At 56.6% G+C, this 115,343-nt stretch carries 108 protein-coding genes, 5 tRNA genes, 3 pseudogenes and 1 CRISPR repeat array (2 of these 117 running past the window's edge); of the genes and pseudogenes, 71 read left to right on the forward strand and 45 right to left on the reverse strand.

Annotation, left to right across the window (positions count from 1 at the left end; all coding sequences use genetic code 11):
- The 3 genes in view from KW828_RS05465 to KW828_RS05475 are tightly spaced (each overlapping or abutting the next) and all read left to right on the forward strand, a layout consistent with a single transcriptional unit that may run on beyond the window.
- On the forward strand, positions 1-619 hold the 3' end of the coding sequence (locus KW828_RS05465) for an MFS transporter (RefSeq protein ID WP_371316089.1). 803 nt of this gene lie to the left of the window's left edge; only the last 619 of its 1,422 coding nucleotides appear in the window; the start codon falls outside the window, past its left edge; the stop codon is at positions 617-619.
- Positions 597-1,379, forward strand: coding sequence for an electron transfer flavoprotein subunit beta/FixA family protein (locus KW828_RS05470; protein WP_218335459.1), 783 nt, complete (start codon positions 597-599; stop codon positions 1,377-1,379). The genes KW828_RS05465 and KW828_RS05470 overlap by 23 nt, the downstream gene beginning before the upstream one ends.
- Positions 1,376-2,230, forward strand: a complete 855-nt coding sequence (locus KW828_RS05475) for an FAD-binding protein (protein WP_218335460.1) — start codon at positions 1,376-1,378, stop codon at positions 2,228-2,230. The genes KW828_RS05470 and KW828_RS05475 overlap by 4 nt, the downstream gene beginning before the upstream one ends.
- On the opposite strand, the gene KW828_RS05480 is transcribed toward KW828_RS05475, so the two are convergent.
- The 4 genes from KW828_RS05480 to queD form a co-directional block, all read right to left on the reverse strand.
- Entirely contained in the window at positions 2,223-2,798 is a 576-nt protein-coding gene (locus tag KW828_RS05480; protein ID WP_218335461.1) for a glycerol-3-phosphate responsive antiterminator, read from the reverse strand. The two genes, KW828_RS05475 and KW828_RS05480, sit on opposite strands and share 8 nt — an antisense overlap.
- 14 nt (positions 2,799-2,812) lie before the next feature.
- Positions 2,813-3,073, reverse strand: coding sequence for a ferredoxin family protein (locus KW828_RS05485; RefSeq protein ID WP_218335462.1), 261 nt, complete (start codon positions 3,071-3,073; stop codon positions 2,813-2,815).
- Entirely contained in the window at positions 3,064-4,329 is a 1,266-nt protein-coding gene (locus tag KW828_RS05490) for an FAD-dependent oxidoreductase (protein WP_218335463.1), read from the reverse strand. Before KW828_RS05490 ends, KW828_RS05485 begins: the two co-directional genes overlap by 10 nt.
- 78 nt (positions 4,330-4,407) lie before the next feature.
- Positions 4,408-4,773 carry a 6-carboxytetrahydropterin synthase QueD gene (queD, locus tag KW828_RS05495; protein WP_165304103.1) on the reverse strand — a complete coding sequence of 122 codons (366 nt, stop codon included), beginning with the start codon at positions 4,771-4,773 and terminating at the stop codon, positions 4,408-4,410.
- A 301-nt stretch (positions 4,774-5,074) separates the two neighbouring features.
- Between queD and cysJ the strand changes: the two genes are divergently transcribed.
- The 11 genes from cysJ (at position 5,075) to cas2e (ending at position 18,125) form a co-directional block, all read left to right on the forward strand.
- The gene (cysJ, locus tag KW828_RS05500) at positions 5,075-6,886 is read left to right on the forward strand and encodes an NADPH-dependent assimilatory sulfite reductase flavoprotein subunit (protein WP_218335464.1); all 1,812 of its coding nucleotides are present in this window, start codon (positions 5,075-5,077) and stop codon (positions 6,884-6,886) included.
- Complete coding sequence (gene cysI / locus KW828_RS05505) at positions 6,886-8,598, forward strand: assimilatory sulfite reductase (NADPH) hemoprotein subunit (protein ID WP_218335465.1); 1,713 nt, start codon at positions 6,886-6,888, stop codon at positions 8,596-8,598. Before cysJ ends, cysI begins: the two co-directional genes overlap by 1 nt.
- Positions 8,599-8,722: 124 nt before the next feature.
- Positions 8,723-9,454: a phosphoadenosine phosphosulfate reductase gene (gene cysH, locus KW828_RS05510; RefSeq protein WP_218335466.1), complete on the forward strand. Its 732-nt coding sequence runs from the start codon at positions 8,723-8,725 to the stop codon at positions 9,452-9,454.
- Positions 9,455-9,601: 147 nt separating this feature from the next.
- Positions 9,602-12,253, forward strand: a complete 2,652-nt coding sequence (gene cas3, locus KW828_RS05515; protein ID WP_218335467.1) for a CRISPR-associated helicase Cas3' — start codon at positions 9,602-9,604, stop codon at positions 12,251-12,253.
- Positions 12,254-12,289: 36 nt separating this feature from the next.
- Entirely contained in the window at positions 12,290-13,849 is a 1,560-nt protein-coding gene (gene casA / locus KW828_RS05520; RefSeq protein ID WP_218335468.1) for a type I-E CRISPR-associated protein Cse1/CasA, read from the forward strand.
- Positions 13,842-14,456 (forward strand): type I-E CRISPR-associated protein Cse2/CasB, encoded by a 615-nt coding sequence (casB, locus tag KW828_RS05525; protein WP_218335469.1) that lies wholly within the window; start codon positions 13,842-13,844, stop codon positions 14,454-14,456. The genes casA and casB overlap by 8 nt, the downstream gene beginning before the upstream one ends.
- Before the next feature lie 2 nt (positions 14,457-14,458).
- The gene (cas7e, locus tag KW828_RS05530; protein ID WP_218335470.1) at positions 14,459-15,517 is read left to right on the forward strand and encodes a type I-E CRISPR-associated protein Cas7/Cse4/CasC; all 1,059 of its coding nucleotides are present in this window, start codon (positions 14,459-14,461) and stop codon (positions 15,515-15,517) included.
- A 13-nt stretch (positions 15,518-15,530) separates the two neighbouring features.
- Entirely contained in the window at positions 15,531-16,265 is a 735-nt protein-coding gene (gene cas5e, locus KW828_RS05535; RefSeq protein WP_218335471.1) for a type I-E CRISPR-associated protein Cas5/CasD, read from the forward strand.
- Positions 16,265-16,918, forward strand: a complete 654-nt coding sequence (cas6e, locus tag KW828_RS05540; protein ID WP_218335472.1) for a type I-E CRISPR-associated protein Cas6/Cse3/CasE — start codon at positions 16,265-16,267, stop codon at positions 16,916-16,918. Before cas5e ends, cas6e begins: the two co-directional genes overlap by 1 nt.
- A 4-nt stretch (positions 16,919-16,922) precedes the next feature.
- Positions 16,923-17,837 carry a type I-E CRISPR-associated endonuclease Cas1e gene (cas1e, locus tag KW828_RS05545; protein ID WP_218335473.1) on the forward strand — a complete coding sequence of 305 codons (915 nt, stop codon included), beginning with the start codon at positions 16,923-16,925 and terminating at the stop codon, positions 17,835-17,837.
- Positions 17,838-17,840: 3 nt separating this feature from the next.
- Entirely contained in the window at positions 17,841-18,125 is a 285-nt protein-coding gene (cas2e, locus tag KW828_RS05550) for a type I-E CRISPR-associated endoribonuclease Cas2e (protein ID WP_218335474.1), read from the forward strand.
- A gap of 105 nt (positions 18,126-18,230) precedes the next feature.
- A CRISPR array of direct repeats spans positions 18,231-21,553; the repeat unit is 27 nt; unit sequence GTTCCCCGCGCCAGCGGGGATAAACCG.
- Positions 21,554-21,607: 54 nt separating this feature from the next.
- Here cas2e and KW828_RS05555 read toward each other — a convergent pair.
- Positions 21,608-22,648 carry an aminopeptidase gene (locus tag KW828_RS05555; protein WP_218335475.1) on the reverse strand — a complete coding sequence of 347 codons (1,041 nt, stop codon included), beginning with the start codon at positions 22,646-22,648 and terminating at the stop codon, positions 21,608-21,610.
- A 238-nt stretch (positions 22,649-22,886) separates the two neighbouring features.
- Between KW828_RS05555 and cysG the strand changes: the two genes are divergently transcribed.
- The 13 genes from cysG (at position 22,887) to rpoS (ending at position 34,105) form a co-directional block, all read left to right on the forward strand.
- The gene (gene cysG, locus KW828_RS05560; RefSeq protein WP_218335476.1) at positions 22,887-24,302 is read left to right on the forward strand and encodes a siroheme synthase CysG; all 1,416 of its coding nucleotides are present in this window, start codon (positions 22,887-22,889) and stop codon (positions 24,300-24,302) included.
- 9 nt (positions 24,303-24,311) lie between these two features.
- Complete coding sequence (cysD, locus tag KW828_RS05565; RefSeq protein ID WP_218335477.1) at positions 24,312-25,220, forward strand: sulfate adenylyltransferase subunit CysD; 909 nt, start codon at positions 24,312-24,314, stop codon at positions 25,218-25,220.
- Positions 25,221-25,229: 9 nt separating this feature from the next.
- On the forward strand, positions 25,230-26,657 hold the full coding sequence (gene cysN, locus KW828_RS05570; RefSeq protein ID WP_218335478.1) for a sulfate adenylyltransferase subunit CysN: 1,428 nt from the start codon (positions 25,230-25,232) through the stop codon (positions 26,655-26,657).
- On the forward strand, positions 26,657-27,262 hold the full coding sequence (cysC, locus tag KW828_RS05575; RefSeq protein WP_218335479.1) for an adenylyl-sulfate kinase: 606 nt from the start codon (positions 26,657-26,659) through the stop codon (positions 27,260-27,262). The genes cysN and cysC overlap by 1 nt, the downstream gene beginning before the upstream one ends.
- 48 nt (positions 27,263-27,310) lie before the next feature.
- On the forward strand, positions 27,311-27,634 hold the full coding sequence (locus KW828_RS05580; RefSeq protein WP_218335480.1) for a DUF3561 family protein: 324 nt from the start codon (positions 27,311-27,313) through the stop codon (positions 27,632-27,634).
- Between the two features lie 170 nt (positions 27,635-27,804).
- Positions 27,805-28,116, forward strand: a complete 312-nt coding sequence (gene ftsB / locus KW828_RS05585) for a cell division protein FtsB (protein ID WP_072569977.1) — start codon at positions 27,805-27,807, stop codon at positions 28,114-28,116.
- 20 nt (positions 28,117-28,136) lie between these two features.
- Positions 28,137-28,847: a 2-C-methyl-D-erythritol 4-phosphate cytidylyltransferase gene (ispD, locus tag KW828_RS05590; RefSeq protein ID WP_218335481.1), complete on the forward strand. Its 711-nt coding sequence runs from the start codon at positions 28,137-28,139 to the stop codon at positions 28,845-28,847.
- Entirely contained in the window at positions 28,847-29,326 is a 480-nt protein-coding gene (gene ispF, locus KW828_RS05595; RefSeq protein ID WP_218335482.1) for a 2-C-methyl-D-erythritol 2,4-cyclodiphosphate synthase, read from the forward strand. Before ispD ends, ispF begins: the two co-directional genes overlap by 1 nt.
- Positions 29,323-30,372, forward strand: coding sequence for a tRNA pseudouridine(13) synthase TruD (truD, locus tag KW828_RS05600; protein ID WP_218335483.1), 1,050 nt, complete (start codon positions 29,323-29,325; stop codon positions 30,370-30,372). Before ispF ends, truD begins: the two co-directional genes overlap by 4 nt.
- Entirely contained in the window at positions 30,353-31,114 is a 762-nt protein-coding gene (gene surE / locus KW828_RS05605; protein ID WP_088221472.1) for a 5'/3'-nucleotidase SurE, read from the forward strand. Before truD ends, surE begins: the two co-directional genes overlap by 20 nt.
- The gene (locus KW828_RS05610; RefSeq protein WP_218335484.1) at positions 31,108-31,734 is read left to right on the forward strand and encodes a protein-L-isoaspartate(D-aspartate) O-methyltransferase; all 627 of its coding nucleotides are present in this window, start codon (positions 31,108-31,110) and stop codon (positions 31,732-31,734) included. The genes surE and KW828_RS05610 overlap by 7 nt, the downstream gene beginning before the upstream one ends.
- 116 nt (positions 31,735-31,850) lie before the next feature.
- Entirely contained in the window at positions 31,851-32,990 is a 1,140-nt protein-coding gene (nlpD, locus tag KW828_RS05615; RefSeq protein ID WP_218335485.1) for a murein hydrolase activator NlpD, read from the forward strand.
- Positions 32,991-33,112: 122 nt separating this feature from the next.
- Positions 33,113-34,105 carry an RNA polymerase sigma factor RpoS gene (gene rpoS / locus KW828_RS05620; RefSeq protein ID WP_072569984.1) on the forward strand — a complete coding sequence of 331 codons (993 nt, stop codon included), beginning with the start codon at positions 33,113-33,115 and terminating at the stop codon, positions 34,103-34,105.
- Between the two features lie 81 nt (positions 34,106-34,186).
- Here rpoS and KW828_RS05625 read toward each other — a convergent pair whose 3' ends face one another.
- Entirely contained in the window at positions 34,187-34,615 is a 429-nt protein-coding gene (locus KW828_RS05625) for an OsmC family protein (RefSeq protein ID WP_218335486.1), read from the reverse strand.
- A gap of 237 nt (positions 34,616-34,852) precedes the next feature.
- A complete protein-coding gene (gene mutS / locus KW828_RS05630) occupies positions 34,853-37,414 on the reverse strand; it encodes a DNA mismatch repair protein MutS (RefSeq protein ID WP_218335643.1) in 2,562 nt (853 codons plus the stop codon).
- 289 nt (positions 37,415-37,703) lie between these two features.
- Between mutS and KW828_RS21850 the strand changes: the two are divergent.
- From KW828_RS21850 to catA, 5 genes and pseudogenes are all read left to right on the forward strand, one after another.
- Positions 37,704-37,909, forward strand: a pseudogene (locus tag KW828_RS21850) (IS630 family transposase); the annotation flags it as partial.
- 119 nt (positions 37,910-38,028) lie between these two features.
- On the forward strand, positions 38,029-38,271 hold the full coding sequence (locus KW828_RS22100) for a hypothetical protein (RefSeq protein ID WP_371316085.1): 243 nt from the start codon (positions 38,029-38,031) through the stop codon (positions 38,269-38,271).
- Between the two features lie 210 nt (positions 38,272-38,481).
- Entirely contained in the window at positions 38,482-39,123 is a 642-nt protein-coding gene (locus KW828_RS22105) for a DUF6883 domain-containing protein (protein WP_371316086.1), read from the forward strand.
- Positions 39,124-39,133: 10 nt separating this feature from the next.
- Positions 39,134-39,340, forward strand: coding sequence for a DUF4926 domain-containing protein (locus KW828_RS05640; RefSeq protein ID WP_218335487.1), 207 nt, complete (start codon positions 39,134-39,136; stop codon positions 39,338-39,340).
- Positions 39,341-39,878: 538 nt separating this feature from the next.
- Positions 39,879-40,553, forward strand: coding sequence for a type A chloramphenicol O-acetyltransferase (gene catA, locus KW828_RS05645; RefSeq protein ID WP_218335644.1), 675 nt, complete (start codon positions 39,879-39,881; stop codon positions 40,551-40,553).
- 152 nt (positions 40,554-40,705) lie between these two features.
- Here catA and KW828_RS05650 read toward each other — a convergent pair whose 3' ends face one another.
- The gene (locus KW828_RS05650; RefSeq protein ID WP_218335488.1) at positions 40,706-41,473 is read right to left on the reverse strand and encodes a helix-turn-helix transcriptional regulator; all 768 of its coding nucleotides are present in this window, start codon (positions 41,471-41,473) and stop codon (positions 40,706-40,708) included.
- 115 nt (positions 41,474-41,588) lie between these two features.
- Here KW828_RS05650 and KW828_RS05655 point away from each other — a divergent pair, with 115 nt between their 5' ends.
- Positions 41,589-42,323, forward strand: coding sequence for a type 1 glutamine amidotransferase (locus KW828_RS05655; RefSeq protein ID WP_218335645.1), 735 nt, complete (start codon positions 41,589-41,591; stop codon positions 42,321-42,323).
- 122 nt (positions 42,324-42,445) lie between these two features.
- On the opposite strand, the gene KW828_RS05660 is transcribed toward KW828_RS05655, so the two are convergent.
- The 4 genes and pseudogenes from KW828_RS05660 to KW828_RS05675 all read right to left on the reverse strand — a co-directional run bounded on the left by KW828_RS05660 (position 42,446) and on the right by KW828_RS05675 (position 45,267).
- Entirely contained in the window at positions 42,446-43,453 is a 1,008-nt protein-coding gene (locus tag KW828_RS05660) for an alpha/beta hydrolase (RefSeq protein WP_218335489.1), read from the reverse strand.
- 206 nt (positions 43,454-43,659) lie between these two features.
- Positions 43,660-44,136, reverse strand: coding sequence for a nuclear transport factor 2 family protein (locus KW828_RS05665; protein ID WP_218335490.1), 477 nt, complete (start codon positions 44,134-44,136; stop codon positions 43,660-43,662).
- Between the two features lie 64 nt (positions 44,137-44,200).
- Positions 44,201-44,680: pseudogene (locus tag KW828_RS05670) on the reverse strand (TetR/AcrR family transcriptional regulator); the annotation flags it as partial.
- Between the two features lie 11 nt (positions 44,681-44,691).
- Positions 44,692-45,267: an ABATE domain-containing protein gene (locus KW828_RS05675; RefSeq protein WP_218335491.1), complete on the reverse strand. Its 576-nt coding sequence runs from the start codon at positions 45,265-45,267 to the stop codon at positions 44,692-44,694.
- 91 nt (positions 45,268-45,358) lie between these two features.
- Between KW828_RS05675 and KW828_RS05680 the strand changes: the two genes are divergently transcribed.
- The gene (locus KW828_RS05680) at positions 45,359-46,285 is read left to right on the forward strand and encodes an alpha/beta fold hydrolase (protein ID WP_218335492.1); all 927 of its coding nucleotides are present in this window, start codon (positions 45,359-45,361) and stop codon (positions 46,283-46,285) included.
- Between the two features lie 24 nt (positions 46,286-46,309).
- Here KW828_RS05680 and mmuM read toward each other — a convergent pair whose 3' ends face one another.
- Together mmuM and mmuP are read right to left on the reverse strand one after the other, a co-directional pair.
- Entirely contained in the window at positions 46,310-47,242 is a 933-nt protein-coding gene (gene mmuM / locus KW828_RS05685; protein WP_218335493.1) for a homocysteine S-methyltransferase, read from the reverse strand.
- On the reverse strand, positions 47,229-48,629 hold the full coding sequence (gene mmuP / locus KW828_RS05690) for an S-methylmethionine permease (protein ID WP_218335494.1): 1,401 nt from the start codon (positions 48,627-48,629) through the stop codon (positions 47,229-47,231). The genes mmuM and mmuP overlap by 14 nt, the downstream gene beginning before the upstream one ends.
- A 535-nt stretch (positions 48,630-49,164) precedes the next feature.
- Between mmuP and KW828_RS05695 the strand changes: the two genes are divergently transcribed.
- The gene (locus KW828_RS05695; protein ID WP_218335495.1) at positions 49,165-52,992 is read left to right on the forward strand and encodes an NAD(P)-binding protein; all 3,828 of its coding nucleotides are present in this window, start codon (positions 49,165-49,167) and stop codon (positions 52,990-52,992) included.
- A 294-nt stretch (positions 52,993-53,286) separates the two neighbouring features.
- A complete protein-coding gene (locus KW828_RS05700) occupies positions 53,287-53,463 on the forward strand; it encodes a general stress protein (protein WP_072569992.1) in 177 nt (58 codons plus the stop codon).
- A gap of 155 nt (positions 53,464-53,618) precedes the next feature.
- On the opposite strand, the gene KW828_RS05705 is transcribed toward KW828_RS05700, so the two are convergent.
- The 3 genes from KW828_RS05705 to KW828_RS05715 form a co-directional block, all read right to left on the reverse strand.
- Entirely contained in the window at positions 53,619-54,116 is a 498-nt protein-coding gene (locus tag KW828_RS05705) for a 2-oxo-tetronate isomerase (RefSeq protein WP_218335496.1), read from the reverse strand.
- Between the two features lie 66 nt (positions 54,117-54,182).
- Positions 54,183-55,082, reverse strand: a complete 900-nt coding sequence (locus KW828_RS05710; protein WP_218335497.1) for a manganese catalase family protein — start codon at positions 55,080-55,082, stop codon at positions 54,183-54,185.
- Positions 55,083-55,145: 63 nt separating this feature from the next.
- Positions 55,146-55,652, reverse strand: coding sequence for a ferritin-like domain-containing protein (locus KW828_RS05715; RefSeq protein ID WP_218335498.1), 507 nt, complete (start codon positions 55,650-55,652; stop codon positions 55,146-55,148).
- 525 nt (positions 55,653-56,177) lie between these two features.
- On the opposite strand from KW828_RS05715, the gene KW828_RS21860 reads away from it, so the two are divergent.
- On the forward strand, positions 56,178-56,276 hold the full coding sequence (locus KW828_RS21860) for a hypothetical protein (protein ID WP_088221483.1): 99 nt from the start codon (positions 56,178-56,180) through the stop codon (positions 56,274-56,276).
- A 98-nt stretch (positions 56,277-56,374) separates the two neighbouring features.
- On the opposite strand, the gene KW828_RS05720 is transcribed toward KW828_RS21860, so the two are convergent.
- Both KW828_RS05720 and KW828_RS05725 read right to left on the reverse strand, forming a co-directional pair.
- A complete protein-coding gene (locus KW828_RS05720; protein WP_218335499.1) occupies positions 56,375-57,622 on the reverse strand; it encodes an MFS transporter in 1,248 nt (415 codons plus the stop codon).
- 118 nt (positions 57,623-57,740) lie between these two features.
- Entirely contained in the window at positions 57,741-57,980 is a 240-nt protein-coding gene (locus KW828_RS05725; protein WP_218335500.1) for a SymE family type I addiction module toxin, read from the reverse strand.
- 251 nt (positions 57,981-58,231) lie between these two features.
- Here KW828_RS05725 and KW828_RS05730 point away from each other — a divergent pair, with 251 nt between their 5' ends.
- A complete protein-coding gene (locus KW828_RS05730) occupies positions 58,232-59,197 on the forward strand; it encodes a diguanylate cyclase (RefSeq protein WP_218335501.1) in 966 nt (321 codons plus the stop codon).
- Between the two features lie 8 nt (positions 59,198-59,205).
- Here the strand turns inward: KW828_RS05730 and KW828_RS05735 are convergent, their stop codons facing one another.
- From KW828_RS05735 to KW828_RS05755, 5 genes are all read right to left on the reverse strand, one after another.
- Positions 59,206-60,477 carry an EAL and HDOD domain-containing protein gene (locus KW828_RS05735; protein WP_218335502.1) on the reverse strand — a complete coding sequence of 424 codons (1,272 nt, stop codon included), beginning with the start codon at positions 60,475-60,477 and terminating at the stop codon, positions 59,206-59,208.
- Between the two features lie 209 nt (positions 60,478-60,686).
- The gene (gene sitD, locus KW828_RS05740) at positions 60,687-61,508 is read right to left on the reverse strand and encodes an iron/manganese ABC transporter permease subunit SitD (RefSeq protein ID WP_218335503.1); all 822 of its coding nucleotides are present in this window, start codon (positions 61,506-61,508) and stop codon (positions 60,687-60,689) included.
- Positions 61,508-62,365 (reverse strand): iron/manganese ABC transporter permease subunit SitC, encoded by an 858-nt coding sequence (gene sitC / locus KW828_RS05745; RefSeq protein WP_218335504.1) that lies wholly within the window; start codon positions 62,363-62,365, stop codon positions 61,508-61,510. The genes sitD and sitC overlap by 1 nt, the downstream gene beginning before the upstream one ends.
- Complete coding sequence (locus KW828_RS05750) at positions 62,362-63,201, reverse strand: manganese/iron ABC transporter ATP-binding protein (protein ID WP_218335505.1); 840 nt, start codon at positions 63,199-63,201, stop codon at positions 62,362-62,364. Before KW828_RS05750 ends, sitC begins: the two co-directional genes overlap by 4 nt.
- Positions 63,198-64,115: a metal ABC transporter substrate-binding protein gene (locus KW828_RS05755; protein WP_218335506.1), complete on the reverse strand. Its 918-nt coding sequence runs from the start codon at positions 64,113-64,115 to the stop codon at positions 63,198-63,200. Before KW828_RS05755 ends, KW828_RS05750 begins: the two co-directional genes overlap by 4 nt.
- 301 nt (positions 64,116-64,416) lie before the next feature.
- On the opposite strand from KW828_RS05755, the gene KW828_RS05760 reads away from it, so the two are divergent.
- The 4 genes and pseudogenes from KW828_RS05760 (at position 64,417) to KW828_RS05770 (ending at position 65,820) form a co-directional block, all read left to right on the forward strand.
- Positions 64,417-64,881 carry an STM2901 family protein gene (locus KW828_RS05760; protein WP_218335507.1) on the forward strand — a complete coding sequence of 155 codons (465 nt, stop codon included), beginning with the start codon at positions 64,417-64,419 and terminating at the stop codon, positions 64,879-64,881.
- Positions 64,875-65,201: a DUF1493 family protein gene (locus tag KW828_RS05765; RefSeq protein ID WP_218335508.1), complete on the forward strand. Its 327-nt coding sequence runs from the start codon at positions 64,875-64,877 to the stop codon at positions 65,199-65,201. Before KW828_RS05760 ends, KW828_RS05765 begins: the two co-directional genes overlap by 7 nt.
- A gap of 22 nt (positions 65,202-65,223) precedes the next feature.
- A pseudogene (locus KW828_RS21865) lies at positions 65,224-65,367 on the forward strand (type VI secretion system tube protein Hcp); the annotation flags it as partial.
- A gap of 108 nt (positions 65,368-65,475) precedes the next feature.
- Positions 65,476-65,820 carry a nitrous oxide-stimulated promoter family protein gene (locus KW828_RS05770; protein ID WP_218335646.1) on the forward strand — a complete coding sequence of 115 codons (345 nt, stop codon included), beginning with the start codon at positions 65,476-65,478 and terminating at the stop codon, positions 65,818-65,820.
- A 29-nt stretch (positions 65,821-65,849) separates the two neighbouring features.
- Here the strand turns inward: KW828_RS05770 and flhA are convergent, their stop codons facing one another.
- From flhA to hypA, 6 genes are all read right to left on the reverse strand, one after another.
- Positions 65,850-67,922 (reverse strand): formate hydrogenlyase transcriptional activator FlhA, encoded by a 2,073-nt coding sequence (gene flhA, locus KW828_RS05775; RefSeq protein ID WP_218335509.1) that lies wholly within the window; start codon positions 67,920-67,922, stop codon positions 65,850-65,852.
- A gap of 78 nt (positions 67,923-68,000) precedes the next feature.
- Positions 68,001-69,011, reverse strand: a complete 1,011-nt coding sequence (hypE, locus tag KW828_RS05780; protein WP_218335510.1) for a hydrogenase expression/formation protein HypE — start codon at positions 69,009-69,011, stop codon at positions 68,001-68,003.
- Complete coding sequence (gene hypD, locus KW828_RS05785; protein ID WP_218335511.1) at positions 69,008-70,129, reverse strand: hydrogenase formation protein HypD; 1,122 nt, start codon at positions 70,127-70,129, stop codon at positions 69,008-69,010. The genes hypE and hypD overlap by 4 nt, the downstream gene beginning before the upstream one ends.
- Positions 70,129-70,416: a HypC/HybG/HupF family hydrogenase formation chaperone gene (locus KW828_RS05790; RefSeq protein ID WP_218335512.1), complete on the reverse strand. Its 288-nt coding sequence runs from the start codon at positions 70,414-70,416 to the stop codon at positions 70,129-70,131. The genes hypD and KW828_RS05790 overlap by 1 nt, the downstream gene beginning before the upstream one ends.
- Positions 70,407-71,276 (reverse strand): hydrogenase nickel incorporation protein HypB, encoded by an 870-nt coding sequence (gene hypB / locus KW828_RS05795; RefSeq protein WP_218335513.1) that lies wholly within the window; start codon positions 71,274-71,276, stop codon positions 70,407-70,409. The genes KW828_RS05790 and hypB overlap by 10 nt, the downstream gene beginning before the upstream one ends.
- 3 nt (positions 71,277-71,279) lie before the next feature.
- Entirely contained in the window at positions 71,280-71,630 is a 351-nt protein-coding gene (gene hypA / locus KW828_RS05800) for a hydrogenase maturation nickel metallochaperone HypA (protein ID WP_218335514.1), read from the reverse strand.
- Between the two features lie 200 nt (positions 71,631-71,830).
- Between hypA and hycA the strand changes: the two genes are divergently transcribed.
- The 9 genes from hycA (at position 71,831) to hycI (ending at position 79,637) form a co-directional block, all read left to right on the forward strand.
- The gene (gene hycA / locus KW828_RS05805; protein ID WP_218335515.1) at positions 71,831-72,298 is read left to right on the forward strand and encodes a formate hydrogenlyase regulator HycA; all 468 of its coding nucleotides are present in this window, start codon (positions 71,831-71,833) and stop codon (positions 72,296-72,298) included.
- Between the two features lie 80 nt (positions 72,299-72,378).
- Positions 72,379-72,987, forward strand: a complete 609-nt coding sequence (locus KW828_RS05810) for a 4Fe-4S dicluster domain-containing protein (RefSeq protein ID WP_218335516.1) — start codon at positions 72,379-72,381, stop codon at positions 72,985-72,987.
- Positions 72,984-74,810, forward strand: coding sequence for a formate hydrogenlyase subunit 3 (gene hycC, locus KW828_RS05815; RefSeq protein ID WP_218335517.1), 1,827 nt, complete (start codon positions 72,984-72,986; stop codon positions 74,808-74,810). The genes KW828_RS05810 and hycC overlap by 4 nt, the downstream gene beginning before the upstream one ends.
- A 2-nt stretch (positions 74,811-74,812) precedes the next feature.
- On the forward strand, positions 74,813-75,736 hold the full coding sequence (locus KW828_RS05820; RefSeq protein ID WP_218335518.1) for a respiratory chain complex I subunit 1 family protein: 924 nt from the start codon (positions 74,813-74,815) through the stop codon (positions 75,734-75,736).
- A gap of 17 nt (positions 75,737-75,753) precedes the next feature.
- Positions 75,754-77,463, forward strand: a complete 1,710-nt coding sequence (gene hycE, locus KW828_RS05825; RefSeq protein ID WP_218335519.1) for a formate hydrogenlyase subunit HycE — start codon at positions 75,754-75,756, stop codon at positions 77,461-77,463.
- A 9-nt stretch (positions 77,464-77,472) separates the two neighbouring features.
- Positions 77,473-78,015: a formate hydrogenlyase complex iron-sulfur subunit gene (locus KW828_RS05830; protein WP_218335520.1), complete on the forward strand. Its 543-nt coding sequence runs from the start codon at positions 77,473-77,475 to the stop codon at positions 78,013-78,015.
- The gene (locus KW828_RS05835) at positions 78,015-78,782 is read left to right on the forward strand and encodes an NADH-quinone oxidoreductase subunit B family protein (protein ID WP_218335521.1); all 768 of its coding nucleotides are present in this window, start codon (positions 78,015-78,017) and stop codon (positions 78,780-78,782) included. Before KW828_RS05830 ends, KW828_RS05835 begins: the two co-directional genes overlap by 1 nt.
- Complete coding sequence (locus tag KW828_RS05840; protein ID WP_218335522.1) at positions 78,779-79,189, forward strand: formate hydrogenlyase maturation HycH family protein; 411 nt, start codon at positions 78,779-78,781, stop codon at positions 79,187-79,189. Before KW828_RS05835 ends, KW828_RS05840 begins: the two co-directional genes overlap by 4 nt.
- Positions 79,182-79,637 (forward strand): hydrogenase maturation peptidase HycI, encoded by a 456-nt coding sequence (gene hycI / locus KW828_RS05845; RefSeq protein ID WP_218335523.1) that lies wholly within the window; start codon positions 79,182-79,184, stop codon positions 79,635-79,637. Before KW828_RS05840 ends, hycI begins: the two co-directional genes overlap by 8 nt.
- 231 nt (positions 79,638-79,868) lie before the next feature.
- On the opposite strand, the gene KW828_RS05850 is transcribed toward hycI, so the two are convergent.
- Both KW828_RS05850 and ascF read right to left on the reverse strand, forming a co-directional pair.
- On the reverse strand, positions 79,869-81,293 hold the full coding sequence (locus tag KW828_RS05850; RefSeq protein ID WP_218335524.1) for a 6-phospho-beta-glucosidase: 1,425 nt from the start codon (positions 81,291-81,293) through the stop codon (positions 79,869-79,871).
- A gap of 17 nt (positions 81,294-81,310) precedes the next feature.
- Positions 81,311-82,765 (reverse strand): PTS cellobiose/arbutin/salicin transporter subunit IIBC, encoded by a 1,455-nt coding sequence (gene ascF / locus KW828_RS05855; RefSeq protein ID WP_218335525.1) that lies wholly within the window; start codon positions 82,763-82,765, stop codon positions 81,311-81,313.
- Positions 82,766-83,024: 259 nt separating this feature from the next.
- Between ascF and KW828_RS05860 the strand changes: the two genes are divergently transcribed.
- The 4 genes from KW828_RS05860 (at position 83,025) to hypF (ending at position 89,127) form a co-directional block, all read left to right on the forward strand.
- Entirely contained in the window at positions 83,025-84,038 is a 1,014-nt protein-coding gene (locus tag KW828_RS05860; protein WP_218335526.1) for a LacI family DNA-binding transcriptional regulator, read from the forward strand.
- 146 nt (positions 84,039-84,184) lie between these two features.
- A complete protein-coding gene (gene hydN / locus KW828_RS05865; RefSeq protein ID WP_088221510.1) occupies positions 84,185-84,727 on the forward strand; it encodes an electron transport protein HydN in 543 nt (180 codons plus the stop codon).
- Positions 84,728-84,765: 38 nt separating this feature from the next.
- Entirely contained in the window at positions 84,766-86,913 is a 2,148-nt protein-coding gene (gene fdhF, locus KW828_RS05870; protein WP_218335527.1) for a formate dehydrogenase subunit alpha, read from the forward strand.
- 9 nt (positions 86,914-86,922) lie between these two features.
- Entirely contained in the window at positions 86,923-89,127 is a 2,205-nt protein-coding gene (gene hypF / locus KW828_RS05875; protein WP_218335528.1) for a carbamoyltransferase HypF, read from the forward strand.
- A gap of 685 nt (positions 89,128-89,812) precedes the next feature.
- Here hypF and norW read toward each other — a convergent pair.
- Positions 89,813-90,943, reverse strand: a complete 1,131-nt coding sequence (gene norW / locus KW828_RS05880) for an NADH:flavorubredoxin reductase NorW (protein ID WP_218335529.1) — start codon at positions 90,941-90,943, stop codon at positions 89,813-89,815.
- Positions 90,940-92,385: an anaerobic nitric oxide reductase flavorubredoxin gene (norV, locus tag KW828_RS05885; RefSeq protein ID WP_218335530.1), complete on the reverse strand. Its 1,446-nt coding sequence runs from the start codon at positions 92,383-92,385 to the stop codon at positions 90,940-90,942. Before norV ends, norW begins: the two co-directional genes overlap by 4 nt.
- Positions 92,386-92,568: 183 nt before the next feature.
- Between norV and norR the strand changes: the two genes are divergently transcribed.
- Positions 92,569-94,092 (forward strand): nitric oxide reductase transcriptional regulator NorR, encoded by a 1,524-nt coding sequence (norR, locus tag KW828_RS05890; RefSeq protein ID WP_218335531.1) that lies wholly within the window; start codon positions 92,569-92,571, stop codon positions 94,090-94,092.
- Here norR and gutQ read toward each other — a convergent pair.
- The 7 genes from gutQ to srlA form a co-directional block, all read right to left on the reverse strand.
- Positions 94,089-95,054 carry an arabinose-5-phosphate isomerase GutQ gene (gutQ, locus tag KW828_RS05895; RefSeq protein WP_218335532.1) on the reverse strand — a complete coding sequence of 322 codons (966 nt, stop codon included), beginning with the start codon at positions 95,052-95,054 and terminating at the stop codon, positions 94,089-94,091. The two genes, norR and gutQ, sit on opposite strands and share 4 nt — an antisense overlap.
- Positions 95,047-95,820, reverse strand: coding sequence for a DNA-binding transcriptional repressor (locus KW828_RS05900; protein WP_218335533.1), 774 nt, complete (start codon positions 95,818-95,820; stop codon positions 95,047-95,049). Before KW828_RS05900 ends, gutQ begins: the two co-directional genes overlap by 8 nt.
- Before the next feature lie 66 nt (positions 95,821-95,886).
- Positions 95,887-96,246, reverse strand: coding sequence for a transcriptional regulator GutM (gene gutM / locus KW828_RS05905; RefSeq protein ID WP_218335534.1), 360 nt, complete (start codon positions 96,244-96,246; stop codon positions 95,887-95,889).
- Between the two features lie 158 nt (positions 96,247-96,404).
- Positions 96,405-97,184 carry a sorbitol-6-phosphate dehydrogenase gene (gene srlD, locus KW828_RS05910; RefSeq protein ID WP_218335535.1) on the reverse strand — a complete coding sequence of 260 codons (780 nt, stop codon included), beginning with the start codon at positions 97,182-97,184 and terminating at the stop codon, positions 96,405-96,407.
- 14 nt (positions 97,185-97,198) lie between these two features.
- Complete coding sequence (gene srlB, locus KW828_RS05915) at positions 97,199-97,561, reverse strand: PTS glucitol/sorbitol transporter subunit IIA (RefSeq protein ID WP_218335536.1); 363 nt, start codon at positions 97,559-97,561, stop codon at positions 97,199-97,201.
- A gap of 13 nt (positions 97,562-97,574) precedes the next feature.
- Positions 97,575-98,528 (reverse strand): PTS glucitol/sorbitol transporter subunit IIB, encoded by a 954-nt coding sequence (locus KW828_RS05920; RefSeq protein ID WP_218335537.1) that lies wholly within the window; start codon positions 98,526-98,528, stop codon positions 97,575-97,577.
- A complete protein-coding gene (srlA, locus tag KW828_RS05925) occupies positions 98,525-99,088 on the reverse strand; it encodes a PTS glucitol/sorbitol transporter subunit IIC (protein WP_218335538.1) in 564 nt (187 codons plus the stop codon). Before srlA ends, KW828_RS05920 begins: the two co-directional genes overlap by 4 nt.
- 271 nt (positions 99,089-99,359) lie before the next feature.
- On the opposite strand from srlA, the gene mltB reads away from it, so the two are divergent.
- The 15 genes from mltB (at position 99,360) to luxS (ending at position 110,439) form a co-directional block, all read left to right on the forward strand.
- Positions 99,360-100,442 carry a lytic murein transglycosylase B gene (mltB, locus tag KW828_RS05930; RefSeq protein WP_218335539.1) on the forward strand — a complete coding sequence of 361 codons (1,083 nt, stop codon included), beginning with the start codon at positions 99,360-99,362 and terminating at the stop codon, positions 100,440-100,442.
- A gap of 129 nt (positions 100,443-100,571) precedes the next feature.
- Complete coding sequence (pncC, locus tag KW828_RS05935; RefSeq protein ID WP_218335647.1) at positions 100,572-101,069, forward strand: nicotinamide-nucleotide amidase; 498 nt, start codon at positions 100,572-100,574, stop codon at positions 101,067-101,069.
- Between the two features lie 89 nt (positions 101,070-101,158).
- Complete coding sequence (recA, locus tag KW828_RS05940) at positions 101,159-102,223, forward strand: recombinase RecA (RefSeq protein ID WP_088221527.1); 1,065 nt, start codon at positions 101,159-101,161, stop codon at positions 102,221-102,223.
- 71 nt (positions 102,224-102,294) lie between these two features.
- Complete coding sequence (gene recX, locus KW828_RS05945; protein ID WP_218335540.1) at positions 102,295-102,801, forward strand: recombination regulator RecX; 507 nt, start codon at positions 102,295-102,297, stop codon at positions 102,799-102,801.
- Between the two features lie 129 nt (positions 102,802-102,930).
- Positions 102,931-105,558, forward strand: a complete 2,628-nt coding sequence (gene alaS / locus KW828_RS05950) for an alanine--tRNA ligase (protein WP_218335541.1) — start codon at positions 102,931-102,933, stop codon at positions 105,556-105,558.
- 243 nt (positions 105,559-105,801) lie between these two features.
- A complete protein-coding gene (csrA, locus tag KW828_RS05955) occupies positions 105,802-105,987 on the forward strand; it encodes a carbon storage regulator CsrA (RefSeq protein WP_000906486.1) in 186 nt (61 codons plus the stop codon).
- Between the two features lie 351 nt (positions 105,988-106,338).
- Positions 106,339-106,431, forward strand: a tRNA-Ser gene (locus KW828_RS05960).
- A 4-nt stretch (positions 106,432-106,435) separates the two neighbouring features.
- A tRNA-Arg gene (locus KW828_RS05965) sits at positions 106,436-106,512 on the forward strand.
- A gap of 62 nt (positions 106,513-106,574) precedes the next feature.
- Positions 106,575-106,651 (forward strand) — tRNA-Arg (locus KW828_RS05970).
- Between the two features lie 63 nt (positions 106,652-106,714).
- Positions 106,715-106,791, forward strand: a tRNA-Arg gene (locus KW828_RS05975).
- 49 nt (positions 106,792-106,840) lie between these two features.
- Positions 106,841-106,917: transfer RNA gene (locus tag KW828_RS05980), tRNA-Arg, on the forward strand.
- Between the two features lie 242 nt (positions 106,918-107,159).
- A complete protein-coding gene (yqaB, locus tag KW828_RS05985) occupies positions 107,160-107,726 on the forward strand; it encodes a fructose-1-phosphate/6-phosphogluconate phosphatase (protein WP_218335542.1) in 567 nt (188 codons plus the stop codon).
- Positions 107,723-108,151 (forward strand): YqaA family protein, encoded by a 429-nt coding sequence (locus KW828_RS05990; protein WP_218335543.1) that lies wholly within the window; start codon positions 107,723-107,725, stop codon positions 108,149-108,151. The genes yqaB and KW828_RS05990 overlap by 4 nt, the downstream gene beginning before the upstream one ends.
- Before the next feature lie 76 nt (positions 108,152-108,227).
- Complete coding sequence (gene gshA, locus KW828_RS05995; protein WP_218335544.1) at positions 108,228-109,772, forward strand: glutamate--cysteine ligase; 1,545 nt, start codon at positions 108,228-108,230, stop codon at positions 109,770-109,772.
- 151 nt (positions 109,773-109,923) lie between these two features.
- Complete coding sequence (luxS, locus tag KW828_RS06000; protein ID WP_072570043.1) at positions 109,924-110,439, forward strand: S-ribosylhomocysteine lyase; 516 nt, start codon at positions 109,924-109,926, stop codon at positions 110,437-110,439.
- A gap of 268 nt (positions 110,440-110,707) precedes the next feature.
- Here luxS and emrB read toward each other — a convergent pair whose 3' ends face one another.
- From emrB to KW828_RS06020, 4 genes are all read right to left on the reverse strand, one after another.
- Positions 110,708-112,243 carry a multidrug efflux MFS transporter permease subunit EmrB gene (emrB, locus tag KW828_RS06005; protein WP_218335545.1) on the reverse strand — a complete coding sequence of 512 codons (1,536 nt, stop codon included), beginning with the start codon at positions 112,241-112,243 and terminating at the stop codon, positions 110,708-110,710.
- A 16-nt stretch (positions 112,244-112,259) separates the two neighbouring features.
- The gene (gene emrA, locus KW828_RS06010; protein WP_218335546.1) at positions 112,260-113,432 is read right to left on the reverse strand and encodes a multidrug efflux MFS transporter periplasmic adaptor subunit EmrA; all 1,173 of its coding nucleotides are present in this window, start codon (positions 113,430-113,432) and stop codon (positions 112,260-112,262) included.
- A 122-nt stretch (positions 113,433-113,554) separates the two neighbouring features.
- On the reverse strand, positions 113,555-114,085 hold the full coding sequence (gene mprA, locus KW828_RS06015; RefSeq protein ID WP_218335547.1) for a transcriptional repressor MprA: 531 nt from the start codon (positions 114,083-114,085) through the stop codon (positions 113,555-113,557).
- A 98-nt stretch (positions 114,086-114,183) separates the two neighbouring features.
- Positions 114,184-115,343: the 3' portion of an MFS transporter gene (locus tag KW828_RS06020; protein WP_218335548.1), read on the reverse strand. 31 nt of this gene lie beyond the right edge of the window; the window shows 1,160 of its 1,191 coding nt (coding positions 32-1,191); its start codon lies off the right edge, out of view; the stop codon is at positions 114,184-114,186.

The following is a 115,343-nucleotide window of genomic DNA, read 5'->3' on the forward strand; positions in this document are numbered from 1 at the left end:
GCGGCGCACGGCCTTCAACAGCCTGTTTTTTGTCTGTCTGGTGATCCCGTGGTTTGTGATTTACACCTGGCTGCCGTCCATTGCCAGTGAGATGGGTATCGAAGACGCGCTCAATGCCAGCCTGTTGCTGAACGCGCTGCTGATCGTCGGCGCACTGTTGGGGCTGGTGCTGACGCATTACCTCTCCCGGCGACGTCTACTGGCAGGTAGTTTTGCGCTGCTTGCTTTCACTCTCACTCTGCTTGCCTTTACCCCGGCGAATTACCCGCTGCTGGTGCTGTTTCTGTTTGTGCTGTTCAGCACGGTAATTTCGGCAGCGAGTAACCTGGTGGGCATCTTACCGGCAGAAAGTTTTCCCACCGACATACGTTCCCTCGGCGTGGGATTTGCTACCGCCATGAGCCGCCTGGGGGCGGCGGTAAGCACGGTGTTACTGCCACTGGTCCTCAGTGCCTGGGGGATGCGGCCCACGCTGTTATTGCTGGCGCTGGTGTTAGCCATCGGGCTAATCGTTACGCTGATGTGGGCACCGGAAACCAAAGACTTAACGCTGGTCGCCGCCTCGGCGGATCGTGACCCTCCCACAGGAGAGATCAATGAACATTCTGTTGGCGTATAAAGCGGAGCCGGATCTCGCCATGCTGGTGGACAGCGTGTGGCAGGCGGCAACGGCAACCGCGCAAGGGCCGGATGTGGCGCTGCTACCGGTGGTATCCGGCAGCGACGAACAGGCGGGCGCGGAGTTGATGTTAACAGCGCGCGATGCTGCGCCGGAGATCCAGCTCAGCGCCATCAGCGTTGGCGACGAACGCGCCTGCTACGGGCTGCGGCATCTGGCGGCGCTGGGTTTTTCGCAGCGGATACTGGTGGAAACCCCGCAGGATCTGCGTTTTTCCCCGGCGTTTGTTGCCGCTCACATTGCCGCCTGGCAACGGGAGCAGGGCGCACAGCTGATTATCACCGGTAGCCAGAGCAGCGAAGGGCAAAACGGCCAACTTCCCTGGCTGCTGGCGGAGATGCTTGGCTGGCACTGTCTGGGGCAGGTCAGCGATTTCACCGTGGAAAATAAAATGCTGCATGTGGTACAGGATGACGGTGCGTTGCGGCGGGAGTGGCAACTGACCGCGCCTGCGGTGCTGGCGGTGCGTAATAAAGGACAGGTGGCGCTGCGGGTGCCGGGTATGCGCCAGCGGCTGGCGGCGGCGAACGCTCCTATCACACGCCTGACTGCTGAAATGGCGGCAACCGGGCAGGTGAATTGCTGCCAGTTAACGCGCCGCCAAAACCGACGAGGCGGTGTGATCGTGAGCGGCAACAACGCCGGGGAAAAAGCCCGGCGCTTATGGGACATGTACCTGCGCCAGAGGATGACACCATGAACATCGCCCTGATTGCTACCAATGATGAACCGTTGTCTGCCGATATTATTGCGTTTGTTGCGGCCAGCGAATGGGACGCGCCCCGTTTTGAACGCTGGCAACTGGCAGCGTCTGTCTGTTGTGGTGAACAGGCGCTGCCACAGCTGGAAGAACACTGGCAGCGCACGCGCCCCGAGATAGTGATTTTTCCGGCCGGAATAACGGGTGATGAACTGGCGACGCGGCTGGCCTGGCGTACCGGCGGCGTCAGCGTCTGCCAGGCGCAGGCGTGGCACAGCGCCACACGCTGCGTCAGCAAAGCGGTTTACGGCAATGCGCTGACCGCCCGGCTTGCGGTAGCGGCCTCCCCGCTTTGCCTGTCGGTGGCCCGCGCAGGCAGCAGACCGTCCGGCGCGGCTGGCCCACAAATCGACGGCGAAGACGCTATTCCGGTTGGGCCGCTGCCGGAGGGGCTGCAACTGTTAAGCGAAACCCGGCGCGAAGAGATTCAGCCGCTCAGCCAGGCGCGACGCGTGGTGGCGTTTGGTCAGGGCGGAGAGTGTCTTAGTGAAGACGAAATGAAGGCGCTGGCGAAATCCCTTGGTGCAGAAGCCGGATACACCCGCCAGCGTGTGATGCTGGGCGGGGTGGATGATGCGAGGATGATCGGCGTATCCGGGCAGATGCTGGCCCCGGAACTGTGCATTATTGCCGGGGCATCAGGGGCGGCAGCGTTCAGTGCGGGGATCGCGCAGAGCCAGTTTATCGTGGCGATCAACACCGATGCCGACGCACCGCTGTTTGCACAGGCGGATGTCGGCATCGTTGATGACGGGCTGGCGGTACTGCGCGCGCTGGCGGCACTCAGTTAAGTTTTTTCGCCAGTGTCCAGACGTCGATGTTGGTGGTGGAGATCGCCATCACACCGGCATTAATGGCGTTGCGGGCATCTTCTTCATCGCACACCAGCCCACCGGCGATCAGCGGCTGGCGGATCTTCTCCGTTACCCAACCCAGCACTTTTGGCATACAGCCGGGCAGGATCTCAATGCAGTCCGGATTCGACTGCGCCACCTGCTTATCAATATTGTGAAACGAGATCGAATCAACGATAAACAGTCGGTGGATGCAGAAAAAGCCCTCCGCACGGGCCGCTTTCAGCATCGGCGCTTTAGTGCTGATAATGCCGTCCGCCTCGGTGACCAGTTTCAGAAACTGGATCACCACCTCTTTATTCGAGGTGCCTTCCAGCAAATCAACGTGGATAAAAGCATACTTTCCGGCTTTTTTGATTTTTTGCACGATACCCGTGATGGTGCAGATATTGCCGTACAGTACAGAGATAAACAGGCAGTCGGAATCAATCGCCAGTTGCAGGCTGGCGTTGTCTTTCACGGCGGCGATCATCGGATTTTGTCTGAGCAGGTGTAATAAAGGCATCGGTATAGGGTCTCTTAGCCAAAGCGATAGACGATGCCGAAGCCGGAAGCGGGGTACTGCCACCGCGCCAGCGTATCGGGATCGCAAAGTAGCCGACAGGTTCCACACTCCAGACAGCCGTGAAAATCCACGGTCAGCCCGCCGTCGGCGGTATAGCGGAACAGCCCCGCAGGACAGCCGTTCACCAGTTGTGCCTTTTGCCCGGCGTCCAGTTCTTCGGCGGGAATAATGTGCGGCGTTGTCGCCGGACGATAACGGTTATGCGTTACAGGCATCGCAGGCTCCTTAGCATATCAGCCACCATGTGGCTGAGGCCGTGTCGGCGCCCGTGCTGCCACAGCAATTGCCACAGCGGCGGGGTGGGCGTGTGGTCCGCGCGCCATAGTGCCTCGCTGACGTCGCGGCAAAAATCCGGCCAGCGCTGATACCAGCCGGGTCGCTGCAACAGCGCGGGCAGCGACTGGTAGCGCTGCAAAATCGCCCACAGAGCGCTGCGTTCAAGCTGGCGGTGATAATCGGGAAATAACTGGCTGCCAGATTTCTGACTAGCGGCGATAAGCGTCCGTGCGGCGGCCTGGGCATTCAGCACCGCCAGATCCATGCCGCGCACGGTAAAGCCAGTATTCACGCAACTGCCCAGCGCATCGCCGATCAGCAACCAGCCATCACCACCTTTCTGCACCGGCATAGCATTAAGCCCGCCTTCCGGCACCAGATGCGCGCCATACTCAACCGACGAACAGCCGCGCAGCAACGGGCGCAGCGTGGGATGCGCTTTTACCTGCGACAGCAGCGTGGTGGCGGGTTGCGTGGCGCTTAGGGAGGAAAGCGGACACACCACGCCAAACGAGATTGTGTCGCGGTTGGTATACAAAAACGCACCGCCAGGCCGGGAGCCGCATACGCCGCCGGTAAATAACCACGCAACGCCCTGGTTTTCTTCCAGTTGAAAGCGCTCTTCCAGCGTGGCGCGATCAAGCGTCAGCACCTCTTTGATGCCCGTCGCCATTGACGTCTGCGCCGGGCGGGGCACCAGCCCATGCTGTTGCGCCAGCATACTGTTTGCGCCTTCAGCCAGTACCACAAAGCGGGAGGTAATGATTTCGCCGTCGCACACCACGCCGCACACGGTGCCATCTTGCAGATGCAGAGCCTGCACCGTCGCCTGGGTTAGTAACTGCGCACCTGCGTTCTGCGCCTGATCCGCCAGCCAGGGATCGAAGCGCGCGCGCAGCACGCTCCAGGAATCGGCACGAGCAAGCTGGCTGGAAAAGGTGGTGGAACTGGCATAACTGAGCAGGGAAATATGTTCGCGATGGATGTGGCGCTCAAGGGGCGCGTGTTCAGCAAAGTCTGGGATCAGCTCCCGCAGGGCATAGCCGTAGAGACGACCGCCGGAAAGGTTTTTATTGCCGGGACGCTCCCCGCGTTCAAGTAATAACACGGAAAGTCCAGCTCTGGCGCAAAGCACTGCACAACTGCTGCCCGCGATCCCTGCGCCGATAATGATAATGTCATAATCGTCAGTCATTTAACGCTCCTTTTCAGAGCGTTCTATCATGACATAGCGGCGATGCGGGGGCGGTGACTGATGACACAGAAGCGGGAATTACTCCCCGCGATAAATACAGCCCGCCGTACAGGTTTCTTTTACCATTACCGCACTCAGCTGCGGCACCAGCGGCTTCATTTCGTTCCAGATCCACGCGGCCAGCACTTCGCTGGTCGGGTTCTCAAGACCCGGAATATCATTCAGATAGTAATGATCCAGACGATCATAGGTCGGTTTGAAGGCGCGTTTCAGCTCGGAAAAATCCATGATCCAGCCGGTATGCGGATCGACTTCACCGGTAATTTCCAGACGCACCATAAAGGAGTGACCGTGCAGGCGACCGCATTTGTGGCCTTCCGGTACGTGCGGCAGATGGTGAGCGGCTTCGAAGGTGAAATCTTTAAACAGGGTGGTGATCATCATAATTTCTCTGTAAGGCAAAAACCGCCGTAGGGTAGCGGATATGACCTTTTTTAGCATTAACAAAAACCGGTAAAAGTGTTAAGCCGAAGTATTGGTCAGGCTTATGCTTATTTACTCATTAAAATTCATGTACTTAATTGACCGGTTTAAGTGTTAATAACTATAGCTAAAACAGGTTAGTCATTTTGGTTATTTGTTATTTCCATCCCTTCTTTAATTGTTATTATTCGCGCCGTTAACCTTACTCTCTGTTCTGTTTTTCCCCCTTATAAAAACAGCTTTTACTGGAACTGGACGACGCATGACGACTCAGGCCCCACCTTCCGCTTTGCTGCCGCTCAACGCGGAGCAAATGTCACGGCTAACGGCGGTGACATCCGAACTTTCTCCCACGCAGCTTGCCTGGGTTTCCGGCTATTTCTGGGGCGTGCTTAACCAGCAGCCTGGCACCGCTGCGGCGACTGCGCCCGCGCCAGTCGCCAAAGAAACACCGGCCATTACGCTGATTTCCGCCTCGCAAACCGGTAACGCCCGCCGTGTGGCGGAAGCGCTGCGTGATGACCTGCTGGCGGCGAAGCTTAACGTCAACCTGGTCAACGCGGGCGACTATAAATTCAAACAAATCGCTCAGGAAAAACTGCTGGTTGTCGTGACGTCCACGCAAGGGGAAGGGGAGCCGCCGGAAGAAGCCGTCGCGCTGCATAAATTCCTGTTCTCGAAAAAAGCCCCCAAACTTAATGGCACAGCTTTTGCCGTCTTTGGCCTTGGCGATTCCTCCTATGAATTCTTCTGCCAGAGCGGCAAAGATTTTGACAGCAAGCTGGCGGAACTGGGCGCGGAACGCCTGCTGGATCGCGTGGATACCGACGTTGAATATCAGCCTGCCGCCGCCGAATGGCGTGGTCGTATCGTCGAGGTGCTGAAATCCCGCGTGCCGCAGGAAACGCCAGCGCAGGCTGCCGTGACGGCCAGCGGCGTGGTCAACGAAGTTACTTCCAGCCCTTATACGAAAGAAGCGCCGCTGTGCGCCACGCTGTCGGTTAATCAGAAAATCACCGGTCGCGATTCCGAAAAAGACGTTCGTCATCTGGAGATCGACCTGGGTGACTCTGGTCTGCGCTATCAGCCGGGCGATGCCCTGGGCGTGTGGTATCAGAACGATCCGGCGCTGGTCAAAGAACTGGTTGAACTGCTGTGGCTGACCGGCGACGAGCCAGTGAATATCGATGGCAAAACCCTGCCGCTTTCCGAAGCCTTGCAGTGGCATTTTGAGCTGACGGTGAACACCGCCAACATCGTGGAAAACTACGCCACCCTGACCCGCAGCGAAACCTTACTGCCGCTGGTGGGCGATAAAGCGCAGTTGCAGCACTACGCCGCAACGACGCCGATTGTCGATATGGTGCGTTTCTCGCCAGCCCAGCTGGATGCCGACGCGCTGATGGGTCTGCTGCGCCCGCTGACGCCGCGCCTGTACTCCATTGCTTCATCTCAGGCGGAAGTCGAAAGCGAAGTGCACATTACCGTGGGCGCGGTGCGTTTTGACATTGAAGGCCGCGCGCGGGCTGGTGGCGCATCCAGCTTCCTCGCCGACCGCGTGGAAGAAGATGGCGAAGTCCGGGTGTTTATCGAACATAACGATAACTTCCGTCTGCCGGAAAACCCCGAAACGCCGGTGATCATGATTGGTCCGGGCACCGGTATCGCGCCGTTCCGCGCCTTTATGCAGCAACGTGCCGCCGAAGACGCGCCGGGTAAAAACTGGCTGTTCTTTGGCAATCCGCACTTTACCGAAGACTTTTTATACCAGGTGGAGTGGCAGCGCTACGTTAAAGACGGCGTGCTGAACCGCATCGACCTGGCCTGGTCCCGCGATCAGAAAGAAAAAATATACGTACAAGACAAACTGCGCGAACAGGGCGCAGAGCTGTGGCGCTGGATCAATGACGGTGCCCACATTTATGTCTGTGGCGACGCCAGGCGTATGGCCGCAGACGTTGAAAAAGCTTTGCTGGATGTGATTGCCGAATTCGGTGGCATGGATACCGAAGCGGCGGATGAATTTTTAAGTGAGCTGCGCGTTGAGCGCCGTTATCAGCGAGATGTCTACTAATGAGCGAAAAATATCCAGGTCCGCTGGTGGTCGAAGGAAAACTGACTGACGCCGAGCGCATGAAGCGCGAAAGCAACTACCTGCGCGGTACGATTGCGGAAGATTTACATAACGGTCTGACCGGCGGTTTTTCCGGCGATAACTTCCTGCTGATCCGTTTTCACGGTATGTACCAGCAGGACGATCGCGACATTCGCGCCGAACGCGCCGAACAGAAACTGGAGCCGCGTCATGCGATGATGCTGCGCTGCCGTCTGCCGGGCGGCATCATCACGCCGCAGCAGTGGCTGTCGGTGGATAAATTCGCCACCGAGAAAACCATCTACGGCAGCATCCGGCTGACCAACCGCCAGACGTTCCAGTATCACGGCATTCTGAAGAAGAACGTCAAACCGGCACACCAGATGCTGCATGAAGTAGGTCTGGACGCGCTGGCCACGGCAAACGACATGAACCGTAACGTGCTGTGCACCTCTAACCCGGTGGAATCGCAGCTGCACGCCGAAGCCTACGAATGGGCGAAAAAGCTCTCTGAGCACCTGCTGCCGCGCACCCGCGCCTATGCGGAAATCTGGCACGATGCCGAGAAAGTGGCGACCACCGACGAAGAACCCATTCTCGGTCAGACCTATCTGCCGCGTAAGTTTAAAACCACGGTGGTGATCCCGCCGCAAAACGACATCGATCTGCATGCTAACGACATGAACTTTGTCGCTATCGCCGAAAACGGCAAGCTGGTGGGCTTTAACCTGCTGGTTGGCGGCGGATTGTCCATTGAGCACGGCAACAAGAAAACCTACGCCCGCACCGCCACTGAATTTGGCTTCCTGCCGCTGGAGCATACGCTGGCGGTCGCCGAAGCCGTGGTCACCACGCAGCGCGACTGGGGCAACCGTACCGATCGCAAAAACGCCAAAACCAAATACACGCTGGAGCGCGTCGGCCCTGAAGTCTTCAAAGCGGAAGTGGAACGTCGCGCAGGCATCAAATTCGCGCCGATCCGCCCGTATGAATTCACGGGTCGTGGCGATCGCATCGGCTGGGTAAAAGGCATCGATGATAAGTGGCACCTGACGCTGTTTATCGAGAATGGTCGTATTCTGGATTACCCGGATCGCCCGCTGAAAACCGGTCTGGTTGAGATCGCGAAGATCCATAAAGGCGACTTCCGTTTAACCGCGAATCAGAACCTGATCGTGGCGGGCGTGCCGGAACGCGAAAAAGCGAAGATCGAAAAACTGGCGCGCGATCATGGCCTGATGAACGCCGTGAAACCGCAGCGTGAGAACTCCATGGCTTGCGTCGCCTTCCCGACCTGCCCGTTGGCGATGGCGGAAGCCGAGCGTTTCCTGCCGTCGTTTATCGACAAAGTAGAAGCGGTGATGGAAAAACACGGCCTCGGCCACGAGCATATCGTGCTGCGCGTGACCGGCTGCCCGAACGGCTGTGGCCGAGCGCTGCTGGCGGAGCTGGGGCTGGTCGGTAAAGCGCCGGGTCGCTATAACCTGCACCTGGGCGGCAACCGCATGGGCACACGTATCCCGCGCATGTACCGCGAAAACATTACTGAATCAGAAATCCTCGACACCATTGACGAGCTGGTAGGCCGCTGGGCGAAAGAGCGTAATGCCAACGAAGGCTTCGGCGATTTCACCGTGCGCGCTGGCATCATCCGTCCGGTACTGGATCCGGCACGGGATTTCTGGGAATAAACGATCCTTGCCCGGTGGCGCTACGCATACCGGGCCTACGGTTTAACAGGCCGGGCAACCAACGTGCCCTGTAGGCCGGGTAAGCGTATGCGCCACCCGGCAATAACTCACAAACGAGGTCCTTATGTCCGTACTCGATCTAAACGCGCTCAACGAACTGCCAAAAGTAGAACGCGTACTGGCCCTCGCCGAGACGAACGGCCAGCTTGAAAAACTCAGCGCAGAAGCGCGCGTCGCCTGGGCGCTGGAAAACCTGCCCGGTGAATACGTGCTGTCGTCGAGCTTTGGTATTCAGGCGGCGGTCAGCCTGCATCTGGTGAATCAGATCCGCCCGGACATTCCGGTGATCCTCACCGATACCGGCTACCTGTTCCCGGAAACCTACCAGTTTATTGATGAGTTAACGGACAAACTCAAACTGAACCTGCAAGTCTACCGCGCGAAAGAGAGCGCGGCCTGGCAGGAGGCCCGCTACGGCAAACTGTGGGAGCAGGGCGTCGAAGGCATCGAGAAGTACAACGACATCAACAAAGTCGAGCCGATGAACCGTGCGCTGAAAGAACTGAACGCGCAAACCTGGTTCGCTGGCCTGCGCCGTGACCAGTCCGGTAGCCGCGCGAATTTACCGGTGCTGGCCATCCAGCGCGGCGTGTTCAAAGTGCTGCCGATTATCGACTGGGATAACCGCACCGTGTTCCAGTACCTGCAAAAGCATGGCCTGAAATACCATCCGCTGTGGGATCAGGGCTATCTGTCGGTTGGAGATACGCACACTACCCGCAAATGGGAACCGGGGATGGCGGAAGAAGAAACCCGCTTCTTCGGGCTGAAGCGTGAATGTGGATTGCATGAATAGGAACCCGTAAATCTCGCTAATGATTTTTAGAAGTTAATATTGCGGGCATTATTATTAGAATGTTAATAACCACATGATATTTATCACAGTTTAATCCCCGCCCCCGCGTTGTAATGAGCGTCATGTTTTCTTTGACGCTCAAACGCCATGTTCGAAACCGCAAACTATTTTAAGTATTGGGGAAAAACCGCCTCCGCAGAGTCGTCCGGGGCGGCTTACCATTTGTTGCCCTACCATTGCCTGGATGTCGCGGCCTGCGGCTGGCAAATGGTGCTGGAAAATCGATTCCACGCAGCGGATATTTTTGCTGAGTTAGGTTTTTCCCGGCAGGAAGCCGCAGTGTGGTTCGCCTGGCTGCTGGGAACGCATGACATCGGTAAATTTGCCCGTGGCTTCCAGCAGTTGTATGTCCACTCCTGCGCTGAACTGGTACCTGCGGTTAGCGGTAAGAGTTATAGCGCCCGTCACGATTCGCTGGGCTACTGGCTCTGGCATGCGAATTTTTTTCCTGCATGGAAAGAAGGGAAGTACACCGTTTTGCCCGCCAGCAGCAATTACAAAAATGACCAACGGGCGCTGGATACTGCATTAAAAATTGTCACCGGGCATCACGGCAAACCGCCACAGCAGCAGGTAAAAGGCCTTACAGCATTTATGTCTGAAGATATTGATGCCGCAGAGTGCTGGCTCACCGATCTCCGTTTACTGTTAAGTATTGACACTTTCCCACACAGTTTTAGCGACAAAACCTGGGGCAATAAATTTCAACAGCAGAGTTGGCTACTCGCCGGACTGACCGTGCTGGCCGACTGGCTGGGATCGAATCAGGATGATTTTCCCCTGGTCAGTGATGTGCTGCCAATTAATGAATACTGGCAACGAGCCAGAAGCCAGGCGCAACAGGCATTGCGGCATGTTCCAGAGTCCTCAGCGGTGGCACCTTTTACGCATCACCAGGCCTTATTTCCCTTTCTTCAGCAGCCTACGCCATTGCAACAAAAAGCTCTGGATGTCGACATCAGTGCGCCAGGCCCGCAGCTACTGATACTGGAAGATGTCACCGGTGCGGGCAAAACCGAAGCGGCGATGATCCTCGCTCACCGAATGATGACGGATGGTAAAGGTGACAGCTTATATGTCGGCCTGCCGACGATGGCGACCTCTAACGCCATGTTTAACCGTCTGGCGCTGGCTTATCGCGCACTGTTTAACCGTGATAATCAGCCATCACTGGTGCTGGCACACGGCGCACGGCATATGTCGCAGGCGTTTAACCACTCTCTGTGGCGCGACGAAATGCAGGGGCAAACCCGCTATCAGGCTGGCGAAGATGCCGCCGCCAGCACCTGCAACCGCTGGTTTGCCGACTCGCGCAAAAAATCTCTGTTGGCAGAGGTTGGCGTCGGCACGCTTGACCAGCTACTGATGGCGGCGATGCCCTTCAAATATCAGTCCCTGCGCCTGTTGGGGCTTTACGGCAAAATTCTGATCCTTGATGAAGTCCACGCCTACGATGCCTTTATGGTGCGCCTGCTGGAAGGACTGCTGACGTTTCACGCCGCGCAGGGAGGCAGCGCGATCATCCTCAGCGCCACCCTGCCGCTATCGCTGCGCCAGAAATTGCTGACGGCGTTTCACAACGGCGCAGGCGGGGTGTTACCGCAACCCCATCCCCATCCCGAGGCGAATTATCCCTGGGTTTCTCACCTCACGTCACAAGGCTTACAGGAAAGCTATACGGCAACGCGCCCGGAAGTGGCGCGCTGCGTGGCTGTCCAGTGGCTGACACAGACGCAGCAGGCCATCGCGCTTATCGAACAAGCGGTTAATGACGGTCAGTGCATCTGCTGGATCCGCAATACCGTTGATGAGGCGATAGCGGTTTACCGTGAACTGTTGCAACGCGGCAATATTCCGCAGGACGATCTGCTGCTGTTTCATAGCCGTTATGCGTTTATCGATCGCATGGCGATTGAAAACCACGCGCTGGACTGGTTCGGTAAAGCCAGCACCGCAGAGTCGCGACGCGGCAAAGTGCTGATCGCCACCCAGGTCATTGAGCAAAGCCTTGATATTGACCTGGATGTGATGATTAGCGATCTCGCGCCTGTCGATTTAATGATTCAGCGCGCCGGACGATTGCAACGCCATCAGCGCGGGCAGCGGCTTTCTCCGACGCTACATATTCTGGCACCCGAATGGCAGCCAGACGCTCAACCCGGCTGGCTGGTGGGCGCGTTGCAGGGCACCGGATTTGTCTATCCGGATCACGCCTGTCTGTGGCGTACGCAGGCGGTGCTGCGTGAAAAAGGAGAAATCCGCATGCCGGACCACGCTCGTGAATTAGTAGAAAGCGTGTATAGCGAATGGATCGACGCCCCGGCAGGATTGCAGCGCATTGGCGATCATGTGTTTGGCCTGAAAGCTGGTGAAAGAGGCGCCGCAGCACAAATTTTGCTCGACCGCGACAGGGGTTATGACCGCACGGCCAGTGATTTTGCCTGGGCCGAGGATGTGGAGCTTTCAACGCGCCTGAGCGAGGCGAGCGTCGATCTCTATCTGGCATGGCAGGATTTATCGCCCTATGCAGAAGGCACAGATTTTGCCTGGGAGCAGAGTCGGTTATCGGTACGTGAAAGCCTGTGGCGAAAAGTTGCCACCTCTGTGCCCCATGTGCAGGGCGAGGAGCTGGAGCGTTTTCGCAAGCGCATTCGTGATCCGCATGCCCAGGTGCTGCTGCTGGAACGCGACAAAGAATCTGAGCATTACAACAAGGTGTGGGGGCTTTTAGCCTCCTGAAAGTGGTTTAACAGGGACATTAAAACAGGGGAATTTATGTTTTCCTTAATTACGGAACCCTGGCTACCCGCAATAGATCGCGGCGGGCAGCGCAGGAAAATTTCACCGCTGCAACTTGCGGATAACGACATCCTCGATCTCGCATGGTCAAGAGCTGATTTTCAGGGAGCCGCCTGGCAACTGTTGATCGGCATGTTGCAAACCACCTTTGCACCAGAGGACGAGGAAGCCTGGGAAGATGTCTGGGACGAGGGGCTGGATGCGGACAAGTGGCAACAGGCCCTGTCGCGCATCGCGGTGGCCTTTAACTTCGGGCCTGATAAACCGGCATTTTTACAGGATTTTGATACGCTGCCGGTTGAGCCATCTTCTGTTTCAGGTCTGCTGATCGACGCGCCCGGCGGTAATGCGCTTAAGCTCAACAAAGATCACTTCGTTAAACGCACCTGTTACCAGCATTTTTGTCCGCACTGCGCGGCGATGGCGCTGTTCACCGTGCAAACCAATTCCCCTGCGGCGGGCGCCGGTTTTCGTACCAGTATGCGCGGCGGCGGCCCGATGACCACATTGCTGGTTCCCACGAACAATGATGTGCCTTTATGGAAGAAACTGTGGCTTAACGTCATGCCCGCTAAACCCTGGCAGGAGGCGCAACTGCCGCTCATTTTCCCGTGGCTTGCCCCCACACGCAGCAGCGAAAGCGCCAAAAACAGCGTCACCCCGGAAAATGCGCATCCGTTACAGGCGTACTGGGGCATGCCCCGTCGTCTGGAGATTGATTTCACCCATACGCAAAGCGGCGAATGCGATCTGTGCGGTGAACACCATGATGAACTGTTAAGCCAGATACGCAGCAAAAACTATGGCGTGCAATATGAAGGCTGGGTGCATCCATTTTCACCCTACCGGCAGGGCGTTAAAGATGTCAGCGCCCCGTTGCTGCCGTTAAAAGGCCAACCAGGTGGACTCGCCTGGAAAGACTGGCTTGGGCTGGTGGTGGAATCGGAAGATAAGTTAAACCGCACGCTACCGGCGACAGTCGTGCGCCGCAATCCCTTACCCCGCGAAACGCAATTGTGGTGCGCAGGCTTTGATATGGATAACGCGAAATCCCGCTGCTGGTACGAGCATCGCTTAGCCATTACCACGCTGCCACGTGCCGGGGCCGCTGAACTGAAAGAACTGTTACAAGGCTGCGTTGAACTGGCGGTAAGCGTTTTGCCTCTGCTACGCCAGGCATTAAAAGAAGCGTGGTTTGAAAGCCCGAAAGAAGCGAAGGGCGATTTCAGCATGATCGACATCGCCTTCTGGCAACAAACCGAAAATGATTTTCACACGCTCTGGCAGACGCTTAATCATTATCCCTCTGCCACTTTTCCCGAGGCGCGCCGCGCGTTAAGTATCTGGCAAACGGCCCTGCGCGATTATCTGTTTCACACGTTTGATGAACGTGCTTTTACCAATCCGGATGAAGTCAGCGATCTGAGCCGTATTCTGCGCGCCCGGCAAGGGCTGACTAAAAATCTGCTCAAACAAAAAACCTGGAAAGCGTTACTGGAATTAACGCGCGAGCGTAAGGAGGCACAACATGGCTGATATAGATACCGGTAAACCGGTGATTTTTACCCATCCCGAGGCGGCGGGGATAGTCAGGCGCTGGTTTGCAAGTTTACAGGAGCGCAACCATCCTGGTGGCGTGAATGGCAGAGCCTGGCGGGCGGAGTTACGTCGCAGCGCTCAACCTTATGGCACCTTAACCACTCAGGGATTTTTTGCGCTCATGCAGCCCTTACAGACCCTCCTGCGTTTTAACGACAGCGATAAGCTGGCGCTGGCGATGTTCGCCAGCATTGCCTCCCATGTGCGCAAAGATAACGGACAGGAGAGCGTCGCCCGCCAGTTGGGGAAAGAAATAAAAGGTACGCCGTGCCTGTCCCGCTCGCGCTTCGATCGGCTGCTTGCGGCGCGAACCCCGGCGGAGTTATGCAGCCAGTTGACCCGCGCGGTCAAACTGCGCGGTGACGAAGGCGTCAATCTGGTATCCCTGGCCGACGGCATTTTTTTGTGGATGCGCGAATGGTATGCCCGCGAACAGTTTCAGCCTGTTGAAACTAACCCTTTCAAACGTTTCAGCGTGCGCTGGGCCAGCGAATATCTGCTGGCAGCCGAAAAAACCTCAGTTAAAAATTCACCGGAAGAATAATCATGACCACTTTTATTCAGCTTCATCTGTTAACCGCTTACGCACCAGCCAATTTAAACCGTGACGATACCGGGCGTCCAAAAACCGCCATCATGGGCGGAGTGGAGCGCCTGCGGGTTTCCTCACAAAGCCTGAAACGCGCATGGCGCACCTCCGAGGTTTTCGGCAGTGCGCTAAGCGCTCATATGGGAACGCGCACGCGTCGCCTTGGTCGTGAGATTTATCAGCAACTGCGCAGCGCTGACGTGGCTGAGAAAACAGCACTGACGATAGCGGCCAAAATCGCAGAACAGTTTGGCAAATTAAAAGCCGATAAAAATCCAAAATCGCCGCTGGATAATCTGGATATTGAACAACTGGTGCATGTCAGCCCGCAGGAAATGCAGCAGATTAATCAGCTGGTTCAAACGCTTGCCGCCGACAAGCGTGAGCCTGCCGAGAATGAATTAACCCTGCTGCGCGCGGATGCGCAGGGTGTCGATATTGCGCTCTTTGGCCGTATGCTGGCATCCAGCCCGGCATTCAATGTTGAGGCGGCGTGCCAGGTCGCCCACGCGCTGGGCGTCAGCGCGGTCACTGTCGAAGAAGATTTTTTCACCGCAGTGGATGATCTCAATCGTAAAGAAGATGACGCCGGTTCTGCGCATATGGGTGAACAGGGATTCGCCTCCGCGCTGTTCTATACCTACATCTGCATTAATCGCGACCTGCTGCTGGAAAACCTTAACGGTAATGAAGCGCTGGTGAAGCAAACGCTGCGCGCGCTGACGGAAACCGCGCTCACCGTGTCGCCCACTGGCAAACAGAACAGCTTTGCTTCCCGCGCCTATGCGTCTTATGCGATGGCCGAAAAAGGCAGCCAGCAGCCGCGCACGCTGTCGGTGGCCTTTTTTAACCCGGTGCGGGGCGAGGATCAGCAGACCCAGGCGATTGCACGCCTGCAACAGCAGTATCAAAAATTTGCCCGCGTATACGGACAAAAAAGCGATGAGCAATGCTACGAAATGAACGCCGAATCGGGCGAAGGCTCCCTTCAGGAACTGCTGGATTTCATCAGCTAGTTAAGGAGCGACGATGTCCCGTTATCTGGTATTTCAACTCTATGCTCCGCTGGCCTCCTGGGGGGAGGCCGCCGTGGGTGAGGTGCGTCATACATCGACCATCCCCAGTCGTTCGGCGCTACTCGGCCTACTGGCGGCAGCGCTGGGGGTCAAGCGTGAAGAAGAGGAACGCCTTCGGCTTCTGAATCAGCACTATCTGTTCGCCATCCGGCCGCTTTCCGGGCGTGAGCAATGGCTACGTGATTACCACACCGTTCAGGTGCCGAAAGAAAACCGTAAGCGCCGCTATTACACGCGTCGCGACGAACTGACGCAATCGCCGGATGATATTGGCACGCTGCTGACCTCGCGCGAATACCGCTGCGATGCGTACTACCATGTTGCCGTCCAGGAAACGTCAGATGCGCCCTTTAGCCTGGAAGCGCTGGCGCAGGCGCTGGAAAACCCGGTGTTTGCTCTTTACCTGGGGCGAAAAAGTTGTCCGCCCGCACTGCCGCTGGCACCGCAGATCCTCAACGGTACGCTGGCGGATGTTTTTTGTGCAGCCTTGCAGCATGAGGCGTACGGTTTGCTCTGCCCTGAACTTAGCCTGATCGCGGACGATCTACGCTGGTGCGTCTGGGAAGGCGATCAGCAGGGCATGACCGTAGCCGCCACGCAGCAACGCCGCGACCAACCTGGCAGCCGCCAGCGCTGGCAGTTTTCTACCCGCGTGCAGCACTCGGGTTACTTCACGGAGGAAGAGTGATGTTTCTTTCACGGGTTACACTCGACCTGAATAAACTGACGCCCACCATGCATCAGAAATGGCTGGAGGCGCAGCCGTATGCCAGCCACCAGTGGCTGTGGCAACTTTTCCCCGGCCAGCAGGCACGGACGTTTTTGTTTCGTCATGAGCCCTTTCGTGCCGGTGCCTGTTTTTATCTGCTTTCTGAGGGCATCCCGCAGGCGGAACACGCCTTTTTGACCGTCGAGACGAAACCGTTCGCGCCACAGCTTTGTGCAGGCATGACGCTTCACTTCGCTTTGCGTGCTAATCCGGTGATCACTCGCCAGGGCAAGCGTAGCGACGTGCTGATGGATGCGAAGTATCAGGCAAAATTACAGGGTGTCGATCCGGCAGAATACTGGTCCCGACAGGTCGCAGCCGCAAAGCACTGGTTGAAAATGCAGGGAGAGGCAAAAGGATTCACCGTTAATCAGGACGATCTGGACGTGATCGGCCAGCAACAGCAACGGTTTGTGCGTAAATCCGGGCAGGCTGCGGTAACGTTTACCAGCGTGGATTTTGCCGGAAGGTTGCTGGTAACGGATGCGACCCAGTTTCTGGAGACGTTACGCAGCGGGATCGGCAAAAGCAAAGGATTAGGGTGTGGGCTGATGTTGATCCGCAGGGGATAACGCCATGGGCTACGTACCGCTTTCTCCCATCCCCATCAAAGATCGCACCTCGATGATCTTTTTACAGTATGGACAAATCGACGTGGTTGATGGCGCGTTCGTCCTGATCGACATAACCGGGATACGCACCCATATCCCGGTGGGATCGATCGCCTGCATCATGCTGGAACCCGGAACGCGCATTTCCCACGCGGCGGTGCGTCTGGCGGCCACCACCGGCACATTGCTGGTGTGGGTCGGCGAGGCGGGGGTGCGGATGTACGCCAGCGGCCAGCCTGGCGGTGCGCGAAGTGACCGCTTGCTTTATCAGGCGAAACTGGCGCTGGATGAGGACTTACGCCTGAAAGTGGTGCGTAAAATGTTCGAGCTTCGTTTTGGCGAGCCAGCACCGAGTAGACGTTCGGTGGAACAGCTTCGGGGTATTGAAGGTGTTCGCGTCCGTCAGACTTATTCTTTGCTGGCGAAGCGCTACGGCGTTAAGTGGCATGGACGCCGCTATGATCCTAAAGACTGGGAGAAAGGTGATGTGGTAAATCAGTGCATTAGCGCCGCCACGTCATGTCTGTACGGCATTACCGAAGCGGCAATTCTGGCAGCGGGATATGCGCCAGCAATCGGTTTTGTCCATTCAGGTAAGCCATTGTCTTTTGTCTACGACATTGCTGACATCGTGAAATTTGACGGTGTCGTACCCGTCGCGTTCGAAATTGCCGCCCGCAATCCGCATAGTCCGGATAAAGACGTTCGTCTGGCCTGTCGGGATGTTTTTCGCAGCCAGAAAACGCTCGCGAGGATAATCCCGCTTATAGAGGAAGTGCTTGCCGCAGGCGAGATTGAGCTTCCCAAACCCTTTGAGGATGCTCAGCCGCCAGCGATCCCTGAACCCGTTTCACTGGGTGATGCAGGTCATAGGGGATAGCGCATGAGTATGCTTGTTGTTGTGACAGAAAACGTGCCTCCACAGTTGCGCGGTCGGCTTGCGGTATGGCTTCTTGAAGTCAGGGCGGGTGTTTATGTGGGCGAGGTGTCTCGTAAAGTCCGCGAAATGATTTGGTATCAAATCACCCAACTGGCAGAAGCCGGAAATGTGGTTATGGCCTGGGCGACCAATAACGAATCTGGGTTTGATTTTCAGACATGGGGAGAAAACAGGCGTATGCCGGTAGATTTGGACGGCCTGCGGCTGGTTTCTTTTTTTCCAATTTGAGATCAATGGCTTACCCGTTCTTTTAAAATAAGGAAATGTAATAAAGTCGTTGGTGAATTGTTTTTGATAAAAAATTGCTCTAATAAACAAAGATGTAGGCTAAGAGAGTTCCCCGCGCCAGCGGGGATAAACCGCGCTGTAGATTGTCTAGGGGGAGGGGGGGCGCGAGTTCCCCGCGCCAGCGGGGATAAACCGGGCACGCGCTAACTGAGAAAAGCTGGTTTTTGGAGTTCCCCGCGCCAGCGGGGATAAACCGAAAATTGAAGCTCTGGGAGTTAGCCTCCTGGAGAGTTCCCCGCGCCAGCGGGGATAAACCGGAGGCGGAAGTTCAACAATAATGTCGTCGAACGAGTTCCCCGCGCCAGCGGGGATAAACCGGTAATTTTGTCATCAGTACAAGCAACGGTACCGAGTTCCCCGCGCCAGCGGGGATAAACCGCCGCCTGTTCACATCTACAACGATTTCGACACGAGTTCCCCGCGCCAGCGGGGATAAACCGGTTACGGCGGTCCGCGCCTTTAATCTGTTCCCGAGTTCCCCGCGCCAGCGGGGATAAACCGCGCAGGCCGTACCCGAAAGGGGCATGCCATACGAGTTCCCCGCGCCAGCGGGGATAAACCGTGATTTCGTTCACTTCAATGGTGGTTGCATCGGAGTTCCCCGCGCCAGCGGGGATAAACCGTGGCAACTCCTTCTGCTAAATCAGCAGACCTGGAGTTCCCCGCGCCAGCGGGGATAAACCGAAAGGTGGCTTCTGATGAAAGAGCTACGTAACGAGTTCCCCGCGCCAGCGGGGATAAACCGGACTGATCACCCATCAGAACGCGCTGGCTTTAGAGTTCCCCGCGCCAGCGGGGATAAACCGCGTCTTGAAAAGACTTTGCGGGCACAATCGCGGAGTTCCCCGCGCCAGCGGGGATAAACCGTTAATCCGTCAGTATGCCCAGCAGTGTACTCAGAGTTCCCCGCGCCAGCGGGGATAAACCGTTATTCAGACGTACTGTGCTGGGCCGATCGATGAGTTCCCCGCGCCAGCGGGGATAAACCGCGCCCGATCAGGTCGCTGAACCGGTCAAAATTGAGTTCCCCGCGCCAGCGGGGATAAACCGTATTCTCCTCCATGTTCTGGAGGGAAAAAATGGAGTTCCCCGCGCCAGCGGGGATAAACCGGCGATGGAAATATCACAGGCGCGCAGTACAGCGAGTTCCCCGCGCCAGCGGGGATAAACCGGTTCAGGCAATGTGATGGATTTACCATCAGTAGAGTTCCCCGCGCCAGCGGGGATAAACCGAAAAACCCCAGTACACCAGCAATATTCCTGTAGAGTTCCCCGCGCCAGCGGGGATAAACCGCAGTTTTCGAGCATCCCAGCGCGAGTCGTTTGGAGTTCCCCGCGCCAGCGGGGATAAACCGCATTTAATGCAACAATGCTTGACCAATAAATCGAGTTCCCCGCGCCAGCGGGGATAAACCGCGCTGGCTAACGAATTGAGAGAGACGCAGCCAGAGTTCCCCGCGCCAGCGGGGATAAACCGAGGCCATTAGGCTTGCTGACAGCGTGAATGAGGAGTTCCCCGCGCCAGCGGGGATAAACCGTTTATGCCGTAAAGATCCGCAGAAACGTCAGGGAGTTCCCCGCGCCAGCGGGGATAAACCGCGCGTTGAGGTTAAAGTTAAACGGGAGCGACCGAGTTCCCCGCGCCAGCGGGGATAAACCGGATGGGATATTACCAGCAGGGCCGGACAGCGCGAGTTCCCCGCGCCAGCGGGGATAAACCGTCCCAGCTCCGCGCGTAAGTGGCTATCCTGCCGAGTTCCCCGCGCCAGCGGGGATAAACCGCCCGTGGTGGTCCCCGTCGTGGTGCCTCTACCAAGTTCCCCGCGCCAGCGGGGATAAACCGGTTGCAGGAGTAAATCCGGGTGTTGGTAACGAGAGTTCCCCGCGCCAGCGGGGATAAACCGCGTGGTGGGACGTGGCTGGAGCTGTGCGTAGGGAGTTCCCCGCGCCAGCGGGGATAAACCGTGGTATCCGGCGGTGCTGTCACGCTGGAGTCTGAGTTCCCCGCGCCAGCGGGGATAAACCGACCGCGCCTTCATCGAAGGCATGAACCAGCAAGAGTTCCCCGCGCCAGCGGGGATAAACCGGGAAGAATTAAGCTGCCTCCACATTTGCTACAGAGTTCCCCGCGCCAGCGGGGATAAACCGCGGGCAAACAGGCGATGGAGTGGGCTAAACAAGAGTTCCCCGCGCCAGCGGGGATAAACCGTAACGCCACTCGCCTTTATCGTTCGCCAGTGCGAGTTCCCCGCGCCAGCGGGGATAAACCGATACCTGGCATCCGCATCGAATAGCCGCCCACGAGTTCCCCGCGCCAGCGGGGATAAACCGCCGGGTAACTTCGATACTGACACGCTTTCAGAGAGTTCCCCGCGCCAGCGGGGATAAACCGAACAGATTTTTGCCCATCTGAAAAATGAAAAGGAGTTCCCCGCGCCAGCGGGGATAAACCGTGGATCGAGGTGATGCATTCCGTTTACCCGAAGAGTTCCCCGCGCCAGCGGGGATAAACCGCTCACCGAAAGTAACCGCCGCGCCGGAAATTCGAGTTCCCCGCGCCAGCGGGGATAAACCGAGATTTATGAGGATTGCACCACCATATTATATGAGTTCCCCGCGCCAGCGGGGATAAACCGTAGTTCTGCTGTTTCTTCTTGCGGTCGTACTGGTGTTCCCCGCGCCAGCGGGGATAAACCGCAGGAGGGCGACATTGCCGCACGTCGCGTTATGTGTTCCCCGCGCCAGCGGGGATAAACCGTGGGCGCGCTACGCCTGGAACAGCGTTAACGGGTGTTCCCCGCGCCAGCGGGGATAAACCGACAATTACGCGCCTGAGTAATATGTGCGGCGCGTGTTCCCCGCGCCAGCGGGGATAAACCGATAAACGATATACTAACCCCCGCCACCGTAAAGTGTTCCCCGCGCCAGCGGGGATAAACCGGAAACACTAGCTGAAAAGGTCGACTGGTTAATGTGTTCCCCGCGCCAGCGGGGATAAACCGTACGGTGCTGATTTGTGCTGCCCGAACGGAACGTGTTCCCCGCGCCAGCGGGGATAAACCGCCCATAATGTTCCCCGGTGAAAAAGTTGTGACGTGTTCCCCGCGCCAGCGGGGATAAACCGGGATCGATCTCGTTGTAATAGGCTGTCACTGGGTGTTCCCCGCGCCAGCGGGGATAAACCGACGAACATGGCGACGTCGATTTTGAGCACGAAGTGTTCCCCGCGCCAGCGGGGATAAACCGCGCACAACCAGATTCAGGAGTCAGCAATGAGCGTGTGCCCCGCGCCAGCGGGGATAAACCGACCAGCGGCGTTTTCGCTGCGTCAACCTGCGCGTGTTCCCCCCACCCGCGGGGATAAACCGAAATCGCAGCTCGAGGGGGAGTGCTATGCCAGCGTTCCCCGTTCTCGCGAAGATCTACGTTTTCGCCCGTGCCAGTTCTTTTACCAGCGGCAGCATAATGCGCATCACATCGCGGCTGCGGCGTTCGATGCGGCCCGGCAGGGCGTTGTCGATGTGCTGCTGACTATCCAGTCGCACATCGTGCCAGCTGGTGCCGTTCGGGAAAGAACGGGTTTTGGCGCGTTGCTGGTAACCATCTTTGTTGCCCAGCGACCAGTTCGTCGCTTCCACCGACAGCACCGGAATATTCGCTTTATCGAACACCTCCACATCGTGGCAGCAGTCGGTGCCTTTCGGGTATTGCGGATTCAGGCCGGGATTCGTGGCGGCGGGGATGCCACGGCTGCGGGCGATGGCCAGCGCGCGGTCGCGGGTGAGTTTGCGTACCGAGGCGGGGGTATTTTTACCGCTGTTGAAATAGAGCTTATCGCCCACGATCAGGTTATCGAGATTGATCACCAGCAGGGTGTTTTTCTTCTCGGCTGTGCTCATGCGGCTCAGAAAATTCTCTGCGCCAAGAAGGCCTTCCTCTTCGCCGCTGGTGGCGACAAAACGGATACTGTACTGCGTGGGAATATTTTTCAGCGCATCGGCCAGTTCCAGCATCACGCCAACACCCGCGGCGTTATCGTCAAGCCCCTGTAAGGTAAGACCGCCGAGGTTGTTATCAATATCCGCATCGCTGCGCGGCGCGTAGGTGTCGAGGTGCGCCATGATAATAATCTGCTCCGGCTGCTTACCTTCGTGGGCGGCGATCACCGTGCTGCCGGTAACGTTATGCCAGTTGCGCTGGTTGCTCTTCGAGGTATAGATGAAGCGGCTGGTGAACTTGCGAATATCGCTCTGGTAGCCCATCTGCGCAAACTGCTGACGCACATAATCGGCGGACAGCATCTCTGCCGGGGTGCCGGTCATGCGGCCGGGGAAATAGGTCGCAATATAACGTGCCTGATGGCTTGCCATGTCGCCGGGCGGCAGCAGTGTCGCCTGGACGGGAAGGATACTGCATACGCCGAACGCCAGGGCAGCGGTACGGTGGCGCAATGCGGAAAACATAGAGAGTCCTTAAACATGCAGGAAAATTTTGACGGGCTTAGTATGAAACTGTGATCGGCCTTACACAATTTGAATTCCGCCTAAACGCACGAATTTTCTGGCGTTAAGCACTTTTTGATATTTGCTTTTTCAGACCGTTATTCCTTTGCGGAACTACTCATTCCAATTCGTAATTTCATTCGCTTACCACCGCCCCCTATAGTCCCCTTATTCCTGATTGTTAGCGAGCTGTTGCCTTGTGGATCACCTGCCCATTTTTGCTGCGGTAAAAAACCGACCCGTACTGGTTATTGGCGGCGGCGAGATCGCTGCCCGTAAGATCGCGTTCTTATTACGCGCGGGCGCGAAAGTGCAGGTTGTCGCCCGCGAACTGGGCGGCGAGGTGCAGCGTCTGGCTGATGAACAGGCGCTGGTCTGGCTGGCCACCGAGTTCGATGAAACCCAGCTCGACGCCGTTTTTCTGGTCATCGCCGCTACCAGCGATTGCGCGCTCAATCGTCGCGTCTTTGACGCTGCCGACGCCCGTCACCGGCTGGTGAACGTGGTGGATGACCAGCCGCTGTGCTCCTTTATCTTCCCGTCGATTGTTGACCGCAGCCCGATAGTGGTGGCGATCTCCTCTGGCGGTAATGCCCCGGTGCTGGCGCGTCTGCTGCGGGAAAAAATTGAAGCGCTGCTGCCGGGAAATTTAGGCCGCATGGCGGATATTGCCGGACAGTGGCGCGAGCGCATCAAAGCCTTGCGTAAAACGACAGACGCCCGCCGTCGCTTCTGGGAAGCGGCCTTTCGCGGGCGTTTCGCCAGCCTGATGGCGGCCGGAAACGAGCAGGCGGCGCAAGCCGTGCTGGCAGAGGCGCTGGCTGCCCCGGACCGTTCGCGCGGAGAAATTATTCTGGTGGGCGCCGGGCCAGGCGATGCCGGGCTGCTGACGCTGCGCGGTTTGCAGGTTATTCAGCAGGCAGACGTGGTGTTTTATGACCATCTGGTCAGCGATGAGGTGCTGGAGCTGACCCGGCGCGATGCCGACAAAATCTGCGTCGGTAAACGCGCGGGCGGTCATGCCGTGCCGCAGCATGAAACCAATCAGATGCTGATTGACGAAGCGCGGGCAGGCAAAACCGTGGTGCGCCTGAAAGGCGGCGATCCCTTTATTTTTGGTCGCGGTGGCGAAGAGCTACAGGCCGCCGCCGCAGCGGGTGTGCCCTTCCAGGTGGTGCCTGGCGTCACTGCCGCTTCCGGCGCAACGGCCTATGCCGGTATTCCGCTTACGCACCGTGATTTTGCCCAGAGCGTGACCTTTGTGACCGGCCATTACAAAGCCGACAGCGCGCCGTTTGACTGGTCGCAGCTGGCGCAGAGCCGTCAGACGCTGGCGGTATACATGGGCACCATGAAAGCGGCGGAAATCAGCCAGCAGCTTATTTTGCACGGTCGCGATAAAGCGACGCCGGTGGCGGTGATTTCGCGCGGCACGCGACGCGATCAGCAGGTCAAAACCGGCACATTAGAACAACTAGAGAACCTGGCGCTAAACGCCCCGATGCCAGCGCTGCTGGTGGTGGGCGAAGTGGTGCAGTTACGCGATGCGCTCGCCTGGTTTCAACACTCTACAGGCACGGGATCTTTTGATAACTCCGTGGTAAATCTGGCTTAAGGAACGGTTATGGATCAAAAACGACTCACTCACCTGCGACAACTGGAGGCGGAAAGCATCCATATTATTCGCGAGGTGGCGGCAGAATTTGGCAATCCGGTGATGATGTATTCCATCGGCAAAGACTCCAGCGTGATGCTGCATCTGGCGCGCAAAGCGTTTTATCCCGGCACGTTGCCGTTCCCGCTGTTGCATGTGGATACTGGCTGGAAATTCCGCGAGATGTATGAATTCCGTGACCGCACTGCTAAAGCCTACGGCTGCGAGCTGCTGGTGCATAAAAACCCGGAAGGCGTGGCGATGGGGATTAATCCGTTCGTGCATGGCAGCGGTAAACACACCGACATCATGAAAACCGAAGGGCTGAAGCAGGCGCTGAACAAATACGGTTTTGATGCGGCCTTCGGCGGCGCGCGCCGTGACGAAGAGAAATCCCGCGCCAAAGAGCGTATTTACTCGTTCCGCGACCGTTTCCACCGCTGGGATCCGAAAAACCAGCGCCCGGAGCTGTGGCACAACTACAACGGCCAGATCAACAAAGGCGAAAGCATTCGCGTGTTCCCGCTCTCCAACTGGACCGAGCTGGACATCTGGCAGTACATCTTCCTCGAAAATATTGAAATCGTACCGCTGTACCTGGCCGCAGAGCGCCCGGTGCTGGAGCGTGACGGCATGCTGATGATGATCGATGACGATCGCATCGACCTGCAACCGGGCGAGAAGATCGAACAGCGCATGGTGCGCTTCCGTACTCTCGGCTGCTGGCCGCTGACCGGCGCGGTGGAGTCTGACGCGCAAACGCTGCCAGAAATCATCGAAGAGATGCTGGTGTCCACCACCAGCGAACGACAGGGCCGCGTGATTGACCGCGACCAGGCCGGCTCCATGGAGCTGAAGAAACGCCAGGGTTATTTCTAAGGAGCCGCCATGAATACGACTATTGCACAACAAATTGCCAGTGAAGGTGGCGTGGAAGCTTACCTGCACGCGCAACAGCATAAAAGCCTGCTGCGGTTTCTGACCTGCGGCAGCGTTGATGACGGTAAAAGCACACTGATTGGCCGTTTGCTGCACGATACCCGCCAGATTTATGAAGATCAGCTTTCATCGCTGCATAACGACAGCAAGCGTCACGGCACGCAGGGCGAGAAGCTGGACCTGGCGCTGCTGGTGGATGGCTTGCAGGCCGAGCGCGAGCAGGGGATTACTATCGACGTGGCGTATCGCTATTTCTCCACCGAGAAGCGTAAATTTATTATCGCCGACACGCCGGGCCACGAGCAGTACACCCGCAACATGGCGACCGGCGCGTCCACCTGCGATCTGGCGATCCTGCTGATGGATGCGCGTAAAGGCGTGCTCGATCAGACCCGTCGTCATAGCTTTATCTCGACGCTGCTGGGGATCCGCCATCTGGTAGTAGCGGTGAACAAAATGGATCTGGTGGAATTCAGCGAAGCGAAATTCAATCAGATCCGCGAAGACTATCTGACCTTCGCCGAACAGCTGCCGGGCAGCCTCGACATTCGTTTTGTGCCGCTGTCGGCGCTGGAAGGCGATAACGTGGCGAGCCAGAGCAGCAACATGCCGTGGTACAGCGGCCCGACGCTGCTGGAAGTGCTGGAAACCGTTGAGATCCAGCGCGTGGTGGAGACGCAGCCGATGCGTTTCCCGGTGCAGTACGTGAACCGCCCGAATCTCGATTTTCGTGGTTTCTCCGGCACCATTGCGTCCGGTAGCGTCACTGTCGGCCAGCGCATTAAAGTGCTGCCGTCGGGCGTGGAATCAACGGTGGCGCGTATCGTCACCTTTGATGGCGATCTGCAACAGGCCGGGGCTGGGGAAGCGGTCACGCTGGTACTGAAAGACGAAATCGACATCAGCCGCGGCGATTTACTGCTCGATGCGCAGGACGGGCTGAAAGCGGTGCAGAGCGCATCGGTGGACGTGGTGTGGATGGCGGAGCAGCCGCTGACGCCGGGCCAGAGCTACGACATCAAAATCGCCGGCAAGAAAACCCGTGCGCGTGTGGATGGCATTCACTATCAGGTGAACATCAACACCCTGGAACACAATCAAGTGGATAACCTGCCGCTGAACGGTATTGGGCTGGTGGATCTTACCTTTGACGAACCGCTGGTGCTGGATAAATACCAGGAAAACCCGGTTACCGGCGGCATGATCCTTATCGATCGCCTGACCAACGTGACCGTGGGCGCAGGCATGGTACGCGAGCCGAACGAGCAGGCGAGCCATGTGCCGTCACAGTTCAGCGCTTTTGAGCTGGAACTGAACGCACTGGTGCGTAAACACTTCCCGCACTGGGGCGCGCGTGATTTGCTGGGAGGCAAATAATGGCGCAGCACGATGAAAACGTCGTCTGGCATCCACATCCGGTAACCGCCGGGCAACGCGAGCAGCTCCACGGTCACCGTGGGGTTGTGCTGTGGTTTACCGGGCTGTCTGGCTCAGGTAAATCGACCGTTGCCGGGGCGCTGGAAGAGGCGCTGCACGGGCTTGGCGTCAGCACTTATTTGCTCGACGGCGATAACGTGCGGCACGGGCTGTGCAGCGATTTGGGCTTCAGTGATGACGATCGTAAAGAGAACATCCGTCGCGTCGGGGAAGTGGCGCGTCTGATGGTCGATGCGGGACTGGTCGTATTGACGGCGTTTATCTCTCCGCACCGCGCGGAGCGGGAAATGGTGCGCGAGCGCGTCGGGGAAGGGCGGTTTATTGAGGTGTTTGTCGATACGCCGCTGGCGATCTGCGAAGCGCGCGATCCCAAAGGACTGTATAAGAAAGCCCGTGCCGGGGAGCTGCGTCACTTTACCGGTATCGATTCGGTTTACGAAGCGCCTGAAACGCCGGATGTGCATCTTGATGGTGAACAATTGGTAACAAATTTAGTGGGTCAATTATTAGACCTGCTGAGACAGGGCGATATTATCAGATCCTAAGACATGTTCGGGGTTGCTTTCGCGGACAGTCAGGTTACAGGATCCACTATGCGCAATAGCCAGAACATCTATTTGTCACGGTCCGAGACCGTCGCCGCCAGCGAGGAAACGACCTGGTCATTTCCCGGAGCACTCGTTGGCTTTGTGTCATGGTTGTTGGCGCTCGGCATACCCTTTCTGCTTTATGGCCCGAATACGCTGTTCTTTTTTCTGTATACCTGGCCGTTCTTTCTGGCGCTGATGCCCGTCGCCGTGGTGGTGGGCATCGCCGTGCATTCGCTGCTCGGCGGCAAGCTGCGTTACAGCTGCCTTGCGACGGTCATTATCGTGGCGACGATGTTTGGCGCGTTATTTATGTGGCTGATGGGCTAACCCCGGCCATACTTCAATGCGTAACGCTCGATAAGGTAATGTGTCAGGAATGCACACCTGTGCGCCCGCCCGTAAATAGTGCTACATTTGGCCGCGATGACGCGGTATCGGCTTAGTGTGGAGTCTGCGCGCAAGTTATGGGATGATGATGCCGATTTTCAGGGGGCACGATGGGTAAATTAACGCTGCTGTTGCTGGCACTGCTGGTCTGGCTACAGTATTCACTGTGGTTCGGCAAAAATGGCCTGCATGACTTCAGCCGTGTCAACGACGATGTGGCCGCGCAGCAGATAACAAACGCCAAACTTAAAGCACGCAACGATCAGCTTTTCGCCGAAATTGACGACCTCAATGGCGGCCAGGAAGCGATTGAAGAGCGCGCACGTAACGAACTCAGTATGACCCGACCAGGCGAAACCTTTTACCGTCTGGTGCCGGATGCGTCTAAACGCACGCCAGGGTCACTGCAAAATAATCGATAAGCGAAGCCCAGGTTTACGACATGGCAGCAATAATTCCGGACGTATGTGCCGTGGTGCCGGCCGCCGGATTTGGCCGCCGCATGCAAACGGAATGTCCTAAGCAGTATCTCTCAGTTGGCAATAAAACGATCCTCGAACACGCGGTGGATGCGCTGCTGGCGAATCCGCGCGTGGCAAGGGTGATCATTGCCATCAGCCCCGGCGACGAGCGCTTTGCGCAGTTACCGCTGGCGGATCATCCGCAGGTGACCGTCGTTGACGGCGGTGCCGAGCGGGCTGACTCCGTGCTGGCGGGGCTTAAGGCCGCGGGCGATGCGCCCTGGGTGCTGGTCCATGACGCCGCGCGCCCTTGTCTGCATCAGGACGATCTTGCCCGTCTGCTGGCGCTCAGCGACACCAGCCGCGTGGGCGGTATTCTCGCCGCCCCGGTGCGCGACACCATGAAGCGCAGCGAGCCTGGCATCGCCGCCGTGGCGCATACGGTAGATCGTAACGATCTCTGGCATGCGCTGACGCCCCAGTTTTTCCCGCGTGAACTCCTCCACGACTGCCTGCAGCGCGCCTTAAACGACGGCGCGACCATCACCGACGAAGCCTCGGCGCTGGAGCATTGCGGCTATCACCCGGTGCTGGTCAGCGGCCGCGCGGATAACATCAAAGTCACGCGACCGGAAGATCTGGCGCTGGCAGAATTTTACCTCACCCGAATGACCGGAAAGGAGATGGCATAATGCGTATTGGACACGGTTTTGACGTACACGCCTTTGGCGGCGAAGGCCCGATTATTGTTGGCGGCGTGCGCATTCCTTTCGAAAAAGGTCTGCTGGCCCACTCCGATGGCGACGTGGCGCTGCATGCGCTGACCGATGCCCTGCTGGGCGCGGCGGCGCTCGGTGACATCGGCAAGCTGTTCCCGGATACCGACCCGGCGTTCAAAGGCGCTGACAGCCGCGAGCTGCTGCGCGAAGCCTGGCGACGTATTCAGGCGAAAGGGTTTACGCTCGGCAACGTCGATGTGACTATTATCGCCCAGGCGCCGAAAATGCTGCCGCATATCCCGCAGATGCGCGTGTTTATCGCGGAAGATCTCGGCTGCCATATGGACGATGTGAACGTCAAAGCCACCACCACCGAAAAACTTGGTTTTACCGGGCGTGGCGAAGGCATCGCCTGTGAAGCGGTGGCGCTGTTAGTCAGGGCGGCAAAATGATTGCCTTCGACGACCTGACCTTTCTGCATGGCAAACCCCAGGCCTCCGGCGCGCTGAAAGTCAGCCCGGAAGATTTTGTGGTGGTGGAAGACTTAGGTTTTGAGCCAGACGGTGAAGGCGAGCATATTCTGGTGCGCATTCAGAAAACCGGCTGCAATACCCGCGCGGTGGCTGATGAACTGGCTAAGTTCCTGAAAATTCCCGCCCGTGAAGTGAGCTTCGCCGGGCAAAAAGATAAGCACGCAGTGACGGAACAGTGGCTGTGCGCGCGCGTACCGGGCAACGGTATGCCGGATCTGAGCCTCTTTCAGCTGGACGGCTGCAAGGTGCTGGAATATGCGCGCCACAAGCGTAAGCTGCGTTTAGGTGCGCTGCGCGGCAACCAGTTTACGCTGGTGCTGCGCGACATCAGCGATCGCGCGGAGGTGGAGTCACGTCTGCACGCTATCGCGGTAAAAGGCGTGCCGAACTATTTTGGCGCACAGCGCTTTGGTCTGGGCGGCAGCAACCTGCACGGCGCGCTGCGCTGGGCGCAAAGCAATGCGCCGGTGCGCGATCGCAATAAACGCAGTTTTATGTTGTCGGCGGCCCGCAGCGCGTTGTTTAATCAGATTGTCAGCGAGCGCCTGAAAAAAACAGACTTTAATCAAGTTGTTGACGGCGATGCGCTACAATTAGCCGGGCGCGGAAGCTGGTTTGTCGCCACCGTCGAAGAACAGGCGGAATTACAGACCCGCGTCGACAACCACGAGCTGATGATCACGGCCGCGCTGCCGGGGAGTGGTGACTGGGGAACGCAGCGCGAGGCGCTGGCGTTTGAGCAGGCGGCGAGTGCCGATGCCCCGGAATTACAATCCTTGCTGTTGCGCGAAAAGGTCGAGGCGGCGCGCCGCGCGATGCTGCTCAACGTGCAACAGTTAAGCTGGAACTGGTGGGATGACGCAACCGTCGAGTTACGTTTCTGGCTACCGGCAGGTAGTTTTGCCACCAGCGTGGTAAGGGAACTTATCAACACATCGGGTGATTATGCGAATATTGCTGAGTAACGATGACGGGATCCATGCGCCAGGCATTCAGGCGCTGGCGAAGGCCTTGCGGGAATTTGCCGATGTACAGGTCGTCGCGCCCGATCGTAACCGCAGTGGCGCGTCTAACTCGCTGACCCTCGAATCTTCACTACGTACTTTTACCCATGAAAACGGCGACATTGCTGTGCAGATGGGTACGCCTACCGACTGCGTTTATCTGGGCGTCAACGCCCTGATGCGCCCGCGCCCGGATGTCGTGGTGTCGGGCATTAACGCCGGGGCTAATCTGGGCGACGATGTGATCTACTCCGGCACCGTCGCTGCCGCCATGGAAGGGCGTCATCTTGGTTTTCCGGCGCTGGCGGTGTCCCTTAACGGCTATCAGCATTACGACACCGCCGCCGCTGTGACCTGTTCTATCCTGCGCGCACTAAGCCGCGAACCGCTGCGCACCGGACGCATTCTGAATATCAATGTTCCGGATCTGCCGCTCAGTGAAATCAAAGGTATTCGCGTAACGCGCTGTGGCACTCGCCATCCGGCGGATAAAGTGATCCCGCAGGAAGATCCGCGCGGCAATATGCTTTACTGGATTGGTCCACCGGGGGAAAAACACGACGCCGGACCGGACACTGATTTTGCCGCCGTTGACGAGGGCTATGTGTCGGTGACGCCGCTGCATGTGGATCTCACCGCGTACAGCGCTCAGGACGTGGTCAGCGGCTGGCTGGAGCGCGCCGGGGTGAATACGCAATGGTAACAAAACGCATCCAGGCGCTGCTGGAACAGTTACGCCAGCAGGGGATCCGTAGCGAGGCGGTGCTTGACGCGCTGGCGCAGGTGCCGCGAGAAAAATTCATTGATGAGGCGTTTGAACACAAGGCGTGGGAAAACGTCGCGCTGCCCATCGGACAGGGGCAAACTATTTCGCAGCCTTATATGGTGGCGCGCATGACCGAGCTGCTCGAGCTGACGCCGGAGTCGCGGGTGCTGGAAATCGGCACCGGTTCGGGCTACCAGACGGCGATCCTCGCCCATCTGGTGCATCATGTCTGTTCTGTCGAACGCATCAAAAGTCTGCAATGGCAGGCGCGGCGACGGCTCAAACAGCTCGATTTACATAATGTTTCCACCCGCCATGGCGATGGCTGGGAAGGGTGGCAGGCACGTGCGCCCTTCGATGCCATCATTGTGACGGCTGCACCGCCGGAAATCCCTGTGGCGCTGATGTCGCAGCTGGATGAAGGCGGGATTCTCGTTTTACCTGTGGGAGACGAACACCAGCAACTTAAGCGGGTGCGTCGTCGGGGAAGCGAATTTATCATCGATACCGTGGAGGCCGTACGCTTTGTTCCGCTTGTGAAAGGGGAACTGGCCTGATTCCTGGAATTGTCTGAGGGATTTCAGCCCATATCCGCGTAGGGTGTAGCTCATTTGCAAATGACCGCCACGGTCATCATTAAGTCACTGACAGTTAACACATTCCTGGAGGATAAATGAGCACGGGAAGCCCAAAATTCACCGTAAGTCGCCTCGCGGCATTATCACTGGTATCGCTTTGGCTTGCAGGCTGCTCAAGCTCGGATAACGCGCCCGCGCCGGTCAGTTCGGTTGGCGGTAACAGCGCGTCCAGCTCCAGTTCAGGTTCCGGAATGTTAATCACGCCGCCGCCCAAAATGGGGTCGCAGGCGCAGCAAACGCAACCCATCCAGCCAGTGCAAACGCCCGCTATTCAGCCGATGCCCGTGCAAACTGCGCCCGTTCAGCCGATGGCAGAACAGCCAGTGCAGACGGAAAACGGCAAAATTGTGTACAACCGTAAGTATGGGAACATTCCGAAAGGAAGCTATACCGGCGGCAGTACGTACACCGTTAAAAAGGGCGACACGCTGTTTTATATCGCCTGGATCACCGGGAACGATTTCAGGGACCTGGCGCAGCGAAACAACGTCGCGGCCCCGTACGGCCTGAATGTCGGCCAGGTGCTGCAGGTGGGCAATGCGTCGGGTACCCCTATTACGGGTGGAAATGCTATTACGCAGGCGGATGCGTCCGCGCAAGGTATCGTCACGCCGCCTGCACAAAATTCCACCGTGGTGGTTGCACCGAAACCGACAATTACGTATTCTGAGGACTCAGGTGAACAAAGTGATAACAAGATGTTGCCGAACAACAAGCCTGCGACGACTGTCCCAGCGCCTGTCACGGTGCCATCTGCTACCACTACCGAACCGACCGCCAGCAGTGCTTCCACCAGCGCCCCAATAACGACCTGGCGCTGGCCGACTGAAGGCAAAGTTATCGACAACTTCTCTGCCACCGAGGGTGGGAATAAAGGTGTTGATATTGCAGGCAGCAAAGGGCAGGCTATTACCGCGACCGCTGATGGACGCGTTGTATATGCCGGCAACGCACTGCGCGGTTACGGTAATTTAATCATCATTAAACATAACGATGATTACCTGAGTGCCTACGCCCATAACGATACGATGCTGGTCCGGGAACAACAAGAAATCAGGGCGGGGCAGAAGATAGCTACCATGGGTAGCACCGGAACCAGTTCTACACGCTTACATTTTGAAATTCGTTACAAGGGGAAATCCGTCAACCCGCTGCGTTATTTGCCGCAGCGATAATTTGGCAGAGTCATTGGCTCACTCTTGTTTCGTCCCGACAGCGCGCGTAACCGTGCTGTCGGGAAATAAAACAAACAGTGACGTTAATACTTTGTCCAGGGATCACGGGTAGGAGCCACCTTATGAGTCAGAATACGCTGAAAGTTCATGATCTAAATGAAGACGCGGAATTTGATGAGAACGGAGTTGAGGTTTTCGACGAGAAAGCCTTGAATGAAGAGGAACCCAGTGATAACGACCTGGCAGAAGAGGAACTGTTATCGCAGGGCGCCACGCAACGTGTGCTGGACGCGACTCAGTTATACCTTGGAGAAATTGGTTACTCTCCGCTGTTAACTGCTGAAGAAGAAGTTTATTTCGCACGACGCGCGCTGCGTGGGGATATTTCCTCTCGCCGTCGAATGATTGAAAGTAACCTGCGTCTGGTGGTGAAAATCGCCCGCCGCTACAGCAATCGTGGACTGGCGCTGCTGGATCTGATCGAAGAGGGTAACCTCGGCCTGATCCGCGCGGTAGAGAAGTTTGACCCAGAACGTGGGTTCCGTTTCTCTACTTATGCCACCTGGTGGATCCGTCAGACCATCGAACGGGCGATCATGAATCAAACCCGTACGATTCGACTGCCAATCCACATTGTTAAAGAGCTGAATGTCTATCTGCGTACCGCTCGCGAGTTGTCCCATAAGCTGGACCACGAACCGAGTGCAGAAGAAATTGCAGAACAGCTCGATAAGCCTGTTGATGATGTCAGCCGTATGCTGCGCCTCAACGAGCGCATTACCTCGGTAGACACCCCGCTGGGTGGCGATTCCGAAAAAGCGCTGCTGGACATCCTGGCCGATGAGAAAGAAAACGGCCCGGAAGACACCACGCAGGACGATGACATGAAACAAAGCATCGTCAAATGGCTGTTCGAACTGAACGCCAAACAGCGTGAAGTGCTGGCACGTCGTTTCGGTCTGCTGGGTTATGAAGCCGCAACGCTCGAAGATGTAGGTCGTGAAATTGGTCTGACGCGTGAACGTGTCCGCCAGATTCAGGTAGAAGGTCTGCGTCGTCTGCGTGAAATCCTGCAAGCGCAGGGGCTGAACATCGAAGCACTGTTCCGCGAATAATCTATTCCGCACAAAAAAGGCCAGTCAGAGGACTGGCCTTTTTCTTTGCCCGTTCCCCAGGGAACGGGCGGAACACACGCCTTAGTTCAGCGTATAATCCAGCGTGATTTCAGCGTTGAACAGCTGAGACACCGGGCAACCGGCTTTCGCTTTCTGGATGATCGGATCAAACTGCTCTTTCTCGATCCCCGGCAGTTTCACCGTACTGGTGAGCGCAATTTTGGTGATTTTAAAGCCGCCATCAACCTGATCCAGCGACACATCCGCCGTGGTGTCGATGCTTTCCGGCGTAAAGCCAGCTTCGCCCAGCATTAACGACAGCGCCATGGAGAAACACCCTGCGTGGGCCGCGCCAATCAGCTCTTCCGGGTTAGTCCCGGCTGCGCCTTCAAAACGAGTATTAAAACCGTAAGGCTGCTGCTTCAGTGCGCCGCTTTCGGTGGAAATGGTGCCTTTACCGCGCTTAATGTCGCCTTCCCAGTGTGCCTGCCCTTTCTTATGAATGGTCATGTATTTACTCCATTTTGTTGCTGAATGAAGTAACAAGTATAGAAGCTGAGACAGGGCTTGCCCCGGAACTCGGAATACTACGAAGAAGTGCAGGTCTGGACGGGGAATCGCAGGCCTGGCAAGCAAGAGCCACCGGGCAAGGGCGTCAGAGAAATATAGGCCCGGCAAGCAAGTGCCGCCGGGCGGGGGCGTCAGACAAATGTAGGCCCGGCAAGCCTGCGCCGCCGGGCAGAAGGGTCAGACCAGACTCTTCAGGCGATAAATCCACTCCAGCGCCTGACGCGGCGTCAGCGTATCCGGATCGAGCGCCTCCAGCGCTTCTACCGCCGGGCTGGTTTCTTCCGCCGGTGCCAGCAGTGACATCTGCGTCCCGTCCACCTGGGTGGCCGCCGCGTTCGGCGTGATGCTTTCCAGCTCGCGCAGCTTCTGGCGCGCCCGCTTGATCACCTCTTTCGGCACGCCCGCCAGCGCTGCTACCGCCAGGCCGTAGCTCTTACTGGCCGCCCCGTCCTGCACGCTGTGCATAAACGCAATGGTGTCGCCGTGCTCCAGCGCATCCAGATGCACATTTGCCACGCCTTCCATTTTTTCCGGCAACTGCGTCAGCTCGAAATAGTGGGTGGCAAACAGGGTCAGCGCTTTAATGCGATTCGCCAGATTTTCCGCACAGGCCCAGGCCAGGGACAGGCCGTCATAGGTGGAGGTGCCGCGCCCGATCTCATCCATCAGCACCAGGCTGTTCTCGGTAGCATTGTGCAGAATATTGGCGGTTTCGGTCATTTCCACCATAAAGGTCGAGCGACCGGATGCCAGATCGTCCGCCGCGCCCACGCGGGTAAAGATGCGGTCGATGGGGCCAATCTCTACTTTTTGCGCCGGCACGTAGCTGCCAATATAGGCCAGCAGGGTGATCAGCGCCGTCTGGCGCATATAGGTACTCTTACCGCCCATGTTCGGACCGGTGATGATCAGCATCCGACGCTGGGGTGACAGCGACAGCGGGTTGGCGATGAACGGCTCGTTCAATACCTGTTCGACCACCGGGTGACGCCCCTCGACGATGCGGATCCCCGGTTTATCGGAGAAGGTCGGGCAACTGTAATTAAGCGTGTCAGCGCGCTCGGCGAGGTTAACCAGCACGTCCAGCTCCGCCAGCGCCGCAGCGCTCTGTTGCAGATCCCCCAGATGCGGCATCAGCAGATCGAACAGCTCTTCATACAGCTGCTTTTCCAGCGCCAGCGCTTTGCCTTTCGAGGTCAGTACCTTGTCTTCATATTCCTTCAGTTCAGGAATGATGTAGCGCTCGGCGTTCTTTAACGTCTGGCGGCGCACGTAATGGATCGGTGCCAGATGGCTCTGCCCACGGCTGATCTGAATAAAGTAGCCGTGCACGCCGTTATAGCCGACTTTCAGCGTATCCAGCCCAAGTTTTTCACGCTCACGAATTTCCAGTTTATCCAGATAATCCGTCGCGCCATCCGCCAGCCCACGCCACTCGTCCAGCTCGGCGTTATAACCCGGCGCGATCACGCCACCGTCGCGCACCAGCACTGGCGGCGCGTCAATAATCGCCCGCTGCAGCAGCTCGCGCAGTTCGCTGAACTCGCCCATTTTTTCACGCAGTTGCTGCACGGGCTTGCTGTCAATGTCAGCCAGTTGTTCACGCAGGATCGGCAACTGCTGGAACGCGTGACGCATACGCGCCAGATCGCGTGGACGGGCGGTGCGCAGCGCCAGACGCGCCAGAATACGCTCCAGATCGCCTACCTGCCGTAGCACCGGCTGCAACTCAGACGTCAGCTCCTGTAACGCGCCAATGGTCTGCTGACGTTCGATCAGCACCGCAGTGTCGCGCACCGGCATATGCAGCCAGCGTTTAAGCATCCGGCTGCCCATCGGCGTGACGGTACAGTCGAGTACCGACGCCAGCGTGTTTTCGAACCCCCCGGCCAGGTTCTGGGTGATCTCCAGATTGCGGCGCGTAGCGGCATCCATAATGATGCTGTCCTGCTGGCGATCCATGGTGATTGAGCGGATATGCGGCAGCGAGGTACGCTGGGTGTCTTTGACATACTGCAACAGACAGCCCGCCGCACACAGGCCGCGCGGCGCGTTTTCCACGCCGAAACCAATCAGATCGCGGGTGCCAAACTGTAAATTCAGCTGCTGGCGCGCAGTGTCGATTTCGAACTCCCACAGCGGACGACGGCGCAGACCGCGACGACCCTCAATGAGCGATGTCTCGGCAAAGTCTTCGGCATACAGCAGCTCTGCCGGATTGGTGCGCTGCAACTCTGCCGCCATGGTTTCCCGATCGGCCGGCTCGCTGACGCGAAAACGCCCGGAACTGATGTCCAGCGTCGCATAACCAAAGCCTTTATTGTCCTGCCAGATGGCGGCGAGCAGGTTGTCCTGGCGTTCCTGCAACAGCGCTTCGTCGCTGATGGTGCCCGGCGTAACGATGCGCACCACTTTGCGCTCCACCGGGCCTTTGCTGGTGGCCGGATCGCCGATCTGTTCGCAAATCGCCACCGATTCGCCGAGGCTGACCAGCTTCGATAAATAGTTTTCCACCGCGTGATGCGGGATGCCCGCCATCGGGATCGGCTCGCCCGCCGATGCGCCGCGTTTGGTGAGTGAAATATCCATCAGCTGCGACGCGCGTTTGGCATCGTCGTAAAACAGCTCATAGAAGTCGCCCATGCGGTAAAACAACAAAATATCCGGATGCTGCGCCTTGAGCTTGAGGTACTGCTGCATCATTGGGGTGTGGGCGTCGAAATTCTCTGCTGTACTCATTGGCATCTGATGTCCATGTTCTTAAATTTTAATGAGTTAGTGAGGTTTATTATTTTTTATGCGTCTCACCGGAATCGGTCTGGTTGATAAAGGCGTAGCGAGCATGATAACGGAGTCTGCAAGGCAGGAAAACCACAGGCAAAGGCACTGTCGTTTAAAGCGATAGAAATGGTGAAGTCAGGCGACAAAGATAGCGATGATATTGGCGAAGATCGTGGTTTACGTGTCTTACAGGGTGCAACCGGGTTAACTCTTTTTTCCGCTACGCAAGCCTCGCGACGAACGATACTTGGTACAAAAAGCAATCCATCACATGCGTGACAAAAATCATGCCCGCAGGCTGATTGTCATCCTGATGTTATACCGGGGCGAATGCGTCAGCGATGTCGCTTAACGCTCTGCTGTGCCCGCCCATCGGTGAGGGGCGGGATTAACGGGTTTACGTTGCCGGGTGCTGAAGGCCTGAAATTACTCTCCGTCGGACGTTCCCGTCGCTGATCTTCGTTATGGGTGTAACCACCGCAGGAACATTAGGTATTTATTGCCTGTGTGTTTGATGTGCATACCAATACGCGCGAGGATCCCTATAAATAATATGGAATACAGGATGTTTGATGCTCAGACTCTACACGCTGTGGGAACTCGAACGGGAGCTGTCTCCCGATGAATTCCAGCACATACTGACCCCCGATGCTGTACTGGAAAAAGCCGCTTTCACTTATGATCTGGATTACCGGAATTACGTGACGCCTCCGGTCAACGAAGCCCCTAATTTGCTGCCACTCCCGAAGGACAAACCCTATGTCCTTTCAGGGTACGATCCGGTTTATGAGGCGCTTGAAGTCAACCTGATGTAAGGCTGGATCATCGGGCTGGATACCGATGAACACTGGGCCGACACCGTAAATCCTTTCCACATTAACGCTGCTGGCGAACTGGTTTTTGACGGTGTTGATCCTTTTTGCTGGGTGGTCAGTGATTTTCAGCGGGCTTACCAGTTCGCTATCAATAACCAGAACGGCAAGAAACCCGCGGCCACAGAGAAATTCCGCCCGTCTGGTGAACCAGTGCAGCACGCTCAGGCAGCAAAAGCCATCAACAGCAAAGCGGCGGGCAACCTGCTGGCGGCAGGGGGTATTTACAACGGCAATATTGAGGGGTTCCGGCAGACAGCCGAGCAGCTCGGCGGCGATGCGTCGGCGGGTTATGATCAGGTTATGGATAACAAGGGATTGCTGATTACCGCCGCATCAGTAGCAGCCGGGCTGACAATGGGAAGAATTAACGTTACTGGAGAACTAGAAGAATTATCGTCATTAAGCAAAATCCCAACGTTTGAATCTCCTGCTGTAAAGGGGTTTACCTCAGAGTCAGGGGCATTACTGAATGCCGAACACGCCGTTGTAGATTACAGAAAACTATCGACTTACTCTTTAGATGTTACCCACCCAAAAGGTGGGCATAAAGCCAGAGTATTCCAATCGGCGCTAGGTTATAACACGACAAATTCAGACGTGTTAGGGAATAGAGTCCAGGAGGGCATATTAACCGCCCCTGCTAACGTTTTGGACGCAACCCAGCACGGGCAACGAATGGCCGTAGACATGCCATTATTAGGCGCTAACGGTGAGACGGTGATTTTGCGCAGCGGTTGGATATACGAACCTGATGCCGTCGTTCCACGCATGACGACGATTTTTGTTAAGTGAGATAAAGGCTATGAGAAGAAAAGAGCTTGAAGTAGTTGTGTTAGCGGAAGATTTGCCGGATGAAGGGTTAACCAAAGGAATGGTAGGTACCATAGTACACATACATGAACAACCATATCTGGCTTACATGGTTGAATTTGTTGATGATCAAGGGCGAACTACCGCGATGCCTGATCTTTTACCTGAGCAGATAACGGATTATGTCTCGCCAGAATAATTACGGGATTGAATCGCAACGGGTTTAACAGACACCTGGGAGTCATTTAAAATGGCTTAAAGAGAGGCACCCATGAGTGGTAGCGTATCCCGAAAAGATTAAAGGTGAAGCTGTCAAACAGGTTGTTGATCGTGGTCATTCTGTTTCCAGCATTGCAGCATGTCTCAATATCACCCAGCCTTTACGCCTGGCTTCAGCAGCCGCATTCACGACGCCTTTTGGTAGATCTGAGACTGACGGGGCATAACATACCTCAGAACCTACGGAGGCTGGTTATATCTTGCGCATCAAATTAGCGTTTATCGACAGTAATGTATATTGGGGTCTATTTAGGCATTTATCTCCACAAAAAAAAGCTATACAACTCCCCCTTAATTATTTCAAATCGAATTTTTTCATGCAGAACTATTTTTTATGAAGATGCGATTACCGTTAATAATGGTTTCAGGCAATTTTCTGGTTCGTGACCTATGCACTTGATTAACGCATAAAATAACTTTAGTCTTCCACGAAAATTGCTAAAGAGTGAATATTGAAAATGAAGAAAATAAACCCAACTTATACCGTTGTCGACTTATCTCGTTGGGCAAGGAAAGAGCATTTTGACGCATTTCAGACATTTGCGCAGTGTACATTTAGTCAAACTGTACAGTTAGATATTACCACCTTGTTAAAAGATATTAAGGCGGTGGGCTGGAAACTGTATCCTGTTATCACCTTCCTTCTTGCTAAAATAGTCAACAGACATGCGGAGTTTCGTATGTCCATGAAGGATAATGACCTTATCATATGGGATGATACTCATCCGTGCTATACAATCTTTAATGATAAAACCGAGACGTTTTCGTCATTATGGAGCCATTATGATGGTAACTTTCATAACTTCCTGAAAAATTATTCAGAAGACGTCGCGCGTTATCAAAATAGTATTTCCTATCTCCCTAAAGAAGAGTCTCTGGAAAATGTATTTTTCGTATCGGCGAATCCGTGGGTTAGTTTTACCGGCTTTAATATCAACATAGCTAACTTTCAGAACTTTTTTGCGCCAATGTTCACAACAGGAAAATACTACCAACAAGGTGAGAGAGTGCTATTACCTTTCGCCGTCCAGGTGCATCATGCTGTTTGCGATGGTTTCCATGTGGCAAGACTGATCAATGAGTTACAAACCATGTGTGATGACTTGTTGCGATATTGTGAACCTGATTCGTGAAATTACTGATCAATATCCTTTAGCAAACCTTTCTGAGTGCCTGAATAGTCGGTCCGGCGACTGACGACGTACCGGGAAATTTTCCGCCGCATAACCCTGAGTGAGCGATGCTGACGCGCGCCGCTCTGCCTCAGCCTGCCAACGGCAGTCGCTTAAAAATCACCGGGTGACATACCCATTACTGAACGGAATGCAGTGGAAAACGCAGCAGGACAGGAAAAGCCGAGCTGATAGGCAATCTGCTTGATGGGGATGTTTTCGGCGAGAAGATCCAGCGACCGGTATATTCTGGCGCGCTGTTTCCATGTTCTGAAGCTGAACCCTGTGTCACGTAAAAACAGGCGTGAAAAGGATCGTTCAGACATGTTAGCAACGTAAGCCATGTCGGTTAAGGAGGCTTCCCAGCGATGGCTGAGCATGAGTTCTCTGGTTGCACGGAATAATCTCTCATCCTGTGGCAACGGAAGTTCGGCGGCCGCGGAAGGGGACTCTGAGAGAATATCCAGCAGTAAAACGGCCATTTTTCTTTTTATTGGCCCGTCATATTCTTTCGAGAACAACCCGGCAATTAATTCTTTCACAAGTGAAGTCGCGGTTATCACATGAACCTGGGCGTGACGTGTGAAATCCCGACACGCCGAAATAAGGCTGCGGCTGACATAAACAGCGCGCAGTTCCGTATGCGATAAAAGTCGATATGAGTGCTCCATCAGCGGCGGGATCCAGAGCGCGCGTTGAGGGGGAATAACCCATCGCCTTTCTGCGGCTTCAACAAGCATTACGCCTCTGGTCGCAAATAATAATTGCCCTTCAAGATGGTAATGCGGCGGATCGCACTCTCCACGCTGGTAGGTGATGGCCGTTGCTGACCAGCCCGTTACGTCATCGTGTCTTGGCGCTTTATCAAAGCTGACTGGCATCTCAGATTAAAACCTCAGGTTTACTATGAACCGGCTGACGTTACCCGGTCAGAATGCTGCCGGGGCAACGGGCGATGAATCAAACATTTAACAAGCATTTCAGGAGTCTATGCCAGTGCGAGTTCATTTTATTGTGCATGAAAGTTTCGAAGCGCCCGCGGCTTTCGAAACCTGGGCCGTGCTGCGCGGTCATGAGGTCACTTTTTCCCGCGTTTATGCGGGTCAAAAACTGCCCGAAGATGTGCGGGGTATCGATCTGTTAATCGTGATGGGTGGACCTCAGGATCCTTCTGTCACAATGGATGAATGTCCCTATTTTGATGCCAGTGCCGAGCAGTTCCTGATCGCCTGCGCAGCTCGTGCGGGGAAAGCCATCGTGGGGGTCTGTCTGGGCGCGCAGCTGATTGGCGAAGCGCTGGGGGCGCCTTTCGAGCACAGTCCGGAAAAAGAGATCGGCAAGTTCCCCCTATTTATGACCCAGAGCGGCGAGAAGCACACGTTGTTTTCTCATTTCGGCCATAAGCTTGATGTTGGACACTGGCATAACGACATGCCAGGGCTCACGCCTGAGGCGGAAATCCTTGCCTACAGCGCAGGCTGTCCACGCCAGATTGTGGCCTATTCAGAGCTGATCTTCGGTTTTCAGTGTCATCTGGAACTTACCCCGGAGGTCGTCGATTTACTGATCGCACACGCCGACAGCGATTTACGCCGGGCTGCAGACTATCGCTTCGTCCAGTCACCCGAAGAATTACGCGCCAACGACTACAGTGAAATGAACAGGCACTTATTCACCTTCCTCGATAAGCTCGAAAAACGCTACGTCCAGTCACGGGCATCGCTTTATTAACCGCAACGGGAAACCGTAATCTCATAACGCCCGATCAGGCGGAACCGAAGACTCAGTGGGACGGTTATTCTGTCGTGCCAACGGTGGTGACCAGCCGATGAAACCGGCCGGTCACTCATCCGTTATTTCAGATGTTCTTTCAGTTCTCCCGCAGCCTGACCCAGAGCGGTTCGCACGGCAGGAACATCACTCAGCGCATTAAGCAAACCATAATCATGGATCAGACCGTTATAGCGGGTCACGGTCACGTTAACGCCCGCGGCATCGAGCTTACGGCCAAATGCCTCACCCTCATCACGAAGTACGTCAAATTCGGCAGTCTGGATCAGCGTAGGCGGCAACCCTCGCAACTGCTCACTCGTTGCGCGTAGCGGAGAGGCGAGAATATTGCTGCGATCGCTCTCTTTTGTTGTATAGGCATCCCAGAACCACTTCATCATGTTCCGTGTCAGGAAATAGCCGTTCTGATACTGCTGATATGAAGCGGTATCAAAGCTGGCATCAGTGACGGGCCACAGCATGACATCGAAGCGAATGGCAGGGGACTTATGCTGTTTGGCCTGAAGCGCCACGGCTGCAACCATGTTTCCTCCCACGCTGTTACCAACCAGCGCTAAACGTTTACCGTCAACGCCGATTTCATTGCCGTGTTCAGCAACCCAACGGGTCGCAGCATAAGCCTGGTTAATCGCGACAGGAAAATGTGCTTCCGGGGAGGGAGTGTAGTTAACAAAAACGGCCGCAGCGCCGGATCCGCTGACCAGGTCGCGAACGAGCCGCTCATGCGTGGCGAAATCGCCCAGGACCCAGCCGCCACCGTGGAAGAACATGAACACGGGCAGGGTTCCCTGCACGTTGTGCGGCCTGACGATGTTCAGCGTTATACTTTTCCCGTCGATAGTGATTGTTTTCTCACTGACATCAGCGGCGGGCAGCGTTGCTCCTTTCTGCGCATCGATCAAGACCTGACGTGCTGCCTGTGGGGGCAATTGTTCGATGGGCGTTCCTCCGCTGTTGTTCAGCGCCTCCAGGAATTGCCGGACATGACGTTCTGGTATGGATGTATCAGCAAGGCAGTTGGCCGAAACGGCTGCGATAGCAGCGGACAGTAAAGCAGTTTTGATAGTCATTATGTCATCCTTGTGAATATGCTTGCGATTAAATCGTGCGCTACTTAATTGAGGAAAAAAACTCAGGCATGTTGCCACCCTGAGAAAAGCTCCGCCTGTTCAATGGGAAATCCATGCCGTTGCAACCGGCATAACTCAACATCTCACCAACGGGATAAGCGTCCGGCCGTGACAGCAGACTGGCGCCCAATGAGGGAAAACAGAAATTACAGGCCCAGTTCCGATAAACCAGGATGATCATCCGGACGACGTCCCAGAGGCCAGTGGAACTTGCGCTCACTTTCTTTGATAGGCATGTCATTGATACAGGCGTAGCGGTGATGCATCAGTCCGTCTTCACCAAATTCCCAGTTTTCGTTGCCGTAAGAACGGAACCAGTTACCGGAGTCATCGCGCCACTCATAAGCGTACCGGACAGCAATACGGTCACCGTCAAAGGCCCACAGCTCCTTGATAAGACGGTACTCCAGCTCTTTTTTCCATTTGCGCTCAAGGAAACCCCGGGCCTCGTCACGATTGTTTGCAAACTCTGCGCGGTTGCGCCATTTGGTGTCGAGAGAATACGCGAGGGACACTTTATCGGCATCGCGGGTGTTCCAGCCATCTTCCGCAAGTCTGACTTTTTCAAGGGCTGACTCGCGGGTGAACGGCGGCAGTGGCGGACGAATCTGTGAATCGGACATGGTGGTGCCTCCAGGATAATTGGATACTTCAGTTAGTGTTTCATCTTTGGAACCCAGCCCCCTGCTACGGGAGCTGTTTCAGTAATAGCTGAGCGACATCTCTTGCATCGTCGGCGGCGCTGTAATCGCCCATAACACGCGACATCGTGATGGCGCCTTCAATCAGTATCAGCAGTTGCCGGGCCAGCGGTAACGGCTGCGCCGTATTTAGCTGGCCGGTAAGTTCAAGCACGTAGTCCAGCAGTTTCTGTTTGTGCAGTTTGGCTATCTGACGAACCGGATCGGCCGGATCTCCCACTTCGCCTGCCGTATTGATATACGCGCATCCGTGATACCCCTCGGACTCGAACCAGCCTTTAAGCACGGTGAACATATTCAGGATGCGATCCTCCGGCGTAGCCGCTTTGTCACATTCGGTCCTGAACCACGCCATCCAGCGCACATCACGCGCATTCAGCGCCGCGGCAGCCACCTCGTCCTTGTTGGTGAAATGGCGATAAATACTTTTCCGGGCCACACCTGACGTCTTCACCAGCAGAGTTAGGCTTTGCGTCGTTACGAATTCTTCCTGTTGCGGAAGGCCGCCACTTTCATACGATTTCCGCAGGTCGCCATACTGCACCACCGGCGGCGATGCGATTTACTCAAATCGTGAAAAAGCAAAATACAGTTATGGGCTTCGCACTGACGCACATATGCAAATTTGTCGTCCGTGACCAGTTTCACCAGGGCGTCTGCAACAGGCCACAGAAGGCTGGCGGGGCTGCGCGCGTTTGCCCGGACATCGACGCGGTATCGCTGTGCCCCTTCATCCCATTGCAGTCTCGTCTCAGGATGTCCTTTCCCGAGCACGCTGTTAACCACGGTCAGGTCAGCGGCAACGGACGCCATAGCGGCATGCACCACTGTTCTGGCGGCGTCACGGAGCAGGCGTGCTTCTGCCAGTAATCCGGCAGGTGCCTCAGTGCCGTTCGGCACCAGGCCTGCGGTTTCCAGCCACTCCAGGACACAGAGATCGTTTTCAAAACAATCATGCCGTTCATCACCCGTCCCGTACTCGGTGTTAATAAAATCCAGCGCGAGGTTATCGGCCAGAAAAAGAGGCGGAGAAGAAAGATGTTTAAATTCCATAACTATCCGTAACTCATAAAATCATTTTGACAGGTTACCAGATTTACCTGTAACCTTCAATTTAACACTTTAAAGGTTACATGAGGTTATTATGGTTTCTCTCACTTCTGGATTGCCTGCGGCAGATACTGCCTCCGCTCCGTCAACGAAGCAGGTACATTACCGCTATAAACAGGCCGGCGAGGTTAACGTTTTCTACCGTGAGGCCGGTGATGCCGCATCACCCGTGCTGCTGATGCTTCATGGTTTCGCGGGCTCATCATTTATGTTTCGTGACCTGATAGCGCAGCTGGCCGATCGCTATCATCTGATCGCGCCGGACCTGCCCGCTTTTGGTTTTACCGAGGCGCCGGAGAAGGGAGCGTATGCCTACACCTTTGACCAGCTTGCGGAAACCATTGGCCGCTTCACCGAGGCGCTGGGTCTGGATAGCTATGCGCTGATGGTTCACGACTACGGCGCGCCTGTCGGGTGGCGACTGGCGGCAGCACACCCGGAGCGGGTAACCGCGATAATTTCCCAGAACGGCAATGCCTACGAAGAGGGACTGGGAGACGCCTGGGCGCCCATTCAGCGATACTGGCGCGACCCTACGCCGGAAAACCGCAGTGCATTGCAGGAATTTCCTACGCCGGCCTCCATCAAATGGCAGTATCTGGAAGGCGTTGCCGACCGGTCCCTGGTTTCTCCTGATGGTTATACGCTGGAGGGGCTACAGATTTCGCGGCCGGGCAATGCAGAGATACAGCTGGACCTGTTGCTGGATTACGCTTCGAATGTGGAAAAGTATCCCGCCTTCCAGCGTTATTTCCGTGAATACCAGCCACCATTGCTGGCCGTATGGGGAAAACACGATCCGTTTTTCCTGGCGGCGGGGGCTGAAGCCTGGAAGCGCGATCTGCCGAAAGCGGAGATCCATTTTTATGACACCGGCCACTTCGCGCTTGAAACCCATGCTAAAGAAATAGGTATGGACGTTCGTGATTTTCTGGACCGGCATGTCCGCAAGTCAGACTGACATCGCCACCTGCGCGCCCGGCTATTAACGGCGTTCGCGCAGTGCGGCAATATCCCGTGGCGTGGTCCGGCAGCAGCCGCCGATCAGTTTCGCCCCCGCCTCTATCCACTGTGGCAAATACCCCGCTAAGGTGTCACAGGTATCGCTATGCGAATGCCACGCTTTAGTCACGGCATCATAGGTTTCACCGGAATTAGGATAGACCACCAGCGGCAGCGCACTCAGGCTTTGCAGCTGTTTCAGCGCGGCGGTGGTGCGGTTAAGCGCAATACAGTTGATACCCAGCGCCACCACCTGCGCACTGGCTGACAGCGTTTCCACCACCTGCGCAAGCGGCGTGCCATCGCTTAAATGCTGCTCATCACGTAAGGTAAAGGAGAACCACGCCCGCGCCTCGGGATAATCCGCCAGCAGCTCCACCAGCGCCGCTGTCTCGGCAAACGAGGGTAAGGTTTCACAGGCCAGCAGATCGGCGCCTGCCTTCAGCAAGGCTTCAATGCGCGGGCGATGAAAGGCCTTAAATTCAGCGGCGCTGCGCGTGTAATCGCCGCGATACTCAGAACCATCCGCCAGATAAGCGCCGTAAGGACCGACGGAACCCGCCACCAGCAGCGGGCCTGCATTTGGGTTTTCCGCAAGACTGATGTCCCGCGCCGCTATCGCCAGCGCCACACTTTTCTCAATCAGCGCTCTCGATTGCGCCTCCGTCAGTCCGCGCGCGGCAAAGCCCGCCGGGGTAGCCTGATAACTGGCGGTAATGGCGATCTGCGCCCCCGCACGGAAGTAGTCCAGATGAACGTCCTGAATAAGGTGAGGATTTTCCATCAAGACTTTGGCAGACCAGAGGCTATCGGCAAGGTTGCAGCCGCGCGCTTCAAGTTCAGTAGCCAGCGCGCCATCAAGCACGACAAAAGGCTGGCGTTCAAGCAGCGCGGTAAGGGGATTAATCTGCGGCATAGTCAGCCTCCTTCGATGGGGTTTTATGGGTCAGAAAATAGCTGGCGTAGCAAAGGGCCACAAAAGGCACCCCGCACCAGAGCGCAATGCGCTGATCGGGATCGAACGCCAGACCGATACAGGCGAGCAGGCACAGCAGGAAGCCGAGCACCGGCACCAGCGGATACCAGGGCGCACGGTATTGCAATGCGGCGAGCGGCTTACCCGCCTGAATGTGGCGGCGACGAAAGACAAAATGAGACGCGCAGATGCTAAGCCACACGGCCACCACCGCGAAGCCAGAAATGGCGCTGAGCGCAACGAACACCGTATCAGGCGCAATGACGCTGGATAACAGCGCCAGCAGGCCGCCGAGCATGGAGACAGACAGCGCCACCAGCGGCACGCCGTTTTTATTCACGCGGGCAAAACAGCGCGGCAAGGTTTTTTCGTTGGACAGCGACCACAGCATACGACCCGAAGCATAAAGCCCGGAATTGGCGGCAGAAAGAATAGCGGTCAGAATGACAAAGTTAAAAATATCTGCCGCATAAGGAATGCCTATCTTTTCAAACACCAGCACAAACGGGCTTTTCTCAACGCCTGCCACGTCCATCGGGATCAGCGCCGCGAGCACAAAAACGGTGCCGATAAAAAACAAAATCAGGCGCGCGATAGTGGCGCGGATCGCTACCGGAATAGCCTGATGCGGGTTTTCCGTTTCACCCGCCGCGATCCCGATAAGCTCCGTGCCGGAGAAAGCAAAATTGACCGCCACCATGGTCATCAGAATGGGCAGACCGCCGTGCGGGAACCAGCCCTCGCTGGTGAGGTTGGTCAGCCCCGGCGCAGGCGATCCGTCTTTCAGGCTGATAAACCCGAAAATCACTCCACAGCCTAAGATAATAAAGACCAGAATGGTGGCGACTTTAATCAGCGAAAACCAGAATTCCCCTTCGGCGAAAAAGCGCGTGGAAATGGCGTTAAGGGAAAAGATCAGGGCGCAAAACAGGGCGCTCCATATCCACACCGGCACATGCGGGAACCAGTACTGCATACAGAATCCGGCGGCGGTAAAGCTCGATCCCAGCGCGACGGTCCAGGTGAGCCAGTACAGCCAGGCCACGGTATAGCCGGTAGCCGGGCCAAGATAGCGCGCGGCATAGACATGAAAAGCGCCGGTGACGGGCATCGCCACGGAAAGCTCACCCAGGCACTGCATCACCAGCCAGACGACCAGCGCCCCAATCAGGTAGGCCAGCAGCGTGCCTGCCGCGCCGGTGGTCGAAATGATGTATCCCGTATTAAAAAATAACCCGGTACCAATCACACCGCCCAGCGACAGCATGATCAAATGCCGCGTCTTCATGGTGCGCCTTAGCTCTCCGCTCTGTGGTTCTGTTTGCATATCACCTTCTAAACGTATGGATGTCTATATGTCTACATGCCGTTATTTATAACGTGAATGTTAACAAAAGACCAGCATCACGCGCAGACAGCAGGAGCATGGGCTCCTGATGAACGGTTGGCTGCAAGATAGTGAAATTTTTCGTGGAAGCGGTGAATAGTTAAAAAACCAATAAACAACAGCCCTTGTTTATTTTTACGCGGTTATGAATTGATAAACCTCGCAAATAAAATAGCAATGATAGGTCTTTATTATTTTTTGAGATATTTTATTAGCCCGATCTTACCGCATTTATTTATGCATAAATCGGTGAAAGCGAATCGCAACGCCGCCAGGATTAATCTTATAATCAGGATTAATGATTTATCTTTCCGTGCGTTTGCTAATAAACCTCTATTCTTAAATTGCACCGCAATCTCTTAATAAAACTCTACTTACTGCTGGTTAAACCGAGCGGTTTCCAAATTATTTGTCAATTTTATTTTTCATTCACCTCCCGTGCTGGCATGAAAAGTATCATTGCGGAGGCATGGTTATGCAGGTGTTCAAATCGTTCTGGCAGGCGGGGTATGAGGGTGCCGATCATATCACCCGAAATAATGATGCGCTTTCAATGAATAATGCCACGGCCCATGATAAAAAACATCCGCAGGATTATCAGGCGCTCGCGCCATTTCAAATAAAAACCGTCAGGGAAAGCGTTGGCTGGCGGTTAGTGGAAAACGAACAGGGTTACGACTTTTCTTCCGTCGCCGAAAAAATGGCATCAGCAAAAAAGAATGACGTTCAGATTTGCTGGACGATTTGTCATTACGGCTGGCCGGAAAATATAGCGTTCTTTTCCGATGAATTTATTTCGCGCTTCGCTCGACTGTGCGGCGCGCTGGCGGAATTTCTGCGTCCGTATTACGACGAGGCGCCGGTTTATTCCCCGGTCAATGAAATTTCTTTTACCAGTTGGGGGATTTCAGTGGGGCTATTTGCCCCGTCCCTCAGTCTGATCGACCCGACCGGTATTCACAGCAAACGGCAGTGGGTTCGTGCCGCCATCGCCGCCAGCGACGCCATCTGGCGGGCCGATCCACGGGCACGCATTTTACACTGCGATCCGATTATCCATCTGGTGCCCGAGGACGACAGCGCCGAAGCACAGCAACGCGCCAGCGACTGGTACGGCGCGCAGTTTCAGGCCTGGGACATGCTCGCCGGACGTCTGGAGCCGGAGCTGGGCGGCGCACCGCGTTATCTGGATCTGATAGGCGCGAATTACTACCACAACAATCAGTGGGAAAGCGAAACCAACCGTCGCCTGTGGTGGCATCTGGGGGATAGCCGCCGCAAAAGGCTGCACAGCCTGCTGACAGAACTCTGGCTGCGCTACCAGCGTCCGATCCTGCTGGCGGAAACCAGCCATGTGGGCAGCGGGCGGGGCGCCTGGATCACCGAAACGGCTCGTGAAGTGGCGCAGGCACAAATTGCCGGAGTGGAGATACTGGGGATCTGTCTTTACCCGATCATTGACCGTCCGGACTGGGAGGATCTTACCGTCTGGCATCGCAGCGGATTATGGAGTATCGACCCCGCAGGGAGTGACCCTTTTGCACGTCAGCTTGATCCGGTCTATGCCGGGGCGTTCAACCGCGCCCGGCAGATGCTCGATCATTTTCAATGTTTATTCAGCATGGCGCACAGGGCCTGCCAGGAGAGAAAACCGATGAAAAGAATCTACGTTTTTAGCCATCTGCGCTGGGATTTTGTTTTTCAGCGCCCGCAGCATCTGATGACCCGTCTGGCGGAACAGTACGCGATATTTTTTATCGAAGAGCCGGTCTTTTCCGCTGATGAATCCGCGTTGACCCTGAGCCAGCCTGCGCCGAACGTGACCGTGGTGAAACCGCATACGCCGTCGCCGGTGAGCGGTTTTCACGACGGGCAGATCGAGTATATGCAGTCGCTGCTGGCGGAAATTACCGAGGACGACGAAACGCCGATCGTCTGGTTTTATACGCCAATGGCGCTGCCGCTGCTGAAAGTGTTTTCCCCGGCGCTGGTGGTCTACGACTGCATGGATGAGCTGGCCGCGTTCGAACACGCGCCACGTCAGCTGCTGCAACGTGAATCCGCGCTGCTCGCACGGGCAGACATTGTTTTCACCGGCGGGCCGAGCCTGTATGCAGCGAAAGCCGGGCGGCATCATAACGTGCACTGTTTTACCAGCAGCGTTGATGCCGTGCATTTTGAGCAGGCGCTGGATCGCGCTAACCATCACCCTTTACAGGACGCTATTCCCCATCCGCGCCTCGGATTTTGCGGCGTGATCGATGAACGTATGGATCTCGGGATGATCAGCGCGCTGGCGGATGCGCATCCCGACTGGCAGCTGGTGATGGTCGGGCCGGTGGTAAAAATCGATCCGGCTACGCTGCCGCAGCGGCACAATATTCATTACCTCGGCATGCAGCCTTATCAGGCGCTGCCGCACTTTCTGGCGGGCTGGGACGTGTGTCTGATGCCTTTTGCGCTGAACGCCTCCACGCAGTTTATCAGTCCGACCAAAGTGCTGGAGTATATGGCCGCGCAACTGCCGGTGGTCAGCACGCCCATCACCGACGTGGAAAAACCCTATGGTCACGTAGTGGCGATTGCCCGCACGCCAGAGGAGTACGTTCGCGCCTGTGAGGCCGCACTGGCAATGAACGAGGCGACCCGCCAGAACCAGCAGCAGGTGATGCAGGGTATTGTGGCGGCGACCTCATGGGATCACACCGCGGAAAATATGCACCGGCTGATGGATGATCTGCTGTACCGCACGCCGCCGGAACGCGACCTCAGCGCCACGGCGGATGTCGCCGTTGAGCTTAACGACGCCTCCGTATTACGCCTGACGCCGCCGCATCCTACTCCCGCGGTGTCCACCCGTTGCCTGATCCTCGGGGCAGGGCCGACAGGGTTGAGTGCGGCCTTCCATTATGGCGAAGGCGCAACCCTGCTTGAGCGCAATGCTAGCGTCGGCGGACTGTGCCGCTCCATCGAAGACCAGGGATTCACCTTCGATTATGCCGGACACATTATGTTTTCCGAGGACAGCTACGTGAAGGCGCTATACGACATGCTGCTCGGCAGCAACCTGCACTGGCAGGCGCGGGAAGCCTGGGTATATACCGATGGGATATACACCCGTTACCCTTTCCAGGGCGCGCTGTATGGCCTGCCGCCAGGCATCATCAAAGAGTGTATTCTCGGCGCGGTAGAAGCCCGTTATGGGGTAGCATCGACGGCGAAAACCGTCCCGATCCACAGTGATAAAGACGCTGCCAGTTGTGGAAGCAACAGTGCCGGTCAGGTCGTTGATTGCTGTGCGGATGGCAGCATCCCGGACCTCAGCAGTAACGACAGCGTGGAGGTCGGCACGCCGCAGGACAACTTTGAAAGCTTCATCTATAAGACGTGGGGCGCGGGTATCGCCAGGCACTTTGCCATTCCGTACAACAAAAAACTGTGGACCGTGCCGCTCGCCGATATGGAAACCTCCTGGCTGGGCGGGCGCGTACCGCTGCCGGATCTGGCGCAGATCATCGAAGGTGCGCTGACGGAAAAGGGCAAGCCGATGGGCCCGAACGCTTTCTTCGGTTATCCGCTGAAAGGGGGCTTCCAGGCGCTGATGACGGCATTTTTACCCTTCATTAAAGGCACGGTAGAAACCGGGGCGGACGTGAAGCGTATCTTTGCCCGACAACATCTGGCAGTGCTGGCGGATGGCAGGCAGTATCGCTATGAGCAGCTGATCAGCACCATGCCGCTGCCGCAGCTGATACGTATCATGGGTGATGAAGTGCCTCAACCGGTGCGGGATGCCGCGAACGGGCTGCGGCATGTGTCGGTGCGCTGCGTCAATCTGGGGATTGGCCGGGCAAATCTGACCGATAAACACTGGATCTATTTTGCCGGCCGAACGGTATTCCACCGTATTTTTGTTCAGGGCAACGCCAGCCCGCACTGCAATCCGCAAAACGGCTTTGGTCTGACCTGCGAAATAAGTTATTCGCCGGATAAGCCGCTGCCGGAGCAGGGACAGGCGCTGATCGACAGATGCATCCGGGAGTGTATTGAAGCGGGCATTTTCAATGCAGACGATACTATCGTGACCGCAAACCAGGTGGATATTCCCTGCGCCTATGTCATTTATGATCACCAGCGCAAAGAAAATGTCGAAACCGTCAGAAAGTGGCTGTTATCCCGTGACATTATTCTTTCTGGCCGTTATAGCGAGTGGGAATATTATAATTCCGATCATGCTTTTATTGCCGGCAAAGTCGCCGCGGAAAAAGTGAAAAACGCCGAATATCGCCATTCAGGCTTATAAGCGCATTCAGCAGCGGGCTGGTGACAGCCCGCTGCTGTGGTGGAAATCAATTAAGCCGCTTCGCTATATCACGATAAACCATTATTTAGAACAACCTATACCGTAATCATTAATTATTACGTGCGGCGTTTCGTTATATTTGTTGTGGTGTGATTTAAGATAATTCCAGGCGCTACTGGCACGAATAATATAAAGCCTTTTATATTTGCATCTCGGCTGCCAGCCACTATAGTTAAATAGTGCCTGACGGGGAAATACTTCCCCAGCTTTACCAAACCCATTGAGGTATTAATTATGACTCAGCAACGTGGCGGTTCCGGTAACTTCTCTCAAGATCGTGAACGCGCATCGGAAGCAGGGAAAAAAGGCGGCCAGCAAAGCGGCGGCAATTTTAAAAATGACCCTGAAAGAGCCTCTGAAGCCGGTAAAAAAGGCGGTAAAAATAGCCATGGCGGCGGGCGTTCTTCCTGATTGCCCATGAGATAACCGGTATTCTTTCATTTGTTGACGTAAATAAATACGTTAAAAATTAAAGAATCGGTACTGGCAATCCTGCACTGACGTGTGGGGTTGCCATTTTATTTTGTGGAATAGAGTAAAAAAATAAATAAGAAAGGTTTTTAAATTTACGCTTTGAATTCTTCAAGCAGCATTATGGCGCCTGCCATTGCATAATTTGCTGCCTGTAATAATACCGCTTCGCTGTCACCTTCAAATTTTTTACACTGGGTGTAGGTTTGTGCGCCCGGTAATTCCCAGGCAAACCATATTGTTCCGGCAGGCGTTCCATCTTCCCCGCCATCAGGCCCGGCATACCCACTGACGGCAAGCGCCACATCCGCACCCGAATGCGCTATCGCGCCGGCCGTCATTTCAATGACGGTTTGCTCGCTTACTGCGGTATGGGTTTCAATCGTTTTCTTCTTCACGCCGAGCGTAGTGATTTTTGCTTCATCCGTGAAGGTCACAAATCCGCTGCCATAAAAAGCAGGGGTATCTTTTGCTGCACACAATGCAGAGGCGATCTGCCCGCCGGTACAGGATTCGGCAGTCGTCAGATATAATTTCTTTTCCGTCAGTAAGCGACCTAATTCATTCGCAATAGACGCCGAAGGCATTGTCATAACAAACTCCTTAACGGAGCGAGCCCGGAATAATATCCGGGCTCGCTCAGAATGCGTTGAAAAAAATTAAACGTCTTTTTTCGCGGCGTTATTTTCAATCGGTTCAGCAACTGCACCCAAATCGGTGCCGGTGACCGGGTTGATTGAAGGATCAGACTGCGTGCGCTTGATCATCGCCAGCAGATCGCTCTCCTGCTGCGGTGGCAGCGTGACCGAAGCCTTGCCGTCGCCGCCGTCAACCGCGGGTTGTGGATCTGCAACATAATTGAAGTTCTCGTCGCTGTTCCAGCTACCACGAACGTCTTCACCTTCCGACATATTGAAGTAAGTGTTCGCATACTGCTCAATCGGCGGCAGTTTACCCGGCGGGAAGTTATTGCGGATCGAGTACAGGGCTTTTTCGAAAGACATCTGGTGCGCCACTTCGCGCGTCATCAAAAAGCCCAGCGCATCTTTAACACCGGGATCGTCCGTCAGGTTGATCAGACGTTCATAGATGATTTTCGCACGCGCTTCAGCGGCGATATTAGAACGGAGATCCGCAGTAGGCTCGCCGATGGTATCGATATACGCTGCTGTCCAGGGCACGCCTGCGGAGTTGGTCAGCGGAGTACCGCCGCCGTACAGCAGAGAGGTGATATGACTGTCATTACCGCGACCGGTCAGGGAGCGATACAGCTCTGCTTCTTTTTCCGTGCCTTCAGCCAGTTCGCCTTTGGCACCTTTGTTCAGCATACCGACGAGTGTACCGATGATTTCGAGGTGGCTTAACTCTTCAGTCGCAATATCCAGCAGCATATCTTTGCGGCCTGGATCGTCATCACTCAGACCCTGGGTAAAATAGCGGCAGGCGGCAGCGAGTTCGCCCTGCGGACCACCAAACTGCTCAAGTAAAAGGTTAGCGAGGCCTGGGTTAGGCTCTGCTACACGAACGGTGTACTGTAATTGCTTCACATGTCTAAACATAATTTCCTCTGTCTTATCATCGTCGCCCGAAGGCGTGGTCTGCGCCGGTTCTCAGTGGAAAAATTACTTTTTAGCTTCGGTATCTGGCATTGCAGAACGGATCATGAATTGCTCGGTGACGTCAGGAATATGGGTGATGCACCATTCGGCCATCGCTTTTTCCTGTTCCAGGATTTGTGCAAATACGCGGGCGCCTTCTTCATCACCAGCCAGTTTTGCAGCGGCGATCAGCGAGGTATAACAGGCAATTTCGAAGTGCTCGAACACATAACCACTGATAGCGCCTTTCACAACTTCGTCAGGGGTCATCATGCCGCCGACAGCCTGGCCGAGGGCGGCCATTTTGCTCATCGCATCTTTTACAACAGAGTTGGATACACCATTGCGTTCAATGACCTGATCGAGCAGAACTTGTTGCTGACGAGTTTCTTCGATGTGCTGCACAATGCGGGCTTTCAAATCGGGGTAATGCTCCAGGCGGTCTGCCATTTTCGACAGCATAGACTCAGCTTGTTTTTCCATTGCATGAGCATCACGTAACCAGTCATGATAATTTTCCAGATGAGTCATATTACTTTCTCCTGATATAACATCGTTGTAGGCCATATATACGGAAGGAAAATGCTATCTTCACCATCATAATTTCCCACCGCTACAGGTTTATCGGACACGCTAAAAACAGCGAAACATAATAATTATTATGTTTCGACGTTTTCGTTAATTTTCTTGCTGGTAGTTAAGCGTAGCACAAGCTTCATTTGGCGCTAACTTAATGCAAATATTTTTTGTAAATCGGGAGTTTTCATGAATAAGTATTAGTGTTTGATGGGAAAGCAGAAATCCATCCTGCATAATATATCCAATATCCCTTTTCTTGGTTATTTAGTTGCTATCTAAAATTTGTACATAAGACTAATCCTGAACGCTTGCATAAATTTTTCGAGCAAGTCTTTCTTGACACTATTTAATATCAGGCCAGGCTTAATAGTGTATTTGGAATTAAATCGCTGGAATTAATGGCATTCCGATAATTATTTACGCTTCATTACAAAGCAGTATTTAACTGCCTTAACAGATGTAATACAGGAGGGCACGATGAAATATATGATGAACCCTATGGCTGGCCAAAAAGACGATCCTTCTGAAGCGCCGGAATCAGGCGATAAAACAGATGCCGATCCGAAGAAGAAGTGATGTCAGTCTGCTGAAATAGCGCATAGCGCACTATTCCAGTAACTGATCAATCGCAGAAGGGGAAAACCAACGCTTAGCGGCAGGTTTTCCCCTTTTATTTATTGTGCAGAAGGCTTTACCTGCGGCGTATTTTCAAGCCGACGTATCGACGGGGTGAAGCAGGCTGCGACGGTGGCGATAACAATAGCCATTGCCGAGGCCAGTAACACCTTGCTGGTGCCGTAGTTCGCTGCCAGGGGACCCGCCGCCAGCTCACCCACCGGGATGGCGACAAACGAGCCTAGGGCATCATAGGCGTAAACGCGGGCGAGCTTGTCTGGCGGAATATGCGTCTGTAGCGACTGCGCCCATGACACGCCAAATAATCCAAAGCCGATACCCGCCACCAGAAATGCCGCCATCAGCAGCGCAGGCGAGGGCAGCAGGCTGAGGAACGCTACCGGCAGCGCGCACAGAGTAGTCAGCATCACCCCAATAAACAGATCACGCCGTGGCCGCCAGCGAAGGGCAATAAATGACCCGACGATCAGGCCGATGCTCTGCGCGGCAATGATAAATCCCCAGTTTGCCCGTCCAAATGTGGCATCAGCCACCACCGGACCAAGCACCATTACGATGCCGCTAAAGGCCGCGTTAACGATGGCGAACTGCGCCACAATCGCCCATACCCATGAGCGGGCAATGAACTCGTTCCAGCCGTCGCGCAGATCCTGCAAGATATTGGATGACGCGCCCTCTGCGGGTTGCGCAGCGATGCGGGTCAACAGATATAGCGGTGCGGCAGCAGCAAACCCCAACGCATCCACCGCCAGCCCCCAGCCCGGCCCCATGACACTGGTCAGCATGCCGCCCAGCGAGGCGCCGATAACCGTACCGCCGTAAATCCCCAGCTGGATAAAGGCGTTGGCTTCGCGAAGCGCGGGCGCGGGCACCGTTTGCGGCACCATGGCAGAAGATGCAGGAAGCGCGATACCGGCGGCCGCGCCGTTAACCGATCCCAGCACTACCAGCAGCGTGAGCGTGGCTGAGCCATCCAGCACCGCCCACGCCACCAGCCCCTGTGACAGGGCAGCGACCACCGAGGAGGAAACCAGCACCAGGCTGCGGGAGTAGCGATCCGCCAGTACGCCGCCAATCAGCAGAAAGGCAACGTTAAACAGCGAACGCGCCGCCACGACGATCCCAAGCTCGGTGGCAGTGCCGCTCATATCCAGCACCGCAAACGCCAGCGCAATAGGCGCAATGCCGTTACCTAATACGGTGAGCAGGCGGGCGAAAAACAAATTTCGGAACGGCGCGTAATAAAAAGCTCGCCGGGAACGCGGCGCGTGGCTGTTCGCCGTCATAGTTTGCGTCCGGCGTTAAGCTGGCTGGATCGCGCGATAAAGCTCGCAGCACACATGCTGATGTCCTCTTTCGTGTCAATGGCTTACCCTGGCCTGTAGCGGGTAAGGGTGCATTACACTACTCTGCACAAGGGCGAATGATCAACTGCCCAAATTCGACGGTTACCGAGACGGCTGCCCCCGTGGGAAAGCCCGCTTCGGCAAGCCAGTTGCCCTGCAGGGATAAACTGGGATGCACACTATAACGCCGTGGTATTTTGGTTTTACGCTCCTCATGACGCCTGCGCACATAGCCCACCGTGATACGCCGCAGTGCTTTCGACACTTTTACCTCTGAGGCTAACGATTTCCCGCTCATACTTCACTCCTTTGCCGTTTACCGGCTGTTAAAGACGGCCTGCACTACTGGTTAAATTAACAGTAATTTATGGCAAGGCAAGAGGAGGAATTGCGAGGCGGCTTCCAGATATACAATGCAAAAATAGCAACACGTTTCATTCGTTGAAGAATATATCGTGAAATAACGTTTTTCTTATTTTACTCATGCAAAAGTGCGAGTGAATTTATATCTATGTCTTATATTTAAATGACTATTTAAGAGGGACGACGATGAACATACCCGCACTGCCCGCAAATGAAACTGAACGTCTCAAATCACTCTATATGATGGATTTGCTGGACAGGAAAGATGATGAGCGTTTGTCCCGTCTGACCCGGGTTGCGAAAGCGACCTTTAACGTGCCCATTGCGCTGATCTCGCTGTTGGATCGGGATCGTCAGTGGCTAATCTCACCGATTAACGAAAATATGCGGCAAACGTCGCGTAACGTCTCTTTCTGTGCCCATGCCATTTTGTTGCAGGGAATATTAATCGTCAAAGATGCCCATAAGGATGAGCGTTTCGCCAATAACCCATACGTGACGGGAGCGCCCTTTGTGCGCTTTTATGCCGGTTGTCCGGTCCATTTACCTGATGGTTCCATTGCCGGTACGATTTGCATTATTGATACCAGGCCCCGGGATTTCAGCGCCGATGAAATTAATCTACTGCTTGATTTGGGGGCGGTGGTGGAAGATGAGTTTTTGATCATCAGTCAGGCGATGACCGATAAGCTGACTGAGTTGCCCAATCGGCGCGGTTTTTATCGCCTCGCGGATAAACGTTTTAAAGAGATGACTCGCGCGCAAACGCCGTTCAGCCTGCTTTATTTCGTGGTGGAAAACTTACAGTCGATTAATGACATCTGGGGTCATGCCGAAGGGGATAACGTGTTGCGCGGATTTGCCCGTAGTCTGGGCAGTTGTGCGCATAAAGAGGATATTTGTGGCCGGGTGGATGGCAGCGCTTTTGCGGTACTGGTACAGCATAAAAACGACCATGATGCCGACGCGTTTCTGTTCAAACTGCAAACCAAAATCGATGAGTTTAATCTCAACGCAGAGAATAAATATCACATCAATTATGCTTATGGCCTGCTGGAAAATAACGCAGAGAAATACAGCGACATTATTGAAATGCTGGAGGACAGCGATACGGTGATGTATTCAGAACACCGTAAGAAAAAACAGCGCTAGGCTGCGTATTATCGCCAGTTTGGCGCACGGGCAAGACCACTTTTTGCAGGCTTACTGATGGGCATTTCATCTGCCCATTTGGTGGCCTCGGTAATCATTTCGGCAACGATACCCCGCGTCAGGCCGACCTTTTTCGCTTCCAGACTCGCCTCTTCCCATTGGCGGTTTTCATACAGCTGCGCCAGATTCACCAGCTGATAGAGCATACCTTTGCGCTCCTGCAAGGCAATGCGCACGTCGGCAGAAATTACCACTTGCTCAATCAGTTCTTCCTGGGGAATTTCCAGAATCACGTCCAGCAGTGAAAACAGCCCGACCATAAAAGCATCATTTGAGGAGTGGATCCCCAGCAGGCGGTTGGCCGCTAATTCACAGAAGCGGGCGCGGATCAGGCTTAAATAGTAGATCTCGTTGGTATTGGCGCTGTTAAATGAGGTCAGGCAGGCGACTAAAACAAAGCGGCGCAGCTCGGTAACACCCAGATAAACCACAATATCTTTAATTGACTGACTGCGGCTGCCGCGAATACCCCGCGCGTTGTATAAAATGTTCTGCGCGTAACGCATGATTTTGAACGACAGGGCAATATCACGCTTAAGTAATTCTTCAATCTGGATAAGATCCGGCGATTCAGCGTTAACTTCCTGAATTAGTTTCAGGGCAATAATCTGGTTCTGAATGATTTTTTTGCTTTTGAAAATAACCGGTTTACTGAAGAAATGTCCCTGGAACAGGGTAAAACCCATATTTTTGCAGGTTTCGAATTCTTCGATAGTTTCTACTTTTTCTGCCAGGAACTGGGTTTCCGCAAGCATAGTGCGGTGGTGCAAAATATAGGACTGAATTTCCTGCAAGGTACTTTCGCGCACGTCGAATTTAATAATGTGCACGAAAGGGAGAAAAGCATTCCAGTTATCGCTCAGGGAAAAATCATCCAGCGCGATGCGAAACCCTTTTTTATGCAGTTGCTTTACCGATTCCAGCAGACGCGGATTAGGCTCTGCTGTTTCCAGAATTTCGATAATCACCCGATCTTTAGGCAGCGTTTCCGCCAGCCCTTTGATCAGCAGCTCATAGGGAAAATTAACAAACACCGCGCTGGCCGCGCTCTGCCGGTCGGTGGGGACGCCGAGGAATTGTTCTTCAATAAGCTGAGCGGTCGCTTGTTCAGGCGAAACATTGGGAAACTGGTTGGTCATGCTATCCCTGAAGAGCAGCTCATACCCGAAGGTATTGAGATTTTCATCAAAAATGGCCTGCCTTGCGACAAAAGAAAACATTCTCCATCCTCACCCGTAACCACAGTTAGTCGCTGAAAAAATTCACAACCAATTTAAGTTTAAGACAGGCGCCATTTTGCTGCCTGCTGGCGTCATTTGTAAAGTTTAGTCACAGTAAGTTGATGAGATTTTTATCGTTTTAAAACAATAAATTGACATTAATAACGTTTTTACGCTGCCGGAGGCGTCTGGCGCTCGCCGGCAGGCGCTTAATTTATGCCCGTCGCCCGGCGATCCCGCCAGCCTGCGATGATAAACGCGAGAATAAAGACGACGGTGAAGAGTACCACAATGGTTGGCGCGGGGGCGCTGTCCAGCCAGAAAGAGAGATATACTCCTGCAAAAGAGACGACCGCGGCCAGTATCACTGCCAGCCACAGGGCATGGGCGAAACGACGGGTCAGCAGCACGGCGATCGCGCCGGGGGCGATGAGCAGTGAAATCGACAGAATAATGCCCACAGATTTCAGCGTGGCAACGATGGTCAGGGCAATCATGCACAGCAGGCCATAGTGCAGTAAGCCGGTATTCAGCCCACAGGCTTTCGCCTGCTGCGCATCAAAGGCGTGCAGTAAAAAATCCTTCCATTTTATCAGCATTATCAGCGCCACCCCGGCGGCGATCAGGCTGTTTTGCAGGATGTCGGCCAGCGCGACGCCCAGCATATCGCCAAATAAAATATGGTCGAGATGCACTTCCGACTGGATGGAAATATAGAGGATCAATCCCGCGCCAAACATGCCGGAGAAGACAATGCCCATCAGCGTATCGCGCTTAATGCGGCTGTTATCGTCGAGATAACCGGTGGCGATGGCGCAGAACAGCCCGGCGATAAACGCGCCGATGGCGACCGGTATACCGATGAGCCACGCGATCACAACGCCAGGAAAGACGGCATGACTCATGGCGTCACCCATCAGCGCCCAGCCTTTCAGCACCAGAAATACTGACAGCAGGGCGCAGGGCACGGCGACAATCACCGAGATCGCCAGCGCGTTGACCATAAAATCAAACTGGAAAGGTTCGAACATTATGCCGCCTCCTGGCTGGACAGCCGCGCCCGACGGCGGTTCGCCAGCAACCCATGTTTGGGCGCAAAGACAAAGGCCAGCAGAAACAGCAGCGTTTGCGCCACCACGATAATGCCGCCCGTTGCGCCGTCGAGATAATAGCTGACCCACGCGCCGAGAAAGCTGGTGATGCTGCCAATCGCCACCGCAATTGTCAGCAGGCGGGGGAAGCGGTCGGTAAGCAGCCACGCGGTCGAACCAGGCGTCACTACCAGACAGATCACCAGAAACGCCCCCACCGTTTGCAGCGCAGCAACGGTCGACACCGACAGCAGCGTAAAGAACAGCAGCTTCAGGCGCGCCGGGTTCAGGCCAATAGAGCGGGCATGGTTTTCATCAAAAAAGGTCACCATCAGGTCTTTCCATTTCAGAAACAGAATGACCAGCGAGACGATGCCAATAATGGCGAGCTGGATGACGTCTTCCGGCGCAATCGCCAGAATATTGCCCAGCACGATGGTCTGAATATTTACCGATGTAGGATTGAGCGACACCATAAACAGGCCGATGCCGAAAAACGACGAGAAAATAAGGCCGATTATAGCGTCCTCTTTCAGCCGCGAGCGCTGATTGAGAAACAGCATTGCGCCCGCCGCCAGTCCACCGGATAAAAACGCGCCGAGCGAGAAAGGCAGGCCGAGCATATAAGCCCCGGCGACGCCTGGCACAATAGAGTGCGAGAGCGCATCGCCGATCAGCGACCAGCCTTTGAGCATCAAGTAGCAGGATAAAAACGCGCACACGCCGCCCACCAGCGCCGACACCCACATGGCGTTAAGCATATATTCGTAGCCGAACGGCTCCAGTATCCAGTTCACGGCAACTCTCCTTCGGCGGGAGGACGGCGGGAAATAAAAGGCCGCTCATCATCGGTAATAATGTGTTCTTCGCCGCCGCTTAACACCACGTGACGCAGCACGCCGCTGAACGCCTGCTCCAGGTTTTCCGCGGTAAAGGTGGTTTCTGTTGGCCCGCTCGCCAGCACGGTGCCTTTGACCATCACCGTGTAATCGCAAAACTCCGTTACCGATCCTAAATTGTGCGTCGAGACCAGCATGGTGCGGCCCTCATCACGCAGCTCGCGCAGCAGTTCGATGATTTTCGCTTCCGTCTGCACATCCACGCCGGTAAAAGGCTCATCCAGCAGAATGACCTGGCCGTCCTGGGCGATAGCGCGGGCCAGAAACACGCGCTTTTTCTGCCCGCCGGACAGCTCGCCAATCTGCCGGTGACGAAATTCCAGCATCCCCACACGCGCCAGCGCAGCGTCCACCGCCTGGTGATCCTGCGCTTTCGCCCGGCGCAGCATGCCCATATGCCCATAACGACCCATCATGACCACGTCTTCCACCAGCACCGGAAACGACCAGTCCACCTCTTCGGCCTGTGGCACATAAGAAACCAGATTTTCCCGCAGCGCCTGTTTGACCGGGCGCTGGAGGATGGCGATCTCACCCTGCGCCAGCCGGACAAAGCCCATCAGCGCTTTAAACAAGGTGGATTTTCCCGAGCCGTTAATGCCCACCAGCGCGGCAATGGAGCCGCGCGGCACGCTAAAACTGGCGTCGCGCAGAGCGGTGTGTCCGTTGCGATAAGTGACGGTAACCTGTTCAATGATCAGGCCCGGCGGTTGATTTTGTCTGGCCTGATTCATTTCTGTGCCTCCACACCCTGCTGAATGCCTTTCACCAGCGTTTCACTGGTGACGCGCAGCAGATCGAGAAAGGTCGGCACCGGGCCGCTGGCTGCACTCAGGGAATCGACGTACAGCACGCCGCCATACAGCGCGCCGGTTTCCCGCGCCACCTGCTTCGCCGGTTTATCCGATACGGTGCTTTCACTGAACACTACCGGAATGTGATGCTGCTTGATCGCGTCGATCACTTTTCGCACCTGCTGCGGCGTACCTTGCTGATCGGCATTGATCGGCCACAGATACAGCTCTTTAAGGCCATAATCCCGCGCCAGATAGGAGAAGGCTCCCTCGCTGGTCACCAGCCAGCGCTTATCCGCAGGCAGTGTGTCCAGTTGCGCGCGCACCGGGGCGAGCGCGGCCTGGATCTTCGCTTTATAGGCGTCGGCATTGTGCTGGTAGGTCTGCGCATTGGCAGGATCGTATTTCACCAGCGCATCGCGAATATTATCCACGTAGATGAGCGCATTTTCGGCAGACATCCACGCATGCGGATTCGGCTTGCCGTTATACGGCCCTTCACTGATACCCATCGGTTTCACCCCCTCCGATACCACCACATCCGGCACGCCCGACAGATGCTGATAAAACCGCGCGAACCACAGTTCCAGATTCAGTCCGTTGGAGAGGATCAACTGCGCACCCTGCGCGCGCTTAATGTCGCCGGGCGTGGGCTGATATTCGTGGATCTCCGCGCCCGGTTTGGTGATCGAACTGACCTCTGCCGCATCCCCCGCCACGTTTTGCGCCATATCGGCGATGACGGTAAACGTGGTGATGACCTTAAATTTCTCTTTGGCCTGCGCAGGGGACAGGGCAAACAGCGAAACGAGTGCAGCGGCGAGCAGTAATCTCAGGCGTGACAAGTGCGGCATGGTATCCCTCATGAACGAGTGGTTAATAATACAGCGAATATAGCCTTTGCTATGTTATATAGCACACGCTATGCCCGAAGGTGAAAATTATTCGCATTTAGGGAACAGTAGAAAGATGCCGCGCAGGGCGTACTGTTAACAGATGTCTCGTACCTCGCTCAAATTGCGACGTCCCGCACGTTGTTTAATCATGCGTAAATGAGAGAATTTTATTGCTCGCGATCAGTGGGTTAAATGAAGAGTTGAACATGGATTTACGGTTACGGTGGCATTTCAGGCCAGTTACGTCAGGGATTACGATATGGACACAGTTGAGGAATTAAACGGCACCTATTTTTATGCGGGTAAATCAAATCTTACTGCGGCTGAACTGCTGTTCATGATTTTTTGTGAGAATACAGCAAATCAATTCGGCATTGGGGCAGCCGATTTCAGTGCGATTGTTGCCATTGTCTCCGGGCGAAATAATTTAGCGACAAGGGGAAAATTTGCGAATGCGACCAAAGGCACGTCTTATGCCTCAACAGGGGCAAGGGCAGTATTCAGGAAAACAAAGTTTCCCTTTGGCATCTCATTACCTACCTGGCTTGGAGGCTATACACCCTGGACGGCTCGTCGTGTGATGGTTCGCAATATTGCACCGTTTGTTGGTCGTTCGATCCCGTTAATCGGTGTGATCATACTTGCCTCTGATGTTTCACAAATTACCTGGCGCACCATTAGAGAATACAACACCATAGCAAGAGGCAACGATCAGTTATGGTAAATGAAATTGAGCAGAAAGTTTATGAGCTTATACGGCCCTATGCAGGCACTTATCTGTTTAACATGAAAAAAGTCGAATTAACGCCTGAGACCGACCTTGATACCGATCTGAGTATTGATGAACTTGAAGTCGAAGATCTGATGAATGAATTCTTCGACAAATTCAACGTTGAACGAGGGAATTTCAGCATTGAAACTTACTTCCCCGATACTCCTCTTTCATGGAATCCATTTAAAAAAACGGAACCCGTGCCCGTACCAGATTTCACTATTGGTATGTTGATCGAATCTGCGAAAGCCGGAAAGTGGTTGTACGACTAATCACCAACAAGGCGCTAAAATTATGGCCGTACCTGTACACATATTTTTAACTGATGATGGTGGCGCAATGATCCGTGAATCTTGCGATGTAAAAGACAGGGAAGGGAGTATCGAACTACGAGGCTTGCATCATCGTTTAACCATTCCAAGGGATCCGATGACGGGAATTTGTTAGCCCATGATGCGTGGAATGAGCGTCCCGGCATGTAATCATAGAGGCGTGCCCATGAAAGATGTAAAATATAAGCATCTTTCACATCAGGAGTGCGTCTGTATGTCCGGCAACCGCATTGCCCGCGAAAAACTCACTATCCGTAAAATGATCGCCCTGTACCAGCAGCGTGCGCCCGAGGCCGTCGCTGAGGCAGGGCATTACGACGCGCTCTATGCTTATGCGGAAAAGCGGCTGGATAAATGCGTGTTTGGCGAGGAAAAACCGGCGTGCAAGCAGTGCCCGGTGCACTGCTACCAGCCAGCAAAACGTGAAGAAATGAAGGCGATCATGCGCTGGGCGGGGCCGCGCATGTTGTGGCGTCATCCGCTGCTCACGGTGCGTCATCTGATTGACGACAAACGCCCGGTGCCGGAACTGCCGGAAAAATACCGGCCAAAAAAATAGCCCGGCAGAACTCCTGCCGGGCCAGTCATTTAGTGCAGCGTATCTTTATCAATTCCCAGCCGCTTCATTCTTGAGAGCAGCGTCGTGCGTTTTAATCCCAGCCGCTGCGCCGCGCCTTTCGGTCCGGCGACCACGCCGTTAGTTTCACGCAGGATCCTGACGATCAGCTGATACTCGTCTTCGCCCTCCAGCGGGGTTTCCACCGGCGCACTGTGAGGTTGCGGCACGCTCATTTCCGCCATCGACAGTTGCAGGACGTTACCCCGCGTCAGCAGTACCGCGCGCTCGACGACATTTTCCAGCTCGCGCACGTTCCCCGGCCACGGCTGGTTGCTTAAGGTGCGCAGCGTTTCGGCAGGAATACTGTCGATATTGCGTCCCAGCCGATGGGCGATTTTAAAGGTGAAGGCTTTCACCAGCAGCGGAATATCTTCCGGGCGTTCGCGCAGCGGTGGAATGCGGATCGGGAAAACATTCAGGCGATAGTAGAGATCGCTGCGAAATTCGCGATCCGCCACCATCTGTTGCAGGTCGCGGTTAGTGGCGGCGATCAGGCGCACATCCGTCTGGATCAGCTTATTGCTGCCGAGACGCTCAAACTCCTGCTCCTGCAAGACGCGCAGCAGCTTCGGTTGCAGTTCGAGCGGCATATCGCCCACTTCATCCAGGAACAGCGAGCTTTTATCCGCCAGTTCGAAGCGGCCAATGCGCTGCGCGCTGGCACCGGTAAAGGCACCGCGCTCATGCCCAAAGAGATCGCTTTCCAGCAATCCGGCAGGCATGGCGGCGCAGTTCATTTTCACCATCCGCCGTGCGTTGCGTCCGCTGAGATTGTGAATGGCGCGCGCTATCAGTTCCTTACCGGTACCGGTTTCACCGAGGATGAGCACCGTACTGTTGCTTTTCGCCACCATCTCCACCTGTTGCAGCACGCTGTACATGGCTTCACTGCGGCCGATGATCTCCCCGAATTCGCTGTCCACGTTGTTTAACTGCTCGGTCAGCGCGAGGTTTTCATCCACCAGCCGCTCTTTCAGCCGGTGAATTTCCTGATACGCCTGAGCATTATCGACGGCGATGGCCACGCGTTCCGCGATCTGCCGCAGCAACGACAGCGTGGAAGGCGTGAAGGTTTCGCCATCGCACTGCGCCAGTTTGAGTACGCCAAGCAGCGTGGAACCGGACATCAGCGGCAGCAGGCACAGGGTCTGGATCTGATTGCCCCAGGTTTCAAACAGCCGACGCTCATAGGGCGCCAGCTTGTCGCGCTCATGCAGTTTCAGCACCAGCACGTCTTTACTTTCAAAGACCCGCTCCGAAAGCGTACCCGCTTCGTCCACTTCACTTTGTTCATGCACCGGCGAGCGGTCATTGGGATAGTGCGTGGAATAAATAGTCAGTTTGCCCTTGCGACTGCTGCGCAGCACGATGCTGATGGCGTCGATGTGGAAATAGTGGTGGATCTCTTTCGCCACTTCGCTGACCAGCTCGTCAATGTCCAGCCGGGACAGCACCGCATTGGTGATGGCGACCAGAATGCGGAAGTTATCGCGCTCGCGGCACAGCAATTCGTGATCGGATGCGCCGTCAGGGTGCTGCTGAAGATGTTCCACCACCACGCCGATAAGCTGAGTGAGGGTATGCAGGCGGGCATACTCTTTCTCGCTCCAGGGCGTGTCGGCCTGGCGGATAAACTCGCAGCCGCCAAAAATCCGCCCGTCTACCGCCAGCGGCAGCAGGCCGTAGTGCCCCCATTGCTCGTACAGGCTGCTGGCTGCCAGTTGCGGCCAGGTATCGCAGAACTCGGCATAATTACAGTGCAGCGCTTCCGGGCGGGAGAGAATGCGCCGCACCGGGCCGTTCGCCAGCAGGGTGTCATCCTCGTATTTCACCCTACGGTCGTCTGCCCGCGTGGCGTAATAACGGGCACGATGTTCGTCGGCGTTCCACAAGATGATCGCCGCGCTGTCTGCAAGGCCCGATTGCCTGACCAGCTGCGTCAGGCTCTGACAGAGCGACGCCAGGTCGGACTGATGTAATAACGTGCGCGTAATATCAAACAGACCTTGCTGCCCGAGATCGCTCATCGGTGTATACGACATATCGCTATTCCAGAATGGCACCGAAAACCGGTGCAAAAAAAAGCATGAATTTATATATACGTGCTTGCGGCACAAAAATCAGCAAATGCGCGGCAGCGGTTCGGCGTGAGGCAGATCCAGCATGCGCTTCACGCCGTACAATCCGGCAAGACGCACGCCCTGGCGCGCCACCACCTCGCCGATCATTGCTGCCTCGCGGCCCAGCGGATGGGCGCGCAGACGCTCCAGCACCGCGTCGGCGGCCTGGCGTTCTACGGCGATCACCAGTTTGCCTTCATTGGCAAAATTCAGCGCCTCCAGCCCCAGCAGTTCACAGACGCCGCGCACCGCGGGTTTCATCGGCACGTCGCGCTCGCGCAGTTCGATGCCGTAACCGCAGCAGGCGGCAAACTCATGTACCACTGCGTTTACGCCGCCGCGCGTGGCATCGCGCAGGGCTTTGACGCCGTGAATATCGCGCAGGGACTGGATAAGCGGCGTCAAGACGGCGCAGTCGCTGACCAGATCGCCATCCAGACCGAGGTTTTCCCGCAGATTAAGGATTGTCGCGCCGTGATCCCCCAGCGTGCCACTCACCAGCAGGACGTCACCGGGTTGCAGCTGTTGCGCCCCCCAGCGGATCCTGGCGGGAATAGCGCCAATCCCGGCAGTATTGATAAAAAGCTTATCCGCCGCGCCGCGCTGCACCACTTTGGTATCGCCGGTCACGATGGCGATGTCGGCAGCTTTCGCCGTCGCCGCCATGCTGTTGACCACGGCCCGCAGCGTGTCGAGGGGCAGACCCTCTTCGAGAATAAAGCCGCAGGAGAAGAAGCGCGGCAGCGCGCCGCTCACCGCCACATCGTTAGCGGTACCGCAGATGGCGAGCTTGCCGATGTCGCCGCCGGGGAAAAACAGCGGATCGATAACGTAGCTGTCGGTGGAGAAGGCCAGCCGGTCGCCCGCGGCGGTGAGCGTGGCGAGATCAAGCCGTGCCTGATCTTCCTGCTCCGCCAGCCACGGATTATCAAACGCCTGCATAAACAGGCTATTGATCAACTGCTGCATCGCCTGACCGCCGCTGCCGTGGGCCAGTTGCACTGTACTCATGCTTCACACTCCTGACTGCGATAGTGATACCAGGCGGCGCAGGCCCCTTCCGAGGAGACCATCAGCGCGCCAAAGGCCGACTGCGGATTGCAGGTTTTGCCGAATAGCGGGCACTGGTGCGGTTTGCATTTACCGGTCAGCACGTCACCGCAACGGGCGCGGGGATCGTCATAGGCCTGTTGCGGGGCAGGGCGAAAATGCGCCTGCGCATCAAAGGACTGGTACGCCGGTGTGAGTTGCACGCCGGAGTGGTCGATCATGCCAAGTCCGCGCCATTCGCTTTTACCTTCGACGCAGAACACCTCGGCCATGGCCTGACGGGCCAGCGCGTTGCCGCCATCCGGCACCACGCGGCGGTACTGATTTTCGACGCGACTGCGGGCTGCTATTTTCTGCTCAACCAGCATCAGTACGCCTTGCAGTAGATCAAGGGGTTCGAAACCCGCCACCACTAACGGGCGCTGAAAGTCGCTGGCGATAAAATTATAAGCGTCGATGCCAATCACCATACTGACGTGCCCCGGCGCTAAAAAGGCATCAATACCGTTGTCCGGTGCGTCCAGCAGGCTGCGCAGCGTCGGGATCAGCGTGATGTGCTGGCAGAAAAAATAGAAATTAGGAAGGCCGCGCGCCTTCGCCTGTTGCAGCGTAATGGCGGTGGCGGGCATGGTGGTTTCAAAACCGAGGCCGAAAAACACCACCTTGCGCTGGGGGTTTTCCGCCGCCAGCGTCAGCGCATCCATCGGCGAGTAGACAATGCGAATATCCGCGCCGCGCGCTTTCGCCTGCAACAGCGAACCGTTTTTTCCCGGTACGCGAAGGGCATCGCCGAAGGTGCAGAAAATGACCTCCGGGCGGCTGGCGATCTCCACGCAGCTGTCGATGCGTCCCATCGGCAACACGCACACCGGGCAGCCCGGCCCGTGAATGAATTCGATATTCTCCGGCAGCAGCTGATCGAGGCCGAATTTGAAAATCGCGTGAGTATGGCCGCCGCACACTTCCATAATGCGCAGCGGGCGGGCAGCGGTGTACGACAGCAGGCGGGCGCGATCCCGCAGCCGCTCGATCAGCTGCATCACCTGTTCCGGGGCGCGGTATTCATCAACAAAACGCATCACTGGCCTCCGGTGTGGTGGGCGTCACCGTACAGCAGCGCGCCGACATCCGGCTCTACGTCGAACATATTTTGCAGGGCGCTCAGCGTGTCGCGGGCTTCCGCTTCGTTGATCACGCTCATCGCAAAGCCCACGTGCACCAGCACCCACTGGCCAAGACGCGACTGGCCCGTGTCGTCGGTGCTGCCGACCAGCGTCAGATCCACGTCGCGCTGAATGCCGCAGACGTCCACTTTCGCCTGTACCCCGTCAATGGCGCTGATTTGCCCCGGTACGCCTATGCACATTGTTGCGCCTCCAGCCAGCCCAGCCAGCGGTCCATACCTTCGCCGTTGGTGGCGGAAATCAGCATCACTTCAATCTGCGGATTCACCGCCTTTGCTGCGGCAATACAGCTTTCAACATCGAAATTCAGGTACGGCAGCAGGTCGATTTTATTGAGCAGCATCAGCGAGGCGGCGGCAAACATATGCGGATACTTCAGCGGTTTGTCTTCGCCTTCGGTGACGGACAACACCGCGACTTTATGCCGCTCGCCTAAATCAAAGCTCGCCGGGCACACCAGGTTGCCGACGTTCTCGATAAACAAAATCCCGCCATCGTCCAGCGGTAAACGCGGCGCGGCGTCGGCGATCATCTGCGCATCCAGATGGCAGCCTTTACCGGTATTCACCTGAATCGCCGGGGTGCCGGTGGCGCGAATACGCGCGGCGTCGTTCACCGTTTGCTGATCGCCTTCAATGACCGCGCAGGCGGTTTTCCCTTTCAGGCGCAGCAGGGTTTCGGTGAGCAGGGTGGTTTTACCGGAGCCGGGGCTGGAGACCAGGTTCAGCACCAGCAGCTCGCGGGCAGCGAAGCGCGCGCGGTTGCGGGCGGCAAGCTGGTTATTTTTGTCCAGCACGTCGATTTCCACTTCCAGCATCCGGCGCTGGCTCATGCCGGGGGCATGGGTGCCCGCCTCGCCGTGACCATAATGCAGATCGCCGTTGTCGGTTTGCGTCGGGCTGAAGGCGGTTTTCATGCCGGTGATGGTCAGCCCTGGGCGGGCGGCTGGCGCAAAAGGCGCGCCGCGAAACGCCGAGTGCGGATTGTGCTCGTCGCCTTCTATATAGAGATTGCCTTCACTGCAACCACAGGTGGTACACATGTTTCACTCCTGTTCAATTTCCAGACGCTGAATTTGCAGACCGTCGTCGGCGACAATCTGTAACCTGTCGCTGTGACACTGTGGGCAACGGCGCACGCGCTGGCTCAGTAAGGTGACGTACTGCTGACACTGCCCACACCAGCACTCGGCCTGCTGTTCATCGAGATGCAGTACACAGCCTTCCGCCAGCGTGCCGCGGCAGACCAGATCAAAGCAGAAGCGCAGCGCGCTGCTCTCGACGCATGAAAATGCGCCGATTTTTAACCACACGCCGGATACGCGACGCGCCCCGTGTGCCGCAGCCTGTTGCTCAATGAGTTCCAGCGCGCGCTGGCAAAGCGTAATTTCATGCATAGCGCCTCCCGTTAGTCGATGGGCTAGCAAATGCAATAACGATGCCAGCTCTCACTGACATGTCACTGACGATGTCGATGCTGACGAAATGACATGGCACCGCCAGCACTAAATTAGTTTTTATTGTTTTAATTCAGATAGTTAAAAACTGGCATAAAAACTGCTAACAGCGGTTATCGCAACTAATTGGGTAACCTGACATGACCATCTGGGAAATTAGCGAAAAAGCTGACTACATTGCCGAACGGCATCAACGCCTCCAGGATGAATGGCGTCATTACTGCAACTCACTGGTTCAGGGGATCACCCTGTCAAAAGCGCGGCTGCATCACGCCATGAGCTGCGCGCCGGACCGGGATCTGTGCTTTGTCCTGTTCGAACACTTTCCGGTTTACGTCACCCTCGCCGATGGCTTCAACAGCCACACCATCGAGTATTACGTCGGCAGCAAAAACAGCGACGACAAGTTGTTGATCGCGCAGGCGCAGATCGGGCTGGATGGCCGCGTTGACGGCCACGTCAGTAACCGCTCCCGCGAAGCCGTGCTTGAACACTATCTCGATAAAATCGCGACGCTTTACAACGGCCTGTATGCAGCGATTGAAGAGGATCTGCCGATCGATCTGCATCAGCTGGTGAACCGCCCGTTGCAGACGGCGCAGGCGTAACCGCATGGGTGTCGATGAGTGTCGAAACAGACAGTGCATCGGCATGATTTCGTCAAAAATGACCACCTGAGGAATGCCTGGTGAATCGTTTTGTAATTGCTGACTCCACCCTCTGCATCGGCTGCCACACCTGTGAAGCCGCCTGTGCCGAGACGCATCGCCAGCGCGGTTTGCAGTCTATGCCGCGGCTGAAAGTGATGCGCAACGAAAAAGAATCTGCGCCGCAGCTCTGTCACCACTGCGAAGACGCGCCCTGCGCCGGGGTCTGCCCGGTCAATGCCATTAACCGCGTCGATGGTGCGGTGCAGCTCAATGAAAGCCTGTGCGTCAGTTGCAAGCTGTGCGCCATCGCCTGTCCGTTTGGTGCCATTGAAATGTCCGGCAGCCGCCCGCTGCATATTCCGGCTAACGCCAACACGCCGAAAGCGCCCGCTGCGCCCCCGGCACCCGCCCGTGTCAGCACGCTGCTGGACTGGGTACCCGGCGTGCGCGCCGTGGCGGTGAAATGCGATCTGTGCAGCTTCGATGAGGCAGGCCCCGCCTGTGTGCGCACCTGCCCGACGCAGGCACTGCATCTGGTCAATAACCTCGACATCGCCCGCGCCAGCAAGCGCAAACGCGAACTCACCATCAACGCTGATTTTGGCAATTTGTCGGCACTGACCCGCACGCCAGGAGGTACAAATTGAACGCGCTCTCTCTCATTAACAGCGCGCTGCTGTGCTTCGCAGTGGCGGCGCTACTGGCAGCGGCGTTTTCTTTTCATAAGCCGCTTAGCGGTGTGATGGCGGGACTGGGCGGCGCACTCGCCAGCGCCATGACGGCAGGGGCCGGGGCGCTGGTGCTGCTTGACGGCGTGGCGGTGCAGGGCACGGTGTCGCTGGCGGAGGTCGGTATGCTGATCACACCGCTGTCGGCGATCTGGCTTATCACCCTTGGCCTGTGCGGGCTGTTTGTCAGTCTGTTTAACCTCGACTGGCATCGCCACGCCGGGGTACAGGCGAACGGTCTGCTGATTAACGCGCTGATGGCGGCGGCGGTGTGTGCTGTCGTTGCCGATAACCTCGGCGTGCTGGTGGTGATGGCGGAGATCATGGCGCTGTGTGCGGTATTTCTTACCGGGTGCGGTCCGTCGGCAAAACTGTGGTTTGTGCTCGGCCGGGCGGGTACGCTGCTGCTGGTGGTGAGTTGCGGCTTGATCTGGCAGCGTTATCACACGCTGGATCTGACGCAGATGAATATCGCCGCCCGGCAGCTGCCGCTGAGCGCCGGGATCTGGCTCTCCGGCGTGGCGGGCTTTGGTCTGCTGGCGGGGATCATCCCGCTGCACGGTTGGGTGCCGCAGGCCCATGCGAATGCCAGCGCGCCCGCGGCGGCGCTGTTCTCCACCGTGGTGATGAAAATCGGCCTGTTTGGCATCCTCACGTTGTCGCTCGTGGGCGGTAATCCACCGCTGTGGTGGGGCATTGTGCTGCTGGTGCTGGGGATGGTGACGGCTTTTGTCGGCGGCCTTTACGCGCTGATGGAGCACAATATTCAGCGCCTGCTGGCGTACCACACGCTGGAAAACATCGGCATTATTTTGCTGGGGCTGGGTGCCGGACTGACGGGTATCGCCCTGCAACAGCCTGCATTGATCGCGCTTGGCATGACCGGCGGTCTGTATCACCTCATCAATCACAGCCTGTTTAAAAGCACGCTGTTTCTCGGCGCGGGCAGCGTCTGGTATCAGACCGGGCACCGCGATATTGAAAAGCTGGGCGGCATCGGCAAACGCATGCCGCTGATTTCGCTGGTCATGCTGGTGGGGCTGATGGCGATGGCGGCGCTGCCGCCGCTGAACGGCTTTGCCGGGGAATGGGTGATCTACCAGTCCTTCTTCCGGCTGAGCAGCAGCGACCTGTTTATTGGCCGTCTGCTTGGCCCGCTGCTTGCGGTCGGGCTGGCGATCACCGGCGCGCTGGCGGTGATGTGCATGGCGAAAGTCTACGGCGTGACCTTTCTCGGCGCACCGCGCACGCCTGAGGCGGCAAACGCCCGTCCTGCGCCCGTGTTGATGACCTTCTGTGTGGTGGCGCTGGCGCTGTGCTGTATCGCGGGCGGTGTGGGCGCGCCCTGGCTGCTGCCGCTGTTATCAACGGCAGTGCCGCTGCCGCTTGCCACCGCGCAGACCAGCGTGTCGCAGCCGATGATCGCGCTGCTGCTGGTGGCCTGCCCGCTGTTGCCGCTGATCATCATGCTGCTGCTGAAAGGCGACCGTTTACCGGGCCGCCAGCGCGGTGCGGCCTGGGTGTGCGGATACGATCACGAGCCATCGATGGTGATCACCGCCCACGGTTTTGCTCATCCGGTAAAAGCGGCTTTTGCCCCGGTGCTGAAGTTGCGTCACTGGCTGAACCCGGTCGCCCGCATTCCTGGCTGGCAGCGTGAAGGGGCGGCAGTACTGTTCCGCCGTCTGGCGCTGATCGAGCTGGCGGTGCTGGTGGTCGTTGTGATTTCCCGAGGAGCCTGAACATGAATCTGCTGTTTCCGTTACTTCAGGCGCTGGTGCTGTTTGCCCTCGCGCCGCTGTTGTCCGGCGTGACCCGCGTGGCGCGCGCTCGTCTGCACAATCGCCGCGGGCCGGGCGTGCTGCAAGAATACCGCGACCTGATCAAGCTGTTTGGTCGTCAGAGCATTGCGCCGGATGCGGCGGGCTGGGTGTTTCGCCTGATGCCGTTCGTGATGGTCGGCGTAATGCTGACCATTGCCACCGCGCTGCCGGTGATCACCGTTGCGTCGCCGCTGCCGGTGCTGGGCGATCTGATCACCTTGATCTACCTGTTTGCCATCGCGCGCTTCTTCTTTGCCATCGCCGGGCTGGACACCGGCAGTCCGTTTACCGGGCTGGGGGCCAGCCGCGAGGCGATGCTCGGTGTGCTGGTGGAGCCGATCCTGATCTTAGGATTGTGGGTCGCGGCGCTGGTGGCCGGCTCAACGCACATCTCTTATATCACCGCGGCGATTTACCACTGGCCCGCCGGACGCAGCCTGCCGCTGATCCTCGCGCTGTGCGCCTGTGCCTTCGCCACTTTTATTGAGATGGGCAAACTGCCGTTCGATCTCGCGGAAGCGGAGCAGGAGCTTCAGGAAGGCCCGCTCACTGAGTACAGCGGTAGCGGCTTTGCGGTGCTGAAGTGGGGCATCTGCCTCAAACAGCTGGTGGTGCTGCAACTCTTTGTCGGCGTCTTTTTCCCGTGGGGGCAGATGATGCACTTCAGCGTTACCGGCCTGCTGCTGGCGCTGGTCATTGCCATCGTGAAATTGCTGGTCGGCGTGCTGGTGATTGCGCTGTTTGAAAACAGCATGGCGCGTCTGCGTTTTTGCGCCACCTCGCGCGTCACCTGGGCCGGTTTCGGCTTTGCCTTTTTAGCCTTCGTCTCCTTGCTGGCGGCGTGATTTAAGAGAACTTATGTATGTCTGAAGAAAAAATCGGTCAACACTACCTCGCCGCACTGCATCAGGCCTTTCCGGGCGTGGTGCTGGATGAAGCCTGGCAGACCCGCGATCAGCTCACCCTGACGGTGAAAGTAAATTATCTGCCGGAAGTGGTGGAGTTTCTCTATTACCAGCAGGGCGGCTGGCTGTCGGTGCTGTTCGGCAACGACGAACGCCAGCTGTGCGGCCATTACGCCGTCTACTACGTGCTGTCGATGGAGCAGGGGACCAAATGCTGGATCACGGTGCGGGTGGAAGTGGACGCCGCTACCCTGGAGTTTCCGTCGGTGACGCCGCGCGTACCGGCGGCGGTGTGGGGCGAGCGCGAAGTGCGCGACATGTATGGCCTGCGCCCGGTCGGGCTGCCGGATGAGCGTCGTCTGGTGCTGCCGGATGACTGGCCGGACGAACTCTATCCGCTGCGTAAAGACAGCATGGATTACCGCCAACGCCCGGCCCCGACCACCGACAGCGAAACCTATGAGTTTATTAACGAGCTGGGCAGCAAGAAAAATAACGTCGTGCCGATCGGCCCGCTGCACGTCACCTCGGACGAACCGGGCCATTTCCGCCTGTTTGTCGATGGTGAAAACATTATCGACGCCGATTACCGCCTGTTCTACGTCCATCGCGGCATGGAAAAGCTGGCGGAAACCCGCATGGGCTACAACGAAGTCACCTTCCTGTCGGATCGCGTGTGCGGCATCTGCGGCTTTGCCCACAGCACCGCTTACACCACCTCGGTAGAAAACGCGATGGGCATTAAGGTGCCGGAGCGTGCGCAGATGATCCGCGCCATTCTGCTGGAAGTGGAACGGCTGCACAGCCACCTGCTGAACCTCGGCCTGGCCTGTCACTTTGTCGGCTTTGACTCCGGCTTTATGCAGTTTTTCCGCGTACGCGAAACCTCCATGAAAATGGCGGAGATCCTCACCGGGGCGCGTAAAACCTACGGCATGAACCTGATTGGCGGCATTCGTCGCGACATGCTGAAAGACGACATGATCCAGACCCGCCAGTTGGCGCAGCAGATGCGCCGCGACGTGATGGAGCTGGTGGATGTGCTGATGAGCACGCCGAATATCGAACAGCGTACCGTTGGCATTGGCCGTCTGGATCCGCAGATCGCCCGCGACTTCAGCAACGTCGGCCCGATGGTGCGCGCCAGCGGCCATGCGCGCGATACCCGCGCCGATCACCCGTTCGTCGGTTACGGGCTGCTGCCGATGACCGTGCACAGCGAGCAGGGCTGCGACGTGATCTCCCGCCTGAAAGTGCGCATCAACGAAGTGCTGACCGCGCTCAATATGATCGACTTTGGTCTGGATAACCTGCCCGGCGGCCCGCTGCTGGTGGAAGGCTTTACCTATATTCCGCACCGCTTTGCCCTCGGTTTTGCCGAAGCGCCACGCGGCGATGACATTCACTGGAGCATGACCGGCGACAACCAGAAACTCTACCGCTGGCGCTGCCGGGCGGCGACCTACGCCAACTGGCCGACCCTGCGCTATATGCTGCGTGGCAACACGGTATCCGACGCGCCGCTGATCATCGGCAGCCTCGATCCGTGCTACTCCTGTACCGACCGCATGACGGTGGTGGATGTGCGCAAGAAGAAAAGCAAAGTGGTGCCGTACAAAGAGCTTGAGCGCTACAGCATCGAGCGTAAAAACTCGCCGCTGAAATAAGGAGTCGCCATGTTTACCTTTATCAAAAAAGTCATCAAAACCGGCGCGCCGACCTCGTCGTACCCGCTGGAGCCGATTGCCGTCGATAAAAACTTTCGCGGCAAACCGGAGCACAATCCGCAGCAGTGTATCGGCTGCGCGGCCTGCGTGAACGCCTGTCCGTCAAACGCCCTGAGCGTGGAAACCGATCTGGCCTGCGGCGAACAGGCCTGGCAGTTTAACCTCGGGCGCTGCATTTTTTGCGGTCGCTGCGAAGAGGTCTGTCCGACGGCGGCCATTACCTTGTCCCAGGCCTATGAACTGGCGGTATGGAAGAAAGAGGATTTCCTGCAACAGTCGCGCTTTGCGCTGTGCGAATGCCGCGTCTGCGCCCGGCCCTTCGCCGTGCAAAAAGAGATCGACTACGCCATCGCCCTGCTGCAACACAACGGCGACACCCGTGCGCACGAGCACCGGGAGAGCTTCGAAACCTGCCCGGACTGCAAACGTCAGAAATGCCTGGTGCCGTCAGATCGCATTGAACTGACGCGCCACATGAGGAAGGCCAGCTAATGCAAAACCTAATTGGACCGCGTGACGATAACGGCATTCCGGTGCCGATGACGGTGGACGAATCCATCGCGCGCATGAAAACGTCGCTGCTGAAAAACATCAAACGCTCCGCTTATGTCTACCGGGTAGACTGCGGCGGCTGCAACGGCTGCGAAATCGAGATTTTCGCCACGCTTTCGCCGCTGTTCGACGCCGAACGCTTCGGCATTAAAGTCGTGCCGTCGCCGCGTCATGCCGACATTCTGCTGTTTACCGGGGCGGTGACGCGCGCCATGCGCTCGCCTGCGCTACGCGCCTGGCAGTCAGCGCCGGATCCGAAAATCTGCATCTCTTACGGTGCCTGCGGCAACAGCGGCGGCATCTTCCACGATCTCTACTGCGTGTGGGGCGGCACCGACAAAATTGTGCCGGTGGATGTTTATATTCCTGGCTGCCCGCCGACGCCTGCCGCCACGCTGTATGGCTTCGCCATGGCGCTGGGGCTGCTGGAGCAGAAGATCCACGCTCGTCTGCCGGGGGAGCAGGACAATCAGCCCGCCGGGCTGTTGCATGGCGATATGGTGCAGCCGCTGCGCGTGCGTGTGGATCGTGCTGCCCGTCAGTTGGCCGGTTTTCGCTATGGCCGCCAGATAGCCGATGATTATCTGCGGCGGCTGGGAGAGGGCGAGCAGCAGGTGGCGCGCTGGCTGGAAGCGGAAAACGATCCACGGCTGAACGAAATCGTGCAGCAGCTTAACAGCGTGGTGAACGAGGCGCGGATCGGATGAGCGAGAACGTCGTTTTCAGTCAGTTGAGTCGTAAGTTTGTCGACGAGAATGACGCCACGCCGCCCGCCGCGCAGCAGGTGGTCTATTACAGTCTGGCAATCGGACATCACCTGGGGGTGATCGACTGCCTGGAAGCGGCGCTGACCTGCCCGTGGCAGGCGTATCTGGCGTGGATCGGTACGCTGGAGGAGGGCTGCGAGGCTCGGCGCAAAATGGAAGGCGTGCCGAAGTATGGCGAGATCGTCATTGACCATTCGCACATCAGCATGCTGGCAAACGCCTTTGATCGCGCCCAGGCGCGCCAGACGCCGGAGCAACAGGCCTGGAGCAAGACGCTGCTCAGCATGCTGCACGATATTTATCAGGAGAATGCCATCTACCTGATGGTAAGGAGATTACGTGACTGACGTTTTATTGTGTGTCGGCAACACCATGATGGGCGATGATGGCGCAGGCCCGCTGCTGGCGGAAATGTGCGCCGAGCGGGGATGCGGCAAGTGGACGGTCATTGACGGCGGCAGCGCGCCGGAAAATGACATCGTGGCGATCCGCGAACATAAGCCCGCGCGGCTGATGATCGTCGATGCCACCGACATGGGGCTTAATCCGGGTGAGATCCGTATTATCGATCCGGATGACATCGCCGACATGTTTATGATGACCACCCACAATATGCCGCTTAACTATCTGGTTGATCAGATAAAAGACGATGTCGGCGAGGTGATTTTTGTCGGCATTCAGCCGGATATTGTCGGCTTTTATTACCCGATGACGCCGCCGGTGAAGGAGGCCGTGGAAACGGTGTATCAACGCCTCGCCGGATGGCAAGGGAACGGCGGTTTCCCGCCGTTATGATTGAAACTCAGCCCGGCGGGAAATGCCGGGCGGCGCTGCGCTTGCACCGGCCTACATGATGTCGACAATGTGGTTTTTTGTAGGCCCGGTAAGCGAAGCGCCACCGGGCTACATGATTTCGATAATGTGGTTTTTTGTAGGCCCGGTAAGCGAAGCGCCACCGGGCTACATGATTTCGATAATGTGGTTTTCTGTAGGCCCGGTAAGCGAAGCGCCACCGGGCGACACCATTTATTCTAAATCCGCGCCATTGCTGGCAATCACTTTCTTATACCACCAGAACGATTTCTTGCGCGTGCGGGCCAAGGTGCCGTTGCCGGCGTCATCGCGATCCACATACACAAAGCCATAGCGCTTGCTCATTTCACCGGTGGACGCGGCCACCAGATCGATACAGCCCCACGAGGTGTACCCCATCAACGGCACGCCGTCTTCGATGGCGTCACCCATCGCGCGGATATGCTCGCGCAGATAGCTGATGCGGTAATCGTCGTTGATCTCGCCGTTGGCATCGATTTCATCCCGCGCGCCGAGGCCGTTTTCCACCAGGAACAGCGGCTTCTGATAACGGTCATACATCATATTCATGGTGATGCGTAAGCCCAGCGGATCGATGCCCCAGCCCCATTCACTGGCCTGAATGTACGGGTTTTTCAGCGACTTCACGATATTCGCCGCGCTGGTATTCCCGACGTTCATATCGGCTGACGCGCAGCGGGAGGCGTAATAGCTGAATGACACAAAATCGACGGTATTTTTCAGGATCTCATCGTCGCCTGGCGCTTTCTCAATGTGCACACCTTTCTCGCGGAACACGCGGGCGGAATAGGACGGATAGGCCCCGCGCGCCTGCACGTCGATAAAGAACAGGTTTTCACGATCTTTCTCCAGCGCCATCCACACATCTTCCGGCTTGCAGGAGTACGGGTAAAAATTACCGCCCGCCAGCATACAGCCGACCTGATTGTGCGGGTTCACCTCATGGGCGATTTTGGTCGCCAGCGCGCTGGCAATCAGCTCATGGTGCGCCGCCTGGTACTTCACCTGATCCTGATTTTCACCTTCTTCAAACGCCAGCCCCGCGCCGGAGAACGGGCTGTGCAGCATGATGTTGATTTCATTGAAGGTCAGCCAGTATTTCACCAGGCCGTCAAAGGCTTCAAAACAGGTGCGCGCATAGCGGGTGAAAAACTCCACCATCTTGCGGCTGCGCCAGGAGCCGTATTCCACCACCAGATGCATCGGCACGTCGAAATGGCACAGCGTCACCAGCGGTTCAATGTTGTACTTTTTGCACTCCTCAAATACCGCTTTATAGAAGGCGATACCTTCGGCGTTCGGCGTCAGCTCATCGCCGTTCGGGTACAGGCGCGCCCAGGCAATAGACGTGCGGAACACTGTGAAGCCCATCTCCGCCATCAGGGCGATGTCTTCTTTGTAGCGATGATAAAAATCAATCGCCTCGTGGCTGGGATAAAACTCATCATCACGCAGCGCCACGCGCTTTTCCAGGCCCAGCTTCACCGGCAGGCGGTTTGCGCCATGGGGGATCATATCGACGGTGGTCAGGCCCTTGCCGCCTTCGCGATACGCGCCTTCAGACTGGTTGGCGGCCAGCGCGCCGCCCCATAAAAATCCTTCCGGAAATACAGACATGCTTACTTCTCCTTAAATCAGGCTCTGGCTTCGGTACTGACGGTCGCTTTCGCCGCCTGCAACTCACGCGCCTTCGCCGCTTCTTTTTCCACCGGAATATCTTCAAAGCCCAGCATCAGCGTGAGCACAAACGACAGCACCACCGCCAGCGCCATCACGCCAAACACCCAGACGATGCTCATTGGGTTGGCCGGATCAAAGAACTGCACGCTGGTAAACAGGCCTGGTGCTGCCATTGAATGGCTGGCGAGTCCGGCGATCCCGGCCACCGCGCCGCAGATAAAGCCGCTGATGAGGCTGGCGATCAGTGGACGTTTCAGGCGTACCGCCACGCCGTACAGCGCCGGTTCCGAGATGCCCGCGAGGATCGCAGAGGCGGCAGCGGCCAGCGCCGTTTGACGCAGCTCCGGGTTTTTCGTTTTCCATGCCACCGCCAGCGACGAGCCACCAAGGGAGAGGTTAGCGCCAATTTCTGACGGCATCACCATGCCTTCTTTGCCGGTTTCGGCGATGGTCTGAATAATGGTCGGCGTAAACACGCGGTGCATCCCGGTCATCACCAGCAGCGGCCACAGCGCGCCCATAATGGCGACGGACAACCAGCCGAGATAGTCGTGAATGGTGTACACCAGCGCAGAAATGGCGCTGCCGATCCAGATACCGATCGGGCCGATGAGCACGATGGCAAGCGGCGCGGCAATCAGCACGATCAGCATCGGCTTGAGGAAGTTTTTCGTCACCGCCGGGGTGATTTTATCGACCCAGCGCTCGATATACGACAGACACCAGGTCATCACCAGCGCCGGGATCACCGTGTAGGTGTACTTCACCGCCGTCACCGGGATAAAGGCGAATTCGACGTGCTCGCCCTGGGCCGCTTTCGCCATCAGCTCAATAAAGCTCGGATGCACCAGCACGCCGGCAATGGCAATCGCCAGCGACATGTTGGTTTTAAATTTGATTGCCGCCGAGGCCGCTACCATCAGCGGCAGGAAGAAGAACGCCCCGTCGCCGATCACCGTCAGGATGGTCAGCGTCGGCGCGCCTTTTTCCAGCACGCCGGTCATCTCTAAAATCATCGCCAGCAGCTTGACCATCGATCCGCCGATGATCGCCGGGATCAGCGGCGACATGGTGCCGATCAGCGCATCGAGAATGCCCGCGCCGATGCGCTTTAGGGTCAGTTTTTGTTTTGCGTCGGTTTCCGGCGGCTGCATATCTCCCGGCAGCAGGCTGACGACTTCGCGGTAGGCCTGCGACACCGTATTACCGATGATCACCTGGCACTGGTTGTCATTACGCACCACGCCCATCACGCCGCTGATGCCTTTCAGGCTCTGGGCGTCGATGAGCGCGTCATCTTTTACTACAAAGCGCAGACGCGTCATGCAGTGCGTCACGGCGGCGATATTGTCAACGCCGCCCAGCGCAGCAATCACAGAGTGGGCAAGCGCCGCATAATTCTTAGCCATCGGGAAGTAATCCTGTTTTATCAGTAAGATACGCTTTCATTGTCAGACAATGAAACAGCAGATAGGAAACCGGTTCCACAAAAGCATGATTAGTTATGGTTAATCAAACAATGATTTTAATATTGATTTGTGATGAAGTTCGCTAAATATTTTGTGGGCTGCAGGCCGGGCAAGACGCCGTCGCCGCCCGGCACCAAAGCTGCAAACTGCGTGACGGTGAAGTACACTGCCGCTTATCGAAATTAGAGGGATGATGATCATGACGACGATGCTGGAGGTCGCGAAGCGGGCAGGGGTGTCGAAAGCCACGGTATCCCGCGTGTTGTCAGGGAATGGTTATGTGAGCCAGGAAACCAAAGACCGCGTGTTTCAGGCGATTGAAGAGAGCGGCTACCGGCCTAATTTGCTGGCGCGCAATCTGGCGACCAAAAAGACGCAGACGCTCGGCCTTGTGGTGACCAACACCCTCTATTACGGTGTCTATTTTAGTGAATTGCTGTTTCATGCCGCGCGAATGGCGGAAGATCATGGCCGCCAGCTGATCCTCGCCGACGGCAAACACAGCGCCGACGAAGAGCGTCAGGCGATCCAGTATTTACTCGATATGCGCTGCGACGCGATCATTATTTATCCGCGCTTTCTCAGCGTTGATGAACTGGATGCGATTGTCGAAAACCATACTCAGCCGGTTATGGTGCTCAATCGTCGGCTGCGGAAAAATAGCAGCCACTGCGTCTGGTCGGATCAAAAACAGTCCAGCTTTAACGCGGTATCCACCTTATTAGCGCGCGGCCACCGGGATATTGCGTTTATTACCGGCTCGCTGGATTCGCCGACCGGTATTGAACGTCTGGCGGGCTATAAAGAGGCCTTAACCGAGTATGGCGTTGCCCTGCGTAACGATCTGATTGTCGAAGGAAAATGGACGCCCGCCAGCGGCGCTGATGGCGTGAAAACGCTGCTCTCACGGTCGCAAACCTTTACCGCGCTGGTGGCCAGCAATGACGACATGGCGATTGGCGCAATAAAGCAGCTGCATGACGCGGGAATATCTGTTCCCGATCGGGTTTCGGTGATGGGGTTCGATGACATCGCGCTGGCGCCTTATATTGTGCCGTCGCTGTCCAGCGTGCGTATTCCGGTCACCGAGATGATTAAAGAAACCATTAACCGGTTAATCTTTATGCTCGACGGCGGAGAATTTAACTATCAGCAAACCTTTGCCGGGGAATTACATTCCCGCGACTCGATTATCGACGGGCCACACGCCTGACGTCGACAGGTGTCATCGTCACTCGTGTCGATGACACCTTCCCCGCCGCACCTCCTTTCTTAAATATCCATAAATATCAGTAAATTAAAATCTGGCACGATTCGTGAATAACTTCGCGGTATCACCCCTTATTGCCGGAGAACCCGATGAACCGTTTCATCATGGCGGACGCCAACAAATGCATTGGCTGCCGCACCTGCGAAGTCGCCTGCGTGGTTTCGCATCAGGAAGAACAGGATTGTGCCGCCCTGACGCCCTCCACCTTTCTGCCACGTATCCACGTCATCAAAGGCGTGAATATCTCCACCGCCACCTTATGCCGTCAGTGTGAAGACGCCCCCTGTGCCAACGTCTGCCCGAACGGCGCTATCAGCCGCGATAAAGGCTTTGTGCATGTGATGCAGGAGCGCTGCATCGGCTGCAAAACCTGCGTGGTGGCCTGTCCCTATGGCGCGATGGAAGTGGTGGTGCGTCCGGTCGTGCGCAACAGCGGTGCGGGCCTTAACGTGCGCGCCGAAAAAGCCGAAGCCAACAAATGCGATCTCTGCCATCACCGCGATGCCGGTCCGGCGTGCATGGAAGTCTGTCCGACCCACGCGCTGGTGTGTGTCGATCGCGACATGCTGGAAAAAATGAGCGCGGATAAACGCCGTCGCTCCGCCCTGGATACCACCGGAATGCTGTTCTGAACCGAACCCGATTTCAACTTTTAACAGGTCTGTTACTGATGAAAAAAATCACAAGCGTATGTCCTTACTGCGGCGCAGGCTGCAAACTTAAACTGGTCGTTGAGAACAATAAAATCGTGCGCGCGGAAGCCGCCGAAGGGGTGACCAACCAGAATCAGCTGTGCCTGAAAGGCTATTATGGCTGGGATTTTCTTAACGATACTAAGCTCCTGACGCCGCGCCTGACGCAGCCGATGATCCGCTACGAAAAAGGCGGCAAACTCACGCCGGTCAGCTGGGATGAAGCGATCCGCTACACCGCAAAACGCTTAGGCGAACTCCGCGCGCAATTCGGCCCGCGCGCCATCATGACCACCGGCTCGTCGCGCGGTACGGGGAACGAAACCAACTATGTGATGCAGAAATTTGCCCGTGGCGTGCTGAATACCAATAACGTCGACTGCTGCGCGCGCGTCTGTCACGGTCCGTCAGTGGCCGGATTACAGGAAACGCTTGGCAATGGCGCGATGAGTAACTCCATCGGCGATATTGAGAATTCCCGCTGTCTGCTGGTGTTTGGCTATAACTGCGCGGATTCGCATCCGATTGTGGCGCGTCGGGTGATCAAGGCGAAACAGAACGGCGCGAAAATCATCGTCTGCGATCCACGCCGTATCGAAACCGCGCGCATCGCCGATCAGCATCTGCAACTGAAAAACGGCTGCAATATGGCGATGGTTAACGCCTTTGGCTATGTGCTGCTGGAAGAGCAGCTGTATGACAAAGAGTATGTCGCCAGCTTTACCACCGGGCTGGACGCTTACCGGGAAACCGTGAAAGATTATGCGCCGGAAAAGGTCGAGCACCTCACCGGTGTGCCAGCGCAGCAGATCCGTCAGGCGATGCGCACTTACGCCGCCGCGCCATCGGCCACCATTATGTGGGGCATGGGCGTGACGCAGTTCGGTCAGGCGGTGGACGTGGTGAAAGGGCTGTCGAGCCTGGCGCTGCTCACCGGTAATCTGGGCCGCGAGCACGTTGGCGTCGGCCCGGTACGCGGGCAGAATAACGTGCAGGGCGCGTGTGATATGGGCGTCATCCCGAATCAGTTCCCCGGCTATCAGGACGTGGTGGATCCGGCGGTGCGCGCAAAATTTGCTGCCGCCTGGGGCATTAACGTTGACGACATGGACGACCAACCCGGCGTGCGCATCACCGAAGTGCCACATCTGGCGCTAGAAGGCAAGGTGAAAGCCTATTACATCATGGGTGAAGATCCGCTCCAGACCGAAGCCGACCTGGGCCTGGTACGCAAAGGCTTTGCGGCGCTTGATTTTATCGTCGTGCAGGACATTTTCATGACCAAAACCGCCGAACAGGCAGACGTGATCCTGCCGGCGACCTCCTGGGGCGAGCACGGCGGCGTCTTCACCTGTGCCGACCGCGGTTTCCAGCGTTTCGAAAAAGCCATTGAGCCTAAGTACAACGTCAAACGTGACTGGGAGATCATCAGCCTCATCGCCACCGAGATGGGCTACCCGATGCACTACGACAATAACCAGCAGATCTGGGATGAGCTGCGCGAGCTGTGCCCGCTGTTCTATGGCGTGACGTATGAAAAAATGGGCGATATGGGGCACGTTCAGTGGCCTTGTCCGACCCTCGATCACCCCGGTACGCCATTCCTCTACAAAGGCAATAAGTTCGATACGCCGGACGGCAAAGGGCATCTCTTTGCCGCGCCGTGGCGCGCGCCGGCGGAAGTGCCGGATGCCGATTATCCGCTGGTGCTGTGCACCGTGCGTGAGGTAGGGCACTACTCCTGCCGCTCGATGACCGGCAACTGTGCGGCGCTGCAAACCCTGGCGGATGAGCCGGGCTATGTGCAGATCAATCCGCAGGACGCCCGGGCGCTGGGCATTCAGGATCAGCAACTGGTGTGGGTCGCGTCGCGCCGTGGCAAGGTGATCAGCCGTGCCGATGTCAACGAGCGCATCAACACCGGCAGCGTGTACATGACCTATCAGTGGTGGATAGGTGCCTGTAATGAACTGACCCAGGATAATCTCGATCCGATTTCCAAAACCCCGGAAACCAAGTATTGCGCGGTGAAGGTGAGCGCCATCGACGATCAGCGCTGGGCCGAGGATTACACGCAGACTACCTATCTCGACATGAAAAACCGGCTGCGCGATGCCGTGGTATGACAGGACACAATGAGCAATAACGGCGTACGGATCCGTGTGCGCGGCAAGGTGCAAGGGGTGGGTTTCCGCCCCTTCGTCTGGCAGCTGGCGCAGCAGTTACATCTTTGTGGCGATGTCTGTAACGACGGGCACGGCGTCGAAATCAGGCTGTCTGGCGATGCCACGCGTTTTCTGAGCGACCTCTACCGCCACTGCCCGCCGCTGGCGCGCATTGACGATACCGAGGTCACCCCCTGGCAGTGGGACGACGCGCCCACGTCTTTCACTATTCGCCACAGCACCGGCGGCAGCATGGATACGCAGATTGTGCCGGACGCCGCCACCTGTCCGGCCTGTCTGGCAGAAATGAACGATCCTGCTGAGCGCCGCTATCGTTATCCCTTTATCAACTGCACCCACTGCGGGCCGCGGTTTACCATTATTCACGCCATGCCTTATGACCGCCCGTTGACCGTGATGCGCGCCTTCCCGCTGTGCGCGGCGTGCGCGGCGGAGTACCGCAATCCGGCGGATCGTCGTTTTCATGCTCAGCCGGTGGCCTGTGCCGCGTGCGGTCCGCAGCTGGAATGGCAGACGGAGGGCCAACGTGCGGTGGGCGAGGCGGCGTTGCAGGCGGCAATCGCCATGCTGGCGGCGGGAAATATCGTCGCCATTAAGGGCCTTGGCGGTTTTCATCTTGCCGTTGACGCACAAAACCCGCAGGCGGTGAGGCGACTACGCGAACGCAAGCGCCGCCCGGCTAAACCGCTGGCGGTGATGATCCCTTATGGCTGCTGTGAGACGGCCGCAACGCACCTGCAATCCGCCGCCGCGCCTATTGTGCTGGTGGCGAAAAGCGCGCTGCCGGCATTGTGCGAGGCCATCGCGCCGTCGTTACCGGAGGTCGGCGTGATGTGGCCCGCCAGTCCACTCCAGCATCTGTTAATGCAGGCGCTGGATCGGCCGCTGGTGATGACCTCCGGTAATCTCAGCGGGCGACCACCCGCGCTCAACAACGACCAGGCGCTGAGCGACCTGGCAGACATTGCCGACGGCTTTTTGCTGCATAACCGTGACATCGTGCAGCGTATGGACGACTCGGTGATGCGCGCCAGCGGCGAGATGCTGCGCCGGGCGCGTGGCTTTGTGCCAGACGCGCTGCCGCTGCCGCCGGGGTTTGACGCCGTGCCGCCGCTGCTCTGTCTGGGGGCCGACATGAAAAACACCTTTTGCCTGCTGCGTGGCGATCGGGCGGTGCTGAGCCAGCATTTTGGCGATCTGACCGAGGACGGGGTGGAAACCCAGTGGCGCGCCGCGTTAGCGCTGATGCAGAAAATCTACGACTTCACCCCGCAGCAGGCGGTGTGTGACGCCCATCCCGGCTATCGTTCAACCCAGTGGGGCGAGGCGCTGGGCCTGCCGGTGAGTCACGTTCTGCACCATCATGCCCACGCGGCGGCCTGTCTGGCAGAACACGGCTGGCCGCGGGACGGTGGCGATGTGATTGCGCTGATCCTCGACGGCATCGGCATGGGCGAGAACGGCCAGCTATGGGGCGGGGAGTGCCTGCGGGTGAACTACTGCGAATGCGAGCATCTCGGCGGGTTACCGGCGGTAGCGCTGCCCGGCGGCGATCTGGCGGCAAGACAGCCGTGGCGCAATCTGCTGGCGCACTGCCTGGCCTTTGTGCCGGACTGGCAGCGTTATCCGCAAACCCGTGTGTTACAGGATAAAAACTGGCCGCTGCTGGCACGGGCGATAGCGCAGGGGATCCAGTCTCCGCGCGCATCTTCGTGTGGACGGCTGTTTGACGCCGTGGCCTGTGCGCTGGACTGCGCGCCGGAAAGCCTGAGCTATGAGGGCGAGGCGGCGTGTCAGCTGGAGGCGCTGGCAGGCGCATGTGCTGGCGTGGATCATCCGGTAGTGTTGCAGCCAGAGGATTTGACGACGTTCTGGCAGTCGTGGCTGGCGTGGGACGCCACCGCAGGCGAGAAAGCCTGGGCGTTTCATGATGCGCTGGCTAACGGGCTGGCGGCACTGATGCGGCGCGAAGCGCAGGCGCGGGGGATCACGACGTTGTGTTTTGGCGGCGGGGTGATGCACAACCGGCTGCTGGTGGCGCGCTTAAGGCATTATCTGGCGGATTTCAGGTTGCTGTTTCCGAAGGGGTTACCGGCGGGGGATGGGGGGATCGCCTTTGGGCAGGGGGTGATCGCGGCAGCGCGATTGCTGTGAGTGTTATCTGATTCGGTGGGGGTTGCGCTCTTATTTGCTCTGGCGAACGGCTATAACTGTGGGCGCACAGAGCGCGCAGGGGGCGGCCAGTCGCCGCCGCCCCCTGCACCCCCGGGCTTCCGGCAAGAAAATCGCCGCTGCGCGGTGGCCTTCGGCTTATCCCTTCCGGCTTCGGGTCGGGCGCGATGCAGCGTCCCTGCAACTCGCGCCCTCAGCCCGCATCCATGCGGGCTGCCCCGGCCTACAGGCAACGCCTCAGCGATTTTCAGCCGACTCCCCCACACTTCACGATTTTTTATAAACCCAGTATCGTGGTTCCTGTAAGTTCAAATAAAACCAAAGCCACTCAGTCGTAACAGACCGTCATCGTAATTGACGCGAGGGGTTGAGTCCCCGCTGAAACCGGCGAGCCGGAGGCCGGATGACAAGGGCTGGACGCCAGGGATGGCGGCCAGAGGCGACATGAGGCAGGAGGCCGAATCGAGCCGACCGCGGGCAGACGGGCGGGAGGTGAGCGCAGTGCGCAGCACCGGTTTCGGTGCGGGGCCGCGGGGATTGACAAGGGGGCCGCGGTGGCCCCCTTGTCACGTTCACCGTCAGCAGCGTCCCGTTTGACTCCAGTCTAAAAGTGAACGGAACATTCCCCTGAACCTAACGGAACGTTCCCCGGAACCGCCCCAAAAACCTACGCGCTCAGCGCCTTCAGCAACCCAAACGCCTCCTTCATCCGATCCTCACTCACCACAAACGCCCGCAACGCCTCCCCCTCAAACCCCTTCGCCACCATCCCGTCCGGCCGCGCGTCGATCTGCCAGTGCAGATCCCCGCGCTGCGTCTCTCCCGCCAGATGCAGCGGCAGATCCGGCGTCTTCACCTTCACCAGCATCGGCGGCAGCGACAGCGTGGCTTGCTGGCCGAGCAGCGTCTTCGCCAGCCACATCGCGCAGATCTGGATCGGTTGCAGGAACGGCAGCAGCTTGCCGTTGATCTCCGCGCAGTCGCCCAGCGCATAAACATCCCCGACGCTGGTGCGCAGCTGGCTGTCGACCACAATGCCGCGTCTGATGGTGATCCCCGCCTGACTTGCCAGCGCGGTTTGCGGTTGCAGGCCGGTGGCGGCCACCACCGCATCCACCTCAAGGGTACGAGCGCGGTCAAAGCGGGCCTGAATGCCGCCAGCGGTGGCCTCCAGCGTCAGTAGTTGTGACTTCAGCAGCAGATGCACGCCGCTCTCCGTCAGGCGATGTTGCAGACGGCTGCTCACTTCCGGCGGCATTAATGAAGATAAGATGCTGGCGGCGGTATCCACCAGCGTCACCGTTTTACCGGCGTGGTTAAAATCCATCGCCAGCTCAGTGCCAATCAACCCGCCGCCGACGATCAGCACGCGCTGCGCATCGCGCAGGGTCGCGCCGCACGCCTGATACTCCTGCTGACTGTTCAGCGTCAGCATCAGCTCGCTGCCCGGCACCGGTGGCACAAAGGCCGAGGCCCCGGTCGCCAGCACCAGCTTGTCGTATAACCATTCCTGCTGCTGGCTTTTAACGCAGTGGCGGGTCGGGTCGATTTCCGTCACCCGCGTCTGCGGGAACAGGCGCAGATTGAACTGTTCCGCAAACTCCCCCGCCGACTGGCGGGTGAGATCCTCAGCCGACTGGCCGAGGCTGATCACATGGCTGAGATCCGGTTTGTTGTATTCGTCCATGCTGTCAGCGGCAATCAGCGTGACCGGAACCTGCGCGTCCTGTTTGCGGATATTTTTTACCAGCTGTCGGGCGGCGAAGCCCGAACCAATAATGACGATACCGTGATTCATTTTGCCTCCACCGCCAGCACATCAAACACGTCTTTGCCGAGTGAACATTCCGGGCACAGGAAGCTGTCCGGCACCTCGTCCCACGGCGTACCGGGGGCGACATCCTGCATCGGTTCGCCGGTGGCCGGATCGTAGATCCACTGGCAGACGCTGCACTGCATGCAGGGTCCGAGGTCGGCGGCGGCAGGGGCGCTGGCGCTTTCTGCCTGCGGTTTTACCGTCGGGGCTGCGGCAACAGGCAGCGGGGTAAGCGCCCACTGACGGGCAATATCACGACCGTGCTGACGGCAGATTTCCAGCGCATCACTATCCGGCCGCCATTTGGCTTTCAGGCTGAGTGACATCTCAAAACCGGCATCCTGCAAGCGGGTGGACAGGCGATCCACCGCGCCGCCGCTCCAGCCGTGAGAGCCAAAGGCGCTGGCGCGTTTATTACGGAAACGCAGGCCGGTGATCTCTTCCACCAGTCCGGCGATTTTCGGCATCATCACGTTATTCATGGTAGAGGTGCCGACCAGCACACCTTTGGAGCGGAACACGTTGGTCAGCACCTCGTTTTTATCGCTGCGGGCAACATTAAAGATTTTCACCGCCACGCGGGGATCCACTTCGGTAATGCCCTGGGCGATGGCGTCGGCCATCATGCGGGTATTGTTCGACATGGTGTCGTAGAAAATGGTGATGCGATCTTCCTGATAATCTGCCGCCCATTTCAGGTACAGCTCGACGATTTGCGTCGGGTTATCGCGCCATACCACGCCGTGGGAGGTGGCGATCATATCCACCGGCAGATTGAACCCGAGGATTTCGGTAATTTTTGGTGTCACCAGGCGGCTGAACGGCGTCAGGATGTTGGCGTAGTAGCGCTGGCACTGCTCAAACAGTTCCACCTGATCCACTTCGTCATTGAACAGGTGTTCATCGCAATAGTGCTGACCGAAGGCGTCGTTACTGAACAGCACCGCGTCGCCGGTCATGTAGGTCATCATGCTGTCCGGCCAGTGCAGCATTGGGGTTTCAACGAAGATCAGCTGTTTGCCGTTACCGATGTCCAGCGTGTCGCCGGTTTTCACCACGTTAAAGTTCCACTCCGGATGATGATGATGCCCGTTGATGGAATCGATGGCGTTATTGGTGCAGTAAATCGGCGTATCCGGGATGCAGGACATCAGCTCGGTCAGCGCACCCGCGTGATCTTCTTCCGCATGGTTGATGATGATGTAATCAATATCTGCCAGATCGATTTCACCGCGCAGGTTCTGCACGAATTCCCGGCTGAATTTGTGATCAACGGTGTCGATGAGCACGTTTTTCTCTTCGCGGATCAGATAGCTGTTGTAGCTGCTGCCGCGCAGGGTTTTGTATTCGGTGCCGTGAAAATCGCGCACTTCCCAGTCACGTTGTCCAACCCAGTGAATATTATTTTTTACATGAATAGTCATATTACCCTCAGCCACGCTGAATTTGAGAAAGATGACTGAGCTATATCAAGATGCGTGCCAGTTTCTTATTGTCATATAAATCAATTGGTTGATAAGACCGCGGCAAATAGGTTTTGTCAAAATGACTATGAATTTTATGGTCAATATGACATTGTAGATTGTCAAAATGACTGTGAGGTGGGTATGCGTTTTTCCGTGGAAGCGCTGGCGAAAATCGCCATTGAACTGCAAAGCGATATTGGTCATCAGGATCGCTTTTCCCGGCTGATCGCCACGCTGCGCCAGGTGCTGGGCTGCGATGCGTCGGCGCTGCTGCGTTACGAGGCGCATCAGTTTATTCCGCTGGCCATCGACGGGCTGGCGCAGGACGTGCTGGGGCGGCGCTTTTCCCTTGCCGGGCACCCGCGGCTGGAGGCGATTGCCCGCGCCGGCGATGTGGTGCGCTTTCCCGCAGACAGCGATCTGCCCGATCCCTACGACGGGCTGATCCCCGGTCAGGAGAGCCTGAAAGTACATGCCTGTCTGGGCCTGCCGCTGTTTGCCGGGCAGAAGCTGATCGGCGCGCTGACCCTCGACGGCATGGCGCCGGATCAGTTCGACGGCTTTAGCGACGAGGCTTTGCGCCTGATCGCTGCGCTGGTGGCCGGAGCGCTGAATAACGCCCTGCTGATTGCCCAGCTGGAAAGTCAGAACGTACTGCCCGCAGGGGAGAGCAGCTTCACGACGGAACGCGGGCAGGAGATGATCGGCCTTGCCCCGGCGATGCAGCAGCTGAAAAAAGAGATCGATATTGTTGCCGCCTCGGATCTCAACGTATTGATTAGCGGCGAAACCGGCACCGGTAAAGAGCTGGTAGCGAAGGCGATCCACAGCGGATCGCCACGGGCGGTCAATCCGCTGGTCTATTTAAACTGCGCGGCGCTGCCGGAAAGCGTCGCCGAAAGCGAACTGTTCGGCCATGTAAAAGGCGCGTTTACCGGGGCGATCAGCAACCGCAGCGGTAAGTTTGAAATGGCCGATAACGGCACGCTGTTCCTCGATGAGATCGGCGAGCTGTCGCTGGCGTTACAGGCGAAGCTGCTGCGCGTATTGCAGTATGGCGATATTCAGCGCGTTGGCGATGATCGCAGCCTGCGGGTGGATGTGCGGGTGCTGGCCGCCACGAACCGCGATTTGCGTGAGGAAGTGCTGGCGGGGCGGTTTCGCGCCGATCTGTTCCACCGCCTGAGCGTCTTTCCGCTGTTCGTGCCGCCGCTGCGGGAGCGGGGCGAGGACGTGATCCTGCTGGCGGGCTATTTCTGCGAGCAGTGCCGGATGCGGCTGGGGCTGACGCAGGTGGTGCTCAGCCCCGGCGCGCGGGCGCAGCTGCTGGCCTACGGCTGGCCCGGCAACGTTCGCGAGCTGGAACATGCCATTCATCGCGCGGTAGTGCTGGCGCGGGCGACACGGGCAGGGGAGGAGGTGGTGCTGGAAGCGCATCACTTTGCTTTCAGTGATGAGGCCGTGCCTGCTGCTCAGGCCACCATCAGCGTGCCGGTGAACGACGCCGCGCTGAACCTGCGAACGGCGACAGAAGATTTTCAGCGCCGGCTGATTGAGAATGCCCTGCGCGCTCACGATCAGAACTGGGCGGCCAGCGCGCGGGCGCTGGAGATGGACGTCGCCAACCTGCACCGGCTGGCGAAGCGTCTGGGGCTGAAGGGCTAGAGAATGCCCGCCTGGTAGAAGTCCTGTAAGTTAATCGCGCCGGTGAGCACGCCGTGTTCATCCACCACCGGGGCAGCGGCGATCTTACGCTTCATCAGGATCTCTTTGGCATCAATGGCGCGGCTCTGCGCCTGTAGCGTGATGCCGCCTCGCGTCATGGCGTCTTGCACCGCGGCGTCCAGCGTGCCGCCGCCCACCAGCCAGCGGCGCAAATCGCCATCGGTAAATACCCCCTGAACGTGTTGCGCACGGTCGCACACCGCCACCAGTCCCAGCCCGGTGCGGCTTAGCTCCAGCATGGCGTCCATCACGCTGGTGTCGAGCTGCACCTGCGGCAGGGCGTCGTCGGTACGCATCAGGTGATGCACTTTATTAAGCAGTCGTGCGCCCAGCGCCCCCGCCGGATGCGAGCGGGCGAAATCCTCTTCGTTAAAACCGCGTGCCTGCATGACCGCCATCGCCAGCGCGTCGCCCATCATCAGCGTATTAACGGTGCTGGAGGTCGGCGCAAGGTGCATCGGGCAGGCTTCGCGCTCCACCGAAATATCCAGCCAGGCTTTGGCGGCCAGCGCCAGCGGGGAGCGGGATTTGCCGGTCATCGCCAGCAGCGCGACGCCTTTTTCTTCCAGCCGCGGAATGATCAGATCCAGCTCTTTAGCGGTGCCGGAATAGGAGATAAACAGCAGCAGATCGCGGCTTTCAATCATGCCCAGGTCGCCGTGCAGCGCTTCCGCCGGGTGGACAAAAAAGGCTGGCGTGCCGGTGCTGGCGAGGGTGGCGGCGATCTTTTTACCGATGTGCCCGGATTTGCCAATGCCGGAGACAATCACTTTGCCCTCACAGTGCAAAATGGCGCTGGCGGCACGGACGAAGTCCTCTCCCAGGCGTTCCGGCAGACGGCTCGCTTCCTGTAATTCCAGCAGCAGCGTCTGACGGGCGGTGTTTAACAGTTGTTCACTCATGACTCTCTCCGGCAATTATCACGTCGATTCCTTTGTCTTCTAAGGCGGCGCGGAATTCATCAGAAATTCCCGCGTCGGTGATCAGTTTGTCCACGCTTTCCAGGCTACAGACGATATTCGGGCTTTTGCGACCAAACTTTGATGAGTCGGCCATCAGGATCACTTCCCTGGCGGCGTTGCACATGGCTTTACTGACGGTGAATACTTCGTTGAAGGTGGTGACGCCGGCGTTGAGATCGATGCCGTCGGTGCCCATAAACAGCTTATCAAAGCTGAAATGTTCAAAGGCGTTCTCCGCCAGCTGGCCGTGGAAAGAAGCGGATTTTTTACGGAAGGTGCCGCCTGGCATCAAAATGGTCTGCTCGTTGTCGAGTTCTGACAGAGCGTTAACGATGTGCAGGCTGTTGGTCATCACCGTGATGTTATTGAAGTGGCTGAGCAGGGGCACCATTTGCAGCACCGTACTGCCCGCGTCGAGGATCAGCGAATCACCATCGTGAATAAATCCCACCGCCGTTTCGGCGATGCGGGCTTTCTGGCTGGTGTTGATCAGCGTTTTATGATCGATAGGCGGATCCGCGTCGTCTTTGTTGAGCACGACGCCGCCGTAGGTGCGGATCACGGTACCGGCATGTTCGAGGATCACCAGATCTTTGCGGATGGTGGTGCCAGTGGTGTCAAACTGCTGCGCCAGTTCATCGACCGAACATTTACCCCGCTGATGCAGATGTTCGAGAATAGCGGCCTGGCGCTGACGTGGTTTCATAGGCGTTGGACCCTGCGTGAAAGTGCGAAATGATAATTTCGCAAGCTAAAAGCGTTCACAACGAAATTATCCATGTTTCATTTTAAGCGCTAATGATAGAGTATTCTGACAGCGCGGATCATGGGGAAAGATCACATCAGGGTGTAATTCATCACGATGTTTGCCGGTTAACGCGGCAATTTTTAGCGGACGGGCGAAAACCGTGAGCCCTTTCATCAATAAGGTATCCGTCACGCGCAGCTGTTCATCCAGCGCGACGGCAATGACCACGCGGGGCCGGAAACGACCGCCTGCGCGCCCGACGCCGACCCGACCACGCTGGCATAGCTGCTCAAAGGCACGGTTAAACTGGCGGATCTGCCTGCCGCCCAGCGCGAGCTGGCCGATCCAGGCGATGGCGGCGAGGGTGATGAGTGCCGTTACCATAGTGACTCCTTAATTGCCGGGTGGCGGCTGCGCCTTACCCGGCCTGGGGGTTTATGCCTTTCATGCCGGGTGGCGGCTGCGCCTTACCCGGCCTACGATTTTATCCCTTTCATGCCGGGAGGTAGCCCCGGTAAGCGCAGCGCCACCGGGGAATGAACTCAGAACATCACCTGACCGCCGGTGATATTGATCGACTGCCCGGTGCAGTAGGACGCCAGCGGGCTGGCGTAAAACAGCAGCAGGTTCAGCACATCCTGATAATCGCAGCCGCGCCTGAGCGGGACTTTATCAATGTAGTGCTGCTCCACCTGTTCGGCGGGAATGCCGAGCTTGCTGGCATACTGCGGGATCAGCGACTGGAACATCGGTGATTTCAGCAGGTTGCCGAGCATCAGTGAATGCACGGTAATGCCGTACTCCGCCAGATCCAGCGCCAGTGACTGGGTTAACCCCACGCCGCCGAACTTGGCAGCGCTGTAGCCCGAGTTGTGTTTACTGCCCACTTTGCCGGATTTCGAGTTGATCTGGATGATGCGCCCGGCGATGCCGTCGCGGATCATCAGTCGTGAAAACTCCCTGGCGCAGAGGAAATAGCCCACCAGATTCACCTGCAATGAGCGGTCAAAATCCCCCAGTTCGACGTCGCTGATAAAGGCCGCTTTGGCGATCCCGGCGCTATACACCAGCAAATCGACGCGACCAAAAATCTCGTCCACGCCTCTTGAGAGCGCCAGCACGCTCTGTTCGCTGGTGGCATCGGCCCCGAAACCGTACGCCTTACCTTCGCCGAACTCGGCGTTGATCTGCTGTGCGGTACTGGCGGCTTTATCACTCTGAATATCCACCACCGCCACACGATACCCCTCTGCGGCCAGCCCACGGCACAGGAACGCCCCTAAGGTCTGTCCTCCGCCAATGACAACGGCAACCTGATCCATACTTTTCTCCTCAACTACGCAGTAAATTTAAAGGTGCAGCCCGGCTGGATCGCCGAGGGTACCGGCCCGGCGACATGCACCGTACCGGGGTATTCCGCTTCACGTTCCCCGTCAAAGCGCAGGGTGATATGACCCAGCTCGCGCAGGTTTGCTTCGGCCACCGCGCCCACTGCGGTCACGGGATAGCGCTGCGCGCCCAGCTCGAGGACCGCGCCGGGTTGCAGGCTGCCGTGCATGTCGCCGTGGCAATGGATAAAACAGAACGCCTGAATGTCGGCAGGCGCACCCTCGCGAAAGGTGATCAGCATCTGCTCGTCCAGCGCCTCTGTGGCGCTGTCGCCGATGCGGGTGATGGTGGTCTGGTAGATCACGGACATCGTGTATGACCTCTTATTGATAGATGAAACCTGAAACAAACCAGGCGATCAGCACGGTGGGCGCGCCGGTAAGAAAGCGGCTGACCAGCACGGAAGGGACGCCGACGCGCACCGTGTCCTGGCGTGCTTCCGCCAGCGACAGGCCGACCGGGATGAAGTCGCAGGCTGCCTGTGCGTTAATCGCAAACAGCGCGGGCAGGGCAAGGTGTGGGGGAATGTGCCCGAGGCCAATCTGCACGCCGATCAATACGCCAATCACCTGCGCGATCACAGCCCCTGGACCGAGGAACGGCGACAGCAGCGGGAAAGAGCAGATCAGTGCCAGCGTCACCAGGCCCAGCGGCTGGTTGGCGAGGGGAGCCAGGCCGTGAGCGATCCAGTCCCCCAGCCCCGACGCCATGATGATGCCGATCAGCGCCGCCACGAACGCCATAAATGGCAGGATGGTTTTCAGCACCGTATCAATGGTGTCGCGTCCGGCCTGAAACAGCACCGCCACTGCCGAGCCCATCCCCATACCGACCTTCGCCAGCAGGCCGTCGCTCTGCTCGGTGATCTTCTTGCTGGTGTCATACTCCCGCGGCGCAGGATTGGGTGTCGTCGCCTGCTCGTGGCGAATGTTCTCTACTTTGACGGCGGAGACATAAATGTCTTCGGTGATGTACTGCGCCAGCGGGCCGGATTTGCCGGTGGCGTGAATATTCACCGTCGGGATACGGCGTTTCGGGTAGATCCCGCAGCGCAGCGTGCCGCCGCAGTCGATCACCGCCACGCCGATCTCTTCTTCCGGCGGTTCTCCTTCTTTAAAACCGTCCACCGCCTGCCAGCCGGTAAGCTGCGCCAGCGTGTCAACGATCGCCGGGCGCGTTCCGGCGGTGATATAGACGATCTTTTTCGCCGTGGTGGTATCAATCATCAGCGGGCCGCCCCAGCCGCCAGTGCCTTTTTCAATCACAATGCGCGTCATGATGTTGCTCCTGCCAGGCGGACGGACTGCTCCAGTTGAATACCCATTTTCTTCTCAAAAATGGCGGTGGTGAGGTCGGTGATCCAGCCGCGAAAGAAGTTGGTGACGAGGCCGACCAGCAGGTAGCTCACCGCCAGCGGGCCGAGGGGTAAACCCAGCGTGGTAAGGCCGCTGGCGATGCCCAGATAGACAAACAGCTCGCCGGGGTTGATGTGCGGGAACAGGCCGTTCATTGAGTGGCAGCTGTAGGACGCCGCCGCGTAGTAGCTCGGCTTGTATTTTTCCGGCATAAACCGGCCCAGGCTGAGCGTCATTGGATTACAGAACACAAAGGTGCCAATGAACGGCAACAGCAGGTAGCGCGAGACGGGATTGCCCGCGCAGCGCTGCGCCAGCCGTTCGATCCGTTGTTGACCGATAAAGTTAATCAGCGCGTTCATGATCACCAGCAGGCTGATCAGCAACGGCAGAATACCCGTCACCATGCCGGTAAATACCTCGCCACCTTTCTGAAACAGTCCGATAAACCATTCGGCACCGTGCGTGATGGTTTCGATCATTTTTTTCTCCTCCAGGGTTAGGTCTGTCGTGGTGCTCATAATAATCACTTTGAAAGGTTTAAAAGTGTTATTTAGATCTCATTGTGAAAGATAAAATGATCAAAATGAAAGATTATGCGACGTGGCGAGGATTTTTACGTTCGTTTTGCAAGGTTTTCTGAGGAGAGGGGATTATGTTGCGCAGACTTCTCTTTGCTGCTTCCTTGTGAAGAGGAAGATGCTTTACCATAATTCCCTCTCGCCGAATTCGTTATGTTTATATGGATGTCCCATGTTTAAGCGTCGTTACGCAGCTCTTTTACCTGTGCTGGTCCTGCTCTCTGCCTGTAGCAGTAAACCGAAAACCACTCAGGCTCCCGCTACCGCGGGCACGCCGCCTTCAGGCGGATTCCTGCTGGAGCCGCAGCATACTATGCTCAATCCGGCCGGTGATTTTGCCAACAATCCGGCGGCTGAACAGTTCATCGATATGATGGTCAGCAAACACGGTTTTGACCGTCAGCAACTGCACGAGATCCTCTCTCAGGCGAAGCGCCTCGATTCCGTGCTGCGTCTGATGGACCGCCAGGCGCCGACCGCCAGCGTGCCGTCAGGACCAAACGGCGCGTGGCTGCGTTATCGCAAACAGTTCATCACCCCGGATAACGTGCAAAACGGTGTAGCGTTCTGGGATCAGTATGAAGATGCGCTGAATCGCGCGTGGCAGGTGTATGGCGTGCCGCCGGAAATCATCGTCGGCATTATCGGCGTGGAAACCCGCTGGGGCCGCGTGATGGGGAAAACCCGCATTCTGGATGCGCTGGCAACCCTGTCATTCGCCTATCCGCGCCGGGCCGCGTATTTTTCCTCTGAGCTGGAAACCTTCCTGCTGATGGCGCGCGATGAAAGCGACGATCCGCTCGATTTGAAAGGGTCCTTTGCGGGTGCGATGGGCTACGGGCAGTTTATGCCGTCCTCTTATAAAGAGTATGCCGTTGATTTTAATGGCGACGGGCATATCAACCTGTGGGATCCGGAGGATGCCATCGGCAGCGTGGCGAACTATTTCAAAGAGCATGGCTGGGTGAAAGGTGATGTCGTAGCGGTGCCGGCTAACGGTCAGGCACCGGGTCTGGCTAACGGCTTCAAAACCAAATACAGCATTGCGCAGCTGGCGGCGGCAGGTTTAACGCCGCAGCAATCGCTGGGTAATCATCAGGAAGCGAGCCTGTTGCGCCTGGATGTCGGCACCGGCTATGAATACTGGTACGGTCTGCCGAACTTCTACGCCATTACCCGCTATAACCACAGCACGCACTATGCGATGGCGGTCTGGCAGCTGGGCCAGACGGTGGCGCTGGCGCGTATTAAGTAATCACGATAAAGGCCAGCACCCGCTGGCCTTTTTTCTGAAGCCCCCTCGTAAAATAGACCTCTCGCCCCCACCTTTGATGAGAAGATGCTATCTTGTCTGCCATGTTTTTATTCACTTACGGGAGTCATGATGACAGACAGTGAATTGATGCATTTAAGCGAGCGCATCGGGCAGGCGTTGAAAGCGCGGGGCGCGACCGTGACCACCGCGGAATCCTGCACCGGCGGCTGGGTGGCGAAAGTTATTACCGATATTCCGGGCAGCTCCGCCTGGTTTGAGCGGGGATTTGTCACTTACAGTAACGAGGCCAAATCGCAGATGATTGGCGTTAAACCCGCCACGCTGGAACAGCATGGTGCGGTGAGCGAGCCGGTGGTGGTTGAGATGGCGATTGGCGCGATTAAAGCCGCCCGCGCGGATTATGCGATTTCTGTCAGCGGCATCGCCGGACCGGATGGTGGCACGGCCAACAAGCCTGTCGGCACCGTGTGGTTTGGCTTTGCCAGCGCCGCAGGCGAGGGCATCACCCGCTGTGAATGCTTTAGCGGCGACCGCGAAAACGTGCGGCGTCAGGCCACGGCGTATGCCCTGCAAACGCTATGGCAACAATTTCTACAAAACACTTGATACTGTATGAGCATACAGTATAATTACCGCAACAGTTAAGAATTCCCGGTTGAGCACCACCTGCTTTACCCGGCATGACAGGAGTAATAATGGCTATCGACGAAAACAAACAGAAAGCGTTGGCGGCAGCACTGGGCCAGATCGAAAAGCAATTCGGTAAAGGCTCCATCATGCGCCTGGGTGAAGACCGTTCCATGGATGTGGAAACTATCTCCACCGGTTCGCTTTCTTTAGACATTGCACTGGGCGCAGGCGGTTTGCCGATGGGCCGTATCGTAGAAATCTACGGGCCGGAATCCTCAGGTAAAACCACCTTAACGCTGCAGGTGATTGCCGCAGCACAGCGTCAGGGTAAAACCTGTGCGTTTATCGATGCCGAGCATGCGCTGGACCCTGTCTACGCACGTAAGCTGGGTGTGGATATTGATAACCTGCTGTGTTCTCAGCCGGATACCGGTGAGCAGGCGCTTGAAATCTGTGACGCGCTGGCGCGTTCAGGTGCGGTAGACGTGCTGGTGGTTGACTCCGTTGCCGCGCTGACCCCGAAAGCCGAAATCGAAGGTGAAATCGGTGACTCTCACATGGGCCTCGCGGCACGTATGATGAGCCAGGCCATGCGTAAGCTGGCGGGTAACCTGAAGCAGTCCAACACGCTGCTGATCTTCATCAACCAGATCCGTATGAAAATTGGTGTGATGTTCGGTAACCCGGAAACCACCACTGGCGGTAACGCGCTGAAATTCTACGCCTCTGTACGTCTTGATATTCGCCGTATTGGTGCGGTGAAAGAGGGCGATAACGTGGTGGGTAGTGAAACCCGCGTGAAGGTGGTGAAGAACAAGATCGCCGCACCGTTTAAACAGGCTGAATTCCAGATCCTCTACGGTGAAGGGATTAACTTCTACGGCGAGCTGGTTGACCTGGGCGTGAAAGAGAAGTTCATCGAGAAAGCCGGTGCATGGTACAGCTATAACGGTGAGAAGATCGGTCAGGGTAAAGCGAACGCAACGACCTGGCTGAAAGAGAACCCGGAAACGGCGAAGGAAATTGAGAAGAAGGTGCGTGACACCCTGCTCAGTAATCCTGATTCCAAGCCTGATTTCACCGTTGATGACAACGATGAACATGCCAAAGAAGGCAACGAAGATTTCTGATAATCTTATGTAACCGATAAAAAGGGCTGCTTATGCAGCCCTTTTGCTATTTCATCCCCAGCAGGTGTGCTATGTCTGATTCTGATACGACGCCCCGTCGTTCTGCCTACGCCCGGTTACTGGATCGGGCGATGCGTATCCTCGCCATGCGCGACCACAGCGAACAGGAGTTTCGCCGCAAACTCACCGCCCCCATTATGACCAAAAGCGGGCCGGAACCGGTGGATGCCAGCGAAGACGATATTAATAACGTCGTCAACTGGTGCTTTGAAAACCGCTACCTTGATGATGATCGTTTTGCCCGCCAGTTTATTGCCAGCCGGGGCCGCAAAGGCTATGGCCCGTCGCGCATCAGTCAGGAGCTCAACCAGAAAGGCATTGGCCGCGAAGCGGCGCAGGCAGCGATGCGGGAATGCGACATTGACTGGACGGCGATGGCCCGCGAGCAGGCGTATCGTAAATATGGTGAGCCGCTGCCCACCGCCTTTGCCGAGAAAGTGAAAGTACAGCGATTTCTGATGTACCGCGGCTTTATGATGGAAGATATTCAGGCGTTGTGGCGAAATTTTGATGATTGACTGCATACGGGATTTTACTTCGCAGTAAAGAAAACTTATCTTATTCCCACTTTTTCCGGTAGTTGGCGGCGGTTCGTAAGCCGTCAACTGCTGGCTACGATAATACGTTAGCTTGATTCCAGGATAATTATGAGCAAGAGCACCGCTGAGATCCGTCAGGCGTTTCTCGATTTTTTCCATAGTAAGGGCCATCAGGTAGTTGCCAGCAGCTCCCTGGTACCAAATAACGACCCGACTCTGCTGTTTACCAACGCCGGGATGAACCAGTTCAAGGATGTGTTCCTTGGTCTCGACAAGCGTAATTATTCCCGCGCAACGACCTCGCAGCGCTGCGTGCGTGCGGGCGGTAAACACAATGACCTGGAAAACGTCGGTTACACCGCGCGTCACCATACTTTCTTCGAAATGCTGGGTAACTTCAGCTTTGGCGATTATTTCAAACACGAAGCCATTCAATTCGCATGGGAACTGCTGACCGGTGAAAACTGGTTCGCCCTGCCGAAAGAGCGTTTGTGGGTGACCGTGTATGCGACTGACGACGAAGCGTACGACATCTGGGAAAAAGAAGTCGGCATTCCGCGCGAACGTATCATCCGCATTGGTGATAACAAAGGCGCGCCGTATGCTTCTGATAACTTCTGGCAGATGGGTGATACCGGTCCGTGCGGCCCGTGCACCGAGATTTTCTACGATCATGGCGATCACATCTGGGGTGGACCTCCGGGTAGCCCGGAAGAAGACGGCGACCGCTATATTGAGATCTGGAACATCGTCTTTATGCAGTTCAATCGCCAGGCCGATGGCACCATGGAACCGCTGCCGAAGCCGTCCGTGGATACCGGGATGGGCCTTGAGCGCATCGCCGCGGTACTGCAGCATGTGAACTCTAACTACGACATCGATCTGTTCCGCAAACTTATCGAAGCCGTGGCAAACGTGACCGGCGCGACGGATCTGAGCAACAAATCCCTGCGCGTGATTGCCGACCATATTCGTTCTTGTGCCTTCCTGATTGCGGATGGTGTGCTTCCGTCGAATGAAAACCGTGGCTACGTGCTGCGCCGCATCATTCGTCGCGCGGTTCGTCACGGCAACATGCTGGGCGCGAAAGACACCTTCTTCTACAAACTCGTCGGTCCGCTGATTGCCGTAATGGGCGCGGCAGGTGAAGATCTGCAACGCCAGCAGGCGCAGGTTGAGCAGGTGCTGAAAACCGAAGAAGAGCAGTTTGCCCGTACGCTGGAACGTGGTCTGGCGCTGCTGGACGACGAGCTGTCGAAACTGACCGGCGATACGCTGGACGGTGAAACCGCCTTCCGTCTGTACGATACCTACGGCTTCCCGGTGGATTTGACCGCCGACGTGTGCCGTGAGCGTAATCTGAAAGTGGACGAAGCGGGATTTGAAGCCGCAATGGAAGAGCAGCGCCGTCGTGCGCGTGAATCCAGCGGCTTTGGTGCCGACTACAATGCGATGATCCGCGTTGATGGCAGTACGGAATTCAAAGGCTACGACAATCTCGAACTGACGGCGAAAGTTACTGCGCTCTTTGTGGACGGTAAAGCGGTGGATACCCTCGCGGCCGGTCAGGACGCGGTAGTGGTGCTGGATAAAACACCTTTCTACGCTGAATCCGGCGGTCAGGTTGGCGATAAGGGCGAGCTGAAAGGCAATGGCTTCACCTTTACCGTAAGCGATACGCAGAAGTACGGTCAGGCGATTGGTCATCAGGGCAAACTGGCGTCCGGCGTGCTGAACGTGGGCGATGGCGTGAAAGCCGAAGTTGACGAAGCTCGCCGCGAACGTATTCGTCTGAACCACTCGGCGACACACCTGATGCACGCCGCGCTGCGCGAAGTTCTGGGCACGCATGTGGCGCAGAAAGGCTCGCTGGTAAACGATAAGATCCTGCGCTTTGACTTCTCGCATTTCGAAGCGATGAAACCGTCAGAGATCCGTGCGGTCGAAGATCTGGTGAACGCGCAAATCCGCCGTAACCTGCCGATCGAAACCAACATCATGGAACTTGAAGCTGCGCGGGCGAAGGGCGCAATGGCGCTTTTCGGCGAGAAATATGATGACCACGTGCGCGTACTGAGCATGGGCGATTTCTCAACGGAGCTGTGCGGCGGGACTCATGCCTCACGCACCGGTGACATTGGCCTGTTCCGCATTGTGTCTGAGTCAGGCACCGCCGCAGGTGTGCGTCGTATCGAAGCGGTAACCGGTGAAGGGGCGATTGCCAGCCTGCATGCTGAAAGTGACCAGCTGCATGACATCGCGCAGCTGCTGAAGGGCGACAGCCAGAACCTGGGCGAGAAAGTGCGCAGCGTGCTGGATAAAACGCGTCAGCTTGAAAAAGAGCTGCAGCACCTGAAAGAACAACAGGCCGCACTGGAGAGCGCAAGCTTGTCCAGTAAAGCCGAAGAAATCAATGGCGTGAAGCTGCTGGTGAGTGAGCTGGCTGGCGTTGAGCCGAAGATGCTGCGTACCATGGTCGACGATCTGAAGAATCAGTTAGGTTCTACTATAATCGTGCTGGCTACGGTCGCAGAGGGTAAGGTTTCTCTGATTGCGGGTGTGTCTAAGGATGTGACCGACCGCGTGAAAGCAGGGGAACTGGTAGGAATGGTAGCCCAACAAGTGGGGGGCAAAGGGGGCGGTCGACCGGATATGGCGCAAGCCGGCGGTACTGATACGTCAGCGCTTCCCGCAGCACTGGCCAGCGTTAAAGGCTGGGTAAGTGCGAAGCTGTAAATAACGAAAAAGCGCAGGCAAATGCCATGACTCAGGTTGTGGCATTTTTGCCACTACGCTTTTGATAACGATAAAGTCAGGTTGAAGTTGTGTAGATCGGCTAAACTTACGTTTAACAGAAAGTAATAGTGGTGATAGCTGTCGCTTCAGAGGTTTGTTACCGCGTACTTTTTTGACGTTATATGATGGATAATGCCGGGATACAGAGAGACCCGACTCTTTTAATCTTTCAAGGAGCAAAGAATGCTGATTCTGACTCGTCGAGTTGGTGAGACCCTCATGATTGGGGATGAGGTCACTGTGACTGTTTTAGGCGTTAAGGGCAACCAGGTACGTATTGGGGTCAACGCTCCTAAAGAAGTGTCTGTTCACCGTGAAGAAATCTACCAGCGTATCCAGGCTGAAAAATCGCAACAATCCAGCTATTGATATTATCGCGTCTCGCCTCCCGGCGAGGCGCGGTTCATTCCCGCTATACTCCGTCCTTTTCGTGACACTGCTATTTCTTTTTGCCGCCGCGCGTTCAAAACTTTTCGGTTTATCTCCTTTTTTATCGCTACAGGTACGTGTAACGGCTGTCAGTTGTACCGGCTGGCATCGATAAAATCTGTTGATAAAACATCCTTTTTGGGCTTTTTACCGCCTAATTGCCTGCGAAGTGTGCAATCGATTCAGGGGTGGGAAAAATTGTTTGACTTATAAGTCCCAGAAAGTAATATGTGCGCCACGCAGCGACGATGAGCAGAAACAAGTTCTTCGAAGCACTCGCAAGAGGCGTGTGGTGAGGTGGCCGAGAGGCTGAAGGCGCTCCCCTGCTAAGGGAGTATGCGGTCAAAAGCTGCATCCGGGGTTCGAATCCCCGCCTCACCGCCATTTTGCATCCGTAGCTCAGCTGGATAGAGTACTCGGCTACGAACCGAGCGGTCGGAGGTTCGAATCCTCCCGGATGCACCATCTTCATCAGTGTTGCGGCATGATGAGTGACATTGAGTCAGTAGTACCTTAGTAATTCCGATGCATCCGTAGCTCAGCTGGATAGAGTACTCGGCTACGAACCGAGCGGTCGGAGGTTCGAATCCTCCCGGATGCACCATCTTTATCAGTGTTGCGGCATGATGAGTGACATTGAGTCAGCAGTACCTTAGTAATTCCCGATGCATCCGTAGCTCAGCTGGATAGAGTACTCGGCTACGAACCGAGCGGTCGGAGGTTCGAATCCTCCCGGATGCACCATCTCTTTGATTGTTTCAGTAACAATCAGCGCAGTACAGCACTACCCGATGCATCCGTAGCTCAGCTGGATAGAGTACTCGGCTACGAACCGAGCGGTCGGAGGTTCGAATCCTCCCGGATGCACCATACTTCCCCGGTCTTTCAGCGACAGCGGTTCATCAAAGAATCTGCGATGCTGTTACAAGCACCAGGGAGGATAACGTTGCTTTAGCAACGGCCTACAGGGCAAGGCGCAGCCGAGTAATTCTCCCGGATGCACCATCTTTAAACACTCCCCCGAAATTTCCCAATATTCTCCTTGCGCTGCCAGCGACAAAAATCCTTGTTTACGTTACAGTATCCTTCTGTTATCCGGTTGTGAGAACGCGATGTACGAACGTTACAGTGGACTAATTTTTGATATGGATGGCACCATCCTGGATACGGAACCTACGCACCGTAAAGCCTGGGACGACGTCCTGGGGCGCTACGGTCTGCGCTATGATTTGCAGGCGATGATTGCCCTTAACGGCTCTCCGACCTGGCGTATTGCGCAGTCTGTCATCGAATATAATCAGGCCGATCTCGATCCGCATCTGCTGGCGCAGGAAAAAACCGCTGCCGTGAAGTCTATGCTGCTTGATGGCGTGCGTCCGTTGCCGCTGGTAGAGGTGGTTAAAGCGTGGCATGGCCGTCGTCCGATGTCTGTCGGTACCGGTAGCGAAAGCGCGATTGCCGAAGCATTACTTACCCATCTGGGCCTGCGGCACTATTTCAGCGCCGTGGTCGCTGCCGATCACGTGACCCATCATAAACCTGCCCCGGACACCTTTTTACGTTGCGCCGAGCTGATGGGCGTTCCGCCCACCGAATGCGTAGTGTTTGAAGATGCTGATTTCGGCCTTCAGGCAGCACGCGCGGCTGGCATGGATGTTGTGGATGTGCGCGTATTGTGAGTGACGGTCTGTCACTCTTCTCATTATTTACCGGCAGTTTTCTCAGCGCCACGTTATTACCGGGCAATTCTGAGGTGCTGCTGGTCGCCTTACTTCTTTCTGGCGTGAGTCAGCCCTGGCTGCTGGTATTAATAGCAACAATGGGTAATAGCCTTGGAGGGCTGACTAACGTTATCCTTGGTCGCTTCTTTCCGCTGCGTAAAACCTCACGCTGGCAGGAAAAAGCCACAGGTTTTCTCAATCGTTATGGCGCAGCCGCGCTATTATTGAGCTGGATGCCTGTTATGGGTGATTTGCTGTGCCTGCTGGCGGGATGGATGCGCATCTCGTGGGGGCCAGTTATCTTTTTTTTATGCCTTGGCAAGGCGTTGCGCTATGTTGTTATCGCTTTCGCAACGCTTCAGGGCATGACGTGGTGGCACTAATTGCATTGCTGGCCTTAAATCGTCAACCATTACAATTATGCTGTGTAGAAATGATTTCGACAGGCGGGAGGTCAATTTGATCCCGGACGTATCACAGGCGCTGTCCTGGCTGGAAAACCACCCTCAGGCATTGAAGGGGATCCAGCGCGGGCTGGAGCGCGAAACGCTGCGCATTAATGCAGATGGCAGTTTGGCAACTACCGGACATCCGGAGCAGCTCGGTTCAGCGCTGACACATAAATGGATCACGACCGATTTCGCGGAAGCGTTGCTGGAGTTTATTACTCCGGTCGATGGCGATATTGATCATATGCTGACGATCATGCGCGATGTTCATCGCTATACCGTGCGCCATCTTGGCGACGAGCGGTTATGGCCGTTGAGCATGCCCTGTTACATTGAAAACGGGCAGGAGATCGAACTGGCGCAGTATGGCACCTCGAATATTGGTCGCCTGAAAACGCTCTACCGTGAAGGATTGAAAAATCGTTACGGGGCGCTGATGCAGACCATTTCCGGTGTGCACTACAATTTCTCGCTGCCGATGGCCTTCTGGCAGGCAAAATGCGGTGAAACAGACAAAGAGGCGATTTCGGCGGGCTATTTCCGTCTGATCCGCAACTACTACCGTTTTGGCTGGGTGATCCCGTACCTGTTTGGCGCGTCACCGGCGATTTGCCCGTCGTTCCTGCAGGGCAAGCCGACGTCGCTGCCGTTCGAGAAAACGGAAAACGGCATGTACTATCTGCCGTATGCTACCTCGCTGCGTTTAAGCGACCTTGGCTATACCAACAAGTCGCAGAGCAACCTCGGTATCACCTTTAACGAGCTGAACGAGTATGTGGCGGCGCTGAAACGGGCGATTAAAACGCCGTCCGAAGAGTACGCGAAGCTGGGTCTGACGAAAGACGGCAAGCATCTGCAAATCAACACCAACATTTTGCAGATTGAAAACGAACTTTATGCGCCGATCCGCCCGAAACGCGTCACGCGCAGCGGTGAAACCCCGTCGGATGCGTTACTGCGTGGCGGCATTGAATACATCGAAGTGCGCTCGCTGGACATCAACCCGTTCTCACCGATTGGCGTTGATGAGCAGCAGGTGCGCTTCCTTGACCTGTTTATGGTCTGGTGCGTACTGGCGGATGCGCCGGAGATGAGCAGCGACGAGCTGCTGTGTACGCGCACCAACTGGAACCGCGTGATCCTCGAAGGGCGTAAGCCTGGTCTGACGTTGGGTATCGGTTGTGAAACGGCGCAATACCCGCTGGCGCAGGTCGGCAAAGATTTGTTCCACGATTTGAAACGCGTCGCGCAAACCCTTGATGGTATTGACGGCGGTGATGCTTATGCGAAAGTCTGTGATGAACTGGTTGCCAGCTTTGACGATCCTGAACTGACCTTCTCGGCACGTATTCTGCGTTCGATGATTGATAACGGGATTGGCGGTACGGGTAAATCACTGGCCGCGCAGTATCGCGATATGCTGCGTGAGGAGCCGCTGGAAATTCTGAAAGAAGAAGATTTCAGCAAAGAGCATGATGCGTCGTGGGCGCGGCAGCGGGAAGTGGAAGCGGCAGATACTGAGTCGTTTGAAGCACTGCTGGCGAGACACGCCTGATACAAAAGAAAAAGGCCACATCTCTGTGGCCAAATATTCATCTCTGAAAACAGGGATGATGATAACAAATGCGCGTCTTTCATATATTCAGACTCGCGGTTGTTCGAAGAGTTCCGTTTATTTTTAAAAAAATCACTCCGGAGGTGACAAGATGCCATTATTGGATAGCTTCACTGTCGATCATACCCGTATGGAAGCGCCTGCTGTTCGCGTTGCCAAGACCATGAACACGCCGCATGGCGACACCATTACCGTTTTCGATCTGCGCTTTTGCATTCCGAACCAGGAAGTGATGCCGGAAAAAGGGATCCACACCCTGGAGCACCTGTTTGCCGGTTTCATGCGCGATCACCTGAACGGGAACGGCGTTGAGATCATCGACATTTCCCCGATGGGCTGCCGCACCGGTTTCTACATGAGCCTGATTGGTACGCCGGACGAGCAGCGCGTGGCGGATGCCTGGAAAGCGGCGATGGCCGACGTGCTCAAGGTGAAAGAGCAGAACCAGATCCCGGAGCTGAACGTCTATCAGTGCGGCACTTACCAGATGCACTCGCTGGACGAAGCGCAGGAAATCGCGCGGCATATTCTGGATCGCGACGTACGTGTGAACAGCAACGACGAGCTGGCGCTGCCGAAAGAAAAACTGCAGGAACTGCACATCTAGTTTTCGGTCAGTGACGTATAAAAAAAGCCAGTTCAGATGAACTGGCTTTTTTATTTGCCGGGTGGCGCTGGTTTTGCCGGGTGGCGCTACGCTTATCCGGCCTACGGGCGCTGGTTTTGCCGGGTGGCGCTGCGCTTACCCGGCCTACGGAAACGACGGGGCGGTAATATCCTGTAGGCCCGGCAAGCAACGCGCCGCCGGGCAAAACAATATCAACAAAGCAATATCAACAAAGCAATATCAACAAAGCTATATCAACAAAGCAATATCAGTGCGCGCCACCGCCGCCACCGGCCCCGAACGGCGGTCGGGCGAACCACACCAGCCCCAGCAGCAGAAGGAAGATCCCGGCGGAGATCCAGAAAATCTCGTTCGCTGAAATAATCAGCCCCTGACTGGTGATCTGCTGGGCGATCCACCCGGACGCCTGCTGCTGCGACATGCCCATTCCCTCCAGCTGCCCGTACATCTCCTGGGTGCTGGCGCTATAAGGATTTACTGACTCCGTCAGCTGCGCATGGTGCATCGACTCACGACTGGTCCACAGTGTCGTGGTGATCGACGTGCCAATCGACCCCGCCAGCGTTCGCGTAAAGTTCGACAAACTCGACGCCGCCGCCAGCCGTTCAGGCGGCAGGCCGGAGAGCGTAATGGTCGTCAGCGGCATAAAGAAGCAGGCGACCGCGAAGCCCTGAATAAACTGCGGCCACGCAGACGCGCCAAAGTCCATGCCCGGTTCAAAGGTATACGCGCGCCAGTAGAAGCACACCGCATACATAATGAAGCTGAAGGTCACCAGACGGCGCATATCCAGCTTATGGGCGAAGCGGCCGATAATCGGCGACAGGATCACCGGGATAATGCCGACCGGCGCGGACGCCAGTCCTGCCCAGGTGGCCGTGTAGCCGTATACCTCCTGCAACAGCTGCGGCAGCAAGACAATTGCGCCGAAGTAGAGCATATAGGCAAGGCTGATACACAGACAGCCAATGGTAAAGTTGCGCGACTTAAACAACGAGAGATCGACAATCGGATGGTCATCCGTCAGCTCCCAGACAATCAGGAACGAGAGGGACACCACGGCGACCACCGTCAGCACGATAATCTCGGTGGAGTTAAACCAGTCCAGCTCTTTACCCTGGTCCAGCATCACCTGCAGACTGCCGATGCCGACGATCAGCAACGCCAGCCCCACGCCGTCAATGCGCCGCTGCTCGGTGCGGGTTTCGCGTCCACGCAGCGCCTGCGCCGCCATCAGCACCACCACCAGACCAATAGGCACGTTGATAAAGAAGATCCAGCCCCAGTGATAGTTATCACTGATATAGCCGCCGAGGATCGGCCCGCAAATCGGCGCGACGATCACCGTCATCGACCACAGCGCCAGCGCCACCGATCGTTTGGCAGGCGGATAGTTGCTCAGTAACAGACTCTGCGACAGCGGGATCAGGGGACCTGCGACAATCCCCTGGATCACGCGGAAGAAAATCAGCATGTTCAGGCTGCTCGACACCCCGCACGCCCAGGAGGCGATAGCAAAGGCGACGGTGGACCATAAAAAGAGTCGCACCTCGCCGACGCGCTTCGCCAGCCAGCCGGTGATCGGGATAGAGATGGCATTCGCCACACCAAACGACGTGATGACCCAGGTACCCTGGCTCAGTGACGCGCCCAGGTTACCGGCGATGGTCGGGATCGCCACGTTCGCAATGGTGGAGTCCAGCACCTGCATGAAGGTCGCAAGGGACAGCGCAATGGTCATAATGACCAGCTGCGCGCCCTCCAGCGGTTTACGCTGCTGCATAGCACTCACCTCAGGATTAACCCGCGTTGGCCTGAACGATGTTATTGATCAGGGTATTCACCGGCTCCAGGCTGATTTCCCGCGCATTACTTTCATACGCTGGCGTACTGCGTGCCTGGCTTGCCAGCACCTGGCCGTCGCGGTTGGTGGTATCCACCGTCACCAGCGAAGAAAGACCAATGCGCAGCGGGTGATCGGCGAGCTGTTTCGCATCCAGCTCAATACGTACCGGCAGACGCTGAACCACTTTGATCCAGTTACCGGTGGCGTTTTGTGCCGGCAGCAGTGAGAAGGCGCTACCGGTGCCCATATCCAGGCCGACCACTTTACCGGTGTACTTCACCTCGTCGCCGTAGAAATCACTGATCACCGTCGCCGTCTGGCCAATGCGCATATGTGCCAGCTGCGTCTCTTTAAAGTTTGCGTCCACCCACAGGCCAGTGGCCGGTACCACGGCCATCAGCGCGGTAGTCGGACTGATTTGCGCGCCAGGCTGCACGGCACGGCGGGAAACATAGCCGGAGATCGGGCTGACGATTTTGGTACGTTGCAGCGCAAGCCAGGCGTTACGCACTTCAGTAGCGGCCTGTTGCACGGCTGGCTGATCTTCAAGGCGGGTGCCGAGGATCATCGCCTGGTTCGCGTTATATTGCTGCACCGCTACATCAAGCTGCGCTTGCGCGCTGGCCACCGCATCACGGGAGTGTTGCAGTTCTTCACGACCAATCAGGTTCGCGCTGCCCAGCGGCACACGACGATTCAAATCGCTCTGCGCCTGGGCGAGGGCGGTTTTCTTCACTTCGATGTTGGCCTGATACTGGCGGCTATTGATCATCAACTGGCGGGTCTGACGCACACTGGAGGCCAGTTGTGTCTGCGCTTTTTCAAACGCCTGCTGGGCATCCGTCGGATCAAGTGTCACCAGCACGTCGCCCTGTTTTACGTAATCGGTATTGTCATGCCAGACTTTCGTCACGCTACCCGACACCTGCGCCATAATCTGCACCTGGTTGCCGGCCACATACGCATCGTCGGTTTCTTCGACGTGGCGCAGCACCATAAACCAGTAAATCCCGTATGCCACAGCAATAATAATAAAGAGCAAGGTCAGAACAATCAGGGCACCTTTACGTTTGCCTTTCTTCTTGACCGGTTGCAGCGGGGTTTGAGTCTCCGCATTTGCGCTCATGTGTGTTCTCCACGATCTTTTTATTTATTCGGCAACGCCGACCTGTTCACCAAAAAGCCAGCATTAAAATGCTGGCCCGGTGGATTTCTTAGTTAATCAGGATGTCAGAGCGAATCGTCGCGTTAGCGCAGTGCCTCAAGAATGACGTCTTCTTCTTCCATCTGGTCGAGGCGGTTCAGCAGCTTACGGGTGATTTGCTCAAGCTGTTCTTTCTCTGAGGCACTCAGAGAAGACCAGAGCTGATGCAGACAGTTATGCTGCGGGGGTAAAACCTGACGTAAAAATTCGTGACCTTTATCGGTCAATTGCAGATGCAAACAACGACGGTCGTTGTCGCTTTCACGGCGCTCGATCCAGCCGCGTTTTTCCAGTTCATCGGCAATACGGGTGGCATTGGTGCGCGACGAACCCAGCGCACAGCTCAGCTCGGAAGGCTGAATGCTATGATTTTCCTGCGACTCAAGGGTAAGTAACGCCATGAACAACGTTTCGTTGATCCCCTGTGCTTTCAGCATTTTGTTGCGGTTATCCAGCAGTTTGCCCTGCATATGCATACACAAACGCGTCAGCAGGACTTCCTGAAAAGGAAAATCTTCATAACGACTGGCACGGAACTTCAGCATTTGCTCAATGGGCGTGAACGAACTTTCCATCTCAATATGACCTCATTAATTACAGCCGATATAGTAACGGCGGTGACAAATAATGTAAATGTATTATTTTCCTTAAGTGATTAGTTTTAAGAATAGTTTTAGTCATGCTGAACCCGGTCCTGGCGATGGTAGCCCAGCCACCAGACCAGCAGATTCAGTAACGCCATCACGCTGCCCGCCACACAGACACCTGCCCAGCCTGCGTGCTGCCAGGCGGCGGCGGAAATCAGAGAGCCTGCCGCGCCGCCAATAAAGTAGCTGGTCATATAGCCCGCCGTCAGACGGTTACGCGCATCCGGCTTCACCAGATAGATCACCGTCTGGTTGGTGATATGCACCCCCTGGACGGTCAGATCCAGCACCAGGATACCGATGATTAATGCAATGGCAGAGCTGTGCCCAAACCAGATCGCCACCCAGGAGAGCAACAGCAACAGTAGCCCGGTAGTGGTCGTGATATGCGCTTTGCCTTTATCCGCCATGCCGCCCGCAGGCCGCGCGCCCAACGCCCCTGCGGCCCCGGCGAGGCCAAACAAGCCAATCACTCCTTCGGAATAATTAAACGGCGGCGAAGCGAGCAGAAAGGCCATCGATGTCCAGAGAATGCTGAAGTTGGCAAAGGTCAGGCAGCCGAGCACCGCGCGGGTACGCAGCAGCGAATCGCGGGTGAACAGGGAAAATATTGAGCCGAGAAGCTGAAAATAGTTGAGATGGTTATCCTGCTTCACTTTCGGCAGGCCGCGCCACAGTGCCAGCGCCATCACCAGCATTAAGGCGCTCGCCACCCAATAGACGGTTCGCCAGCCGCCAAGTCCCGCCAGCAGGCCGGAAAACGTCCGCGCCAGCAAAATTCCCAGCAGCAGCCCGCTCATGATAGTGCCGACCACTTTGCCGCGCTTTTCCCGCGAGGCGAGGGTGGCGGCGAGTGGCACCAGGATCTGCGCCACGACCGAGAACAGCCCGGTCAGCGCGGTGCCGAAGATCATCATCCCCGCCGAGTGGCTGGTGGCGGTGATCAGCAACCCGCAGGTAGAGAGCAGGGTCATCAGCACAATCAACGTGCGGCGCTCAAACATATCGCCGAGCGGCACCAGGAACATCAGACCCACCGCATAGCCAAGCTGCGCGGCGGTAACGATAAATCCGGCCTGGTTTGGGGTGAGGGAAAAGGCGCGGGCGATGGTATCAAGCAGCGGTTGCGCATAGTAGTTGCTGGCGACGGCGAGACCGGTCGCGACGGACATCAGCACGATCAGGG

Origin of the sequence: Enterobacter sp. ENT03 (assembly GCF_019218745.1) — a bacterium.
Taxonomy (GTDB): Bacteria; Pseudomonadota; Gammaproteobacteria; order Enterobacterales; family Enterobacteriaceae; genus Enterobacter_D.

Coding starts and splice junctions, on each gene's coding strand:
- KW828_RS05820 (WP_218335518.1), top strand. CDS start 74,813: ATGAATCTGCTGTTTCCGTTACTTCAGGCGCTGGTGCTGTTTGCCCTC.
- nlpD (WP_218335485.1), top strand. CDS start 31,851: ATGAGCACGGGAAGCCCAAAATTCACCGTAAGTCGCCTCGCGGCATTA.
- queD (WP_165304103.1), bottom strand. CDS start 4,773: ATGATGATCACCACCCTGTTTAAAGATTTCACCTTCGAAGCCGCTCAC.
- flhA (WP_218335509.1), bottom strand. CDS start 67,922: ATGTCGTATACACCGATGAGCGATCTCGGGCAGCAAGGTCTGTTTGAT.
- srlD (WP_218335535.1), bottom strand. CDS start 97,184: ATGGATCAGGTTGCCGTTGTCATTGGCGGAGGACAGACCTTAGGGGCG.
- norR (WP_218335531.1), top strand. CDS start 92,569: ATGCGTTTTTCCGTGGAAGCGCTGGCGAAAATCGCCATTGAACTGCAA.
- KW828_RS05735 (WP_218335502.1), bottom strand. CDS start 60,477: ATGTTTTCTTTTGTCGCAAGGCAGGCCATTTTTGATGAAAATCTCAAT.
- hydN (WP_088221510.1), top strand. CDS start 84,185: ATGAACCGTTTCATCATGGCGGACGCCAACAAATGCATTGGCTGCCGC.
- mmuP (WP_218335494.1), bottom strand. CDS start 48,629: ATGCAAACAGAACCACAGAGCGGAGAGCTAAGGCGCACCATGAAGACG.
- gutM (WP_218335534.1), bottom strand. CDS start 96,246: ATGGTAACGGCACTCATCACCCTCGCCGCCATCGCCTGGATCGGCCAG.
- cysC (WP_218335479.1), top strand. CDS start 26,657: ATGGCGCAGCACGATGAAAACGTCGTCTGGCATCCACATCCGGTAACC.
- KW828_RS05705 (WP_218335496.1), bottom strand. CDS start 54,116: ATGACAATGCCTTCGGCGTCTATTGCGAATGAATTAGGTCGCTTACTG.
- mprA (WP_218335547.1), bottom strand. CDS start 114,085: ATGGAAAGTTCGTTCACGCCCATTGAGCAAATGCTGAAGTTCCGTGCC.
- fdhF (WP_218335527.1), top strand. CDS start 84,766: ATGAAAAAAATCACAAGCGTATGTCCTTACTGCGGCGCAGGCTGCAAA.
- KW828_RS05625 (WP_218335486.1), bottom strand. CDS start 34,615: ATGACCATTCATAAGAAAGGGCAGGCACACTGGGAAGGCGACATTAAG.
- KW828_RS05840 (WP_218335522.1), top strand. CDS start 78,779: ATGAGCGAGAACGTCGTTTTCAGTCAGTTGAGTCGTAAGTTTGTCGAC.
- KW828_RS05610 (WP_218335484.1), top strand. CDS start 31,108: ATGGTAACAAAACGCATCCAGGCGCTGCTGGAACAGTTACGCCAGCAG.
- yqaB (WP_218335542.1), top strand. CDS start 107,160: ATGTACGAACGTTACAGTGGACTAATTTTTGATATGGATGGCACCATC.
- emrB (WP_218335545.1), bottom strand. CDS start 112,243: ATGCAGCAGCGTAAACCGCTGGAGGGCGCGCAGCTGGTCATTATGACC.
- KW828_RS05765 (WP_218335508.1), top strand. CDS start 64,875: ATGGTAAATGAAATTGAGCAGAAAGTTTATGAGCTTATACGGCCCTAT.
- KW828_RS05710 (WP_218335497.1), bottom strand. CDS start 55,082: ATGTTTAGACATGTGAAGCAATTACAGTACACCGTTCGTGTAGCAGAG.
- cysH (WP_218335466.1), top strand. CDS start 8,723: ATGTCCGTACTCGATCTAAACGCGCTCAACGAACTGCCAAAAGTAGAA.
- catA (WP_218335644.1), top strand. CDS start 39,879: ATGAAGAAAATAAACCCAACTTATACCGTTGTCGACTTATCTCGTTGG.
- mutS (WP_218335643.1), bottom strand. CDS start 37,414: ATGAGTACAGCAGAGAATTTCGACGCCCACACCCCAATGATGCAGCAG.
- ispD (WP_218335481.1), top strand. CDS start 28,137: ATGGCAGCAATAATTCCGGACGTATGTGCCGTGGTGCCGGCCGCCGGA.
- norW (WP_218335529.1), bottom strand. CDS start 90,943: ATGAATCACGGTATCGTCATTATTGGTTCGGGCTTCGCCGCCCGACAG.
- hycE (WP_218335519.1), top strand. CDS start 75,754: ATGTCTGAAGAAAAAATCGGTCAACACTACCTCGCCGCACTGCATCAG.
- cysD (WP_218335477.1), top strand. CDS start 24,312: ATGGATCAAAAACGACTCACTCACCTGCGACAACTGGAGGCGGAAAGC.
- KW828_RS05675 (WP_218335491.1), bottom strand. CDS start 45,267: ATGGAATTTAAACATCTTTCTTCTCCGCCTCTTTTTCTGGCCGATAAC.
- cas1e (WP_218335473.1), top strand. CDS start 16,923: ATGGGCTACGTACCGCTTTCTCCCATCCCCATCAAAGATCGCACCTCG.
- recX (WP_218335540.1), top strand. CDS start 102,295: ATGTCTGATTCTGATACGACGCCCCGTCGTTCTGCCTACGCCCGGTTA.
- KW828_RS05790 (WP_218335512.1), bottom strand. CDS start 70,416: ATGTGCATAGGCGTACCGGGGCAAATCAGCGCCATTGACGGGGTACAG.
- KW828_RS05860 (WP_218335526.1), top strand. CDS start 83,025: ATGACGACGATGCTGGAGGTCGCGAAGCGGGCAGGGGTGTCGAAAGCC.
- KW828_RS05850 (WP_218335524.1), bottom strand. CDS start 81,293: ATGTCTGTATTTCCGGAAGGATTTTTATGGGGCGGCGCGCTGGCCGCC.
- gutQ (WP_218335532.1), bottom strand. CDS start 95,054: ATGAGTGAACAACTGTTAAACACCGCCCGTCAGACGCTGCTGCTGGAA.
- truD (WP_218335483.1), top strand. CDS start 29,323: ATGATTGCCTTCGACGACCTGACCTTTCTGCATGGCAAACCCCAGGCC.
- KW828_RS05835 (WP_218335521.1), top strand. CDS start 78,015: ATGCAAAACCTAATTGGACCGCGTGACGATAACGGCATTCCGGTGCCG.
- rpoS (WP_072569984.1), top strand. CDS start 33,113: ATGAGTCAGAATACGCTGAAAGTTCATGATCTAAATGAAGACGCGGAA.
- KW828_RS05730 (WP_218335501.1), top strand. CDS start 58,232: ATGAACATACCCGCACTGCCCGCAAATGAAACTGAACGTCTCAAATCA.
- KW828_RS05755 (WP_218335506.1), bottom strand. CDS start 64,115: ATGCCGCACTTGTCACGCCTGAGATTACTGCTCGCCGCTGCACTCGTT.
- emrA (WP_218335546.1), bottom strand. CDS start 113,432: ATGAGCGCAAATGCGGAGACTCAAACCCCGCTGCAACCGGTCAAGAAG.
- hypE (WP_218335510.1), bottom strand. CDS start 69,011: ATGAGTACAGTGCAACTGGCCCACGGCAGCGGCGGTCAGGCGATGCAG.
- KW828_RS05665 (WP_218335490.1), bottom strand. CDS start 44,136: ATGTCCGATTCACAGATTCGTCCGCCACTGCCGCCGTTCACCCGCGAG.
- KW828_RS21860 (WP_088221483.1), top strand. CDS start 56,178: ATGAAATATATGATGAACCCTATGGCTGGCCAAAAAGACGATCCTTCT.
- cysN (WP_218335478.1), top strand. CDS start 25,230: ATGAATACGACTATTGCACAACAAATTGCCAGTGAAGGTGGCGTGGAA.
- hypB (WP_218335513.1), bottom strand. CDS start 71,276: ATGTGTACCACCTGTGGTTGCAGTGAAGGCAATCTCTATATAGAAGGC.
- KW828_RS05715 (WP_218335498.1), bottom strand. CDS start 55,652: ATGACTCATCTGGAAAATTATCATGACTGGTTACGTGATGCTCATGCA.
- alaS (WP_218335541.1), top strand. CDS start 102,931: ATGAGCAAGAGCACCGCTGAGATCCGTCAGGCGTTTCTCGATTTTTTC.
- cysJ (WP_218335464.1), top strand. CDS start 5,075: ATGACGACTCAGGCCCCACCTTCCGCTTTGCTGCCGCTCAACGCGGAG.
- KW828_RS05700 (WP_072569992.1), top strand. CDS start 53,287: ATGACTCAGCAACGTGGCGGTTCCGGTAACTTCTCTCAAGATCGTGAA.
- KW828_RS05485 (WP_218335462.1), bottom strand. CDS start 3,073: ATGCCTGTAACGCATAACCGTTATCGTCCGGCGACAACGCCGCACATT.
- surE (WP_088221472.1), top strand. CDS start 30,353: ATGCGAATATTGCTGAGTAACGATGACGGGATCCATGCGCCAGGCATT.
- ftsB (WP_072569977.1), top strand. CDS start 27,805: ATGGGTAAATTAACGCTGCTGTTGCTGGCACTGCTGGTCTGGCTACAG.
- KW828_RS05725 (WP_218335500.1), bottom strand. CDS start 57,980: ATGAGCGGGAAATCGTTAGCCTCAGAGGTAAAAGTGTCGAAAGCACTG.
- casA (WP_218335468.1), top strand. CDS start 12,290: ATGTTTTCCTTAATTACGGAACCCTGGCTACCCGCAATAGATCGCGGC.
- hypA (WP_218335514.1), bottom strand. CDS start 71,630: ATGCATGAAATTACGCTTTGCCAGCGCGCGCTGGAACTCATTGAGCAA.
- hypF (WP_218335528.1), top strand. CDS start 86,923: ATGAGCAATAACGGCGTACGGATCCGTGTGCGCGGCAAGGTGCAAGGG.
- ispF (WP_218335482.1), top strand. CDS start 28,847: ATGCGTATTGGACACGGTTTTGACGTACACGCCTTTGGCGGCGAAGGC.
- ascF (WP_218335525.1), bottom strand. CDS start 82,765: ATGGCTAAGAATTATGCGGCGCTTGCCCACTCTGTGATTGCTGCGCTG.
- KW828_RS05680 (WP_218335492.1), top strand. CDS start 45,359: ATGGTTTCTCTCACTTCTGGATTGCCTGCGGCAGATACTGCCTCCGCT.
- recA (WP_088221527.1), top strand. CDS start 101,159: ATGGCTATCGACGAAAACAAACAGAAAGCGTTGGCGGCAGCACTGGGC.
- KW828_RS05640 (WP_218335487.1), top strand. CDS start 39,134: ATGAGAAGAAAAGAGCTTGAAGTAGTTGTGTTAGCGGAAGATTTGCCG.
- hycA (WP_218335515.1), top strand. CDS start 71,831: ATGACCATCTGGGAAATTAGCGAAAAAGCTGACTACATTGCCGAACGG.
- luxS (WP_072570043.1), top strand. CDS start 109,924: ATGCCATTATTGGATAGCTTCACTGTCGATCATACCCGTATGGAAGCG.
- KW828_RS05475 (WP_218335460.1), top strand. CDS start 1,376: ATGAACATCGCCCTGATTGCTACCAATGATGAACCGTTGTCTGCCGAT.
- KW828_RS05770 (WP_218335646.1), top strand. CDS start 65,476: ATGTCCGGCAACCGCATTGCCCGCGAAAAACTCACTATCCGTAAAATG.
- KW828_RS05830 (WP_218335520.1), top strand. CDS start 77,473: ATGTTTACCTTTATCAAAAAAGTCATCAAAACCGGCGCGCCGACCTCG.
- mltB (WP_218335539.1), top strand. CDS start 99,360: ATGTTTAAGCGTCGTTACGCAGCTCTTTTACCTGTGCTGGTCCTGCTC.
- cas2e (WP_218335474.1), top strand. CDS start 17,841: ATGAGTATGCTTGTTGTTGTGACAGAAAACGTGCCTCCACAGTTGCGC.
- KW828_RS05650 (WP_218335488.1), bottom strand. CDS start 41,473: ATGCCAGTCAGCTTTGATAAAGCGCCAAGACACGATGACGTAACGGGC.
- pncC (WP_218335647.1), top strand. CDS start 100,572: ATGACAGACAGTGAATTGATGCATTTAAGCGAGCGCATCGGGCAGGCG.
- cas5e (WP_218335471.1), top strand. CDS start 15,531: ATGTCCCGTTATCTGGTATTTCAACTCTATGCTCCGCTGGCCTCCTGG.
- sitD (WP_218335503.1), bottom strand. CDS start 61,508: ATGTTCGAACCTTTCCAGTTTGATTTTATGGTCAACGCGCTGGCGATC.
- KW828_RS05920 (WP_218335537.1), bottom strand. CDS start 98,528: ATGACGCGCATTGTGATTGAAAAAGGCACTGGCGGCTGGGGCGGCCCG.
- norV (WP_218335530.1), bottom strand. CDS start 92,385: ATGACTATTCATGTAAAAAATAATATTCACTGGGTTGGACAACGTGAC.
- KW828_RS05750 (WP_218335505.1), bottom strand. CDS start 63,201: ATGAATCAGGCCAGACAAAATCAACCGCCGGGCCTGATCATTGAACAG.
- srlA (WP_218335538.1), bottom strand. CDS start 99,088: ATGATCGAAACCATCACGCACGGTGCCGAATGGTTTATCGGACTGTTT.
- KW828_RS05660 (WP_218335489.1), bottom strand. CDS start 43,453: ATGACTATCAAAACTGCTTTACTGTCCGCTGCTATCGCAGCCGTTTCG.
- KW828_RS05720 (WP_218335499.1), bottom strand. CDS start 57,622: ATGACGGCGAACAGCCACGCGCCGCGTTCCCGGCGAGCTTTTTATTAC.
- KW828_RS05900 (WP_218335533.1), bottom strand. CDS start 95,820: ATGAAACCACGTCAGCGCCAGGCCGCTATTCTCGAACATCTGCATCAG.
- cas3 (WP_218335467.1), top strand. CDS start 9,602: ATGTTCGAAACCGCAAACTATTTTAAGTATTGGGGAAAAACCGCCTCC.
- KW828_RS05555 (WP_218335475.1), bottom strand. CDS start 22,648: ATGTTTTCCGCATTGCGCCACCGTACCGCTGCCCTGGCGTTCGGCGTA.
- cas6e (WP_218335472.1), top strand. CDS start 16,265: ATGTTTCTTTCACGGGTTACACTCGACCTGAATAAACTGACGCCCACC.
- KW828_RS05580 (WP_218335480.1), top strand. CDS start 27,311: ATGCGCAATAGCCAGAACATCTATTTGTCACGGTCCGAGACCGTCGCC.
- srlB (WP_218335536.1), bottom strand. CDS start 97,561: ATGTCCGTGATCTACCAGACCACCATCACCCGCATCGGCGACAGCGCC.
- KW828_RS05490 (WP_218335463.1), bottom strand. CDS start 4,329: ATGACTGACGATTATGACATTATCATTATCGGCGCAGGGATCGCGGGC.
- mmuM (WP_218335493.1), bottom strand. CDS start 47,242: ATGCCGCAGATTAATCCCCTTACCGCGCTGCTTGAACGCCAGCCTTTT.
- cysI (WP_218335465.1), top strand. CDS start 6,886: ATGAGCGAAAAATATCCAGGTCCGCTGGTGGTCGAAGGAAAACTGACT.
- hypD (WP_218335511.1), bottom strand. CDS start 70,129: ATGCGTTTTGTTGATGAATACCGCGCCCCGGAACAGGTGATGCAGCTG.
- KW828_RS05760 (WP_218335507.1), top strand. CDS start 64,417: ATGGACACAGTTGAGGAATTAAACGGCACCTATTTTTATGCGGGTAAA.
- cas7e (WP_218335470.1), top strand. CDS start 14,459: ATGACCACTTTTATTCAGCTTCATCTGTTAACCGCTTACGCACCAGCC.
- csrA (WP_000906486.1), top strand. CDS start 105,802: ATGCTGATTCTGACTCGTCGAGTTGGTGAGACCCTCATGATTGGGGAT.
- KW828_RS05470 (WP_218335459.1), top strand. CDS start 597: ATGAACATTCTGTTGGCGTATAAAGCGGAGCCGGATCTCGCCATGCTG.
- KW828_RS05695 (WP_218335495.1), top strand. CDS start 49,165: ATGCAGGTGTTCAAATCGTTCTGGCAGGCGGGGTATGAGGGTGCCGAT.
- casB (WP_218335469.1), top strand. CDS start 13,842: ATGGCTGATATAGATACCGGTAAACCGGTGATTTTTACCCATCCCGAG.
- KW828_RS05480 (WP_218335461.1), bottom strand. CDS start 2,798: ATGCCTTTATTACACCTGCTCAGACAAAATCCGATGATCGCCGCCGTG.
- KW828_RS22100 (WP_371316085.1), top strand. CDS start 38,029: ATGCTCAGACTCTACACGCTGTGGGAACTCGAACGGGAGCTGTCTCCC.